General features: G+C 70.4%; 74 protein-coding genes, 1 tRNA gene, 3 rRNA genes and 1 pseudogene. 43 read left to right on the plus strand and 36 right to left on the minus strand.

The genetic code is table 11. The features are described 5' to 3' along the window. Nucleotides 1–301 precede the first annotated feature (301 nt). Both CIK81_RS13525 and CIK81_RS13530 read right to left on the minus strand, forming a co-directional pair. Nucleotides 302–1090 (minus strand): ferritin-like domain-containing protein, encoded by a 789-nt coding sequence (locus CIK81_RS13525; RefSeq protein WP_114307200.1) that lies wholly within the window; start codon nucleotides 1088–1090, stop codon nucleotides 302–304. A gap of 1 nt (nucleotide 1091) precedes the next feature. Further along, a complete protein-coding gene (locus tag CIK81_RS13530) occupies nucleotides 1092–1991 on the minus strand; it encodes a hypothetical protein (protein WP_241964171.1) in 900 nt (299 codons plus the stop codon). A 163-nt stretch (nucleotides 1992–2154) separates the two neighbouring features. Here CIK81_RS13530 and CIK81_RS13535 point away from each other — a divergent pair, with 163 nt between their 5' ends. From CIK81_RS13535 to CIK81_RS13550, 4 genes are all read left to right on the plus strand, one after another. Continuing rightward, complete coding sequence (locus tag CIK81_RS13535; RefSeq protein ID WP_114355806.1) at nucleotides 2155–2805, plus strand: hypothetical protein; 651 nt, start codon at nucleotides 2155–2157, stop codon at nucleotides 2803–2805. Further along, nucleotides 2741–3898, plus strand: a complete 1158-nt coding sequence (locus CIK81_RS13540; protein ID WP_147272362.1) for a hypothetical protein — start codon at nucleotides 2741–2743, stop codon at nucleotides 3896–3898. Before CIK81_RS13535 ends, CIK81_RS13540 begins: the two co-directional genes overlap by 65 nt. A 72-nt stretch (nucleotides 3899–3970) precedes the next feature. Next, a complete protein-coding gene (locus tag CIK81_RS13545; RefSeq protein WP_096163576.1) occupies nucleotides 3971–4300 on the plus strand; it encodes a GNAT family N-acetyltransferase in 330 nt (109 codons plus the stop codon). A 32-nt stretch (nucleotides 4301–4332) separates the two neighbouring features. Then, nucleotides 4333–4842: a DinB family protein gene (locus CIK81_RS13550; protein WP_096163575.1), complete on the plus strand. Its 510-nt coding sequence runs from the start codon at nucleotides 4333–4335 to the stop codon at nucleotides 4840–4842. 16 nt (nucleotides 4843–4858) lie between these two features. Here CIK81_RS13550 and CIK81_RS13555 read toward each other — a convergent pair whose 3' ends face one another. Genes CIK81_RS13555 through CIK81_RS13565 form a run of 3 tightly spaced genes read right to left on the minus strand, consistent with a single transcriptional unit; the run spans nucleotide 4859 to nucleotide 7706 of the window. Beyond that, the gene (locus CIK81_RS13555; RefSeq protein WP_114355808.1) at nucleotides 4859–6253 is read right to left on the minus strand and encodes a carbohydrate-binding domain-containing protein; all 1395 of its coding nucleotides are present in this window, start codon (nucleotides 6251–6253) and stop codon (nucleotides 4859–4861) included. A gap of 47 nt (nucleotides 6254–6300) precedes the next feature. Continuing rightward, on the minus strand, nucleotides 6301–7074 hold the full coding sequence (locus CIK81_RS13560; RefSeq protein ID WP_114311706.1) for a VTC domain-containing protein: 774 nt from the start codon (nucleotides 7072–7074) through the stop codon (nucleotides 6301–6303). After that, the gene (locus CIK81_RS13565) at nucleotides 7071–7706 is read right to left on the minus strand and encodes a DUF4956 domain-containing protein (protein WP_096163572.1); all 636 of its coding nucleotides are present in this window, start codon (nucleotides 7704–7706) and stop codon (nucleotides 7071–7073) included. The genes CIK81_RS13560 and CIK81_RS13565 overlap by 4 nt, the downstream gene beginning before the upstream one ends. A 339-nt stretch (nucleotides 7707–8045) precedes the next feature. Between CIK81_RS13565 and CIK81_RS13570 the strand changes: the two genes are divergently transcribed. Together CIK81_RS13570 and CIK81_RS13575 are read left to right on the plus strand one after the other, a co-directional pair. After that, entirely contained in the window at nucleotides 8046–8633 is a 588-nt protein-coding gene (locus CIK81_RS13570) for a DUF4956 domain-containing protein (RefSeq protein WP_114328131.1), read from the plus strand. 5 nt (nucleotides 8634–8638) lie between these two features. Continuing rightward, nucleotides 8639–9484: a polyphosphate polymerase domain-containing protein gene (locus tag CIK81_RS13575; RefSeq protein WP_114328169.1), complete on the plus strand. Its 846-nt coding sequence runs from the start codon at nucleotides 8639–8641 to the stop codon at nucleotides 9482–9484. Between the two features lie 9 nt (nucleotides 9485–9493). Here the strand turns inward: CIK81_RS13575 and CIK81_RS13580 are convergent, their stop codons facing one another. Beyond that, entirely contained in the window at nucleotides 9494–9934 is a 441-nt protein-coding gene (locus CIK81_RS13580) for a VOC family protein (protein WP_158542042.1), read from the minus strand. Between the two features lie 175 nt (nucleotides 9935–10109). On the opposite strand from CIK81_RS13580, the gene dnaB reads away from it, so the two are divergent. Further along, nucleotides 10110–11435, plus strand: coding sequence for a replicative DNA helicase (dnaB, locus tag CIK81_RS13585; protein WP_241964178.1), 1326 nt, complete (start codon nucleotides 10110–10112; stop codon nucleotides 11433–11435). 14 nt (nucleotides 11436–11449) lie between these two features. On the opposite strand, the gene CIK81_RS13590 is transcribed toward dnaB, so the two are convergent. After that, on the minus strand, nucleotides 11450–12916 hold the full coding sequence (locus CIK81_RS13590) for an HNH endonuclease signature motif containing protein (RefSeq protein WP_158542044.1): 1467 nt from the start codon (nucleotides 12914–12916) through the stop codon (nucleotides 11450–11452). A 286-nt stretch (nucleotides 12917–13202) separates the two neighbouring features. Here CIK81_RS13590 and CIK81_RS13595 point away from each other — a divergent pair, with 286 nt between their 5' ends. Both CIK81_RS13595 and CIK81_RS13600 read left to right on the plus strand, forming a co-directional pair. Further along, nucleotides 13203–15023, plus strand: coding sequence for a 2-isopropylmalate synthase (locus CIK81_RS13595; protein WP_241964172.1), 1821 nt, complete (start codon nucleotides 13203–13205; stop codon nucleotides 15021–15023). Next, nucleotides 15020–15853, plus strand: coding sequence for an ABC transporter ATP-binding protein (locus tag CIK81_RS13600; RefSeq protein WP_241964173.1), 834 nt, complete (start codon nucleotides 15020–15022; stop codon nucleotides 15851–15853). Before CIK81_RS13595 ends, CIK81_RS13600 begins: the two co-directional genes overlap by 4 nt. Nucleotides 15854–15859: 6 nt before the next feature. Here the strand turns inward: CIK81_RS13600 and CIK81_RS13605 are convergent, their stop codons facing one another. After that, a complete protein-coding gene (locus tag CIK81_RS13605; protein ID WP_114355809.1) occupies nucleotides 15860–18433 on the minus strand; it encodes an excinuclease ABC subunit UvrA in 2574 nt (857 codons plus the stop codon). A 126-nt stretch (nucleotides 18434–18559) separates the two neighbouring features. On the opposite strand from CIK81_RS13605, the gene CIK81_RS13610 reads away from it, so the two are divergent. Together CIK81_RS13610 and CIK81_RS13615 are read left to right on the plus strand one after the other, a co-directional pair. Continuing rightward, nucleotides 18560–18967: a DUF485 domain-containing protein gene (locus CIK81_RS13610; RefSeq protein ID WP_096163568.1), complete on the plus strand. Its 408-nt coding sequence runs from the start codon at nucleotides 18560–18562 to the stop codon at nucleotides 18965–18967. Further along, a complete protein-coding gene (locus CIK81_RS13615; protein WP_096163567.1) occupies nucleotides 18967–20553 on the plus strand; it encodes a cation acetate symporter in 1587 nt (528 codons plus the stop codon). The genes CIK81_RS13610 and CIK81_RS13615 overlap by 1 nt, the downstream gene beginning before the upstream one ends. Nucleotides 20554–20565: 12 nt before the next feature. Here CIK81_RS13615 and CIK81_RS13620 read toward each other — a convergent pair whose 3' ends face one another. After that, on the minus strand, nucleotides 20566–21486 hold the full coding sequence (locus CIK81_RS13620; protein WP_096196878.1) for a hypothetical protein: 921 nt from the start codon (nucleotides 21484–21486) through the stop codon (nucleotides 20566–20568). A 1-nt stretch (nucleotide 21487) separates the two neighbouring features. Next, on the minus strand, nucleotides 21488–22633 hold the full coding sequence (locus CIK81_RS13625) for an AI-2E family transporter (RefSeq protein WP_114355810.1): 1146 nt from the start codon (nucleotides 22631–22633) through the stop codon (nucleotides 21488–21490). Nucleotides 22634–22676: 43 nt separating this feature from the next. Here CIK81_RS13625 and CIK81_RS13630 point away from each other — a divergent pair, with 43 nt between their 5' ends. Continuing rightward, nucleotides 22677–23654, plus strand: a complete 978-nt coding sequence (locus CIK81_RS13630; protein ID WP_114305554.1) for a diacylglycerol kinase family protein — start codon at nucleotides 22677–22679, stop codon at nucleotides 23652–23654. Between the two features lie 39 nt (nucleotides 23655–23693). Here the strand turns inward: CIK81_RS13630 and CIK81_RS13635 are convergent, their stop codons facing one another. Beyond that, complete coding sequence (locus tag CIK81_RS13635) at nucleotides 23694–25625, minus strand: solute carrier family 23 protein (RefSeq protein ID WP_096163563.1); 1932 nt, start codon at nucleotides 25623–25625, stop codon at nucleotides 23694–23696. Between the two features lie 243 nt (nucleotides 25626–25868). Here CIK81_RS13635 and CIK81_RS13640 point away from each other — a divergent pair, with 243 nt between their 5' ends. The 3 genes from CIK81_RS13640 to CIK81_RS13650 all read left to right on the plus strand — a co-directional run bounded on the left by CIK81_RS13640 (nucleotide 25869) and on the right by CIK81_RS13650 (nucleotide 29521). Then, nucleotides 25869–27119, plus strand: a complete 1251-nt coding sequence (locus CIK81_RS13640) for an MFS transporter (protein ID WP_096163562.1) — start codon at nucleotides 25869–25871, stop codon at nucleotides 27117–27119. Between the two features lie 81 nt (nucleotides 27120–27200). Beyond that, a complete protein-coding gene (locus CIK81_RS13645; RefSeq protein ID WP_114355811.1) occupies nucleotides 27201–28028 on the plus strand; it encodes an alpha/beta hydrolase fold domain-containing protein in 828 nt (275 codons plus the stop codon). A 92-nt stretch (nucleotides 28029–28120) separates the two neighbouring features. After that, nucleotides 28121–29521 carry a rhodanese-like domain-containing protein gene (locus tag CIK81_RS13650; RefSeq protein WP_114305587.1) on the plus strand — a complete coding sequence of 467 codons (1401 nt, stop codon included), beginning with the start codon at nucleotides 28121–28123 and terminating at the stop codon, nucleotides 29519–29521. Nucleotides 29522–29542: 21 nt separating this feature from the next. Here the strand turns inward: CIK81_RS13650 and CIK81_RS13655 are convergent, their stop codons facing one another. Then, nucleotides 29543–30412: a hypothetical protein gene (locus CIK81_RS13655; RefSeq protein WP_114305552.1), complete on the minus strand. Its 870-nt coding sequence runs from the start codon at nucleotides 30410–30412 to the stop codon at nucleotides 29543–29545. Between the two features lie 108 nt (nucleotides 30413–30520). Here CIK81_RS13655 and CIK81_RS13660 point away from each other — a divergent pair, with 108 nt between their 5' ends. Then, nucleotides 30521–31915 carry a serine/threonine-protein kinase gene (locus tag CIK81_RS13660; protein WP_114355812.1) on the plus strand — a complete coding sequence of 465 codons (1395 nt, stop codon included), beginning with the start codon at nucleotides 30521–30523 and terminating at the stop codon, nucleotides 31913–31915. Nucleotides 31916–31928: 13 nt separating this feature from the next. Here the strand turns inward: CIK81_RS13660 and CIK81_RS13665 are convergent, their stop codons facing one another. The 4 genes from CIK81_RS13665 to CIK81_RS13680 all read right to left on the minus strand — a co-directional run bounded on the left by CIK81_RS13665 (nucleotide 31929) and on the right by CIK81_RS13680 (nucleotide 39085). After that, nucleotides 31929–33473 carry a serine hydrolase gene (locus CIK81_RS13665; protein ID WP_114355813.1) on the minus strand — a complete coding sequence of 515 codons (1545 nt, stop codon included), beginning with the start codon at nucleotides 33471–33473 and terminating at the stop codon, nucleotides 31929–31931. A 5-nt stretch (nucleotides 33474–33478) separates the two neighbouring features. Further along, nucleotides 33479–34216: an SWIM zinc finger family protein gene (locus CIK81_RS13670; RefSeq protein ID WP_114355814.1), complete on the minus strand. Its 738-nt coding sequence runs from the start codon at nucleotides 34214–34216 to the stop codon at nucleotides 33479–33481. Continuing rightward, nucleotides 34213–37338 carry a DEAD/DEAH box helicase gene (locus CIK81_RS13675; protein WP_114355815.1) on the minus strand — a complete coding sequence of 1042 codons (3126 nt, stop codon included), beginning with the start codon at nucleotides 37336–37338 and terminating at the stop codon, nucleotides 34213–34215. The genes CIK81_RS13670 and CIK81_RS13675 overlap by 4 nt, the downstream gene beginning before the upstream one ends. Before the next feature lie 82 nt (nucleotides 37339–37420). Then, nucleotides 37421–39085, minus strand: a complete 1665-nt coding sequence (locus tag CIK81_RS13680; protein ID WP_096163554.1) for a chromosome partitioning protein — start codon at nucleotides 39083–39085, stop codon at nucleotides 37421–37423. 144 nt (nucleotides 39086–39229) lie between these two features. Between CIK81_RS13680 and CIK81_RS13685 the strand changes: the two genes are divergently transcribed. Further along, nucleotides 39230–39967 carry a protein phosphatase 2C domain-containing protein gene (locus tag CIK81_RS13685; RefSeq protein WP_241964179.1) on the plus strand — a complete coding sequence of 246 codons (738 nt, stop codon included), beginning with the start codon at nucleotides 39230–39232 and terminating at the stop codon, nucleotides 39965–39967. A gap of 636 nt (nucleotides 39968–40603) precedes the next feature. Here the strand turns inward: CIK81_RS13685 and CIK81_RS13690 are convergent. The 8 genes and pseudogenes from CIK81_RS13690 to upp form a co-directional block, all read right to left on the minus strand. Beyond that, on the minus strand, nucleotides 40604–41362 hold the full coding sequence (locus CIK81_RS13690) for a winged helix-turn-helix domain-containing protein (protein ID WP_096165000.1): 759 nt from the start codon (nucleotides 41360–41362) through the stop codon (nucleotides 40604–40606). Between the two features lie 422 nt (nucleotides 41363–41784). After that, on the minus strand, nucleotides 41785–42555 hold the full coding sequence (gene ureG, locus CIK81_RS13695; RefSeq protein WP_096165003.1) for an urease accessory protein UreG: 771 nt from the start codon (nucleotides 42553–42555) through the stop codon (nucleotides 41785–41787). A gap of 172 nt (nucleotides 42556–42727) precedes the next feature. After that, nucleotides 42728–43513 (minus strand): annotated as a pseudogene (locus CIK81_RS18830) (urease accessory protein UreD); the annotation flags it as partial. After that, on the minus strand, nucleotides 43488–44231 hold the full coding sequence (locus CIK81_RS13705; protein WP_114307211.1) for an urease accessory protein UreF: 744 nt from the start codon (nucleotides 44229–44231) through the stop codon (nucleotides 43488–43490). The gene CIK81_RS13705 and the pseudogene CIK81_RS18830, both read right to left, overlap by 26 nt. A gap of 2 nt (nucleotides 44232–44233) precedes the next feature. Then, nucleotides 44234–45943 carry an urease subunit alpha gene (locus CIK81_RS13710; RefSeq protein WP_096165012.1) on the minus strand — a complete coding sequence of 570 codons (1710 nt, stop codon included), beginning with the start codon at nucleotides 45941–45943 and terminating at the stop codon, nucleotides 44234–44236. After that, nucleotides 45936–46265 carry an urease subunit beta gene (locus CIK81_RS18835; protein WP_096165072.1) on the minus strand — a complete coding sequence of 110 codons (330 nt, stop codon included), beginning with the start codon at nucleotides 46263–46265 and terminating at the stop codon, nucleotides 45936–45938. Before CIK81_RS18835 ends, CIK81_RS13710 begins: the two co-directional genes overlap by 8 nt. A 262-nt stretch (nucleotides 46266–46527) precedes the next feature. Beyond that, nucleotides 46528–46830 carry an urease subunit gamma gene (locus tag CIK81_RS13720; RefSeq protein WP_096196895.1) on the minus strand — a complete coding sequence of 101 codons (303 nt, stop codon included), beginning with the start codon at nucleotides 46828–46830 and terminating at the stop codon, nucleotides 46528–46530. Between the two features lie 135 nt (nucleotides 46831–46965). Next, the gene (upp, locus tag CIK81_RS13730) at nucleotides 46966–47604 is read right to left on the minus strand and encodes a uracil phosphoribosyltransferase (protein WP_096165016.1); all 639 of its coding nucleotides are present in this window, start codon (nucleotides 47602–47604) and stop codon (nucleotides 46966–46968) included. 132 nt (nucleotides 47605–47736) lie between these two features. Between upp and tadA the strand changes: the two genes are divergently transcribed. The 4 genes from tadA (at nucleotide 47737) to CIK81_RS13750 (ending at nucleotide 51080) form a co-directional block, all read left to right on the plus strand. Further along, nucleotides 47737–48198: a tRNA adenosine(34) deaminase TadA gene (gene tadA, locus CIK81_RS13735; RefSeq protein ID WP_096196896.1), complete on the plus strand. Its 462-nt coding sequence runs from the start codon at nucleotides 47737–47739 to the stop codon at nucleotides 48196–48198. 187 nt (nucleotides 48199–48385) lie between these two features. Then, entirely contained in the window at nucleotides 48386–49171 is a 786-nt protein-coding gene (locus tag CIK81_RS13740; RefSeq protein ID WP_096165021.1) for an ABC transporter ATP-binding protein, read from the plus strand. Continuing rightward, nucleotides 49168–50016 (plus strand): ABC transporter permease, encoded by an 849-nt coding sequence (locus CIK81_RS13745; RefSeq protein WP_096165024.1) that lies wholly within the window; start codon nucleotides 49168–49170, stop codon nucleotides 50014–50016. The genes CIK81_RS13740 and CIK81_RS13745 overlap by 4 nt, the downstream gene beginning before the upstream one ends. Nucleotides 50017–50054: 38 nt before the next feature. Then, nucleotides 50055–51080, plus strand: coding sequence for an ABC transporter substrate-binding protein (locus CIK81_RS13750; RefSeq protein WP_096165027.1), 1026 nt, complete (start codon nucleotides 50055–50057; stop codon nucleotides 51078–51080). Nucleotides 51081–51096: 16 nt separating this feature from the next. On the opposite strand, the gene CIK81_RS13755 is transcribed toward CIK81_RS13750, so the two are convergent. The 3 genes from CIK81_RS13755 to CIK81_RS13765 are packed head-to-tail and all read right to left on the minus strand — an operon-like array spanning nucleotide 51097 to nucleotide 53470. Beyond that, nucleotides 51097–51738 carry a response regulator transcription factor gene (locus tag CIK81_RS13755; protein WP_096165031.1) on the minus strand — a complete coding sequence of 214 codons (642 nt, stop codon included), beginning with the start codon at nucleotides 51736–51738 and terminating at the stop codon, nucleotides 51097–51099. Continuing rightward, complete coding sequence (locus CIK81_RS13760; protein ID WP_096165033.1) at nucleotides 51735–52904, minus strand: sensor histidine kinase; 1170 nt, start codon at nucleotides 52902–52904, stop codon at nucleotides 51735–51737. Before CIK81_RS13760 ends, CIK81_RS13755 begins: the two co-directional genes overlap by 4 nt. Nucleotides 52905–52960: 56 nt before the next feature. Beyond that, nucleotides 52961–53470: a hypothetical protein gene (locus CIK81_RS13765; protein ID WP_096165035.1), complete on the minus strand. Its 510-nt coding sequence runs from the start codon at nucleotides 53468–53470 to the stop codon at nucleotides 52961–52963. 262 nt (nucleotides 53471–53732) lie between these two features. On the opposite strand from CIK81_RS13765, the gene CIK81_RS13770 reads away from it, so the two are divergent. The 5 genes from CIK81_RS13770 (at nucleotide 53733) to CIK81_RS13790 (ending at nucleotide 58935) form a co-directional block, all read left to right on the plus strand. After that, nucleotides 53733–55406 carry an ABC-F family ATP-binding cassette domain-containing protein gene (locus CIK81_RS13770; protein WP_096165038.1) on the plus strand — a complete coding sequence of 558 codons (1674 nt, stop codon included), beginning with the start codon at nucleotides 53733–53735 and terminating at the stop codon, nucleotides 55404–55406. Nucleotides 55407–55537: 131 nt separating this feature from the next. After that, nucleotides 55538–56554: a methionine ABC transporter ATP-binding protein gene (locus CIK81_RS13775; RefSeq protein ID WP_158542047.1), complete on the plus strand. Its 1017-nt coding sequence runs from the start codon at nucleotides 55538–55540 to the stop codon at nucleotides 56552–56554. Then, a complete protein-coding gene (locus CIK81_RS13780; RefSeq protein ID WP_096165042.1) occupies nucleotides 56554–57246 on the plus strand; it encodes a methionine ABC transporter permease in 693 nt (230 codons plus the stop codon). The genes CIK81_RS13775 and CIK81_RS13780 overlap by 1 nt, the downstream gene beginning before the upstream one ends. A 32-nt stretch (nucleotides 57247–57278) precedes the next feature. Beyond that, nucleotides 57279–58133 (plus strand): MetQ/NlpA family ABC transporter substrate-binding protein, encoded by an 855-nt coding sequence (locus CIK81_RS13785; protein ID WP_096165044.1) that lies wholly within the window; start codon nucleotides 57279–57281, stop codon nucleotides 58131–58133. A 13-nt stretch (nucleotides 58134–58146) separates the two neighbouring features. Continuing rightward, complete coding sequence (locus tag CIK81_RS13790; protein ID WP_096165046.1) at nucleotides 58147–58935, plus strand: SDR family NAD(P)-dependent oxidoreductase; 789 nt, start codon at nucleotides 58147–58149, stop codon at nucleotides 58933–58935. Nucleotides 58936–58943: 8 nt separating this feature from the next. On the opposite strand, the gene CIK81_RS13795 is transcribed toward CIK81_RS13790, so the two are convergent. Both CIK81_RS13795 and CIK81_RS13800 read right to left on the minus strand, forming a co-directional pair. Next, nucleotides 58944–61058, minus strand: a complete 2115-nt coding sequence (locus CIK81_RS13795; RefSeq protein WP_096165051.1) for a S9 family peptidase — start codon at nucleotides 61056–61058, stop codon at nucleotides 58944–58946. Between the two features lie 87 nt (nucleotides 61059–61145). After that, nucleotides 61146–63308, minus strand: a complete 2163-nt coding sequence (locus CIK81_RS13800) for a prolyl oligopeptidase family serine peptidase (RefSeq protein ID WP_158542049.1) — start codon at nucleotides 63306–63308, stop codon at nucleotides 61146–61148. Nucleotides 63309–63930: 622 nt separating this feature from the next. On the opposite strand from CIK81_RS13800, the gene CIK81_RS13805 reads away from it, so the two are divergent. Next, nucleotides 63931–64887: a helix-turn-helix transcriptional regulator gene (locus CIK81_RS13805; protein ID WP_241964175.1), complete on the plus strand. Its 957-nt coding sequence runs from the start codon at nucleotides 63931–63933 to the stop codon at nucleotides 64885–64887. 43 nt (nucleotides 64888–64930) lie between these two features. Here CIK81_RS13805 and CIK81_RS13810 read toward each other — a convergent pair whose 3' ends face one another. Next, complete coding sequence (locus CIK81_RS13810; protein ID WP_096196904.1) at nucleotides 64931–65992, minus strand: ROK family transcriptional regulator; 1062 nt, start codon at nucleotides 65990–65992, stop codon at nucleotides 64931–64933. A gap of 188 nt (nucleotides 65993–66180) precedes the next feature. On the opposite strand from CIK81_RS13810, the gene CIK81_RS13815 reads away from it, so the two are divergent. The 13 genes from CIK81_RS13815 (at nucleotide 66181) to CIK81_RS13880 (ending at nucleotide 84120) form a co-directional block, all read left to right on the plus strand. After that, nucleotides 66181–67875: an ABC transporter substrate-binding protein gene (locus CIK81_RS13815; protein ID WP_096165056.1), complete on the plus strand. Its 1695-nt coding sequence runs from the start codon at nucleotides 66181–66183 to the stop codon at nucleotides 67873–67875. A gap of 75 nt (nucleotides 67876–67950) precedes the next feature. Next, nucleotides 67951–68937: an ABC transporter permease gene (locus CIK81_RS13820; protein ID WP_096165059.1), complete on the plus strand. Its 987-nt coding sequence runs from the start codon at nucleotides 67951–67953 to the stop codon at nucleotides 68935–68937. A gap of 9 nt (nucleotides 68938–68946) precedes the next feature. Beyond that, nucleotides 68947–69957 (plus strand): ABC transporter permease, encoded by a 1011-nt coding sequence (locus CIK81_RS13825; protein WP_096196905.1) that lies wholly within the window; start codon nucleotides 68947–68949, stop codon nucleotides 69955–69957. Next, nucleotides 69954–70832: an ABC transporter ATP-binding protein gene (locus tag CIK81_RS13830; RefSeq protein WP_096165064.1), complete on the plus strand. Its 879-nt coding sequence runs from the start codon at nucleotides 69954–69956 to the stop codon at nucleotides 70830–70832. Before CIK81_RS13825 ends, CIK81_RS13830 begins: the two co-directional genes overlap by 4 nt. Then, the gene (locus CIK81_RS13835; protein WP_096165066.1) at nucleotides 70829–71689 is read left to right on the plus strand and encodes an ABC transporter ATP-binding protein; all 861 of its coding nucleotides are present in this window, start codon (nucleotides 70829–70831) and stop codon (nucleotides 71687–71689) included. The genes CIK81_RS13830 and CIK81_RS13835 overlap by 4 nt, the downstream gene beginning before the upstream one ends. Continuing rightward, nucleotides 71686–74361 (plus strand): glycoside hydrolase family 2 protein, encoded by a 2676-nt coding sequence (locus CIK81_RS13845; RefSeq protein WP_158542050.1) that lies wholly within the window; start codon nucleotides 71686–71688, stop codon nucleotides 74359–74361. The genes CIK81_RS13835 and CIK81_RS13845 overlap by 4 nt, the downstream gene beginning before the upstream one ends. After that, the gene (locus tag CIK81_RS13850) at nucleotides 74361–75200 is read left to right on the plus strand and encodes a LacI family DNA-binding transcriptional regulator (RefSeq protein WP_096196907.1); all 840 of its coding nucleotides are present in this window, start codon (nucleotides 74361–74363) and stop codon (nucleotides 75198–75200) included. Before CIK81_RS13845 ends, CIK81_RS13850 begins: the two co-directional genes overlap by 1 nt. A 93-nt stretch (nucleotides 75201–75293) precedes the next feature. Further along, nucleotides 75294–76145 carry a universal stress protein gene (locus tag CIK81_RS13855; protein ID WP_114307226.1) on the plus strand — a complete coding sequence of 284 codons (852 nt, stop codon included), beginning with the start codon at nucleotides 75294–75296 and terminating at the stop codon, nucleotides 76143–76145. A gap of 64 nt (nucleotides 76146–76209) precedes the next feature. After that, nucleotides 76210–76295 (plus strand) — tRNA-Ser (locus CIK81_RS13860). A gap of 1045 nt (nucleotides 76296–77340) precedes the next feature. Continuing rightward, nucleotides 77341–78859, plus strand: a 16S ribosomal RNA gene (locus tag CIK81_RS13865). A gap of 379 nt (nucleotides 78860–79238) precedes the next feature. After that, nucleotides 79239–82301 (plus strand): 23S ribosomal RNA (locus CIK81_RS13870). 118 nt (nucleotides 82302–82419) lie between these two features. Continuing rightward, nucleotides 82420–82536 (plus strand): 5S ribosomal RNA (gene rrf, locus CIK81_RS13875). The 16S, 23S and 5S rRNA genes sit together here, the layout of an rRNA operon. Nucleotides 82537–83004: 468 nt before the next feature. Beyond that, the gene (locus CIK81_RS13880) at nucleotides 83005–84120 is read left to right on the plus strand and encodes an MFS transporter (protein ID WP_241964176.1); all 1116 of its coding nucleotides are present in this window, start codon (nucleotides 83005–83007) and stop codon (nucleotides 84118–84120) included. Nucleotides 84121–84192: 72 nt separating this feature from the next. Here CIK81_RS13880 and CIK81_RS13885 read toward each other — a convergent pair whose 3' ends face one another. Next, on the minus strand, nucleotides 84193–84465 hold the full coding sequence (locus CIK81_RS13885; RefSeq protein ID WP_096164325.1) for an HPr family phosphocarrier protein: 273 nt from the start codon (nucleotides 84463–84465) through the stop codon (nucleotides 84193–84195). Between the two features lie 343 nt (nucleotides 84466–84808). Here CIK81_RS13885 and CIK81_RS13890 point away from each other — a divergent pair, with 343 nt between their 5' ends. Then, nucleotides 84809–85486, plus strand: a complete 678-nt coding sequence (locus CIK81_RS13890; protein WP_241964177.1) for a TetR/AcrR family transcriptional regulator — start codon at nucleotides 84809–84811, stop codon at nucleotides 85484–85486. Between the two features lie 50 nt (nucleotides 85487–85536). On the opposite strand, the gene CIK81_RS13895 is transcribed toward CIK81_RS13890, so the two are convergent. Then, nucleotides 85537–86898 (minus strand): M20/M25/M40 family metallo-hydrolase, encoded by a 1362-nt coding sequence (locus tag CIK81_RS13895; protein ID WP_096164323.1) that lies wholly within the window; start codon nucleotides 86896–86898, stop codon nucleotides 85537–85539. Nucleotides 86899–87100: 202 nt separating this feature from the next. Then, a complete protein-coding gene (gene dps, locus CIK81_RS13900; RefSeq protein ID WP_096164322.1) occupies nucleotides 87101–87592 on the minus strand; it encodes a DNA starvation/stationary phase protection protein Dps in 492 nt (163 codons plus the stop codon). 264 nt (nucleotides 87593–87856) lie between these two features. Between dps and CIK81_RS13905 the strand changes: the two genes are divergently transcribed. Continuing rightward, nucleotides 87857–88729, plus strand: a complete 873-nt coding sequence (locus tag CIK81_RS13905) for a hypothetical protein (RefSeq protein WP_096164321.1) — start codon at nucleotides 87857–87859, stop codon at nucleotides 88727–88729. Between the two features lie 3 nt (nucleotides 88730–88732). On the opposite strand, the gene CIK81_RS13910 is transcribed toward CIK81_RS13905, so the two are convergent. From CIK81_RS13910 to hemE, 3 genes are read right to left on the minus strand one after another with little or no spacing between them, the layout of a single operon-like run. Further along, a complete protein-coding gene (locus CIK81_RS13910; protein ID WP_114355817.1) occupies nucleotides 88733–89161 on the minus strand; it encodes a PadR family transcriptional regulator in 429 nt (142 codons plus the stop codon). Continuing rightward, entirely contained in the window at nucleotides 89143–89361 is a 219-nt protein-coding gene (locus CIK81_RS13915) for an NAD(P)-binding protein (RefSeq protein ID WP_114355818.1), read from the minus strand. The genes CIK81_RS13910 and CIK81_RS13915 overlap by 19 nt, the downstream gene beginning before the upstream one ends. After that, nucleotides 89358–90398: a uroporphyrinogen decarboxylase gene (gene hemE, locus CIK81_RS13920; RefSeq protein WP_114355821.1), complete on the minus strand. Its 1041-nt coding sequence runs from the start codon at nucleotides 90396–90398 to the stop codon at nucleotides 89358–89360. Before hemE ends, CIK81_RS13915 begins: the two co-directional genes overlap by 4 nt. A 304-nt stretch (nucleotides 90399–90702) precedes the next feature. Here hemE and CIK81_RS13925 point away from each other — a divergent pair. After that, nucleotides 90703–92124, plus strand: a 1422-nt coding sequence (locus CIK81_RS13925) for a glutamyl-tRNA reductase (RefSeq protein WP_114355819.1), incomplete at its 3' end; no start/stop codon positions are given.

Consider the following 92124-nt stretch of genomic DNA (forward strand, 5'->3'; position numbering starts at 1 on the left):
ACCCACCCCTCGGACACCTCAACGATGAAAGCCCGAGGCTAGCCCCGCGTCCACCCCCGCACCGACCACCCCGGCCCCGCCGACCAGCTCCAGCGCGCGCGATGGCTCCGCGACCGACGACGGCTCGGGAGCCACGCCCCAGAAGCCCCGCAGCACGTGCGAGTGGGACGACGACGACGGCTGGGAATGCGACGACGACGATGATGATGACGACGATGACGATGACGATGACGATGACGATGACGATGATGACGACTGATCGGCGCCGCTGAGCGGGGTGCCCCGGGCCGGGCCGCTGGGCTCAGGCGGGGATGCCGAGGCGCGCGAAGGCGTTGCGGAAGATCGTCAGGCCGTCCAGGCCCGGCAGCTTCTGGACCCGCTTGTCGAGCTTGTCGAGCTCGTCGGACCGCCCGGCGAACAGGTGCCCCATCACGTGCTTGACCTCGGACTCGTCCATCATGCCGCTGCCCACCGGCTTCCAGACGCGGCCCATCACCAGGCGCACGATCTTCTGCGCCGCCTCGGAGGCGAGCAGCCGCTCGCGGCCCTGGGTGGTGTAGAAGGCGACGTGCCGGGTCTCCTGCTGGGCGATGCGCTTGAGCAGCGGGGAGAGCACGGGATGGTCGGTCATCGCGGAGAGCCGACGATAGGCCGCGACCGCGGAGAGCTCGTTGGCCGCGCCCCACACCATGTGCACGGCGACGAAGTCCTTGCCGGCCAGGTTGCTCATGACCGACTGCTTCAGCGGACCCAGGGCGTTGCTCCAGCCGAGCTTCACGCGCTTGGCCTTCAGCTCGTCGTAGTCCACGACGATGCCGTGCTGGGCGAGCACCTTCGAGAGCGCCTCGCCGTGCCAGAACTCCTCACGGTTCCACATGGTCATGAAGCCGCCAGCGGCCTCCTCGCGGTGCGAGGGGGTCACCAGCAGATCACGCAGGAAGCACGACGTGTGGTACTCCACGTCGCACATGTACCGCAGGGAGCGCAGGGTCTGCGCATCCAGAGGCTGGGTCTCGAAGAGGGAGAAGTCGAGGTCCTCGTACTTGACGGGGACCGACGTCTCGGCGAACTGGTCGAGGTCGAAGGCCATCTCACGCTCCTGGTCGAGATAGGGCGGACAGCAGCGGGTCCGGCAGGTCGGGTCCCGGCAGCAGCCGGGTGATCTCGTAGCGCGCCCGGTGCAGCGCGGCACGGTCGCGCACGTCGGCCCCGATTGTCGCCAGCGCGGCGCGGATGTCCGCATCGGCGCTCCCGCCGCCGTCGAGCGGGGAGGCCAGGGCGAGCACGAGGCGGGTGGTGGCGGCCTCGCCGCGGGACCGGGTGATCCGAGCGATCGCCTCGGCGGTGAAGAACTCGACCGCCGCGTCGTGGCGGGCGGCGACCTCGTCGAGCACCCGTCGCGCCTCGCCGTCGAGCCGCCGGGACAGCGCCACGAGCGCACCGCGGAGGGAGGCCTCCTGGATCGCCATGCGCCCCATGTGCGCGGCGGTGATGCCCTCGCCGGTCACGGCTCCCCACAGCGGGGACAGCAGCGGCTGGACACGGTCGACGTGGATGCGGCGCAGCGCGCGCAGCGGGTGCAGGCGGTGGTGCTGCTCGGGGCGGTCGACGGGGTGATCACCGGTCAGCAGGTCGCGCAGCGCCCGGGACTGCCAGAAGCGATCGACCAGCCAGGTCGCGAGGAAGGCGGTGATCCGGGCCTCGTGGCCGGTCGCGGTGGCGAGCATCGACCGGGATTCGGCCAGCGCCGAGGACTCCAGGCGCTGCAGCGCACCGAGGGCGAGGCGCACGTCCTGCGGGAGCGGGGTCTGCTGCGCGTGCAGGGCGCTGTCCACGGGCAGGCGCGACGTGCCGCGCCGGGTGTACGCGGCGACGTCGAAATCGGTGACCACCACGGGCGTGATCGAGTCGTCCAGATGGAGATGGCCGGGATGGGCCCCCGTCGATCGTGGCGTCGATTCCGTGCCCGGAGCAGCACTGCTCGTGCCCACAGCCGCACCTAGGACCACGCTTCACCTCTCCCGGCCGTACGCGGGCGAGGACAGTGCGTCATCGCCCTTCAGGGCCGTGAACAGTGTAATGAGTACGGCCGAGCGGCGCATGGGACGGGGCGCCCTCTGTGGCGCACAGCCCATGCTTGGTAGGTTTCGCTCCGTGGACATTTCCGGTGCGGCCTCCCTGTCGGGTCTGGAGGTTCGGCACGACCAGGGCGAGCTCCCCGGTCTGGAGGAGCTGAGGGTGGCGCTGCGGCCGCCGGCTCTGCCGCTGCCATACCCCCGGGAGGTGATCGAGGCGGCCCGCCGGGCTGGTGATCTGCTGCACGCCGAGAGATATCGCGATGCCCGTCGACTCGTCGACGCCTTCCGCGCGCGCCCTGCACCGTCGGCCGACCGGCTCGCCCTGCTGCATGCCGGTCTGCGCGGTGCGCTGCGCGTCGCGGACCCCGAGCAGGTCGAACGCGACGTGGGGGACATGGTCGCGCTGCTCACCGACGACGGATATCGCGAGCTGGCCTCCGCGCTGGTGACGGTGCTGCACGAGCGCAGGGCCCTGCCGGGCGGCGCCTCGGCGGTCCCGCGGGCGCGACGACGGGCCGGCCGACGGAACCTCCGGCCGAGCTGCTCGCGTGTGTGCGGGGCCTGGACGACCACGCGGGCGGGCAGGCCGGGACCCGCGGCGGGGACGTCGACCCACCGCCGCCTGGTGGCCGGCGCTGCGCACCGCCTGCCGCTCTGCCGCGGTGCGCGATCAGCTGCCCGTGGATCCGGAGAAGGCCCTGCGGGTGAGCCTCGCCCAGGCCCTTGAGCTGCAGGGGGACCGGGCCGGAGCCATCACCGAGGCGCTCGACGTGCTCGAGCGGATCGAGCAGGAGGAGATCGCGCTCGAGGACGCCGTGCAGGACCCCCGTCGCACCGCGACCGCCGCGCATGCGGTGCTCGCTCGCGCGCTCGGCGTCGACCACCCCGTGCAGGGCGCTCGGCACGCGCTCGATGCCCTCGCCGCCCTGCACGAGGTCGACGACCCGCCCCTGCGCGTCGGCCTGATCAGCCATCTGCTGCGAGCCCTCATGGCCGCCGGGGCGATCACGCAGGCCTCCTTCACCGCAGGCCGTCTCGCCTCCCTGCAGCGCACCCTCCAGCGGGATGCGCTGCGCACGGCGCCGCTGCTGGCGATCGCCGCCCAGCGCGTGCAGGCAGAACGCTACGAGGCCGCCTGGGTGCCCCTCGAACAGGCCCGACGGATCGCGTGTGACCAGCGCGATCACCGCTCCTCGCTCGAAGCCTCGCGGCTCGCGGCGAGCATCCACGAGCGCACCGGTGATCACGACAGGGCGCTGCACGAGCTGCGCCGGCTGGCCTCCGAGGCGCGCTGGCTGGCCGACGACCTGGCCACCGAGCGCGCTCACCGGGCGGAGCTGGTGCGCATGGAGCTCAACGCCCAGGCGCTCGTGATGCGCCGGGCGCTGGATCTCGGCCGCACCGAGCTCGTCGAGGAGGCCGGGGAGGGGATAGAGCACCGCGCCCGCCCCGAGGGCGGCCGCCCGCTGCTTCCCCCCGAACTGCTCTGGGACCACCGCGTCGACGCCCAGGTCGCTCGCTTCATCGCCGCCGGCGAGGCCCTGAACCGCGGCGAGGAGGGGGCGACCACCGCGCTCTACGAGCGTCGGCGCCGGGCGGCGATGCAGGTTATCGACGGGGTGCCGACGGGGCACGACCACCGCGCCCGGTATTGGGCCGCGTATGTGGATGACCGCCACGCGCAGATGCTCGCCGACCGCGGCAGGGTCCTGCCCGCGCTGCGCGCCGCCCGTCGGGCCCGTGCCGGCTGGGACCATCTGGCGCGCCCCGACGACGTCGCCCGGGTGGACCTGCTGATCGCCCACCTCGAACAGGACTGACCCCGGCCCGCCCTGTCGCAGGTCGTCGGCCGTCCCGTACGGTGGAATCATCGGCCGGAAGGAGCCCGCGCCATGTCGATCGACCCCGATGATCACCGACACGACGGAATCGACGAGCAGATCGCCGTGCGCGACAACCCGGCCGCCGGGCGCTACGAGGCCGTGCGGCGCGGAACGGTCGTGGGGACCTTGATCTACGAGCGCACCCGGCGACGCATCGAGCTGATCCATACCGTCACCGATCCCGCGCATCGCGGCGAGGGCGTGGCCTCCGTGCTCGTGCGCACCACGCTGGCCGAGGCGCGGGCGGCCGGCCAGCAGATCCTCGTGATCTGCCCGTTCATCGAGAGCTGGCTGCGACGACACCCCGAGCAGCGCGAGGGCGTCGTGGTCGAGGACTGACGTCCGGTCCCTCGACGGCGTAGCGTCGAGCCATGGATGCTCTCGACGTTCTCCGTGACCTCACCTCCCGCCCCCGCGATGCCGCCGAGCGGATGCGCCCGGACCTCAACCCCGTCTCCCTGAACGCCCGGCCCGGCGGCCATGACAACTCCGTGGCCTGGCTGCTGTGGCACAGCGGTCGGGAGATCGACGCCCAGCTGGCCGATCTCACCGGGCAGGAGCAGCTGTGGACCGCGCAGGACTTCGCGGGGCGCTTCGCCCTGGGATCCGCGGGCGACGGCGTCGGCTACGGCCACAGCGCCGAGGAGGCACGGCGGATCCTCGTCGACGACCCCGAGCTGCTGCTGGGCTACCTCGGCGCCGCCCTCGACGCCGTGGACACGTACCTCGACGGCATCACCGCCGCCCAGCTGGACGACGTGATCGACGAGGACTGGGATCCGCCGGTCACCCGCGGCGCCCGCCTGGTCAGCATCATCGACGACGCCATCCAGCACCTCGCGCAGGCGGCCTACGCGCTGGGGATGCCCCTCGGCGACTGACCGCCCGCTCCCCGGATCAGCTCTCCTCGGAATCCGGCTGCTGCCCGCCATCCGGGCGCTCGCCGGAGCCGGGACCGCCGCCCATGCCTGCGCCCATACCCCCGCCGAGGTCATCGGCCGAGGTGATCTCGGTGCCGTCGGCACTGAGGGTCGCTCCGTCGAGGGTGATCTCGCCGTTGGCGTCCACTGGGGAGTCGCCTCCGTTGTCGGCGCTGGAGATCGTGATGTCTCCGCCGGTCAGGGCGACGCTCCCGTTGGAGTCCAGGCCGTCGAAGTCGGCGTCGATCGTGAGCGTCCCGCCGCTCACCGAGAGCCACGAGCCGTCGTCGCTCTCCCCGCCGCCCATCTCGCCGCCAGCGCCCGGGTCGGAGCCGGTCTCGTCGGCGTCCTCCTCGGCGGTGGTCGCCGCGGTCGCGTTGACGCCGTCGTCCGAGGCGGTGATCGAGACGGTTCCGCCCTCGAGCATCACGTCCTGCGCCTCGATGCCCTCGACGGACTCTGTGATGTCCACCGTGCCGTCCACGATCTCGACGGCCTGCTCGGCGTCGATCCCGTCGTCACCGGCGCTGATCGAGAACTCGCCGGCGGTGATCAGCACCCAGCCGCGGTCGGTGTCCTCGTAGTTGTCGGACTTCACCGCGTCGCCGCCGCTGGTGAGATCGAACGTGCCGCCCGAGATCGTCACGTAGTCCTTGCCGCGGATCGCGTCGTCGGCCGCGGTCACCGTCAGATCGCCGCCCAGGATCGCGAGACCGTCCTTCGAGGAGATGCCGTCGTTGCTGGTGCCGGTGACGCTCAGGGCGCCGGAGCCCGCGATCGTGAGATCCGAGGCGGAGGCGATCGCGGCCACCGGGGTGGCGTCGTCGGCGACCTCGTATCCGGAGCCGTCGCTCACGGCGTTCTCGGTGCCGTCCTCGAGGAACACGGTGACCTCGTCAGCGCTGTTCACCGCGATGCCGGTGCCGGAGCTGTTCGTGATGGAAGCGTCGTCCAGGACCACGGTGACGGTCTCGTCGTCCCGAGCGGCGACCACGAGCTGACCGTCCGAGAGGTTGCCGGAGACGCGGTACACGCCACCTGCCGTGATGGTCACGGTCGAGTCCTCCACCGTGACGTCGGAGGAGCTCGAGCTGGATCCGGAGTCCGCGAGATCGATGGACTGCTTCTCGGCCGCGTCCCAGGTGAGGTCGTCCTCGTCGGCATGGGTGTCCAGGCTGGTGAGATCGAGCGAGGAGAGCATCTCGTGGGAGACCGCGGCGGCCTCCGCGACGGACGTCGAGCCGGTCTCCGCGGTGGCGGCGCCGCAGGCGGCCAGAGCGAGCGTCGCAGCGCCTGCGACGACTGCGGCGGGAAGCCGACGCAGGCCGCGGCGGCGGGAGGTCGAGGGATCGGTCGTGATCGTGGAACGCATGGTGTGTCCTTTCAGAGGTGTTCTGCGGGTGGCGGCGGGCTGTGGGCTCAGGTGCCGCGGGACACCGCGCGCATGGTGCGGTGCCACCGGTTGGCTGGCAGATCCGCGTCCAGCAGCGCCAGCCCGGTCGCGTATTTCGACAGCCGCTGCGGACGGTGACCGGCGCGCCACAGCACCCGGTCGACGCTGCCGGCCCGGGTGCCGGACTTGGTCTCGACGACCACCTGGTCCCTCAGCTGCCGGGCACGGCCGGCGGGGTCGCTCCAGACGAGCGCGTCATCGAGGGTCAGGCGGGAATCCTCCGCAGCGACCAGGAGGGTCGTGCGGTCGTAGGCGGTGGTGAGCCCCGGGAGGAGGGGAGCGGTCGGCGCGACGCAGTCGGCGTCGGCCAGGGAGGTGCGCACGAAGTCGAGCGGGGCGCCTCCCAGCGGCGGCGCCGCCTGTTCACCGGTGTCGGCCCCGTCGTCATCCAGCGCGATCCGCAGCTTGGAGGACTCCCCGCGGCCGGTGCGCGTCTTGACCTCGAGGAAGGAGACGTCGGTGTCGACGTAGTCGCGTCGGCGCACCTTCCAGCGGCGCCGACGACCGGTGGCCGCAGCGCGGTAGGCCGCGAGGTCGGAGGTGTCGTAATAGGTGGAGCGGTAGGCGAAGCGGCGTCGGCCCCCGATCTCGAGCACCCGCAGGTCGACGGCGAGGTCGCCGATCAGCTCGTCGATCTCGTCGCGGGGCACGAGATACTTGCGATCCACGCGGGTCATGAGGGCCGCACTCTCGGTGAGTCGCGCGAGGTCGATCCCGGGCAGGGTGTCGATGGCGCTCATCGGGTCGCCATCTCGGGTGAGCGGGCCGTGGTCGTGGTCCCGGTGACCGGGCTGGTCGTCGCCTCTGCGACGAGGGCGCGGCGGCGCCCGGCCCGCAGCCGGTAGCGGGCGTCGACCCAGGTGGTGTCGCTGACCGTGTCCAGCCGTTGGACGCTGAGAGCGGTCACGTCGGCCCCGAGCATCTCCTCGAGGTGCGCCCGCAGGGTCGGCTCGTCGGCGATGGCCCGGTCCAGCACGATCACCTGACGGCGATGCGCGCCGAGCAGCCGGGGATGGTCGACGACCGTCATGGTCGCCACGATCAGGGCCATGAAGCCGACGGCCGCCCACGAGGGCGCTGCCGAGAGCCCGGCCACGAGGCCGAGGGCGAGCACCGCGAAGTAGTAGGCGATCTCGTGCTGCGCGAGCTCATCGGAGCGCAGGCGGATGATCGACAGCACCCCGAACAGTCCCAGGCCGAGCCCTGCGGAGAGCGCGGAACCGGCGAGCAGGGCGGCCACGGCGAGGACGCCCACGTTGATGCCGAGGAACGCGACCACGAGGTCGCGGCGGCGGTGGCGGGGCCAGTAGACGCCGAAGGTCAGGATGAGGACGGCGACGAGATCGAGGCCGTACACGGCATAGGCGGACATGAGATGCTCCTCCGGATCGGGGTGATGTGAGAAGAAGCCTCGGGTGTCTTCCTTTGGGTCTCCTATGTCTGCCCTGTCGTGCACTTATGTGAGCAGTCGCGCCGCAGCGGACTCGTGGAGAGGTGCCCTACACGAACAGCGACTCCCGGTGCGTCGCCTTCTAGGCTGTGACGTCGTGGACGATGACGGCCGTGCTCCGGCGGGGCTCCCTGAGCCTGCTGCTGCTCGGTCTGCGCACCCCGTCACGGGCGGTCCAACGGCCGATCGGACCCCCGAGCTGCTCTTCCCTTCCTGCCCCGAACCTCTGGACCGCTCGTCGGTCCCGTGCGAGGAGAGATCGTGAACATCGAGATACCTCTGCTGATCGTCGCGGACCTGATCGCGGCCGTCGTGCTCACCTTCGGACTGTATTGGCGTCGGCACTACCGCCGTGATCTCGTCGTGGCCTTCATGGGGATCAACGTCGGGGTCCTCTCGGTCTCCGCAGTCCTCGCGGACTCCGAGGTGGGCGCCGGCGTGGGGCTCGGCCTCTTCGGCGTGCTGTCGATCATCCGCCTGCGCTCCGACGAGCTCGCCCAGCACGAGATCGCCTACTACTTCGCGATGCTCGCCCTCGGCCTGCTCGGGGGCCTCGACGCGGCGCCGCTGCCGCTGTCGCTGGTGTTCATGGTCCTCGTGGTGGTGACGATGGCCGTGATCGACCATCCGGGGCTGCTGGGCGGCAACCGCAGGCAGGAGATCATCCTGGACCGCGCGATCGCCGATCCGGCCGAGCTGCGTGCGCATCTGGCCGAGCTGCTGGACGCCGAGATCCGAGCGGTCAGCGTGAGCCGTCTGGACCTCGTCAACGACACCACCGTGGTGGATGTCCGTTTCCGTCGCCCCGAGAAGGGAGCTGCTCCCGTCGCGGAAGGAGCGGCGCAGTGACCGTCATGTCCCGCAGCGGTGAGGTGAGCGCCTCGGAGGCGCTCGGCGCGGCGTACTCCACGCTGCCGGGCATCGACCTGGCGACGATGGAGCAGCAGGCCGCGCTGATGACGCGGGTCGACCGCAAGTACCTGGTGCCCGCCTCCGTCGCCCTCGACCTCGTCGAGGCGATGGGGGAGGACCTCCACGTGCTCGAGATCGGCGGCGAACGGACCTTCGCCTACCGTTCCCTCTATTACGACACTCCTGACCTGGACGCCTACCGCACGGCCGCCACCAAGAGGCGTCGTCGCTTCAAAGTGCGGCGCCGCGAGTACGTCGACGCCGGCTCCGCCTTCCTGGAGGCGAAGACCCGCACCGGGCGCGGGGACACCGTGAAGGTCCGCGAGCAGGTCCCGATGCTCTACGGCGAGGACCTGCCCCTGCCCGGCGGCGAGGCGCTGGCCGGTGCGTCCCTCGAGTACGTACATGCGCGACTCGCCGATGCCGGCGTCGAGCCCCCGACCCAGCCTCTCCGACCCGTCATGGAGACTGCATACCGGCGCACGACCCTGCTGCTGGGTTCTGAAGGCTCCCGGGCGACGCTGGACCAGGCGCTGACCTGGCGGGGGACCGCACTGCAGAGATATCGGATGGACGATCTCCTGGTCCTGGAGACGAAGTCGTCGGCGAGCCCGGGCCCGATCGACCGCTTCCTCTGGCGCGCGCACCATCGACCCCAGCGGATCTCGAAGTTCGCCACCGGGATGGCGCTGCTGGATCCGTCGCTCCCGGCCAATCGCTGGCATCGCACGCTCCAGCGGATCAGGCCGCACGTGACTCCGCCGGTCCCGGCGACGGCGCCCGTCTAGACCTCGGGCTCACCCGGGGCGCACGGCGCTCAGGCAGAACGGGTGGCCGACGGGATCGAGCATCACCCGCCAGGCCGAAGGGTCGGGCTGCACGCCGGCTTCGCGAGCACCGATCCTCCGCGCGGCGGCGACCGCATCCTCGAGATCCGCAGCGGCCAGGTCCAGGTGCATCTGCGCATGCTGCGGGCCGTCCGGCCACTGCGGAGCGACATACTCGTCGGCCCGCATCAGGGTGACCATCGGCCCGGCGCCCGCGAGGCACACCACGCTGCGGTCATCGGCCGCGAAGGCCTCCTCGAGGCCGAGGAGCGCGCTGTAGAAGGGGACGAGGTCATCGGGTCTCGGACAATCGATCGAGATCGACGCGAGCGGGGCGATCGCGGAGGGGGCGCCGCTCCCGTCGTTCTGGGTGTTCTGGGTGTTCTGGGTGTTCTGGGTGTGCTGGGGCATGCGGCGACCGTAGCGACAGGTGCCGACATTCCTCCCCACGCAGCCCTCCCTCCCCAGGCAGCCCTCGTCCCCAGCGGGCGCAGATCACGTCCCGATGGTCAGCCAGGGTTCCTACACTGGCCCGGTGACATCTACCGAGGCCTTCGAAGCTGGACCTGACCGCAACCTGGAGCGCATGCCGCCCCAGGACCTTCCTGCCGAGCGCGGCGTGCTGGGCGGCATGATGCTGTCCAAGGACGCCATCGCCGACGTCGTGGAGACGGTGCAGGGCAACGACTTCTATCGCCCTGCGCACGAGATGATCTTCGAGGCGATCATCGATCTGTACGGGCGCGGCGAGCCCGCCGACCTCGTCACCGTCTCCGACGAGCTCTCCAAGCGCGGTGAGCTCGCACGGGTGGGCGGCGGCGCCTATCTCGCCGACCTGATCGACATGGTGCCCACCGCCGCGAACGCCGGCTTCTACGCCGAGATCGTGGTCGAGCGGGCGCAGCTGCGTCGTCTGGTCGAGGCCGGCACCCGCATCGTCCAGCTCGGTTATGCGGCCGACGGCGGCGAGGTCGACGAGGCCATCAACGAGGCCCAGGCGCAGGTGTACGCGGTGACCGAGCGCGGTGCGTCGGAGGACTTCCTGCCGCTGGGCGAGGTCATCGACGAGACCCTCAACACGATCGAGGCGACGCAGAACCGCGGCGGCCAGGTCACCGGCGTCCCGACCGGCTTCGCGGAGTTCGACGACCTCACCCAGGGTCTGCACGGCGGCCAGCTGATCATCTTCGCCGGCCGCCCCGCCATGGGCAAGACGACCCTCGGCATGGACGTGCTGCGTTCCGCCTCGATCCACAACGGCGAAGCCAGCGTCATCTTCTCCCTGGAGATGGACAAGACCGAGATCACGATGCGTCTGCTCAGCGCCGAGGCGCAGGTGCCGATGAACCGCATGCGCGACGGCTCGATGGATGACCGCGACTGGCAGGCCATGGCTCGCGCCATGAGCCGTATCGCGGACGCCCCGCTGTTCATGGACGACTCGGCGAACATGTCGCTCATGGAGATCCGCGCGAAGTGCCGTCGGCTGAAGCAGAAGCACGATCTCAAGCTCGTCGTCATCGACTACCTGCAGCTGATGAGCTCGGGCAAGAAGGTCGAATCCCGTCAGCAGGAGGTCTCGGAGTTCTCCCGTGCCCTGAAGCTGCTGGCCAAGGAGATCGAGGTGCCGGTCATCGCGATCTCGCAGCTGAACCGTGGCAGCGAGCAGCGCACCGACAAGACCCCGATGATGAGCGACCTGCGCGAGTCCGGCTCGATCGAGCAGGATGCCGACCTGATCCTCCTGATCCACCGCGAGGACTACTACGAGAAGGAGTCCGCTCGCGCCGGCGAGGCGGATCTCATCGTCGCCAAGCACCGTAACGGCGCCACCAAGACGGTCCCCGTCGCCTTCGAGGGCCACTACTCGCGGTTCAAGGACATGGCGGGCACCGGCGGCTTCAGCAGCTGACTCGTCGCGCCTGCTCAGGCGGCCAGCTCCATGACGTGGTGGCAGAGAGCGTCCACGCAGTCCGCGAGGCGGAATCCGGCGCCTCCGGTGGTGGCAGCGATCCGCTCCGGATCGCGCGTCACGTCGATCGCGGGCCCGGTGATGCTGCGCACCGTGACCTCCTCGAGCATGGCGGGCCAGCGTGCCTGCACGGACTGTCCGTCGGCATCGAGCACGAGGAAGCGCCGGTGGTGCGGCGCCGTGCGGAAGGGGTCCAGGACGAGCCGCAGGCCGCCCTCATGGACCAGCACATGGTGACGGCGGCACAGCAGCGCGAGCCCGTCGATGTCCGTCGGCCCTCCCTCCGACCAGGGGACGATGTGGTGCGCATCGAGATGCCGGGACTGATGGCAGCCGGGGAAGGTGCAGGTGGTGTCGCGCAGCCGCAGCGCCCGACGTTGAGCCCGTGTCGCAAGCCGCTGTGACCTGCCCAGATGCAGTATCTCGCCGCCGGCGTCGGTGATCGCGATCGCCACCTTGCCCGTGCACGCCAGGCGTTCCGCGGTGCGAGGCTCGAGCGGCCCCATACCCAGCACTCCGCATTGCCCCGCCGATTCTGCGGAGCGAGAAAGCGTTCCCGCGGGAACGTCGATGCTGACGGGCCCGTCGTCCGCGGGCTGCGCATCCGTTCCCGCGGGAACGTTCTGGGTGAGAGCTTCGGCGCTGACCTGCACGATCACCAGGTGACGATCTTCGCCCGAGCGATCATCGGGTTCCGTGTCGAGGAAGGTGCGCGCGACGCTGTGCAGGGCGTCGGCCCTGCGCTGCTCGAGGGACGGCGTCGAGGTGACCTCGGCGGCGCGCTCGATGGCGTCGTCCGCCCAGGGAGGCTCGGTGCCGTCGCGGTCCAGGGCGAGCTCGAGGGCGGTGACCACCTCGGCGCCCATCTCGGCAGGGAGCACCGCACGGACCTCGACCATGCCGTCCTCGCGCACCTGCCAGCGCGCCTGGCGCACGGCGTCCTGACCGAGCCGGCTGCCGTCGACTGCGCGGAACGAGGAGATGGTGCGCGCCAGCTGTGAGGCGGTCATCGAGCGTGCGAGGTCGACGAGGACGTCCTCGTCGACGCGATCGGCCACGCGGGTGATCTCTCGGACCTTCGAGTACGACAGACGCCCGGCGCGGAACGCGGCCACGGTCGACGGCATCTCCGGCAGCGCCCGGGCCACCCGGACGTGCTCGCGGGCCGTGCCCGGAGACATCGAGCAGGCCCAGGACAGCCAGTGCGCGGTGGACTTCAGGCCGCCGAACCAGCCGAGCCCTCCGCGGGCATCGAAGTCGCCGACCATGAGCAGCAGCTCGCACGTGGCCTCGGCGATCACCGCTGCCTGCTGCTGGATGCGCTGGCCGAGAGCCTCGGCCTCGGCGCGGTCGAGCGGGGCAGGGGGCTCGCTCTCGGGAACTCTCGGGGGCAGGGGCGGGGGCATCACACTGAGGGTCATCGCGGTCTCCAACCGACATCGGCTCTGATCGTCGGTCCCAGTCCATCAGAGGGGTGTGACAGACGAAGCGCCGCGTCCCTTCGCCTCCTCATCATGCGTGCCGATCCGGTCGGTGAGGTCGGTGAACACCTCTCTACTTGTCTGAGGAGTTGTGATAGAACTTTACCTGTGATGCAGCAGAATCTCCTCCTTCGTCGCCACGGCGGGGCCCTGTAGGACCGGCTCCCCTCCGCGGTGTCGAGACGTGCGCCGGCCCGCCCCTCCTACTGAGCAAGGACCGAGCATCATGACTCTCACCGAGCATCCGATCACCATTCCGGCTCCGGCCTGGAACCGCCAGCAGCCCTCCCCGATGCCCTCCCACCGCTACTCCGGCGCCCACGAGCGCGTCGAGGTTCCGGCGACCGAGCACCGATGGGCCGACCGTCGGATCGGCGTTGCGCCGCTCTGGGTCCCCGTGGACCTGCGTGACGGGAATCAGGCTCTCGCCGAACCGATGGATCCCCAGCGCAAGCGTCGGTTCTTCGAGCTCATGGTGGCGATGGGGTACAAGGAGATCGAGGTGGGCTATCCCTCCGCGTCGCAGACCGATCTCGACTTCGTGCGCCTGATCGCCGAGAGCGACATCGCCCCTGACGACGTGACGATCGTGGTGTTCACCCCGGCTCGGCGGGATCTCATCGAGCGCACCGTCGCCTCGATCCGCGGGATCACCAATCCCGTCGTCATCCACCTCTACACCGCAACCGCGCCGATCTGGCGGGAGACCGTGCTGCGCAAGGACCGCGACGAGCTGCGCAACCTCATCCTCGCCGGCGGGCGCGACGTCCTGGAGCTCGCCGGACACCTGTCGAACGTGCGCTTCCAGTTCTCGCCCGAGGTCTTCAATCTCACCGAGCCCGACTATGTGCTGGAGGTCTGCGATGCGATGACCGAGCTCTGGGATGCGAGTCCCGAGCGTCCCGTGATCCTCAACCTCCCTGCCACCGTCGAGATCGCCACGCCCAATGTGTACGCCGACCAGATCGAGCACATGGACCGACATCTCGCACGTCGTGACAGCGTGATCCTGTCGGTCCACCCGCACAACGACCGCGGCACGGGGATCGCGTGCGCGGAGCTCGCTGTGCTCGCCGGGGCCCAGCGCGTCGAGGGATGCCTGTTCGGCAACGGCGAGCGCACTGGGAACGTCGACCTCGCGACCCTCGCGCTGAACCTTCACGCCCAGGGAGTGGACCCGATGATCGACTTCTCCGACATCGACGAGGTTCGCCGTACTGTCGAGCACTGCAACCGGCTCGAGGTGCATCCCCGCCATCCCTATGTGGGCGACCTGGTCCACACGGCCTTCAGCGGCACGCACCAGGATGCGATCCGCAAGGGGCTCGCGGAGCACCGCGCTCGCGCCGCCTCCGAGGGCCGGTCTCCGCGCGACGTGGCTTGGCGTGTGCCGTACCTGCCGATCGATCCGGCCGATATCGGCCGGAGCTATGACGCGGTGATCCGCGTGAACTCGCAGTCGGGCAAGGGCGGGATCGCCTATCTCCTCGAGGAGGAGTACGGCTTCGAGCTGCCGCGCCGGCTGGAGATCGACCTCAGCCGCCACGTGCAGGAGCACGCGGATCGATCCGGCGGCGAGGTGAGCGCGGAGAGCCTCTGGGATGTGCTGCACCGGGCGTACCTGGCCGACGGCGAGGTCGGCGACCGGTTCGCCCTGGTCGCCTGCGACACGGCCGACGGGGATGAGGGGTCGCGCACCCGGATCGTCCTGGCGCTCGACGGGGTGGAGTACCGCACCGAGCACGCGGGTGTGGGCCCGGTGGAAGCGCTCGGTGCTGCGCTGCACGAGCTCGGAGCCGACGTCGATGTGCTCTCGCTGCACCAGACCAGCGTCGGGGCCGGGAACGACGTGGAGGCTCTGACGTTCGTGGAGTACCGTCGCCGGGGCGAGTCTGCCTGGGCCGGCGGTCGTGATCGCTCGGTGCTCCGCGCGAGCGTGGTCGCTGTGCTCGCCGCGGCGAACCGCCTCGCCGCGGTTCCGGACCCTCCGGGCGGGGACGGCCACGAGCAGATGCGCAGGACGACTCAGGAGGAGGCAGATCGGTGACGGTGACCAGCGCTGACCACATCAGCAGCACGGGCGGGGCAGAGGTCCTGTGCCTGGACGCGCTCGACTTCGTGCGCGGGGGCACCCCGATCCTCAGCGGGATCGACCTGACCGTCCGCGCGGGGGAGCACTGGGCGCTGATCGGGGCCAACGGTGCCGGCAAGAGCACGGTGCTGAGCCTGTGCGGCGCTGTCGAGCATCCCACCCGCGGAACCGTGCACGTGCTCGGGCATCAGCTCGGTCGCGTGGACGTCCGGGAGCTGCGCGCACTGATCGGACACGTCAATCCGCGCCACCCGCTGGCCTCGCCGCTCACCGCACGGGACGTGGTGCTCACCGGGGCGACCGGGACCGTGGAGAAGGTGCCCCGCTGGGAGCCCGACGCCGATGTGCTGGCCCGCGCCGATTATCTGATCGAGGCGCTGGGCCTGGCGCACATCGCCTCCTCCAGCTGGCTGACCATGTCGCAGGGCGAGCGGGGCCGCGCCCTCATCGCGCGCGCCCTGCTGCCGGATCCCGCGCTCCTGCTGCTCGACGAGCCGTCCACGGGGCTCGACGTCGCGGCGCGGGAGCAGTTCCTGCAGACCCTCGACGACCTCCACCGCACCCAGCCCACGCTCGCCACGGTGCTGGTCACGCATCATCTCGAAGAGCTGCCCGAGAGCACCACCCATGCGGCGCTGCTGCGTGACGGGCACCTGCAGACCGCCGGGCCCGCGACCGAGGTGCTCACCACCGAGCAGATCACCGAGTGCTTCGCGTATCCGATCGTCATCGAGCGCCGCGAGGGCCGGTGGCTGGCCCGCGCCGGGGCGAGGGTCGCCGCGTAGGCGCGCTCACCGTGCCACGGGGGCCTGCGCCGCGCGACGCAGTGCGGTGCCGGTCATACCGGCGGGCTCGTCGGCGATCGTGGCCGGCGCGCCCTGGGCGACGATCCGCCCGCCCTTGTCTCCCGCGCCCGGGCCCATGTCGATCACGTGGTCGCTCTGGGCGATCACCCGCTGATCGTGCTCGACGACGACCACCGTCTGCCCGGCGTCCACGAGCCGGTTCAGCTCGCTCACCAGCAGGTCCACGTCGGCGGGGTGGAGGCCGGAGGTCGGCTCGTCCAGCAGGTACAGGCTGTGGCCGCGCACCGAGCGCTGCAGCTCGGTGGCCAGCTTGATCCGCTGCGCCTCGCCGCCGGAGAGCTCGGTCGCCGGCTGCCCGAGCGTGAGATAGCCGAGCCCGATCGCCGCGAGGGCGTCCAGCGCCCGGGAGATGCGGGGATCGCCCGTGAACACCTCTCGAGCCCGGGCGACGGACAGTTCGAGCACGTCCGCGATGGTGAGGCCCTCCCAGCGCACCTCGAGGGTCTCGGGACCGTAGCGGGTGCCGTGGCAGCGCGGGCAGGTCGCGTACGAGCCGGGCAGGAACACCAGCTCGACCTCGATCTGGCCGGTGCCGTGGCACTCGGGGCAGCGCCCCTCCGTGACGTTGTAGGAGAAGCGGCCCACGCCCCAGCCGCGCCGACGGGCCTCGGGGGTGTCCGCGAAGAGCCGCCGCACGCGGTCGAAGAACCCGGTGTAGGTCGCCAGGCACGAGCGCGGTGTGCGTCCGATGGGCTTCTGCGTGATGTGCACCAGGCGGTCGATGCCCTCGGCGCCGCGCACCGCACCGTGGTGCACGGCGTCGTCGTCCAGGAGGGACCCGCTCGCCTCGCCGGGGTCCGGGGCGCGATCCGTCTCGGCCGACGGATCGGGCTCGTCCGCCACGGTGGTGCGCACCCGCTCGCCGAGGATCGTGCCCAGGCACTGCGTGACCAGCGTGCTCTTGCCCGCCCCGGAGACGCCCGTGACCGCGGTGAAGGAGCCCAGCGGCAGGCGCAGATCGACGTCGCGCAGGGTGCGGGCGGTCAGGGCGTCGATCTCGAGCAGACCCGAGGGCTCGCGCACCTGCGCGGCGTCCTGCAGGACGAGGGGGCCGGCGCCGAGGTAGCGGGCGGTCACCGAGTCCTCCGTGTCGACGAGCCCGTCGACCACTCCGGAGTAGAGGATCTCGCCGCCGTCGGTGCCGGCGCCGGGGCCGACGTCGACGATCCAGTCCGCGTCGGCCACCAGCGTCATGTCGTGCTCGACCAGCAGCACCGAATTGCCCTCGGCGAGGAACGATTCCAGCAGATGCTGCAGCACGCCCTTCTCGCTGGGGTGGAGTCCGGCCGACGGCTCGTCGAGCACGTAGGCCACGCCGAACAGGCCCGAGCGCAGCTGCGCGGCCAGGCGCAGGCGCTGCAGCTCGCCGGTGGACAGCGTGCCGGCCGGGCGGTCCAGGGCGAGGTGCCCGAGGCCGAGGCCCACGATCGTGCCCAGCACGGGCAGCACCGTCGGCAGCAGGAGGCGTTCGGCCTCCTCCTCGGGGGTGCCCTCGCGGTCGGGGAGGGCCTCGGAACGATGGGTCAGCCGGGCCAGCACGTCGTCCAGGGGCATCTGGGCGAGCCGCCAGATCGGCACCCCGACATAGGTGACGCGCAGGGCATCCGGCCCCAGGCGGTGGCCCTCGCACAGCGGGCAGGTGGAGACCGAGAAGTGGGTGAGCGCGCGGCGTCGGGAGGATTCCGCCGCCGAGCTCGACACCGAGTCCCGCAGGTAGCGCTCGACACTGCGCCACCGGCCCCGATAGGGGCCCTGGGTCTGCCCGGGCTCGCGCTCGGGATGCACGGTGACCACGGGCTGCTCGTCCGTGTGGAGGACCCAGTCGCGGGTCTCGGGAGGCAGGTCGCGCCAGGGCCGGTGGAGGTCGACGCCGAGGGTGCCGAGGATGTCCCGGAAGTTCTTGCCCAGCCAGGCGCCCGGCCAGGCCGCGATCGCGCCCTCGGCGATCGAGAGCGAGGGGTCCGGGACCATCGAGGACTCCGTCGGCTCCCGCAGCACGCCGGCTCCGTGGCAGCGGGGGCACGCGCCGTCGGGCGTGTTTGGGGAGAAGAAGTCCGAGGTCAGACGGCCGCTGTGGAGTGCGGATCCGTGCTCGAGGACATCGGCGGGATGGTCTCCGGCCCGTGAGTACAGCAGGCGGATCGCGTTGGAGAGGTTCGTGGTGGTGCCCACGGTGGAGCGCGCGCCGCCCGCGCTGGTGCGCTGTTCGAGGGCCACCGTCGGCGGCATGCCGGTCACGGATTCGACCTGAGGATCCACCGCGCTGCCGATCAGCCGTCGGGCGAAGGGCGCGACGGACTCGAGGTACCGCCGCTGGGACTCGCCGTGGATCGTGCCGAAGGCGAGCGACGACTTCCCCGAGCCGGAGACGCCGGTGAACGCGACGAGCCTCCCGCGCGGGAGGTCCACGCCGACGTCCCGCAGGTTGTGCAGGTGGGCGCCGCGCACGTGCACGAAGCCGTCGTCCGCGCCGAGCGGGGAGAGATCGGGGAGAGCCATCCGGCCAACGTAGCAATGCGGTCCTCCCCGAGCGTGCCTATGGCATGGATCACTGCTGCTAGGGTCACCTGGAGCCCGGGAGCCCCCTTGCCCGGGCAGCAGAGCAGAACGAAGGAGTTGTGCCCCGTGTCCACCCCTCCCCAGGGATCCTCAGGCCCCCGGCCGGACCCTCTCGACGGCCAGGACGCCGTCGACCCTCGATCATCCGCCGGAACGTCCGAACCGACTCCCGAGCAGTTCCTCGCCGTCCAGCAGTCCGAGGAGTTCAGGGGGCTGCGCCGCAGCTTCCGCGGCTTCGCGATCCCGATGACCATCACCTTCCTGGTCTGGTACCTCACCTACGTGCTGCTGTCCACGTATGCCGAGGGCTTCATGTCGATCCACGTGTTCGGCAACCTGAACCTCGGGATCCTCATGGGATTCAGCCAGTTCCTCATGACGTTCCTGATCACCTGGCTGTACATCCGCCACGCGAACAAGTCCCTCGATCCCGTCTCCTCCCGGATCCGTGACGAGCTGGAAGGGGCCCTCTGATGGAGTTCGGCAATCCGATCCTGAACATCGCGATCTTCCTCGCCTTCGTGGTCGTCACCCTGGTGGTCGTCATCAGGGTCTCCCGCACCACCACCAAGGCCAGCGACTTCTACCACGGCGGTCGCAGCTTCTCCGGCCGCCAGAACGGCATCGCCATCGCCGGCGACTACCTCTCGGCCGCCTCGTTCCTCGGCATCGTCGGCTCCGTGGCCCTGTACGGCTACGACGGCCTGCTGTACTCCGTCGGCTTCCTGGTGGCCTGGCTGGTGGCGCTGCTGCTCGTCGCGGAGCCGCTGCGCAACACCGGCAAGTACACGATGGCCGACGTCCTCTCCTTCCGCATGAGGCAGCGCCCCGTGCGCACCGCCGCGGCAACCTCCACCCTCGCCGTCACCTTCTTCTACCTGCTCGCCCAGATGGCCGGCGCCGGGGCGCTGGTGTCCCTGCTGATCGGCATCGAGGGCCGCGTGGGCCAGTCGCTGGTGATCGCCGTGGTGGGCTTCGTGATGATCGCGTACGTGATGATCGGCGGGATGAAGGGCACCACCTGGGTGCAGATCATCAAGGCGGTCCTGCTGATCACGGCCGTCGGCGTCACCACCGTGTGGATCCTCGCCCTGAACGGCTTCAACCTCTCGGCCGTGCTCGGCCAGGCGGTGAACTCCCATCCGGACGGGACCGCCATCCTCGAGCCGATGCTCCAGTACGGCACCTCGGGCTCCTCGAAGCTGGGCTTCGTCTCGCTCGCGATCGCGCTCGTCTTCGGCGCCGCCGGGCTGCCGCACGTGCTGATGCGCTTCTACACCGTGCCCACGGCCAAGGAGGCCCGACGCTCGGTGGTCTGGGCGATCGCCCTGATCGGGTTCTTCTACCTGTGCACCCTGGTGCTCGGCTTCGGCGCCGCGTACATGGTGGGGGTGGATGTGATCGCCGGGCTCCCGGGCGGATCCAACTCCGCGGCTCCCGCGCTCGCGTACGCCGTCGGCGGCACCGTGCTGATGGCGATCATCTCGGCGGTCGCCTTCGCGACGATCCTCGCGGTGGTGGCGGGCCTGACGATCACGGCCTCGGCGTCCTTCGCGCACGACATCTACAACGGCGTGATCAAGCACGGCCAGGCCGACCAGAAGAAGGAGGTCGCCGTCGCCCGGCGCACCGCGGTGGTGATCGGTGCGGTCTCCATCGTCGGCGGCATCCTCGCCGCCGAGCAGAACGTGGCGTTCCTGGTCTCGCTCGCCTTCGCGATCGCGGCGAGCGCGAACCTGCCCTCGATCCTGTACTCGCTGTACTGGAAGCGGTTCAACACCCGCGGCTCGGTGTGGAGCATCTACGGCGGACTGTTCAGCGCCCTGTTCCTCATCACGTTCTCCCCGGTGGTCTCCGGCTCGGAGACCGCGATGATCCCGGGCGTGGACTTCGCGTGGTTCCCGCTGACGAACCCCGCGCTGGTCTCGGTGCCGCTGGGCTTCTTCCTCGGCTGGCTGGGCTCGGTGACCTCCTCCGAGCACAACGAGCTCAAGCAGGCCGAGATGGAGGTGCGCTCGATGACCGGTGCCGGGTCGGAGAAGGCCACGGTCGAGCACTGAGAGTCGTCGAGGTCAGGCCAGGGCGAGCCCCGAGTCGTGCCGGGTGGCGCGGTCGTGCAGGTCGATGATCTGCTGCTCGACCTCCGTGGGGGCGGGTCCGGTGGCCGTGAGCAGGCGGCACACCGCGACCTCCCGCGAGGCGGCGCGGTAGCGCTCCACCCAGTCGGTGTGGACGCTGTCCTGCGCGGTGCGGCTGCCGAGCTGTTCGAAGCGGTCCACCTCGATCCGCCAGGGCTTGGGGGTCAGGCGTGCCCGGTAGCTGTCGTGCACGCGGCTCAGCAGCATGTAGAGGCGGTCGCTGTGCAGCTCGGCCATCAGCTCCTGGGCGCGGTCGCCGGTGGGCTCCGCACCGGCGCCGGTGAGCAGCACACGGAATCCGTTGCGGGTGCGATAGCTGCGCATCCCGAGCTCGGGATGCGCCTGCGCGAACCCCTCGATGCGCTGGACGATGCGGGCGTGCGCGTCGCCCCGTTCCCCCGGGCCGGGCAGGCCGAGGGCATCAGGATCCGGTTCGGCGGCCGCGTCGGCACCGCCGCCGCCGAACAGGCGCGAGAGCAGTCCGCGCTTCCCGCGGGCGGGCGGGCGTGAGGAGGCGGGCAGATCGATGTCGCTGATCAGCACCGCATCGGTGTTCAGCACCGCGGCGCCGTAGCGGTTGCGGGTGATCGCGGCGATCAGGGCGCCGCTCGGGGCGTGGATCTCCTCGAGCAGCTCCTCGGGCAGGCGGCGCGCGGGGTAGTACTCGATGTCCGAGCCGACCGCGGCCCCGGGGCCTCCGGAGGCGATCAGGCGCTCGAGGCGCTCCTGGGCGTCGCGGCGGGCGTCCTCGGGCGAGACGTCCGAGGAGCCGTGGATCGTCAGGTCGAACTCGCGGCCCTCGGAGGTGGTGCGGACCTCTCGGACCGTGGCCCAGTGGCGGGGGATCGGCTGCATGCTACGACTGTAGACGGTCGGGTTCCTCGCCCGGCCTGTCCTCGTCCTCGTCCTCGTCCTCGTCGACCGCGGCCGCGCCGTGCCGCATCCGCTGGTACTTCCACCGTTCGGCGATGGTCGCCTTCGACGACGCCCGGTTCGTGGGGGTGCGGGGGTCCTTCCCCAGGACCGGGTCGTCGCCCACCTGGTAGGTGTCGGTCCAGACCTGGATCACCGCCCATGCCACGGCGGTGAGGGGGACGGCGAGGACGGCGCCGAAGAAGCCGCTGACGATCGTGCCGACGGCCAGCGCAAGCAGCACGACGAGGGCGTGCAGGCTCAGCGCACGCCCCATGACGATGGGCTGGAGCAGGTTGCTCTCGAGCTGATTGACGAGGACGACGATGGCGATCACGACCAGGGCGATGAGGGGGCCGCTGGTCACGAGGGCCACCAGGGCGGCGACGGCTCCTGCGACGGTGGCTCCGACGATCGGGACGAAGGCGCCGACGAACACGATGACGGCCAGGGGCACCGCGAGCGGCACCCCGAGGAAGGCCAGCGGCACCCCGATGAAGAGGGCGTCGACCGCGGCGATGGTCGCGGTGCCGCGGACGTATCCGCCCAGCAGCTGGACGGTCCGGTCGCCGGATTCGGCGAGTTTGGCGCGGGTCGGGCCGTGGAACCAGCGCAGCGTGAAGTTCCACAGCATCGGGCCGTCCTTCAGGAAGAAGAACAGCACGACGATCATCAGCACCGCGCCGGTGACGAATCCGGTGGCCGCACCGAGCCCGCTCAGCGCGCCGCCGAGGAACGTCCCGCTGGTGATGAAGGAGGTGACCTGCTGCAGCGCGGAGTCGATGGAGGCCGTGTCGACGGGCACGGGGCCGGTGCGCAGGACGCGCTGGAGCTCCTGCCAGCCGCCGACCGCCGAGCTGGACAGCTCGTCCCAGTCGCTGCGCACGGCGAAGACGACCCCGGTCACGACCCCGCCCAGGACGACCAGCGTGCCCAGGAAGGTGGCGATGGTGGCCAGCAACGGGGACCAGCGCTTGCGGACCAGCCAGCCGACCAGCGGGCGGACCGCGGAGGCGAGGATGAGCGCCACGAGCGCGGCGACCACGACCAGGGCGACCCGGGCCAGGAGCCACAGCAGGCCGACGACCACGGCGGCGACGACGTCGACATGGTCAGGAGGCTACGCTCCGAACATGTCCTCCGCCGGGCCTTCCGCCGACCACGCAGCGATCGTCTACAACCCGGTCACGGTGCCCCTGGACCGGGTGCGCGGTGTCGTCGAGGAGGAGGAGCGCCGCCACGGCTGGGGCGCCTCGCAGTGGTTCGCGACGGCTCGGGAGGACTCGGGTCGCGGCGCGGCGGCCCGCGCGCTCGCCGGTGCCCCGTCGGTCGTGATCGTGGCCGGGGGCGACGGGACCGCCCGCATCGTCGCCGAGGCGGCGCTGGGCAGCGGGACCCCCTTCGCCCTGCTGCCTTTCGGGACCGGCAATCTGCTGGCGCGGAACCTGGGCCTCCCGCTGGGGGAGCCCACCGCGTCGGTCGCCGCCGCGTTCTCCGGGGCGACGCGTCCGGTCGACGTCGGGGTCGCCGAGCTCGAGGACGAGGCGGGGGAGTGGACCACGCGGATGTTCCTGGTCATGGCCGGTATAGGCCTCGATGCGGAGATGGCTCGCACCACGAGCACGCTGGCGAAGCGGATCATCGGCTGGCTCGCCTATGTGCCGCCGATCGCGCGCTCGCTCCTCGCGCACCGGCCGCTGGACCTGCGATATCGGATCGATGGCGGGCGCATCCGGACGGCTCGCGCCCACACGGTCATCATCGGCAACTGCGGCACGCTGACCGGCGGCATGCTGCTGCTGCCGGAGGCCGCCCTCGATGACGGCCTCCTCGACGTGGTCATGCTGCGCCCTGCGCGCCGCCTGGGATGGGCCCGGATCGGGGCCCGTCTGACGGCGCAGGGAGTGGCGCACCGGTCGCGGTTCGGCCGGAGCATGCTGCGGCTCGCCCCCGGGCTGCACGCTCTGGTCTACGCCCGGGGACGGACGTTCGAGGTCCGCTTCGGGACGCCCTACGGGGTGCAGCTCGACGGCGACAGCGTGGGCCTCGCCCGCAGCGCCCGGATCGGTCTCCGCCCCGGTGCGCTGCGCGTGTGCGTCGCCGGCGGCTGAACCGCGCTCCGAGGTGTGACGGCCCCGGCAGCCCTGCTCCTATTGCAGCGACTCGAACTTGCGGACCCAGGCCGTGCCGATGGGATTGGCGTCGGCCACCATGATCCCGAAGCGGTCCCCGGCGATCTCGGCGACCTCGGTCAGCGCCACGCGACGCTCGTGCTCGAGGGAGTGGTCCAGGCGGCGCACGCCGTCGGCGATGATCTTCGCGAACGAGTCGGTGCGGCCGAGGTAGGAGACGAAGGGCATCGAGAACTTCTCGGCGTACCGGGCCGAGAGGTCGCGCACCGCCTCGACGTCCTCCTCGGTGAGGTTCTCCAGCGCGAAGGAGCCGACGTCCTGGCTGATCACGCCGGCCTGCTCCTCGGAGGCCGTCATGAGCGTGGCCATGTCCGGATAGCTCTCCACGAGGGCGTCCTGCTGGGAGCGGTCCGCGGTGAGCACGGCGTCCTCGATCGCGGCGCGCAGGGCGGGGGCGTCGGCGAAGGGGCGCGACTCCCAGGCGCGCTCGAGAGGCCAGGTGGCGCCGTTGAAGAGGGAGCCGAAGGTGGACACGAAGGTCTCGCGCTCCATCTCGCCCACCTCGGAGATCCCGATGCGCTCGCCGGCGGCCGTGGTGGTGACCATCGCACCGCGCTGGCGGCCGATGTGGAAGAACAGGATGTTCAGCACGATCGCGGAGATCGCGCCGACGGTCACGCCCGAGGAGACGAACACCTGCGCCCACGAGGGGAACACGCCGGCGATGTCCGGCTTGAAGCTGACCAGCATGGCCAGGCCGAGGGAGGTGCCCACGATGACCGAGTTGCGGTTGTCGGTGAGGTCCACCTTGGACAGGGTCTGGATGCCCACGAGCGCCACCGACGCGAACAGCGCGAGCGAGGCGCCGCCGAGCACGGGGGAGGGGATCGCCTCGACCACCGCGCCGGCCTTGGGCAGCACGCCGAGCACGATCATGATCACGCCGGCCCCGGCGACCACCCAGCGGGACTTCACACGGGTCAGGCGCACCAGGCCGATGTTCTGCGCGAAGCAGGTGTACGGGAAGGAGTTCAGCACGCCGCCCAGCAGCGTGGAGAGGCCGTCGGCCCGGACCGCCTCGGCGATGTTCCGGGGCCGGATCCGCCGGCCGACGATCTCGCCCGCGGCGAAGACGTCGCCGGTGGTCTCGACCATCGTGATCAGCATGACGATGATCATCGAGATGATCGCGGTCAGCGAGAAGGTGGGGACGCCGAAGTAGAAGGGCGTGGTGACGCCGAAGGCGGAGGCCTCGGTGACTCCGCCGAACGAGGTGTCGCCCAGGATCAGGGCCACGGCGGTGCCGATCACCAGCCCCAGCAGCACGGCGATGGTGCCCAGGAAGCCGCGGAAGAACCGCTGCACGAGCACGATGATCCCCAGCGTGCCCAGGGCGTAGGCGATGTCGCGGCCCGCGGGGACGCCCTCGGCGTAGTTGGTGATGTCCCCGGCGGAGACGCCCAGCAGCGTGATGCCCATCGTGGTCAGCACCGTGCCGATCACCACCGGCGGGAAGAAGCGCAGGATCTTCGCGAAGTACGGGGCGACCAGGAAGGTGAACAGGCCTGCGACGATGATCGAGCCGTAGATCATCGGCAGCCCCTCGGCGCCGCCCTCGCCGCCCGTCGCGGCCAGACCGATCGCGATGATCGGGCTCACCGCCGTGGTGGTCACGCCCTGGATGATCGGCAGGCGCACGCCCACCTTCCAGAAGCCCACCGACTGGATCAGCGTCGCGATGCCGCAGGTGAACAGGTCCGCGTTGATCAGGTGGATGGTCTGCTCCGCCGTCAGGCCCAGGCCCGAGGCGATCAGCAGCGGCACGATCACCGCGCCGGCGTAGAACGCCAGGACGTGCTGGATCGACAGCACGCCGAGCCGGGCAGGCGGTGGGACCTGGTCCACAGGATGCTTCGGGGAGGTCTCGAGCGCGGGGGAGGCGGTGGTCATGGGCCGTCCTAGGGAAACCATCGGGTGGGGAGCGGGGCCGCTGGGCAGCGGGCACCAGCGTAGGGCCACGGCTGCGGCCCACGCCCGACGGGGTCGCATCATGGCTGGTCAGTCGGGCCGGACGAGAGGCACTCCACGCCCGGCCGTCCACAGTGTGGGACGCTGCGGGCCCGTGAGGCGCCGGCGCATGACATGCGAGGCAACCAATGGCCAGCAGGGGGCGCGGCAGGGTACAAGGGACGGGTGAGCAGCACCCCCACCCCACCGCCCACCGTCCGTCCCGAGCCCGGCGCCCGGCCTGCGCGCGCGACCGCCGTCGGCGGCGTCCTGGCCGTCCTCGCCGTCGGGCTGATCGCGCTGAACCTCCGTCCCGGGGCGACCTCGCTCGGCCCGGTCATGGAGGACGTGGTGGGCGCCTACGGCCAGGGCGCGATCGCGTCCGGTCTGCTCACGGCGCTGCCCTGCATCGCCTTCGGCATCTTCGGCTTCCTCGCCGTCCCGATCTCCCGACGGCTGGGGCTGACCGGCACCGTCGTCGCCTCGTTCGTGCTGGTCGCGATCGGTCTGCTGCTGCGCCCCACGGCCGACAGCTTCGGCATGTTCCTGGTGCTGTCACTGCTGGTGCTGGTGGGGCCCGCGCTCGGCAACGTGGTGGTGCCCGCCTGGATCAAGCAGCACGGCAGCGCGCACACGGTGGGCCTGATGACCCTGTACAGCGTGATGCTCGCCGTCGGCGGCTCGGCGGGCGCCGCGCTCGCGGTCCCGCTCGCCGGAGGGGCGGCCGACGGGTGGCGCGGCTCCCTGCAGCTGTGGGCGCTCGCGGCCGCGGTGCCGGCGGTGATCTGGGCGTTCGTGCTCACCCGCACCGGCCACGACTTCCCGCCCGCCCCCGCGGAGGGCGATCTGCCCGGATCCCTGCTGCGCTCGCCGACGGCGATCGCGCTGACCGTCATGTTCGGCGTGCAGTCCGCGAACGCCTACACCCAGTTCGGGATGCTCCCGCAGGTCCTCACCTCCTCCGGGATCAGCCCCACACGAGCGGGATTCCTGATCGCCGTGATCTCCGGCTGGGGCTTCGTGGGCGGCCTGGTCATGCCCACCGTCATCGCCCGCTTCCGGCACCTGCCGTGGCTGGTCGCCGGCTTCGGGGTGCTCACCACGATCGGCTATCTCGGCCTGTGGCTCGCCCCGGCCGCGAGCCCGATGCTGTGGGCCTGCGTGCTCGGGATCGGCGGCTTCGCCTTCCCCACCGCGATCGCCCTGCTGCCGGCCCGCACCCGCAGCGCCCGGGTGACGGCTCGCCTGGGCGGGCTCGCGCAGCCGCTGGGCTATGTCTTCGCCGCGCTCGGCCCCATCGCGGCCGGCACCATGCTGGACCTCACCGGATCGTTCCCCGCCGTGCTGGTGTTCCTCGCGATCACCGGGATCGTGCTCGCGATCGCCGGATACCGGGCGGCCCTGCCGCGGTACGTCGACGACGAGATCACCGCCTGAGCCCGCTGCCGCACAGCGCTGCCGCGCACGAGGTGTCGGCACCGCGAGGACCTGCCCGGAGAATCATGGGAAGATGCCCCCATGAGCATCGTCCGCACGCTGCGCATCCTCGCCTCCCAGCGCCCGTCCCTGCCTCCCCGCGCTCTCGCGGCACCGCGCAGGGTCGCGCGTCGTCGGCACGGGAACGTGCCTGTGACCTGGATCGACGCTGACCTCTCCTCGACCGCCACGATCGTGCACCTCCATGGTGGGTCCTATGTCGCCGGTGAGAAGACGGCGCACTGGGAATGGCTCGAAGAGGTGGGGCGGCGCTCCGGGGCCGCCACCGCGATGGTCCACTACCGGCTGGCGCCGACATACCCGTACCCCGCTGCGATCGAGGACGTCCTGCACGCGATCGATGCGATGGGCGAGCAGGCCCTGCTGCGCCCCGGGCGCTGGGTGCTCTCCGGGGACGGCGCCGGCGCGGGGCTCGCGCTCGCCGTCGCCCAGACCCTCGCCGCCGCCGGCGGGGACGCCCCCGCCCTGCTGCTGCTCGAGTCGCCCTGGGCGGACCTCACGGAGTATGCGGCCACCACCGGCGGGCTCTCCCATGCCGCTGCGCGCCTGTACGCCGGCGCGGTCCCTGCGGAGAACCCCCGCATCAGCCCGCTCCGCGGCGACCTCGGCTCCCTGCCGCCGGTTCACCTGGTCACCGGCACCGAGGACGAGGTCGTGCAGGATGCGCGCCGACTGCGCGAGGGCATCGCCGCCGGCGGCGGCACGGTCGAGTACGTGGAGATCCCCGGCGCAGGTCACAGCGTAGCCCTCACAGGCGCGACGGCCGACGCGCAGTCCGCGCGACGCACCCAGATCGCCGCCGTGCGACAGGCCGTCGGCCTCGACCCGGCGCCCGCGCCGTCCGCCTGAGGCGACCCGGCATTCATCTCGCCGTGTGAGGATGACGCTGTAGCACCGGGGCCCGGGTGCGGGTCGCGGAGGAGTCGATCGGAAGGCGAGAGATGATCCTCGAGAGGCTGTACGACACCGACCTGGCGCAGGCCAGCTATCTTCTCGCCTCCGCGGCCGCGCGACGCGCGATCGTGGTGGATCCCCGCCGTGACGTGCAGGTCTACCTCGACCTCGCGGCGGCCCACGGTGTCCAGATCACCGACGTCACCGAGACCCACCTCCACGCCGACTATCTCTCGGGCTCGCGCGAGCTGGCCGAGGCCGCCGGCGCCGCGCTCCACGTCTCCGGGCACGGCGGGGCGGACTGGAGCTACGGCTACGACGCGCAGCTGCTGCGCGACGGGGACGAGATCGAGCTCGGGGAGGTGCGCGTGCGCGTCCTGGCCACCCCCGGCCACACCCCGGAGCACCTCAGCTTCCTGATCACCGACGGCGGCATGACCGACCAGCCCGGCTACCTGCTCTCCGGGGACTTCGTCTTCGCCGGGGACCTGGGCCGGCCGGATCTGCTGGACGAGGTCGCCGGCGGCGAGGACACCCGGGAGGACTCCGCCCGGGCGATGTTCGCCTCGCTGCGCGACCGCTTCGTGACGCTGCCGGATCACGTGCTGGTCCTCCCCGGCCACGGGGCGGGCTCCGCCTGCGGGAAGTCGCTCGGCGCGGTGCCCGCCACGACCGTCGGCTACGAGAAGCGCGTGGCCTGGTGGGCGCCCTTCGTCGAGAGCGGCGACGAGGCGGGGTTCGTCGACCGTCTGCTGCACGGCCAGCCCGAGGCCCACGCCTACTTCGCCCGGATGAAGCGCCAGAACCGCGACGGGCCCGCGCTGCGCGGCCCGGCCGAGCCGCTCGCCGAGCTCTCCCCGGCCGACGTCGCCGCGCAGCTCGCGGACGGCAGCGCAGTGCTGCTGGACACCCGCGAGCTCGCCGACGTGCGCCGCCGCTCGGTGAGCGGCGCGCTCACCGTGCCCGCCTCCTCCAAGCGCTCCACGTTCGCGGCCTGGAGCTACGATCCCGAGCGCGAGGACACGCCGCTGATCCTCCTGGCCCGCGACGCCGAGCAGGCCGAGGAGCTGCGCGACAACCTGCTCCGGGTCGGCATCGACGAGGTGGCCGGCTATGTGACCACCACCGAGGGCCTGCGCTCCTTCACGCCCGAGACCGTCGCCCCCGCCGACCTCGCGGGCTACGAGCATGACCTGCTGCTCGACGTCCGCGGCCGTGAGGAGCACGCCCTCGGTGCGGTGCCCGGATCCGCGCAGCTCCACGCGGGCCGAGCGTTGTGGGAGCTCGAGCAGCTCGAGGCTCTCCATGAGGGCGGCCGCATCGTCGTGTACTGCCAGTCCGGGCTGCGCGCCGGCATCATCTCCGCGGCCCTGCGCCGTGCCGGCTGCGAAGTCGCCGAGCTCGAGGGCAGCTACGCGGGCTGGTCGCAGTGGGCGGCGGCCCGCTGAGGCCGGATCCGAGGGGAGGGATCAGGCGCAGAGCACGTTGGTCGCGTCGTCCCCGGACAGCAGCGGGGACCCGGGATCCAGCAGGTCCTCCTGCGTGAGGCGCGGGGAGGCGATGACCGAGTCCGCGGTCTCCTGCTGCGCCGCGTGATGCTCCGCGGTGTCCGCGAGCGCGGGCACGACGAGCCCGTCGGCCTCCCGGACCCCGCAGGTGTCGAGCCCGTGCACGGTCACCCGCAGGGTGGCCGAGGTCGCCGCTCCGAGATCCTCCCCGGTGTCGAGGTGCGCGACGATGCCGGTGCGATAGGCGACCACGCCCACCTCATGACTGTCCACGTCGACCACGGACCAGGCGATCGTCCCGCCCAGCAGCAGCACGGGAGCGCCCTCGAGCTCCGCCCGGTACCAGTCCATCCCCAGCGCGGGCCGGCCGATGGTCGCGAAGCCGGGAGCCAGGGCGAAGCCGTGCACGTGGCGCTCGCCGTCGTCCCAGGCCTCGGCCAGCTGCTCGCGCCAGTACGAGGGCGCGGCGGCGCTCACGAGCTCGAGGGCGGCGGCGGGGTCGAGACCGGCCAGCGCCTCGGGGGAGAGATAGGCGGTCTCCAGGAAGTCGATCAGGGCTGTCCGGGTCGGGTCGAGGACGGCGTCGTCATCGCCCAGCGGTTCCCACGAGTCCAGCTCGGCGGCGTCGCCGCGGATCGGCAGCGCGAGCACGTCGGCGGCGGTGCGCCCGTCCCAGCGCACCTCGTCCAGATGGGCGAGCGGATCCCGCGGGACGTCGTCGGCGGTGGCGACCGCGGCCGGCCCCCGGGCGCAGCCCGCCCCGAGGAGCACGGCACCGCAGGACAGCAGGCCGCCGAGGTCACGGCGCCGCAGAGGTGCAGCCAGAACCACGAGAACCCCCTCCGGTCGTGGCGCCGCGGCGCCCGGGCTCGTTCCCGGGTCCACAGAGACCGAGGTCAGCATAACGGTGCCCCACCCGCCGGTTATGCTGAGGCCGCTATGGCTGATGTGATTGTCGGGCGCTTCGCCCTCATCGACCTGATCGCCAAGGGCGGTTCCGGGTCCGTGTGGCGAGCCTGGGACTCGAAGGCCGGGGAGCTGTGCGCGGCGAAGGTGCTGAGGCAGCGCGACTCGGCCGATCTGATGCGGTTCGTGCGCGAGAAGGGCGTCAGCTTCGACCATCCCCACCTGCTCACCCCCTACGGCTGGGGCGCTGAGGACGAGCACGTGGTGATCGCGATGCCGCTGGCCGCCGGGGGCACTCTCGACTCCGTGGTGCGCACGCGCGGCAGGCTCGCCGAGCCCGCCGTGGTGGTCCTGCTCGATCAGCTGCTGGACGGGCTGTCCCATGTGCACGCCGAGGGGTGGATCCACCGCGACGTGAAGCCGGCGAACATCATGTTCGAGCCGCGCGGCCGTGCCGCGCCCGTCTCGCGACTGGCGGACTTCGGCATCGCCGTGCACGAGAGCGATGTGCGCTTCACCCACGTGGGCATGGTCAACGGCACCCCCGGCTACATGGCGCCCGAGCTGTTCGCGATGGCCGAACCCCATCCCTCGCACGACCTCTACGCCGCGGGAGTGGTCGCGCTGGTCGCGCTGAACGGCAGGATCAGGCTGCACGACGGTGCCTTCCGGCCCGACGAGCTCGCCCAGCACCTGCGCGGCGTGACCCCCAAGCTCTCCGCGGTGATCCGCACCCTGCTCGCCGCTCAGCCGGAGGAGCGCTACCAGGACGCCGACACCGTGCGCCGTGACCTGCCGCGTGTCCCGCCGGGCTACCCGCTCACCCACGCCGACGGCGCCCCGCTCGACCTGGTCGACACCCTCGACCCGCTGCCGCCGGATGCCCCGGGCGCCGTGCGCCCGGAGCGGCCCGTCCCCGAGCTCGCGCCGTCCTCGATGGAGGCGATCCGGGCGGGCCAGGTGCAGCAGGGCTTCTCCTCGGGCTCGCCCTCCCCGCAGACGGGACCGCCCGGCCACGGCCCGCAGCAGGGCGCGCCGGGTCAGTACGGCGGAGGTCCTGGGCTCACGCCGCCGAGCCGGAGCTCCCCGCAGACCACCACCTCGGCCCAGGCTCCCGCCGGTCCGGTGGCCGCCCGGCCGGCGGGGACCCACCGCAGCACCCTGATCGCGGCGGGCATCGGCATCGCCGCGGCCGTGCTGCTCGGCGCGATCGTCGCGGTCACCCTGCTGTGGGTCTTCCCCCGCCCCGGCTCAGCGCTGCCCGGCGCCGAAGGGACCTCGCACAGCAGCATCGATCCGTCGTTCGCCGAGGTCGAGGCGGGGCAGGAATGCGCGCCGACGGATGAAGGGGTCATCGCCCTCACGCCCGACGGCGCCTACGTCTCCTGCACGGCGGCCGACGACGGCGCCGTGCACCGCTTCGCCTGACCGGGGCGTGAGGTCAGCGGGGGACGACCGCCGTGGTGTCCAGGGATTGGATGAGCGCCTCGCGCCGCGGATCCATCAGCAGATCGATGCGCAACGACGGCGTGCTCGCCTCGCCCTTCCCGGATCCCGGCAGCACCCAGCGCAGCTGCGCCCGGCTCAGCACGGTCGCGTCCTCGACCCGCAGAGCCGCCACGGACTCCTTCGTCAGGCCGGTCGCCACGAGGGCGGTCTCCAGGCGGCGCCGACGCTCCGTCCGTGACGTATCGAGGTCCATGTTGTCAGCGAACCAGGCGTCGGCCACGGCATCGTCCGCAGTGCGCAGCCAGGTCAGAGCACCGTCGGCGGCCTCGAGGGTGCGCGGCGCAGCGGTCGTCGGCGCGGGGGTGAACAGGGCCGGTGACTCACGCTGCAGGATCCGCAGGGCCTGCATCGACAGCGGCACGGCCGGCGCGTACTTGGAGTTCGCGAGCGCCACGATGCCGACGCCGGAGGCCCGGCTCCACACCATGAAGGAGCCGTAGCCGGGATAGCCGCCGGAGTGGGAGATGACGTCCCCGAGGTCGGGGAACTGCTCGACGACCAGCCCGAAGCCGTAGCCGCGGATCCGGTCGAAGCCGGGGGAGTGGCCGTCCTCGCCGGCGGGGAGCGCGCGCAGCGGATGGTGACGCTTCAGCTGCTGCATCTCGCGGCGGGAGGCGGTGGACAGCAGCTCCTGGTCCCGGTCCGCGGCGTCGGGAGCGTCGGCCGCGGCGAGGAAGCGCATCCAGGTGGCGACGTCGTCGACCGTGGAGAACAGCCCGGCCATCGCGCCGTAGACGCCGGGGGCGTCCAGCGGCACCGGCTCGAAGCGGGTGGCGTCGGCGCGGTCGCCCAGGCGGTGCCCGGTGGCCAGATGCGCGGTGTCGATCTCCTCGGCGGACCATCCGGTGGCCTCGAGCCCGAGCGGGTCGAGGAAGCGGCGGCGGATCTCGCCGGCATAGTCCGAGCCGGTCACCTCGTCGATGACCCGGCCCAGCAGGGCGAATCCGGTGTTGGAGTATTCGAAGCCGGTGTCGGGGCGGTGCACGTGGCCGAGGCCGCCGGCCAGGGTGTCCGCGAACTGCTCGGGGGTCATCGCCTCCTGGCGGTCGCCCCACGGGTTGTCGGTGACGAGGCCGGCACCCATCGTGAGCAGGTGGCGCAGGGTGATCCGGGGGTCGTCGGAGGCGAGCTCGAAGGCGTCGGCCGCCTCGGGCACATACTGTGCGACCGGGTCGTCCAGGCGCACGGCGCCCTCGTCGCGCAGGGCGAGGATCGTCGCGGCGGTGAAGGACTTGGTCATCGAGGCGATGCGGGAGACGGTCGCGCGGTCCAGGGGCGAGGAGCCGGGCGCCGGGGAGCCGTCCAACAGCTCGTGGTGGCCGGCGGCGCCATGGGCCAGCACGGCCTGCGCATCGCCGTGGCCTCCGACGATCGCCCAGGTCACCCCGGACGTCCGGTGCTGTGCGACGGCATCGTCGAACAGTGCGGTGATCTCGGTGAGGGCGGACTGGGGAAGAGCGGTGGTGCGGGTGGGCATGGCTCTCACTGTAGGTCGTCGGGCGGGTGGTCGTCAGAGGGGAGGTCCTCGGACCCGGCGCGGTCCTGCGACCCGTAGAACGCCGCGATGATCTGCGCGGGCCCGGGACCGATCGCGGCGGCGAGCAGCTCCGGGTCGGTGCGGGCGGGGTCGTAGGCGGGGAGCGGGGGTGCCGGCTCCTCCTCGCGGTCCGTTCCGCCGGATCCCGCGGTCTCGCGCGGGGCGACGAGGTCCTCGAGGGTGAGCCCGCGCAGGGTCAGCAGGTGCACGGGATGCTCGTCGACCGCTTCGACCAGCACGTACGTGAGCGCGGCGACGTGACGGCAGGGTCCGGGCCAGTCCAGGCAGGAGCAGTCGTGGCTGAGCTCGGAGGCGTCGCGCGGCAGCAGGGAGAGCTCGGAGCCGGAGAGGGTGCGCTCGAACTCCTCGGGGTAGATGCCGCCGGCGACGCGGGCGGGCAGCTCGGGCCGTGACCGGGCGATCCGCACGAACTCCTCGCGGTCGTCCGGCGAGTACGGGGGGAGGTCGAGCCGGGCCTGGTGGAGCTCGCCGTCGGCATCGAGCACGTCGCCGCGCGCGGTCCCGGCCTCCACATCGAGCCATTGCACGCGTCCGGCGCGGGCGTCGGCCTTCCCGCTGCCGGCACGGCCCACGCCCAGCAGGCGCTCGGCGGCGTCGCGCAGGGCGGCCGCATGCCAGCTCTTCCCGATCGCTCCGCGGCGGGAGACGAGCCTGATGCTCATGAGTCCTCCTCGTCCAGGCGGAGCAGACGCAGCAGCCGGTCGTCGTCCAGGGAGGAGAGCCAGTCCTCGCCGGGGCTGATCGTCATGTCGGCGAGGGACTGCTTGTCGGCGAGCACCGTGTCGATCTTCTCCTCGACCGTGCCGGCGCTGACCAGCTTGTGCACGGTGACGTCCTTGCGCTGACCGATCCGGAAGGCGCGGTCGGTGGCCTGGTTCTCCACCGCCGGGTTCCACCAGCGGTCCAGATGGACGACGTGGTTGGCCGCGGTCAGGGTGAGCCCGGTGCCGCCCGCCCGCAGGCTCAGCAGCATCAGGCCCGGCCGGTCCCGCTGCCCCTGGAACTCGGCGACCATCTGATCGCGGTCGTGCTTGGAGACGCCGCCGTGGAGGAAGGGCACGCTGATCCCGTACTCCGCGAACCTCTCCTCCCAGTAGGGGACGAGCAGCCGGCCGAAGGTCGTGAACTGGGTGAACAGGATGGCCTTCTCGCCCTCGGCGAAGGCCGCCCCGAGCACGTCGTCGATCAGCTCGAGCTTGCCCGAGCGGTGCTGGCCCTCCCGCAGCATCGGCGTGCCGTCGCCGAGGTAGTGGGCGGGATGGTTGCACACCTGCTTCAGACGGGTGATCGTCGAGACCACGAGAGTGCGACGGGCCTTCTCGTCGGCCCCGTCGATCTTCACCATCAGATCGTCCACCAGCGCCTGGTAGAGCCCGGCCTGCTCCGGGGTCAGGTTCACGACCTGGGTGAGCTCGTTCTTCTCCGGCAGGTCCTTGATGATCGAGCGGTCCGTCTTCACCCGGCGCAGGATGAACGGCGAGGTCACGAGCTTCAGCCGGCTGAGCGCTCCGCTGTCGCCGTCCTCCTCGATCGGGGTCGCGACCCGGTCGCGGAACGAGGCGGCGCTGCCCAGCAGGCCGGGGTTGGCGACCTCCATGAGGGAGTGCAGGTCCGCGAGCTTGTTCTCCACCGGGGTGCCGGTCAGGGCCAGGCGATGCGGCGCGGTGAGGGTGCGGGCGGCGCGGGTGACCTGCGTGCCGGGGGTCTTCACGTGCTGCGCCTCGTCCAGGACGATGCGATGCCACGGGACCGCCGAGAGCACCGCGAGGTCCCGGGCGAGCAGGGAGTACGTGGTGATGACCAGGTCGAGATCGGCGGCCCCGGCCACGAAGGACTCATCGCGCAGCCGGTTCCCGCCGTGATGCACGTGCACCGAGAGCTCCGGGGCGAAGGTCGCCGCCTCCCGCTGCCAGGCGCCGACCACGGACATCGGGCACACCAGCAGGGTGGGGCCCAGGGAGCCCGGTGCCGGGGCGGAGGCGACATCGGGGACCTCATGGGCTTCGGCGTCGGGTCGCTCGCGGCCGAAGGGGTGGGTGCCCTCGCGCTCGCGGCACAGCAGGGCGAGCACCTGCATCGTCTTGCCCAGTCCCATGTCGTCGGCGAGGATCCCGCCCAGGCCCATCCGGTCCAGCGCCCACAGCCAGTTCACGCCGTCGAGCTGGTACGGGCGCAGGGTCGCCCGCAGGCTGCGGGGCGGGGGATGGGGGAATGCTCCCTCGGCTCCCGGCAGGAGCCGTGCCAGCCCGTGGCGACCGCCGGAGACCAGGGCGGACATCCCGAAGTCCACGTCGGCCGCGTCGGGCGAGAGGATCATCGAGAACATCTCCAGCCAGGGCGCCCGGCCCTCGACCTCCGCCGGCCGCGGCGGCAGGTCCGGCAGTGCGGGGGCCGACGAGCCGGCGGGAGCGTGCCGGGGCGGGAGGCCGCTCGGGGTCGGCGCGATCCCGTCGGGCCCGGTGGCCAGGCGCGCTCCGCGGGTGCGGGAGGCGAAGGCGTCCAGGAAGCGTTCGGCGGCGCGCAGCGTGGTCGGGTCCAGCCGCACCCACTGCCCGCGCAGCAGCACCAGCTCGCTCTGGGCCTCGCGGATCTCCTCCATCTCCTCCTCGGTGAGCTCGGTGTCGCCCACGGCGACCCGCCAGCGGAAGGAGGCCATCGCGCCGAGCCCCACCCCGGAGGCCTTCTTCTCGCGCTCCTGGCCGTTCTCCTCCTCGGCCTCCTGGGGGCGCAGCGTGGTGCGCTGGGTGGTCCAGTCGCGCGGGAGCAGCACCGTCACCCCGGCCTCCTCGAGGGCAGGGGTGTCCCGGGAGAGGAACTCGCCGGCCTCGGCCGTGGTCAGCAGCCAGTCCACCCCGGTGCCGTCGACCGCGGCGTCGCGCACCGTGGGGGCCAGCCGCATCACGGCGGCCGACGCCTCGGCCGCGCCCGCGGTGGTGAGGTCGCCGACGGCGCGCAGGTCCGCCACGGGGTGCACGGCCCCGCTGGGCTCGCGCAGGCAGGTCTGCAGCGGCCAGGCCGTGCCCACGGGCGGCTGGAAGAGGCGCACCACGAGTTCGCTGTCGGTCGAGGCGAGCTGCACGCCGGGCCGGCCGGAGTCCACGAAGGCGTCGAAAGCGGCGGTGAGACGACGCTGGGCGGGCAGGTCGGCGCGCAGCTCCCCGTCGTCCGCCAGTGCCCACAGCACTCCTGCGGCGTCCTCCGCCGGGGCCGGAGCCTGCCGCAGGTGCTCGGCGAAGGCCGGGCGGGCGTGACCGTCGACCAGGGCGTGCAGCAGCTCCGGGGCGTCACGCTCCGGGGCCCGCCATTCGAGCACGGGGCGGCCGAACCGTTCGCGGGCCCGCACCCGCATCGCCCGGCCGTCCACCACCTCGCGGGCGCGCAGATCCAGCACGATGGCGGCGAGCAGATCGGGCATGGCGACCAGCTCGCCGGTGAGGCGGGCGGCGGCGCCGTCGGTGAGCAGGGCGGAGAGCTGGGCGGTGAGATCCTCGCCGAAGCGGATGCGGAGCAGCTCCGCGGCGGCGCCCACGAACGCGGTCAGAGAGGTGCCGGCGAGCGGCAGGGCGGGCACCCGGCGGTCGCCGTCGCGACCGGGGATCCTCACCCGATGACGCAGGTGGTCCGGGGCGTCCGCCAGGGCCTCCGCGATCGCGGGCGGGGCGTCGGCGCGCAGGCCGGAGAGGTCCTCGAGCGCTCTCGCCCGGCCCGGCGCGGTCTGCTCGCGCACCCAGAGGGCGGGGCCCAGGTCGTCGTCGACGACGAGGCTCAGACGACGCAGGGGCATGGGATCCAGCCTAGGCCTCGCGGCTGACAGCCGCTGGGCGGGACCCGGCGCTGTGGACGACGCGCCGGGCCGGGCCCCGGGCTCAGAGTCCGTCGATGATGAGAGCCGTGGCGTCGAGCCAGGCTTCCTTGGTCTTCGGCGAGATCCGGCCCCAGTCCAGGTGCGAGCCGTCCACGAACTGCTGCTCGTAGGGCACCTCGGTGACGGCGCGCGTGTGTGCGCCGAAGTGGGCGATCAGGCGACTGCGCAGGGTGGGGTCGAACTTGCCCTTCGAGGAGTGCGACAGGATCGTCACCGCGTGATCGACCTGCTCGGCCAGGCCCGTCGCCCGCAGCTCGTCGATCATCCAGGCGGCCGCGTTGAAGGTGTCCTCGCGCACGGTCGAGACGATGACGAGCTGATCGGCGTTGCGCACGGCCGCCAGCCAGTTCGAGGCACGCACGTTGTTCCCGGTGTCGATGACCTTGATCCGGTAGAAGCGCGAGAGGGCGTCGTTGAGCTCGGCGAAGGCGTTCTCGTCGATCGAGGCGGCCGAGCCCGGGTCCTCGTCGGAGGCGAGGATGTCGAAGCGCATCTCGCCCTGGGGGCGCACGTACGGATCCAGGTCCGCGTTGCTCGCATCGGGGGCGCGCAGCGCGTCGATGTCGGTGAGCAGGTCCACGGCGGTGCGGTGGTGATCGGTGGGCACCCCGCGCCAGCCCAGCGTGCCGCGCGTCTCGTTGTTGTCCCAGGCCAGCACGTTGCCGCCGCGGGTCACGCCGAGCGTCGCCGCGATCATCAGCGAGGCGGTGGTCTTGTGCGCGCCGCCCTTGAGGTTCACGACCGCGATGTTGCGCGGCCCCTCGAGGGGCCGACGGATCCGCTCGAGGCGCTCGGTCTCGAGGCGCTCGCGCCGGTTCGGGCGCGGGGAGATCGCGCCTCCGGTCACCTTGGTGATGAAGCCGGGGAAGCCGAGGGTGGCCTTGACCTTCTCGGGCTTCGAGGTGGAGGACTGCAGATCCTGCAGGGTGGGGCGGGAATCCGCGGTGGGGACCGTGCGCGGGGGCAGCGGTCGCTTCTCGGTGTTGCTCATGGGGTCCTGGCGTGAGGAGGGCGCGGTGGGCGCCGAGTGTGCGGGGGAAGCGGAGTCCGCGGAGGGGGCCTCCGCAGCGGAGGGGGCGGAGGGCGCGGACCCGGCGGAGGGGGCCGACGCGGCGGAAGGAGCAGTGGGGGCCGACGGTGCCGACGCTGCGGACGTCGCCGAGGCGGGGGAGAGCGATGAACCGGCCGATGCCGCGGAAGGAGCCGAGGACACGGAGGAGCCGGACGTCGAGGAGGAGGGCAGCGCGGCGCGGCGACGACGAGCACGATGGGAGTGCATCGCGGGGAGCTCGCCGGTGGCCGGGCTGGGCGCGGACTGCCCGAGAAGGGCGGCATCGAGCGAGCTGAGATCCACGGTGTCGTCCGTGGGCAGCTCGTCGAGGGACGGCGCGATCAGCGGCGCATCGATCGCGGGGCCGAACAGGGGGCGGTCGTCGGACGCCCGACCGACGATCCGGCCGGTGGGCTCGACGCGCAGGTGGTGGCGCACGTCGGGCTCGACGATCACCACGTCCACGGACTCCTCGCCGGTACGGGCGGCGGTGATGAAGACCTGCTTCACCCGGTTGCGGATCTCCGACAGATCGACCCCTGTGACCTCGACGGTCTCGTCGGAGAGGTGCACGGTGGCGGTGGTGTCGGAGGTGATCCGCGCCTGCGCGATCATCAGTGAGTCCCTTCCGGATCCTGGGCTCCGCACGTCCGAGGACGGCCGCACGGCATGGTGGTTCGGCCCCACTCTACGGTCGCTTCCCCGGATGTGTCCCTCGACGGGCACGAGACCTCTGCCTACAGTGGCGACGTGCACATCATGATGCTGTCCGACCCGGCGATCCCCGGGGCCGACGAGGACGCGGCCGGGGCGCTCGGCGACGTCGCCGTGCTGCTGGACGGAGCCGGGCTGCCTCAGCGCTTCCGGGCGGGGTGCCGGCACAGCGTCGCCTGGTTCTCCCACACGCTCGCCGCCCATCTGCTCACCGCCGCCCAGGATCCTGACGTGCCCCTCAGCCGGGCTCTGGCCGCCGCGATCCGCAGCGTGCGCGCCCTGCACGAAGGGGAGTGCGATCTGGCGGCGGGCTCCCCGTCGGCGACCGTGGTCGCGGTGCGACGCGTCGGTGAGATGCTCGAGCACCTGGTGCTGTGCGACTCCTCCCTGCTGCTGCGCCGTCGCGACGGGAGCGTGGAGCGCCTCACCGACCTGCGGATCGACGAGGTCGTCGCCGCGGAGCGCACCTCCGAGGCGATCGAGGCCCGGCGCAACACAGAGGGCGGATTCTGGGTGGCCCGGCATGAAGAGGAGGCGGCCGCCCAGGCGCTGACCGGGCAGGTGCCGATCGCGGAGCTCGCTGCGGCCCACCTCGTCTCGGACGGGATCACGCGGGCGATCGAGCTGCTGGGCCAGCACGACAGCGTCTCGCTGGCCGGGGCGCTCGCCGAGGAGCCGCGCGCTGTGATCGCGCGGCTCCGAGCGGGGGAGCGGGCGCTTCCGGCGGCACGGAGGCCGCGGAAGCCGCACGACGATGCGACGCTGCTCACACTTATGCCGTGAGTGCGGGAGGGCCGCGGGCGCCGGCCTGGGAGTCAGCTGACCGATCCGGTGGCGATGATCCGGGCGGGAGCCCTCTGCGGAGCGCGGGAGAACCGCCGTGCCGCCACCAGTTTTTGCGCTTCCATGACGCTGCCATCGGCTCCGGCACACCGTGGGCAGGTGTCCAGTTTCCTGCATGTCACCTGCGAAAACAGCGAGTCCTGGCGCGTTTACATGTGGCGCAGGAGGGCCTAGAGTGGGCGCGTACGGCTCACCGCCCCGGCGGCGCGGACCGCACTCGATGCAGAGGGCCTCGTTCCTCTGTCGGGAGTGGTAATGTTCCGGCCTGAACGGTGAGTACGTTGAAAATTTAAGAGATGTGCCGCTTTCCACGACCCCCCTCATGGGAGGCGGCCGGACGGGCAATACGCCAGGTTCCCCCACTTCGGCAGCCCGTCCAGCCTGTTCGCCCGCACCCACCCCTGACGGACGACAGGCCTGACGAGCGGTCCGTGAGCCCCCGATGTTGTCGGTTGTGCGCTCCGGGCCGCTCGTCCCTTTTCCGGGACCTGATGTCGGAGCTTGTTTCCGGGCGCGGAGCACTCGTCGCGCCCGCCGTTGCGCGTCCCGCAGGCCGGCGGGACGCGCGAGCAGTGATCAGCCGAGGATCGCGACGTCGCTGCCCGGGTCCAGACGGTAGCCGGAACCGCGGACGGTCGAGATCAGGCGACGGTAACGGCCCAGCTTCGTGCGCACACGGCGCACGTGCACGTCGACCGTGCGCTCCCCGGTGTCCTCGGGCGACTCCGCCCAGACCGTCTCCATGAGCTCCTCGCGAGAGATCGTGCGCCGCGAGGAGCGGGCCAGCTGCGCGAGCAGCTCGAACTCCTTGTAGGTGAAGTCCACGTCCTGTCCGTCGATCCGCACGCGACGGCCGAACAGGTCGATCACCAGGCTGTCCTCGACCGCGATCGACGGGCTGGACGGGCTCACCGCCGTGGCCTGCAGGGCGCGGCGACGGGCGGTCTCGGCGTCGCGACGGGCCGGCGAGTTCGGCGAGACGATCCCGGCGCGGCGGGGACGCAGCGGGCTGACTGCAGCGGCCGACCGGCTGCGCGGCGGCAGCGTGCGGGCGTTGCGAGCGGCGGGGCCGGTCGCGGAGAAGGTGTTGGGGCTGTTCACCGCGACGGTGGTGCGGCCGCCGCGGGTCGTGACGAGACGCTGGGCGTGGGTGCGCAGGTCGTCGGCGATCAGTGCGGACTCGACGTCGCCGGTGCCGGCCGGGAGCGTCACGGACAGCGTGATGGTCACGCCCTCCTCCGAACCCTGCGGCCGGGCGGTGGAGCCGTCACGGTGGCCGGTGCGGGCGGAGGTGGCGTATCGGGCGGTGGTGGGGCGATCCAGGGTGATGGTCATGATGAGGGTTCTCCGAGGTGCGGCGCGTTCTGCGCGGCGGCTGGTGGACCCGGGATCCCTGGGATCTACGCCGTGAGGCGGATCGGATCAGGGGGTGTGCTCCCGGTGGCACCTGGAGCCCGCGCCTTCCGGCCGGCTCCTGTCAGCCGACCCCGAAGGCGTCCAGAGCACTCAGAGGCTCGGCTGACGATGCATCATCGGCATCATCATCATGAACATCATTCGGCGCATGGCGTCGCGGGCCACCCGGCGGGTGGCCTCACAATGCACAGCGATCGATGTCATGTCCCAGAGCATGCCTCGTGTCGCCGGGCGGGGCAAGGGGGTGTTCACATGGCGATACGCCGGCCGCAGAGCTGTGCCTGCCACCGGCGTATCGGAGGGTGCGTCGAGTCGTGCGCGCGGTGCTGCGCGCGAGCGGATCAGTGCTGGTGCGCGGGCTCGCCGTCATCGTGGCTGTGCACGTAGCCGCCCTCGCCGCTCTCGTCGGCGTGGAAATGCGGCGCCATCGGGCCCGGGTCCTGCGGGGTGTGCCCGCCCTCGCGGAAGGTGGAGTGCATGTCGCGCACCCACTGGCCGAGCACCTCGACGGTCTCCGGCTGCTTGCGGGAGACGCCGAGCACGGCGCGTCCCTCACGGGCGTCGGTGGCGTCGGCGAGCATCTGCTCGACGTCGACGTCCACATAGGGGGCGAGGTCGATCTTGTTGACGACCAGCAGGTCGGCGCGGCCGATGCCGGGGCCGCCCTTGCGGGCCACGTCGCCGCCGCCGGCGACGTCCAGCACGAACAGCTGGGCGTCGACGAGGGACGGGGAGAAGGTCGCGGTGAGGTTGTCCCCGCCGGATTCGACCAGCACGATGTCCAGCGGATCGAAATCGCGCTCGAGGTCCTCGACCGCGAGCAGGTTCATGGTGACGTCGTCGCGGATGGCGGTGTGCGGGCAGGCGCCGGTCTCGACCGCGCGGATCCGCTCCTCGGGCAGCACGCCCTCCGCGCGCAGGAAGCGGGCGTCCTCATCGGTGTAGATGTCGTTGGTGATCACGCCGATGCGGAACTCGTCGGCCAGGGCGCGGCAGAGGCTCGCGATGGTCGAGCTCTTCCCGGTGCCGACGGGTCCGGCGACGCCGAGGCGCAGGGCGCGGCGGGGCTGGGCGCTGGTGGTGGTGCTGGTGGTGGCGTCGGTGGTGGTCATGCGGGTCCTCCTGGGATCGACGGTGGAGATGATGGATCGGGTGGCGAGGGCTCAGCGCGGGATGGCGGACCACCCCGGGGGGGTCCGGTGCCGCCCACGGCTCTCCGAGCAGGCCCATCGCGGTGTCGAGGCGGGTGCGCAGGGCGGGGAGGTCCTCCCCGACGGCGGTGATCTGCACGCAGGACGGGTCCTGGCGCATCACGGCGCTGCCGGTGTCCGGCGCGGCGGCCGCGGGCCCGGGGGCGCCGTCCGGGTCCGCCACGATCACGTTGCCCAGTGCGCGATGCGCACCGAACACGCTGGTGGCGCTCGCGCCGATGGCGGCAGGTCCGAGGTCGAGCTGCTGCACCACCGAGGCCGCGCCGCCGCGGCGCACGGAGAGGTGGGCGGACAGCGAGCCGGGCTCCTCACGGTGGCGGCCCAGCACCAGCTCCTCGCGGTAGAACAGGCGCGCCCCCTCGGCGAGGTCCGCGTCGATCACGTGGTGGTGGCGGCAGCCGGCGGCGGCGATCACCGGTTCGGGGATCCATACGCAGGTGGCGCCCTCGTCGACGCGCAGCCGGGTGATCCAACGGGACCTCTCGCCGTGCGGCCCGGGAAGCACGAGCGTGGCGCCCACGTCGCGGATCACGAGGGTGGACCCCTCGCGGACATGGATGTCCAGCAGATAGGTGTCGCCGCCGACGGGGCCCGCCGCGCTGGTCGACATCCGGATCCGGGCGGCGTCGCCGCCGCGGACGTACGGCTCCACGCCGCTGGCGATCGTCGGCCGAGGAGACAGCGGGGTGTCGGCCCGCAGGCGCGCGATGCGGGTGCGGCCTGCTCGCAGCTCGGTGGCGATGACGGCATGGCACAGGAAGGAGCCGCGATGGGTGCGGCGGCGGGGCCCGGAGGCGTCGGTGCGGGCGAAGTCGGGCAGGCCCGACAGCACCTCAGGAGGCGAAGAGACGCTGGTCATGGTTCGTATGCAGCTCAGCAGCGATGTCGGAGAGAGGAGCGGCGAGCGCCGGCAGGTCGCGGGCGTCGGCGGTGGCGAACGCGGCGGCGCGCTCGGCCAGCTCGTCGAGCTCGGGGGCGAGATCGGCGAGGCAGCGGTGGGTGGCGAAGGGATCGATGCTCAGCAGCTTGACGGCGGCGACGGCCGGCGTGGCCGCCGCCTCGTAGAGCACGAGCCCGGCGGCGTCGCGGGCGGTGAGCCCGAGGGCCGCAGCGACCGTGCCGTAGGCGATCGGCTGCTGCAGCACGGGGCCGGCGGCGTCCAGCACGGGCTGGGTCGACGGGGCGATCGAGCGCATCGCCCGCAGCAGCATCCTGCCGAGGTCCCTCGCGATCCGTCGCAGGGCGGGCGAGGGGGTGCGGGCCACGAGCTCGCGGTCGAGCCCTGCCAGGGCCGCCCCCAGCGGAGCGAGGCCCTCGGTCCCCCCGGCGTCCCCGGCCTCCATCGCCGACGCCGTGCGGTGCTGCGCCGCGGCCGCGAACGAGGCACTCACCAGGCCCGTGGTGTGGATCCGGCCGCGCAGGTAGTCGCCGAGGGTGGTCGCATCGCGCACCCATCCCCGGGCGATCGCCTGCTCGAGCCCTGCGGAGTGGGCGTAGCCGCCGGCGGGGAGGCGGCCATCGCTCAGGAGCAGCAGGGCTGCACTGCGGTCGGGCCCGGGGGTGGGGGTGGTGAGCATCGTCAGAACAGGAAGTACCGCTGGGCCATCGGCACGAACTCCGCGGGCTCGTGCTCGATCAGCTCGCCGTCGATCCGCACCGCATAGGTGTCGGGATCGACCTCGATCTTCGGACGGGCGGTGTTCAGCGGCAGATCGTCCTTGGTGACGCCGCGGGTCGAGGTGATCGGCACGATCTCGTGCTCGACCCCCATCCGCTCGACCACGTCGTTCTCCATCGCCATCTCGGAGACGAAGGCGTAGCTGGTGGCGCCCGCGGCCTTGGTGTGCGCGCTGAAGCCGAGCCGGCCCTGCACGGGCTGGGGGGTCGGGATCGACGCGTTGGGGTCGCCGATCGCGGCGACCGCCGCCATCCCGCCCTTGAACACGGCCTGGGAGCGGACGCCGAACAGCGCGGGCTGCCAGAGCACGAAGTCGGCGAGCTTGCCGACCTCGATGGAGCCGACGTGCTGGTCGATGCCGTGCGCGACCGCGGGGGCGATCGTGTACTTCGAGACGTAGCGGCGGGCACGGTGGTTGTCCGCCAGGGTGTCGCCCTCGAGCAGGCCGCGCACCCTCTTCATCTGGTGCGCCGTCTGCCAGGTGCGCATGATCGTCTCGCCGATGCGGCCCATCGCGAGCGAGTCCGAGCTCATGATCGACAGCGCGCCCATGTCCTGCAGGACGTCCTCCGCGGCGATCGTCCCGGCCCGCACGCGCGACTGCGCGAAGGCGAGGTCGTTGGGGATCTGTGGGTTCAGGTGGTGGGCGACCATCACCATGTCCAGGTGCTCGTCCACGGTGTTGACCGTGTACGGGCGCGTGGGGTTGGTCGAGGCGGGCAGCACGTTCAGCTCGCTGGCGACCTTGATGATGTCCGGTGCGTGACCGCCGCCCGCGCCCTCGGTGTGGAAGGCGTGGAAGGTGCGGCCCTTGACCGCGGCGAGCATGTCCTCGACGAAGCCAGCCTCGTTGAGGGTGTCGGAGTGGATCGCGACCTGCACGCCGGTGGCATCGGCGATCTTCAGGGTCCGATCGATCACGGCCGGGGTCGCGCCCCAGTCCTCGTGGATCTTGAACCCGCCCATGCCGGCGCGCACCTGCTCCAGCAGGGCCTCATCGTTCATGGCGTTGCCGCGGCCCAGGAACATGAAGTTCACCGGCCACGGGTCCAGGCCCTGGAACATCTTCTCCAGCCACCAGGCGCCGGGGGTGGCGAGCGCGGCCTTCGATCCCTCGGCCGGTCCGGTGCCGCCGCCGATGACGGTGGTGATGCCCGCGTTCAGGCCCACCTGCAGCTGGTCGGGGGTGACGTAGTGGACGTGAGTGTCGATCCCGCCGGCCGTCATGATCATGCCGTTGCCGGCCATGACCTCGGTGGACGGGCCGATCACGAGGTTCTCGTCGACCCCGTCCATCACATCGGGGTTGCCGGCGCGGCCGATCCCGCAGAACTTCCCGTCGCGGATGCCGACGTCGGCCTTGACGATGCCCCAGTGGTCGAGGATCACCACACCGGTGATGACCAGGTCCGGAGTGCCCTCGGAGCGCGAGCGCGCCGACTGCAGCATCGATTCGCGGATCGACTTGCCGCCGCCGAAGACGGCCTCATCCCCGCCGACGTAGTAGTCCTTCTCGACCTGGATCACCAGGTCGGTGTCCGCCAGGCGGATGCGGTCCCCGACCGTGGGGCCGTAGCTGGCGACGTACTCGGAACGGCTGACCTCAGTCATCGAGCGGACCTCCGGATTCCCCGCGGAAGCCCAGCGCGATGCGTCGGCCGCGGATATCGATCAGTTGGACGTCCTCGTCGGCCCCGGGTTCGAACCGCACGGCGCCTCCGGAGACGATGTTCAGTCGCTTGCCCCAGGCGGCCCTGCGGTCGAAGTCGAGGGCAGGGTTCGTCTCGGCGAAGTGGAAATGGGAGCCGACCTGGATCGGACGGTCGGCGGAGTTCACGACTCGCAGTGTGATCGGCTCGGCGCCCTCGTTGATGAGGACGGGGCCATCGGCCAGGAGGATCTCGCCGGGGACGACCGGAGCACGGTGGTCCACGGCGTCGTCGCTGGTGCGGCGGGGGGCCTGCCGGCTGCTGGTGCCGGAGCGGCGCGGCTCGCTGGGTGCGCCGACGCCGGAATGGCCGCGGCTCTCGTCCTGCTCGTACTCACGGCCGGGGTCGTCCGTCGTGTGCGCGGCGGGCTCTGCGGACTCCGGGGCATCCTCCGGGGACAGCTCCGGGTTGTCGAACGGGTTCTCCTCCATCGACGGAGCGTCGGCCGGATCCTGCGGGGGGTTCTCGTTGCTCATCACGCCTCCTTCACTGCAGGGGATCGGTGACGGTGACGAGCTTGGTCCCGTCGGGGAACGTGGCCTCGACCTGCACCTGGGCAAGCATCTCCGGCACGCCCTCCATGACGTCCTCGCGGCCGAGCACGTAGCGCCCGCCCTCCATGAGGTCGGCGACCGACTGGCCGTCCCGCGCGCCTTCGAGCAGGTAGGAGGTGAGCAGCGCCGTCGCCTCGGGGAGGTTCAGCTTCAGCCCCCGTTCCTTGCGCTCCAGGGCGAGCTTCCCGGCGACGTGGACCATGAGCCGTTCTTGCTCGTGGACACTCAGGAACATGGGACCTCCAGCTGCTTGGTGAGACCAATCAGCCCATCATGACCCCTGGTCGTGCGAGGGTCAATGCGAGAAGGCCGCCTGCGTGCGGACTGTGTGCAGTCTGCCCGAGGCGGCCTTTTCGCGGAGGGTCGAGGGTCAGTCGACGACCCCGAAGAGACGGTCGCCGGCATCGCCCAGCCCGGGCACGATGTAGCCGTTCTCGTCGAGCTTCTCGTCGATCGCGGCGGTGACGACCGTGAGGTCGATCGCCGGATCGAGCTGCTCCTGCATCGCCTTCAGCCCCTCGGGGGCGCACAGCAGGGTCACGCAGGTGATGTCCTTGGCGCCGCGCTCGTGCATGTACTCGCAGGCGGCGATCAGGGTGTGACCGGTGGCCAGCATGGGGTCCAGCACGAAGCACTGGCGGCCGGAGAGGTCCTCGGGCAGACGGTTCGCGTACGTCGTGACCTCGAGGGTCTCGTCGTTGCGCACCATGCCCAGGAAGCCCACCTCGGCGGTGGGCAGCAGGCGGGTGAGGCCGTCGAGCATACCGAGGCCGGCGCGCAGGATCGGCACCACCATCGGCTTGGGGTTCGACAGGCGGGTGCCGGTCATCGTGGTCACCGGGGTCTCGATCTGGACCGGGGCGACGGAGACGTTGCGGGTGGCCTCGTAGGCCAGCAGGGTCACCAGCTCATCGGCGAGCTGGCGGAACACCGAGGAATGGGTGGCGCGATTGCGCAGCACCGACAGCTTGTGGGCAACGAGGGGGTGGTCGATCTCCAATACGCGCATAGGGGCGAATCTACCGGAGGGCGCGCCTCCGGCAGCACGGTTCGCCCCAGTCGGCGACGGGCCGAGGTGAATCACACGCCGCGCGGAGGACCGGCGCGGTGGACGGGGTACGGGGCACGCGACAATGACCCCATGACCGATGACGAGCTGATGGGCCTGGCGATCGACGAGGCACGGGCGGCCGCGGACCGCGAGCCGGCCGACGTCCCGATCGGAGCGCTGGTCGTGGGGTCCGACGGCGAGGTGCTCGCGACCGCCGGGAACCGTCGGGAGGCCGACGAGGACCCCACCGCGCACGCCGAGATCCTCGCCCTGCGTCGGGCTGCGGCGGCCACCGGGCGCTGGAACCTCACCGGCTGCACGCTCGTCGTCACCCTGGAGCCGTGCACGATGTGCGCCGGTGCGATCGTGCTGGCCCGCACCGAGAGGGTCGTCGTCGGAGCGATGGATCCCAAGGCCGGCGCGGCGGGATCCCTCTACGACCTGGTGCGCGAGCCGCGGCTGAACCATCGCGTGGAGCTCACCACCGGGGTGCGGGAGCAGGAATGCGGCGACCTGCTGCGAGACTTCTTCCGCTCCCGCCGGAAGCGGTGAGCCACGGCGCCGCCGCCCGCCCTCGCGAGACCGGTGTCTCATCGCGTCCGTCCGTTGAGATGACGGGTGGAGGGAGGCGCTCGCCTGCCTACAGTGGGGCGGTCATCCCCACTCGTCCCGAGACCCGCACCGACCTGCTGCAGACGCCGACACCGACGCCGACCCCGCAGCACGGTGGAGGAGCCGTATGCATCCCGTCGATCACGCGACCGTCGTCGCCGAGGACGTCTCGAAGGTCTTCTTCTCCGGCGGCGAGCCCGTATGGGCCCTCGAGGACTTCTCCCTGACCGTCGAACCAGGGTCCTTCACCTGCATCGTCGGCCCCTCGGGGTGCGGGAAGTCCACGTTCCTGCGGATCCTCGGCGGCCTCGAGGAGCGCACCGTGGGCGAGGTGACGATGAGGGGCGCCGACCACCCCGTGCCCGCCGCCTTCGTGTTCCAGGAGCACGGAGTCTTCCCGTGGATGACGGTGCAGGACAACGTCTCCTTCGGGCTGCGCATGACCGGGACGGGCGCCCGCGAGCGCCGTGAGATCGCCCAGGACTGGCTGCGGCGCGTGCGTCTGGAGGCCTTCGCCGACTCCTACCCCCATCAGCTCTCCGGCGGCATGCGCCAGCGCGTCGCGATCGCCCGCGCCTTCGCGACGGGATCCCCGGTGCTGCTCATGGACGAGCCGCTGGGGGCGCTGGACGCGCAGACCCGGATGCTCATGCAGGAAGAGCTCATCGCCCTGTGGGAGGCCGAGCGCAAGACCGTCCTCATGGTCACCCACGACATCGACGAGGCGATCATCCTCAGCGACCGGGTGATCGTCATGTCCGGCCGCCCCGGCACGGTGCGCGAGGACCTCGCCGTGCCCTTCGAGCGCCCCCGCTCCTTCGACATCGAGCGCAGCCCGGAGTTCGGCGAGCTGCGCTCCCGGATCTGGAATCTGCTGCGCGAGGACGTGCGCGCCGCCGAGGAGACCTCATGAGCACCATCGACAGCGCCCCGTCCGTCGAGGACGAGCGCGCCCGGCGCACCCTCGTCGCCGCCCGCGCGCAGCGTGAGCGCGACCGCCGCCTGCGCTACCGGGACCTCACCCTCTCGATCGCCGCGCCGATCGTGCTCGTGCTGCTGTGGGAGGTGAGCGCCCGGATGCTGATCATCGATCCGCGCTTCTTCCCGGCGCCCACCCGGATCCTCGCCGCCGGCATCGACATGGTGCGCAGCGGCGAGCTGTGGGCGCACACCGCCCCCACCCTCGTGCGGCTGCTGCTCGGCGGCGGGCTGGGCGCGATCGCCGGCATCGTGATGGGCCTGCTCATGGGCTCCTCCCGCGCCCTGAACGCCACGCTCGGCCCGCTGTTCAGCGCCCTGTACCCGCTGCCGAAGATCGCGATCTTCCCGATCCTGCTGATGATCTTCGGCCCCACCGAGCTGCCCAAGATCATCGCCGTGTTCATCACGACCTTCTTCGTCATGCAGATCGCGTCCGTCTCGGGCGTCTGGGCGATCGATCGCAAGCTCCTCGAGGCCGGCACCGCCTACGGGGCCACCGGCTTCGACCGCTTCCGCTTCGTGGTGCTGCCCGGGGCGATGCCCTTCGTGTTCTCCGGGCTGAAGACCGCCACCGGCACCGCCGTCGTGGTGGTCACCGCCGTCGAGTTCACCGGCGCCTCCGAGACCGGCCTGGGCTACCTGATCTGGAACTCCTGGCAGCTGTTCATCCCGGAGAAGCTCTACGTGGGGCTGCTGGTGATCGGCATCATCGGCGCCGTCCTCACCGCACTGCTCAGCCGGTCCGAGAAGCTGCTGCTGCCCTGGCGCCGCGGCTGACCCACGCCGCCCCGACCCCTCTACCGAAGGATCACCCCATGCGACGACGCACACTCCTCTCCCTCGCCTCCGCGACCGCCGTCGGCGGAGCGCTCGCCGCGTGCGGGCCCGCCGTGACCGGCGAGGACTCCGGCTCCGGCGACGGCTCGGGCTCCGGCACGGTCCGCGTGGGCCATGTGGCCTCCTCCCTCTTCGCTCCGCTGTACGTGGCCGACGCGAAGGGCTTCTTCGAGGCCGAGGGGCTCACCCTCGAGCTGACGCCGCTGAAGTCCGGCCAGGACGGCATCCCGATGCTCGCCAACGACCAGCTCGACGTGATGATCGCGGGCTTCAGCGCCGGCATGTTCAACGCCCTGGACCAGGGCCTCGCCTTCAAGATCGTCGGCTCCATGGGCATCTCCCCGGGCGACCCCGAGAACTCCCCGACGGCGCTCGAGGTCAGCCAGGAGCTGCTCGACGACGGCTCGATCTCCTCGGTCGCGGACCTCGAGGGACGCAAGATCGGCGTGGCGGGCGGGCCCGGCGCGACCGGGGGCTACCTGCTCGCCGCGATGCTCGAGGAGGAGGGCCTGACGCTGAACGATGTCGAGGTCTCCAATCTCTCCACCCCGGACCAGGAGCCCGCCCTCACCAACGGCTCCGTGGACGCGGCGACCCCGTCGGCCCCCTTCTCCACCGCGATGGAGGAGGCCGGTGTCGCCTCCCCGCTCGCCGTGCCGAAGAAGGGCACCACCGGCACCGGCGTGCTGTACTCCGAGACGTTCGTCGGCGCTGAGCACGCCCAGGCGTTCTTCACGGCTCTCGCCCAGGGTGCGCAGGAGCTCTCCGCGGACGGCGAGCAGAGCGACGAGGTCTACCAGATCCTGGCCGACACCCTCGGCCAGGCGGTCGACGTGCTCAAGGCCTCGCCGATGTACACCTACCTGCCCGACCTCTCCCCGCAGCCCGACCAGCTCGAGACGATGCAGACGGTGTGGATCGACGCCGAGCAGATCACCTACACCGATCCGATCGATGTCTCCACCGTGGTCGACGCGAGCTTCGCCGAGGGCGCCTCCGCCTGACTCCCCCCGGTCCTGCTCAGATCCAGCCCTGGCGCCTGGCGAGGGCGACCGCCTCGTGCCGGTTCGCGGCCTGCAGCTTCGCCTGGGCGCTGGAGAGGTAGTTGCGCACCGTGCCCTCGGCGAGGTGCGCGCGGCGGGCGATCTGCTCGATCGCGGCACCGTCCGCCGCGTACTCGAGCACGTCGGACTCCCGCGGCGTGAGCGGGGAGTCCCCGGAGGAGATCGTCTCCGCCGCGAGCTCCGGATCGATCGCCCGCCGCCCGGACGCCACGGAGCGCACCGCACGGGCCAGCTGATCCGCCGACGTCGTCTTGGGCAGGAAGCCCAGCACGCCCTGGGCCAGCGCCCGCTTGAGGTACCCGGGGCGGGAATGCGAGGTGACGAGGAGGCAGCGGGTGGCCGGGGAGACCTCCGCGATCCGGGCGGCGAGCTCGAGCCCGTCCCCGTCGGGCAGCTGGAGGTCGAGCACCGCGACGTCGGGCTGCGCGGACCGCGCGAGGCGCACGCCGTCGGTGACCGTCGCCGCCTCCCCGCGCACGTCGAGGTCGTCCTCGAGGGAGAGCATCGTGGCCAGCGCCGAACGGATCAGGTTCTCGTCGTCGACGAGGATCACGCGCAGCGGGGCCGAGGCGGCAGCGTCGGCGGGATCAGGAGTCATCGGTCGCCTCCCAGGGCATCGAAGCGGACATCGAGGGTGAAGGTGCCGCTCTCGCGGTGGATGCTCAGGGCGGAGCCTGCGCCGAGCCGCTCCCGCATCCCGATCAGCCCGCTGCCCTCGAGGACCTCGTCGGGCCCGGGGGAGCCGTCGTTGACCAGGGTGACACCGCCCGGTGAGAGGGTGATCGTCACGGCCGACGGATCGGCATGGCGCAGGATGTTGGTGCCGCCCTCGCGCAGCACCCAGGCCGCGGTGCCGGCGTGCCGTACCGGGACGTCGTCGGCCTCACCGTGGATCGTGACCTCCGCGTGGGCGGAGCGCAGCAGGGAGGCGGTGCCGCGCAGCTCGGTGGCCAGATCCGCCTCCCGATAGCCGCGCACCAGGGCCCGGATCTCGGAGAGGGAGGTGCGGGCGATCTGGGCGACCTCGCGCCCGTGGTCCACGGCCCGCGGATCCTCGCGCTCGGCGAGCTGCGCCACCAGCTCGGCCTTCACGGCGATCACCGAGAGGTCCCGGCCGGTCACGTCGTGCAGGTCGCGGGCGAAGCGCAGCCGCTCCTCGGCCACCGCGAGCTGGGCCTGGGCCTCGCGGGCGTCGTCGAGCTCCTGCACCATCGCGGCCAGCCACAGGGACAGCCGGATCGAGAGCACCGCGGCGAGCACGATCGCTCCGCAGGAGATCGCCAGCGGGACGGAGTGCTGCAGCAGGGCGGTCGCCACGGCGAAGACGGCAACGCCCGCGATGCCGATCTCCCACCGCCAGCGGAAGGCGGCCGTGGTGGTGAGTGTCGACAGGGAGATGACCAGGGGGAGAGCATCCGCGTCGCCGATCAGGGTCAGCCCGCCGATGAGGACCGCGGGCACGAGGGCGGCCAGCAGGATCGGGTCCACGGGGAGACGGCCCACCCGGCGGATCCCCCAGCGGTCCCGGCCGGGGGAGGCCTCCGCCGCGGCCCACGCCTCCAGGGAGCGCCAGCCCGACCATGCGCCGAGGGCGATCTGCACGATGAGGAGGACGGTGGCGGCCGGTTGGACGGCCAGCAGCGCAGGGATCTTCGTGCCGTGGAACAGGGCGATGCCCAGCGGGAGCAGCACCAGCACGAGGACGACGGACCATGCCGTGTACGCGTAGAAGACGCGCCACTGGCGGCCGAGGGTGGTGTCCACGTCAGTCCTCTCATGATCGCCCAACGGATGGACGGCCTGGTGGGGAGCCTATCGGCTCAGATGATCGCCGCGAGGAACAGGCTGCCGAAGATGCCGAAGGCGATCCCCCAGGCGATGATCGAGATGCCCATCCACAGGTACACCTTGCCGCGGGCGGCACCGAGGGCCACCAGCGCAGGGCCGGACAGCTGGGAGGCGACGACGAACGGGCCCAGCAGGCACACGCCCGGCACCCCGTACTTCTCGAGCGCCGTGGCGACCTTCTGCCGGAACCGCGAGGGCTGGGCGTCGCCCTCCGTCGCCCCCGTGCGCCGGCTGCGGCCAGCGGTGACCGCGTCACGGGCGCGACCGGACAGGGCGATGGCGGCGAAGGTCGCGAGCAGGTTCCCGGCCACGGCCGCGGGGATCGCGATCGCCGGGTGGATGCCGAGAGAGGAGCCGAGGAAGCTGCCGAGATAGGACTCGATGAACGGGATCGCGCCGGCCGGGACGAGGGCGAGCACCTGCTGCCATGGTTCGAGGCCGGAGACGAGGGTGTGGAGCTGGGCGAGGAGGTCCTGGAACATGAGGGGTCCTTCCGAGGTGTGGTGGCCGCGCTTCTGTCGTGGCGTGCCTGTCGTGGCCTGCGTGGCGTCCGAGGCTTGGTTGATGCCTCTACTGTCCGTCGGCGGGGCTGCTGCCAGTAGAGCTCCCTCTCACCGGCATCGATGGGTCCGTCACCGGCCACCCATGAGAAATGTCAGGGGTGCGCGGCGACGGGGGCGCCGAGCGGGCCGCGGCGTCGAGTATTCAGCTGACTCCACAGCTCTTCTGGGTCACCCTGAGGACATGGCACACCTCGACATCGCCGGCATCGACTACACGCTGGCCGACGGCAGACCCCTGCTGAGCGACGTCTCCTTCCGAGTAGGCGAGGGCGCGCGGGTGGCGCTCATCGGGGCCAACGGTGCCGGCAAGACCACTCTGCTGCGCCTCATCACCGGCGACCTGACCCCGGATTCGGGGGCCATCACGCAGGACGGGACGCTCGGGATCATGCGACAGTTCCTCGCCGGCGGCACGGTGCGGGAGCTGCTCCTGTCGGTCTCGCCTCCGACGCTTCGCCGCGCGGCCGCCGCCGTCGATCGCTCCGAACAGGCGATGGTGCACAGCGATTCGACGGCCGCGCAGATGGACTACGCGGCCGCGCTCGCCGGCTGGGGCGAGGCCGGAGGCTACGAGGCCGAGGTGCTGTGGGACGTCTGCACGATGGCCGCGCTCGGAGAGACGTTCGAGGGCTGCCGGGACCGTCCCGTGCCGTCGCTCTCCGGCGGAGAGCAGAAGCGCCTCGCGCTGGAGGCCCTGCTGCGCGGGCCCGACGAGATGCTGCTGCTGGACGAGCCGGACAACTTCCTCGACGTGCCCGGCAAACGCTGGCTCGAGGAGCGTCTGTTCGAGTCCGACAAGAACGTGCTGTTCGTCAGTCACGACCGCGAGCTGCTGGCCCGCACCGCGACCGCCGTCGTCACCCTCGAGCTGGGGGCTGCAGGGAACACCGCCTGGACGCACCCGGGCGGGTTCGCGAGCTACCAGCAGGCCCGCGAGAAGCGGTTCGAACGGCTGGACGAGCTGCGCCGGCGGTGGGACGAGGAACATGCGAAGCTGCGTGCCCTGGTGCAGATGTACAAGCAGAAGGCCGCTTACAACTCGGACATGACGTCGCGCTATCGGGCCGCGCAGACCCGCCTGGCCCGCTTCGAGGACGCCGGGCCGCCCGAGCAGCAGCCGCGGGAGCAGAAGCTCGCCATGCGCCTGCGGGGCGGACGCACCGGCAAGCGCGCGGTGGTGTGCCAGGACCTCGAACTGGTCGACCTCATGCTCCCCTTCAACCTCGAGGTGCGCTTCGGCGATCGCGTGGCCGTGCTCGGCTCCAACGGCTCTGGCAAGTCGCACTTCCTGCGCCTGCTCGCCGCCGGCGGCAGCGATCCCGAGCCCGAGCATCTCCCGGTCTCCGACGTGCCGATCGAACCGGTGGAGCACACGGGTACGGCCCGGCTCGGAGCGCGCGTACGCCCGGGATGGTTCGCCCAGACCCACGGTCGGGCCGACCTCGCGGGACGGACCCTGCTGGACATCCTGCACCGCGGGGACGAGCACCGTGCCGGCAGGCCGCGTGAGGAGGCCGCCCGGGTGCTGGCCCGCTACGAGCTCGCCCGCGCCGCCGAGCAGACCTTCGACTCGCTCTCCGGCGGGCAGCAGGCGAGGTTCCAGATCCTCCTGCTCGAGCTGGGCGGGGCGAGTCTGCTGCTGCTCGACGAGCCCACCGACAACCTCGACCTCGAATCGGCCGACGCCCTCCAGCAGGCTCTGGCCACCTTCGAGGGGACGGTCATCGCCGTCACCCACGACCGCTGGTTCGTGCGTGATGTCGACCGGTTCCTGGTGTTCGGCGCCGACGCCGAGGTGTACGAGTCCGACGTGCCCGTCTGGGACGAGACGCGGGTCCAGCGCGTCCGCGGCTGAGGAGAGAGTCCTGAGGGGAGAACCCCGCAGGAGTGATCCCGTCCACACACCCCGCACCTGGCCTGTGACGTTTGTTTCTCCGGATGAACAAGTTCTCCGGGCAGGGCGGGGCGGGGTGCTTGACTTCGGGGGTGATCACTCTCGATGGCCTCACGAAGGTCTTTCCCGCACCCGGCGGGGGAGACCCCGTCGTCGCGCTCGGCGGGATCGACCTCCACCTCGAACCGGGGCGCGTGCACGGCATCGTCGGCCGCTCCGGCGCCGGCAAGTCGACGCTCATCCGCTGCCTGACGGGGCTCGAGAAGCCCACGACCGGGCGGGTCGAGGTGGACGGCACCGACGTGGCCGCGCTCGAGGGCAAGGAGCTGCGCGCCGCGCGCCGCAACATCGGCATGGTGTTCCAGCACGCGAACCTGCTGGACTCCCGCACCGCCGCCCAGAACATCGCCCATCCGCTCGAGATCGCCGGGGTGCCCCGCGCCGAGCGCGAGCGCCGCGTCGCCGAGCTGGTCGAGCTCGTGGGGCTGAGCGGGCGCGAGCACAACCATCCCGCCCAGCTCTCCGGCGGCCAGATCCAGCGTGTGGGCATCGCCCGCGGCCTGGCCGCGGAGCCCAAGGTGCTGCTGTGCGACGAGCCCACCAGCGCGCTCGACGGCTCCACCACCCAGCAGATCCTCGATCTCATCGCCGATCTGCGGGAACGTCTCGGGATCACGGTCGTGATCATCACCCACGAGATGGGTGTGGTGCGCGAGGTCTGCGACACCGTGACCCTGCTGGAGAACGGCCGTGTGGCCCAGACCGGGACCCTGCTCGAGGTGGCGGGGGATCCGCAGGGTCCGCTGTCCGGCGAGCTGATCCCGCTGCCGCCGGCCCCCACCGGCATCGATGCGGTGCTCGTGAACTGCGACTACGGGCAGACGGGCTGCTTCCGCACCAACGAGGACCTGGTGCAGCTGGCCGCCGAGCACGGCGCTCACGCGAGCATCGTCGCCGGGATCATCGAGACCATCAGCGGCCGCCAGGTGGGCCGGGTCCAGCTCGCCCTGCAGAACCATTCCGGTGAGCCCATCAGCCGGGAGGGCCTCGCCGCCTTCCTGCACGAGCTCGACGCCGAGGGCGTCGTCGCCAAGGAGGTGACCACGTGATGGAGTGGCTCCAGAACCCGGTCTTCTCGACCTGGGATCCCAACACCAGTCTGTGGTCGAACGCCCTGATCACGCTCTACATGACCGCCGGCACGATGCTGTTCGCGACCCTGGTGGGCCTGCCCTTGGGTGTGCTGCTGTTCGAGACGGAGAAGGCCCACGGGTCGCTGGCCCGCTGGGTCAACCGCGTCGTCGGCTTCATCGTCAACGTCGGCCGCTCGTTCCCGTTCATCATCCTGATCATCGCGCTGATCCCCGTGACCCGCTTCGTCGTGGGCCGCGTGACCGGGCCGAACGCCGCGATGTTCGCGCTCACGGTCTCCGCGATCCCGTTCCTCGCCCGCCTCATCGAGATCAACCTGCGCGAGATCTCCGCCGGCAAGATCGAGGCCACCCAGATGATGGGCGCCTCGCGCTGGCAGGTGATCCGGCAGGTGCTCCTGCCCGAGGCGCTGCCCGGCATCATCGGCTCGCTGACCACCACCACCATCACCGTCATCGGCTACACGGCCATGGCCGGGGTGGTGGGCGGCAAGGGCCTCGGCGACCTCGCGACCCGCATGGGCTACCAGAGCTACGACAACGTCGTGATGGTCGCGACCGTCGTACTGCTGGTGGTCATGGTCATCGTCATCCAGGCCTTCGGCACCTTCCTCGGCAAGGCCGTCGACCACCGCGCCCGCCAGTCCTGACCCGTTCCCGTCTGCACCCCTAGGAGATCCCCATGTCCGTCAGCTCTGCGTTCCCCCGCCGCACCCTGTTCGCCCTGTCCGGCACCGGCCTCGGCGCCCTCGCCCTGGCCGCCTGCGGCGCCGGCGGCCCCGAGGGACCCGAGGAGGAGGACGGCGTCACCACCATCGAGGTGGGCGCCTCGCCCTCCCCGCACGGTGACATCCTCCAGTTCGTGCAGGACAACCTCGCGGCCGACGCCGGGCTCTCCCTGAACATCACGCCGTACACCGACTACCAGCTCCCGAACACGGCGCTGAACGACGGCGACCTCGACGCGAACTTCTACCAGACCCCGAACTTCCTGGAGTCCCAGGTGGAGGAGAAGGGCTACGAGTTCCACGGCTTCGACGGCGTGCACATCGAGCCCATGGGTCTGTACTCCGAGACCATCACGAGCCTGGACGAGCTGGAGGACGGCGACGAGATCGCGATCTCGAACGATCCCGCCAACCGCGGGCGCGGCCTGAGCCTGCTCGCCGACAACGACGTGATCACCCTCGCCGAGGGCGTGGACCCGGTCGACGTGACCACCGGCGACATCGAGGACAACCCCAAGAACCTCACGTTCACCGAGATCGAGGCCGCGCAGATCCCGCGCACGCTCTCCGACTTCGCCGCGGGCGTCGTCAACGGCAACTACGCGCTCGAGGCCGGGCTCAAGCCCTCCGAGGAGGCCATCGTGCTCGAGCAGGGCGAGGACAGCCCGTACTCGAACATGCTGGTGTGCCGCGAGGCGGACAAGGACAACGCCGGCATCGTGAAGCTCGACGAGCTGCTGCACAGCGACGAGGTCAAGGCGTTCATCGAGGAGACGTACACCGACGGCTCGGTCATCCCCGCCTTCTGAGTAGCCTGGGGCGATGACCCTCCCTGAGCCCCCGGAGTCCTCCAGCCGCCCGCTGTCCGGCCGTCGTGCCCTGATCACAGGCGCGAGCCGTGGGATCGGGGCGGACATCGCCCGGGCCTTCGCGGCCGCCGGCGCGGATCTCGTGCTCACCGCACGGGACGCCTCCGCCCTGGAGGAGCCCGCCGGGCGCCTGGCGAGCGAGCACGGGGTCCGCATCGCGGTGCTCGCGGCGGACCTCGCCGCTCCCGAGGTGCCGGACCGTCTCTGGGGCGACGCCGCAACGCTGCTCGGCGGGCTCGACGTGCTCGTCAACAACGCCGGCATCTCCCATCCGGAGACGGTCGACCAGCTGGACAGCGCGCACTTCGACGAGACCCTGCGGGTGAACCTGCGTGCTCCCGCCCTGCTCGCCGCACGGGCGGGAGCGGCGATGGCCGCAGCGGGCGGCGGCGCGATCATCACGATCGCCTCCGCCGCCGCACTGCGCCCCCTGGCCGAGCACTACGCCTACAGCACCGCCAAGGCCGGCCTGGTGATGGCCACCCGCACCCTCGCTCTCGAGCTGGGGCCGCAGGGTGTGCGCGCCAACTCGATCTGCCCCACCGTCGTGCTCACCGACATGGGGCAGAGGGTGTGGGGCGACCAGCCGGACAAGGCCGCCCCGATGCTCGCCCGCATCCCGCAGTCCCGCTTCGCGCAGCCCCATGAGGTCTCCGACGTCGCCGTCTGGCTCGCGTCCGATGCCGCCTCGATGGTCAGCGGCACGGAGATCCCGGTCGACGGCGGCTACCTGATCAGCTGATCAGTCGATCAGCTGATCAGCTCTGTCGCCCCGAGCTGGTCGAGCAGCCAGGCCAGCTCGTCGGCCCGCTGCTCCCACTTGCGGTACCGGCCGGAGCGGCCGCCGTGGCCGGCGACCATCTCGCAGCGGAACAGGATGGGCCGCTCGGTCTGGTCGCTGGTGACGGTCTCGCGCAGTCGCGCCACCCATTTGGCGGGCTCGACGAAGAACACGCGGGTGTCGTTGAGCGAGGTCGAGGCGAAGATCGCCGGGTAGTCCACCGCGCGCACGTTCTCGTACGGGGTGTACTCCTTCATGTACTCGTAGACCTCGGGATCGTGCAGCGGGTCGCCCCACTCCTCCCACTCGCCGACGGTCAGCGGCAGCGAGGGATCCAGGATCGTGGTCAGCGCATCGACGAAGGGCACCCCGGCGATGACCGCCCGGAAGCGCTCGGGGGCGAGATTCGTGATCCCGCCCATGAGCAGGCCGCCCGCGCTGCGGCCCTCGGCCGAGAGACGCCCCGCAGCGACCAGGCCCGAGTCGGTCAGGTGCGCCGCGGCGGCCACGAAGTCGCTGAAGGAGTTCTTCTTCTCCAGCATCTTCCCGTGGTCGTACCAGTCGCGCCCCATCTCGCCGCCGCCGCGCACATGCGCGATCGCGATGACCACGCCGCGGTCCAGCAGGGACAGCCGGGTGGGCACGAACGACGGGTCGATCGACATCTCGTAGGAGCCGTAGCCGTACAGGTAGCCGGGCGCCGTGCCGTCGGTCGCGACCTCGCGGCGGGCGACCACGCTGAGCGGGATCGCGGTGCCGTCCTCGGCGGTGGCCCATTCGCGTCGCTCGACGTACAGCGACGGGTCGTAGTGCGGCACCGGCGTGACGCGCAGGACGGTGGTCTCCCCGCCGGCGACGTCCCGCTCGGCGACCGTGGTCGGGGTGAGCATGCTGGTGAGCTGGTACCTCACGGTGCTCTGCTCCCAGTTCGGGTTGGTGTCGAGCTCGACGGTGTCCAGCTCTCCGCCGTGGGTGAGGTCGACGGCCTGCTCGATCAGCAGGGATCCGTCCGCCGCACGGGGGATGATCCGCACGCTCGCGAGTCCAGCGCTGCGCAGCTCGAGGGCGACGAAGGAGGCGAAGGCCTCGACCGCGAGCAGACGCTCGCCCTCGCCCGCGACCAGCAGGTCGCGCCAGATGGACGGCTCCTCGAAGCTCGCCTCGGCGAGGGCGAAGCCGGTCGCGCCGTCGTTGTGGACCACCAGCAGGCGGTCCCCGGCGTGCTCGACCCCGTAGTCGACGCCCTCGCGGCGGCCGCCGGCGGGCACGGGGGCCGACGTCGGCTCCGCGAGGTCCAGCAGCCAGGCCTCGGTGGTGGAGGTGGAACCGGCCTGGATCACCAGGGTGGAGCCGTCGCGGGAACGGTCGAAGCCGATCATGAAGCGCTCGTCGGGCTCCTCGATCACGAGCTCGTCGGTCTCGGCGGGTGCCCCGATGCGGTGGCGCCAGATCTGGTGCTGCCGCCAGGCGTCGTCCACCCGGGCGTAGAACAGCCACTGCTGATCGGTGGAGAAGGCGAGGCCGTAGCCGGTGTCGGTGACCGTCTCGTCGAGGACCTCCCCGGAGGCGATGTCCTTCACCACGAGGGTGAAGCGCTCGTCCCCGGCGGTGTCCACGGCGTAGGCGAGCAGGGTGTGGTCGGGGGAGGGCGCGAGCCCGCCCAGGGAGTAGAACTCGGCGCCGGCGGCCTCGGCCTGGGCGTCCAGCAGCATCTGCTCGCCCTCGAGCAGCACGCCCGGCTCGACCTGCGGCAGCGCGCCGGCATCGGCCACGCGGGTGAAGGCGGGGTAGTCGTCGCCCGCGGTGGTGCGGGTGATGTACCACCAGCCGTCGCGGCGCACCGGCACGCTGAGGTCGGTCTCCTGGGTGTGGCCGACGAACTCCGTCACCAGAGTGCTGCGCAGCTCCGTGAGATGCGCGGTGCGGGCGTCGGCGTAGGCGTTCTCCGCCTCGAGGTGGGAGATCACCTCGGGATCGGTCTTGTCGCGCATCCACTCGTACGGGTCCACGACGGTGTCGCCGTGGACGGTGCGCTCGGTGGGGCGGTGCGGAGGCTGGGGTGCGGCGGTGCCGGAAGTCGTCATGGGTGGAGCGTATCGGCCGGGCATCCGTCGATCCCGAGCGGAGTGCGGGAGACGGCGGCGTCGTCGGCGCCGCCTCCCGCGGTCCTCTCAGCCGTCGGCCACGGAGGCGCCGAGCTGGTCGAGCAGCCAGGCCATCGCCTCGACCTGCACCCCGACGCCGCCGTCCTGCAGGTCCGCGAGACAGCGCAGCAGCACGGGGCGGGCCTCGGGGTCCGAGGTGACCGTCGCCCGCAGCTGGGAGATCCAGACGGCCGCCTCCCCGAACGGGACGTCGGTGCCGTCGCGAGCGGTCCAGGCGTACACCGCGGGATACTCCTCGGCCCGGATGTTCTCCGCCGGGCTGTAGTCCCGCAGGCACCGGTAGGCGGCCTCGTCGCCGGCGGGATCCCCCCATTCCATCCACTCCTCGAGGGTGAGCATCACCTCGGGGTCCAGGAGGCTCTCGAGCGGGTCCGCCTGCGGGGCCCCGGCCACGACGGCGCGGAACAGGCCCGGGGCGAGGTTCGTGCTCGCCGCCACCAGGAGGCCCCCGGCGCCGATCCCCGCGGCGCCGAGCCGCTCGGGGGAGACCAGGCCCGTGGAGACGAGATGGTTCCCGGCGGCCACGAAGTCGTCGAACGAGGTGGCCTTCGCGAGGTGGCGGCCCGCGCGATGCCAGGTGCTCCCCATCTCGCCGCCGCCGCGCACATGGGCGATCGCGACCACGAGGCCGCGGTCCGCGAGGGCGAGCGCGGCAGGGTCCACCGACGGATCCAGCGAGACGCCGAAGGCGCCTTCGCCGTAGAGGAGTCCCGGCGCCGTGCCATCGGCCAGGACGTCCCGACGCGACAGGAGGGAGATCGGGATCCGCGTCCCGTCCGGTGAGGTCGCCCAGACGCGCTGCTCGCGGTACCGCTCCGGAGCGTGCCCCGGCATCTCGTCCTGATGCAGCACTGTCGTCTCCCCGGTGACGACGTCGATCCGTGCGACCGTGAACGGGGTGATCAGGCTCTCCAGGCGATAGCGGAGGGAGGTCTGGGTCCAGGAGGGATTGACGTCGAGGCGGACAGCGTCGAGCGGGCCGCCGTGGCCGAGCCGGCGCACGGCGCGGACATCGAGGCTGCCGTCCGTCCGTCGAGGGATGACCCGCACCCCGGGAAGACCGTCGGCGCGCACCTGGAGCGCGATGAAGCCCGCGAAGGCCTCGGCCGACTCGGCGACGACGGATCCCGTGCTGTCGCCCTGCCTCGCCTCGAGGACCGTGGTGACGTCGGAGGCGTCGCCCGTCCAGTCCAACGGTGCTTCGCCGAGCAGCATCCGCGCCGTGGGGTCCTGCGGGAGCACCAGCAGGCGGTCCCCGGCGTGCTCGACCTGGCATCGCGACCGGCCGCGGCCGGTCGTCACGCGCCGCGGGGGCGCCGTGGGATCGTCCAGCGAGAGCATCCACGTGGTCGCGGTGCGTGGTGCCGTCGAACGGACCACGAGCGTCGAGGCGTCCCGTGAACGACTGATCTCGACGGAGGCCCACTGATCGGGCTCCTCGAGCAGCAGGACGTCCTCGGCACCGGCCTCGCCGATGCGATGCGCCCGCAGCTGATGGCTGCGGCCGATGTCGTCCAGACGGGTGTAGAGCAGCCACCGGGAATCCGTGGAGAGGAACGACTCCGGGCCGGCCCCGTGCACGGCGCGATCCAGGATCTCCCCACCGGGGAGGTCGAACACCGTGAGGTCACAGCCGTTCGGGGTCGCGTCGGCACGGACGAGCCGGTCCTGCCGCAGGGAGAGGGTGACGCCGACGACGCCTCGATGATTCGTGAGGACCGACTGCTCCCGCGGGGACGACGCCTCGGTGCCGACAGCAGGAGCAGTGCCGATACCGCCGTCGACGTCGAGCTCGTGCATTCGGGACAGCTCGATGGTCCCCTCGGCGGGACGTTCGATGTACCACCAGCCGTCGTGGAGGACGGGGACCGCCGCGGCTGTCCCGGAGCGCCGCGGGAGCACCTCGCGGGTGAGGACGGCGCGGAGGCGCTCGAGGCCCGCTGTGCGGCGAGCGGTGTAGGCGTTCTCCGCTTCCGCGTGGGAGATGGTGCGGGGGTCGAACGGGTCGCGCAGCCAGCGGTAACCGGTCACGACGTTCTCGCCGTGAACAGTGCGCTCCCGCGGTCGTCGTGGGGCGTGAGGGGCGTCGGGTCGGCTCGTGGAGCCGGTGGACCTCGGCTGCCCGGACGGCGAGACGTTCCCGGGTGCGGCGAGAGTTTTCAGAGTCATGGTTCGGCTTTCGTGTCGTGATGCTCCGGAGGCCGCGCCGACCGTCGGGCACGGGGTGGGGAGCATTGAGCGAGGGAGGGGCGGTGCGCGATCGGGGCGGTGCGAGCGAGTGGTGCCGTCTGCGCAGGTCGACGTCGGCGTTGACGGCGATGCGCGGACAGCGGTGCGGAGGGGGCGGGGAGGGGGACCGCGTCAACCCTCCGGCGGATCCTTGTCCAGCGGGAAGCGTCCTCTGAGCGACGTGCTGCGGGGGAAAGGCGATTCGCGGCACCGACGATCACGGTCGGTGAGGGGCAGGGCGCGCCGCTGTTCCGGAGGAGCGCTCATCGCAGGGTGAGGGGTCGACATGCTGCTCGCTGCTCCTTGCCCGGGTCTCGTCATCGGGTAGTGCCGGCCGGGCGGGGCGTCGGGCAATATGTCCGATTGCCTCCCCCGGTATTGTGATGGACGTTACCCTTGGTGTTTTACAGGTATGGGAAAAGTCGTGAACGGCGAGGTCCGGCACTCCGGGGTGCGGCGCATGGAGGGGACCTGAAGGGACTTGAGGGGATGTGAGCACGCACCGGTACCGGCTTCGCTGCCTCGTCCCTCGTGCCCGCGGTGGGTGTGAGGTGAGCGGGACGTGATCCCGGAGGGGGACGAAGGGGAGTTCGCGCGGACGCTCCGCGCGGAGATCGAGCGCAGCGGACTCTCGCTAACGCAAATCTCCCAGCGTCTGCGCGCACGCGGACGCCCGGTGAGCGTCGCCACGCTCAGCAATTGGCAGTCCGCCCGGAGCATCCCCGGCAGCGAGTCCTCCCTCGGGGTGGTCGCTGCCCTCGAGGACCTGCTGGGCTTCGCCCCCGACTCCTTCGCCGACCTCATCGGATCGCCTCGTCTGACCGGACGTGCCGTGCGGGGCACCAGGTTCGTGGGCCGCCGCGGCAGCAAGGAGGTCTTCCGCGACGCGCTCACCGCGCTGGGGTTCGGGTCCTCGGAGAGATACGCCCACGAGCGGGTCTTCCACCAGCTCGCGATCATCGACTCCTCGCAGGACATCCAGCAGTTCACCTCGCGGATCACCGTGCGCGCGCTGGAGTCCGGAGTGTGCAGGCTCCCCGCGGTGCACGTGCTCGACGAGTCCGAGCCCAATGTGGCGCCGAACTACGTCGCACTCGAGGGCTGCACGGTGGGCCGCCAGGTGGCCTGGCCCGAGCGTCGCACCTACGGTGTGGAGTTCCTGATCGACGGCATCCTGAACGCCGGGCAGGTCGCGAGCTTCGCTTACCGCGTGGAGATGCATGCCAAGGCCCGCGACGTGGCGGGCACCTTCTACTCCCTGGCTCGTCGCGCGCACGACGTGCTGCTGGAGGCCGAGTTCCGCGGTGCCGAGAAGCCGCTGTACTACGAGCGGTATCGGCGCACCGAGGTCGCCGAATCCGTCGTCCCGGTGCGTCTGGACCAGCGTGATCGCGTCCAGCTGGTCGAGTCGCGGTTCGGACCGGGGTCCTTCGGGCTGCGCTGGGTCTGGGGCGACCCGGACGACGACGATGACCAGGGCGACCTGGACGGCTGGGACGAGATCGACTCCGCGTCCTGAGGGTCCTGAGGGGAGTGGGCCGACAGTGCGCGCGCTTCGACGCTCAGGCCTGCCCGGCCTCCAGGAACGTCTGCAGCGCGAGCACGGCGGCCCCGACAGCGCACGGATGGGGCTGGACCTGCGAGACCACCACGTGCGCGCCGGGGTCGTCGCCGAAGCACTGCCGGGCGGCGTCGAGGTAGATCGCCGGGGCGGCCTGCACGGGACTGCCCGCCAGCACCAGGGTGTCCAGCCCGACGGCGCTGCTGAGGTGCGCGGCGACGCGGACCAGGGGGAGTGCGGCCACCATGACGGCCTCGGCAGCGGCCTCGTCCCCCTGCGTGGCGGTCAGGGCGGTGCGGGTGAGGTCGGCGATCCCGGTCGGGGCGACGGCGAGGTGCAGGCATCCGCGTCGACCGCAAGAGCACTCCGGGCCGCGGGGATCCAGGGTCATGTGGTTCAGGGGCCGGCCGCTGTCGGGCCGGAAGGGGGCGCCGTCCAGCAGCAGCGCGAGGGCGATGCTCGAGCCCAGATGCAGGGTCCCGGAGAGCCCGGATCCGGCCTGCTCCCCGCTCCAGAAGCTGCCCAGCGCCGCGCAGGCCGCCTCGGTCCCGCGCACGGCGCGCACGTCGAGCGCCAGGGTGAGCTGCTGCAGCGCGTCGGCCACCTCGGCGGGAAGGTCGCTCGGCACGGCGAACCCGATCCCGGTCACGGCCCCGAGCTCATCGCCCGGAGCGATGATCGCCAGGCCTTCGCGCAGCACCTCGGCGACCTCGGAGGGGTCCGCGGGATCGGCGAGCGGGAGCACTGCTCGGGAGCGCAGCGCGCCGGTGGTGTCGACGGCGACCAGGGAGAGGCGGTCCTCGTCGAGCGTGCAGCCCAACGCTCGCCGGGCGGAGTCGTCGACTCGCAGGAGGGTGGCCCGCTTGCCGCCGGTGGAGCGGGCGTAGCCGCTCTCCCGGAGCAGCCCGGCCGACAGCAGCCGCTTCACGGAATTGGTGACGGTGGCGGCGGTGACGCCCAGCTCGCGAGCGACCTCGACGCGCGTGGTCTCGGTGCGGCGGCGCACGAATTCGAGCACCGCGGAGTCCATCGCGGAGGGTCGTCCGGCGCCCGCTCTGCTCATGCCATCCCCCTCGCCTGTCCTGGATCGTGACCTATCTGGGACCTCCCCGAGGGGGTGCGGCCTCTTGACGGAGAGTCGCGCTCTTTGCACACTGAGGCTACTTCATTAAGTCAATGAAGTAAGAAGGGGCGGGCCGCTCGGTCCTTGTCCCCGACGCACGCGACGTCGCGTGGACTAGGAGAGCAAAGATGCACCTGAAGCGCCGTGACCTGTACAAGCTTGCCGCCGTCGGCACCGTTCCGGTCGCCCTGGCCGCCTGTGGCCAGAGCTCGAACCTCGAGGCCAAGGGCGGCGGCGATGGTGAGTCCCGCCCCATTCTCACCACCAACGCCACCGAGGCCACGCTCACGCGGAACCTCAACCCGCACTCGCCGTCGGTGATCCCGATGGTCCAGGGCCTCATCTACGAGACGCTCTTCTACTTCAACCCGCTCGAGGCGATCGACCAGGACCCCGCACCCCAGCTCGGCGAGAGCTACGAGTGGAACGAGGACGGCACCGTCCTCACGGTCGCCGTGCGCCAGGGCGTGACCTGGGCAGACGGTGAACCCTTCACAGCGGCCGACGTCGCCTTCACCTTCAACAAGATCCGTGACACCGAGGCGCTGAACGCCGGCGGCACCGCGCCGTCGGCCGAGGCCACCGACGAGTCGACCGTCGAGATCACGTACGAGAACGCGTCGTTCCTCGAGGGCCCGAACGCTCTGGCCCGCACCTGGATCATCCCCGAGCACCTCTTCGCGGACGTCGACGACCTCGCCACCTACGCGAACGAGGATCCGGTGGGCACCGGCCCGTTCCAGCTCGACGACTTCACCCCGGAGTCCTACCTGCTGCTGGCCAACGAGAGCTACTGGGAGGAGGGGCGGCCGGGGATCGGCGGAGTCCGCGCGATCACCACCTCCGGCAACCAGTCGGCGACGGACCAGTGGCTCGCCGGGGACATCGACTACATGTCCGCCGCGATCCCGAACCTCGCCGAGCACGTGGAGAAGAACCCCGACCTGGCGTTCACCAACACCGGCATCTCGCAGGCGGCCCTGTTCGCCTCCTCGAACCCCGACCTGGGCTGCGAGGGGCCGCAGACCGACGTCGCCGTGCGCAAGGCCCTCTACTACGGGATGGATCGCGAACAGCTCTCCAAGCTGGCCTTCTTCGACCTGGGCACCGACATCTCGCCCTCCTTCGCCCTGCCCGAGCGCGACGCGGACTTCATCGATCCGTCGATCGACGTCGCCCCATGGAACGCGCAGCCCGACAAGGCCAAGCAAGTGCTCGAGGACGCCGGCTACGAGCTGGGCGACGACGGCGTCTACGCCAAGGGTGACGAGCGCGTCTCCATGACGGTCTCCTGCCCCACGGGCTGGTCCGACTTCGTCACCGCGCTGGACACGCTCGCCCAGCAGTACAAGGAGGTCGGCATCGAGCTGATCCCGCAGCAGGTCAGCGTCAACGAGTGGAACGACGCGAAGGCCAAGGGCACGTACCAGCTGGTCATCGACTCCGTCGGTCAGGGACCTGCGCCGGACCCGTACTACCCGTACCTCAACCAGTTCTCCACCCGGAACACGGTGCCCGTCGGCGAGAACGGCAACCCGTACGAGAACATCACCCGCTTCTCGGACCCCGATGTCGACGCGGCGCTCGAGGCCGCCGCGGCGACCGACGATCCCGAGGTGAAGAAGGAGCACTACTTCGTGATCCAGCAGCGCCTGGTCGAGGTCATGCCCGCCATCCCGCTGCTCATCGGCTCGAGCCTCACGGAGTACAACACCTCCCGCGCCACCGGATGGCCCACCGAGGACGACCTGTACGCGTACCCGATGTCCTGGTCCGCGCCGGACAACGCCATGGTCCTCAAGGCCGTCACGCCCGTCGAGTGATCCCGGGGTGCCGCGCCGCTGCGTCGGCGGCGCGGCACCTCCCTGCTCCAGACGGCGACGAAAGGACGGACGACGGTGCATCTCCTGCGCAAGCTCGGGTTCTACCTGGTGGCCCTCTGGGCCGCGGTGACCCTCAACTTCTTCATCCCGCGGCTGCTCCCCGGCAGCCCGGTCGATGCGGTGCTCGCGAAGCTGGCCCTGCGCGGCCCGGTGGATCCGGGCACCCGCCGCGCCATCGAGATCATGCTCGGGGCCGACGACGACACCCCGATGATCCAGCAGTACTTCGCGTACCTCGGCGGCCTGTTCACGGGAGACCTCGGCATCTCGGTGACCTACTTCCCGACGCCGGTCACCCAGATCATCGCGCAGTCGCTGCCCTGGACCCTGGTGCTGGTGGGCCTCGCGACCACGATCACCTTCGTGATCGGCATGGTGCTGGGCACGTTCGCCGGCTGGAAGCGCGGGACCTGGTTGGACTCGCTCATCCCCGCCACCACGATCCTGCAGGCGGTGCCCTACTTCTGGCTCGCGCTGCTGTTCATCTACGTGCTCGCCGTGAACCTCGACCTGTTCCCGATCTCGGGCGGCTACAACCCGTCGATGGTGCGGCCCGCCTTCGACTATCCGTTCCTCTCCAACGCCGTCTACTACGGCTTCCTGCCCGCGCTGACGATCGTGCTGTCCTCCCTGGGCGGCTGGCTGCTGGGGATGCGCAACATGATGGTGTCCACGCTCAGCGAGGACTACATCCTCACCGCGGAGGCCAAGGGCCTCAGCCCCCGCCGGATCATGGTCATGTACGCCGCGCGCAATGCGATGCTGCCCAGCGTCTCGGGCTTCGCGATCTCGCTCGGCTTCGTGGTCTCGGGCTCGATCATCGTCGAATCCGTCTTCTCGTACCCCGGCATCGGATTCACCATGCTGCAGGCGGTCAACAACAACGACTTCGCGCTCATGCAGGGGCTCTTCCTGATCATCACGGTCTCCGTGCTCGCCGCGAACCTCGTGGTGGACCTGCTGTACGGCGTCATCGACCCCCGCACCCGGGCGCGGGGCTGAGGAGCTCACATGGCCCAGTCACAGACACATACACAGACTCCCTCCCGCCTGCGCGCCACGCTCGAGCGCGCACTGACCCCGTCGCTCGTGATCGGCGCCGGCCTGGTGCTCGCCATCGTGCTGTTCGGGCTGATCGCCCCGTTCTTCGTGGCGGACCCGAACGCGGTCGACAACGCCGGTATGCACGGGCCGTCGGCCCAGAACCTGCTGGGCACCACCCAGACCGGTCAGGACGTGCTCGCCCAGCTCGCCTGGGCCACCCGCGGCTCCCTCCTGGTCGGCGTGATCGTCGCGTTCCTGGCCCTGTTCCTCTCGGCCTTCTTCGGGATCCTCGGCGGATACCTGGGCGGTTGGCTCGACGAGGTGTTCTCGCTGTTCACCAACGTGGTGCTGATCCTGCCGGGACTGCCGCTGATGATCGTGATCGGCTCGTACGTGCAGCAGCGCGGCCTGCTGCTGATCGCGATCATCCTCGCGATCACGTCCTGGGCGGCCTCGGCGCGCGTGCTGCGCTCGCAGACGCTCTCGATCCGCAACCGCGACTACGTGCAGGCCGCGAAGATCGCCGGCGAGAAGCCGCATCGGATCATCGCCGTGGAGATCCTGCCCAACCTGCTGCCGGTCATGTCCAGCGGCTTCGTGTTCGCCCTGATCACCGCGATCCTCGGCGAAGCGGGTCTGAGCTTCATCGGTCTCGGTGTGAACGGCACCCAGACCTGGGGCTCCATGCTGTTCTACGCGCAGAACGGCCAGGCCCTCACCCTCGGCGCCTGGTGGTGGTTCGTGCCGCCGGGCCTGATGATCGCCGTCCTCGGCGGCGGGCTGTCGCTGATCAACTTCTCCATCGACGGCATCATCAATCCCCGCCTGCGGAACGCGCCGAAGCAGCTCAAGCGGGTCAAGCAGGCCGATAAGCAGGCCGAGCAGGAGCAGGCGGAGCGGGCCGAGGGCGACACCGGGCCGGACGAGCGCGATGAGACCTCCGGGCACGATCCGGACCAGGAAGAGGTGGCGGTATGAGCATCCACGAGCAGTCCCCGATCCGCGACGAGCCGGTGCTGACCGTCCAGGACCTGAACGTGGTCTACGAGGTCGAGCACCCGGTCCACGCGGTGAGGGATGCGTCCTTCGCGCTGCGGCGCGGGGAGATCCTGGGCCTGGCCGGTGAGTCGGGTTGCGGGAAGACGACTCTGGCCTACGGGCTGAACCAGCTGCACCGCCCGCCGGCGCGCATCACCTCCGGATCGGTCGTCTTCCATGACCGCGACGGCGGCGACATCGACGTGCTCGGTCTGGAGGGGGACGCACTGCGCGCCTTCCGCTGGTCGCAGGTCGCGATGGTCTTCCAGGGAGCGATGAACTCCCTGAACCCGGTGCTGAACATCCGCACCCAGCTCGGCGACGTGTTCACCACGCACCGTCCCGGGATGTCCGGGGCGGAGAGGCTGCGCCGTTCCAAGGAGCTGCTCGAGCTGGTGGGCGTCGAGCCCTCGCGGATCGGCGCCTATCCCCACGAGCTCTCCGGCGGCATGCGTCAGCGCGTCATGATCGCGATGGCGCTGGCACTGGATCCGCAGCTGATGATCATGGACGAGCCGACGACGGCGCTGGACGTGGTGGTCCAGCGGGAGATCCTGATGGAGATCCTGCGGCTGCGCCAGGAGCTCGGGTTCGCGGTCGTGTTCATCACGCACGACCTGCCCATGCTGCTGGAGGTCGCGGACCGCATCGCGGTGATGCGCAGCGGCGAGATCATCGAGCTGGACACCGCGGAGAACCTCTACTTCGAGCCGCGCGATCCCTATACCCGCAAGCTGCTGGGCTCCTTCCCGTCGTTGACCGGATCGACCGGTGACTTCGTGCGGGCCGGATTCGACGTCGAGGAGGCGCGATGAGCACCCTCGTCGTCAAGGAACTCACCAAGACCTATCTGCTGCGCGACGGGCTCCGGTTCAGCCGGCTCGAGGCGGTCAAGGCCGTGGACTTCGAGCTGTCCCCAGGGCGCACGGTCGCGCTCGTGGGACAGTCCGGTTCGGGGAAGTCGACGATCGCGAAGCTGATCGCTCAGCTCGAGACGCCCACGTCGGGATCGATCACCCTGAACGGGAAGCCCGTGGGCCGACGAGGCAGGTCCTTGGCCGCCTATCGCGACGAGGTCCAGATGGTGTTCCAGGACCCGTTCGCCTCGCTCAACCCCTTCCACAGCATCGGCCACCACCTGGAGCGTCCGCTGCGGCTGCACGGCAAGGCGACCAAGGCCGATGCGCGCGAGAAGGCGCTCGCCCTGCTGGAGAGGGTGAACCTCACCCCGGCCGAGGCGTTCATCGACCGGAAACCGCACGAGCTCTCGGGCGGCCAGCGTCAGCGGGTGGCGATCGCCCGCGCGCTGGCGCCGGAGCCGAGCGTGCTCGTGGCCGACGAACCCGTGTCCATGCTCGACGTGTCGATCCGTCTGGGGGTGCTGAACCTGCTGGCGAGACTGCAGCGCGAGGAGAACCTGGCGCTGCTCTACATCACCCATGACCTGGCCACCGCACGCCACTTCTCCGACGAGATCCTCGTGATGTACCGCGGCGACGTGGTGGAGCGCGGGCCGTCCGACGACGTGATCCTGTCGCCGCAGGCGGAGTTCACCAAGCAGCTGCTGGTGGCCGCCCCCGAACCCGCCGCGAACCCGCGCTTCCTCGCGGAGGCGCAACGGCGCGGAGTGCCCATGCCCGACCATCTCGCCGCTCTGGAGGAGCCCCAGTGACCAGCTCGACCAGTTCGACCAGCTCTCCCGATCCGGCCCGGCCCCTCAGGACGACACGCTCGGCCGGCTCACCGGCATCGATCATCCGGCGTGACCTGCACGAGAGCTGGTCGGTGAGCGTGACCGACGGGCCCGCGCCCTTCGTGATCCAGGACGTTCCGGCCACGGTGCCCGGCACCTTCCTCACCGACCTGCTGGCGGCCGAGTTGATCCCCGACCCGTATCTGGACCGCCATGAGCACGAGCTGGCCTGGTCCGGAGAGGTCGACCTCTCCTACACGAGCACCTTCGACTGGTCCCCGAGCGGCGCGGACCGCGTGGACCTGGTGGCCGCCGAGCTCGATACCGCAGCGACCGTGCTGCTGAACGGGCAGCATGTGGCGACCGTGCAGAACCAGCACCGCTCCTGGCGGTTCGACGTCACCGCGCTGCTGCGGGAGGGGGAGAACGTGCTCGAGATCCGGTTCGCCTCTCCGTTGCGCACGGCCCGGGAGAACACCGAGGTGCTCGGCGATCTGCCGGTGGTGGGCAACGACCTGCCCTACAACGCGATCCGCAAGATGGCCTGCAACTTCGGCTGGGATTGGGGACCGGTCCTGGTCACCAGCGGGATCTCCGGGCCGATCGGCCTCGAGGAATGGTCCGCAGCGCGGCTCGCGGAGGCCCGGCCGCAGATCACCGTCGAGGGGTCCACCGGCCGGGTGTCGGTGCAGACTCTGCTGGAGACTGCCGAGCGGTCGGCCGCACCTGCCGACGGTTCGTCGGCCGGCCTCGCAGCAGGCCCGTCGGCCGACCCCATGGAGGCCACCGAGGACACCGAGCCCACTGAGCACACCGAGCGCACAGGACACACCGACGACACCGGCGACACCGAGTACACCGTGCGTCTGCTGGTGAACGCGCCGGACGGCAGCATCGTCGCGGACGCCTCGGCACGGGCGACGGACTCGTCGGCGCAGCTCGAGGCCGCGGTGGCCGACGCGCAGCTGTGGTGGCCGCGCGGCTACGGCGAGCAGCCCCTGTACGACGTGCGGGTGGAGCTGCGGGATGCGGAGGGTGCGCTGCTGGATTCCCAGGAGCACCGGGTCGGGTTCCGCACCGCGGGAGCGGTCGAGGAGCCGGACGAGATCGGCACCTCCTTCACGGTCGTCGTGAATGGCGCCCCGATCCTCGCCAAGGGCGCCAACTGGATCCCCGATGACTGCTTCCCCTCCCGCCTGACCGGGGAGGACTATCGCGCCGCCGTGGCCGATGCCGTCGATGCCGGGATGAACATCCTGCGCATCTGGGGCGGCGGACTGTACGCCTCCGAGGAGCTCTATGCGCTGTGCGACGAGCTCGGGATCATGGTGTGGCAGGACTTCGCGATGGCCTGCGCCGCCTACTCGGAGCTCGAGCCCCTGCGGTCCGAGGTGATCGCCGAAGCCCGGGAGCACATCGTGCGCCTGGCCTGGCATCCCGCACTCGTGCACTGGAACGGCAGCAACGAGAACGTCGAGGGCTACTACCATTGGGGGTGGAAGGACATGTTGCCCGAGGGGCAGGGCTGGGGCAACGCCTACTACACGGAGATCTTCCCGGCACTGCTGGCGGAGCTCGACCCGTCGCGCAGCTTCACCCCCTCCAGCCCGTACTCGCGGCCGATGGTCGATCAGCCTCGCCATCCCGATCACGGGACCGTGCACAACTGGGTGGCCTGGGCCTCGGAGGACGACAACGACTACACGCGCTACCGCGACACCATCCCGCGTTTCTCCGCAGAGTTCGGCTATCAGGGCCCGGCGAACTGGGCCACCATCGCCCGTGCCCTCACTGAGCGCCCCCTGGAGGCCGATTCCGAGGCGATGCTGTCCCATCAGAAGGCGGTGGGAGGGCAGGACAAGCTGCGTCGCGGCATGGCTCCGCACCTGCCCGAGGTGGACGGCTTCGAGGCCTTCCACTTCGCGACGCAGCTGAACCAGGCGCGCGCCCTGATCTGCGGGATCGGGCACTACCTGTCGTACTGGCCCCGTTGCGGCGGGACGATCGTGTGGCAGCTGAACGACTGCTGGCCCGTGACCTCGTGGGCCGCGGTCGATGGCGACCGGCGGCGCAAGCTGCTCTGGTATGCGCTGCGCGACCTGTACGCGCCGCTGCTGATCACCGTGCAGCCGCGAGCGTCCGGTCCGGTGGTCAGCGTGGTCAACGACCGCCCCGACCCGCTCGTCGGCGACGTGCGGCTGCGGCGACAGACGCTGGCCGGGCAGGTGCTCGCCGAAGCACTGCTCGAGCTGGACGCTCCGGCGCGCAGTGCGGTGACGCTCCCCGTCCCGCCCGAGCTGCTGGCCCCGCAGGACGCTCGCGACCAGGTGCTCGTGGTGGAGGCCGCGGGGTCCCGCTGCGTGCACTTCTTCGCGGAGGACCGTGACTCCGCGCTGGTGGCCGGCGCCTATGAGGCATCGGCGCGAGCCGTCGAGGGCGGCGTGGAGATCAGCGTGCGTGCGACCGGGACCGTGCGCGACCTGTGCGTCCTCGCCGACAAGGTGGATCCCGACGCCGTGGCCGAGACCCAGCTGCACACGCTGCTGCCGGGGGAGGAGGTCTCGATCCGGGTGCGGACGACGAGCAGTGAGCCGCCGGAGGCCTATCTCGCGAGCACCGTGCTGATGAGTGCGAACGACCTGGTGACCTGATGGCTGCCGGCACCATCGGCATGCCCGTTCCGCGCTCGATGTGGTCGGCGAGCTCCGAGCAGTTCCACACCCTCGTGCTGCGCGGGGTCGAGGAGACCGCGGTCGCCGAGGGGTACTCGGTGCTCAGCGCGGTGGTCGACACCTTGGAGGCGGAGATCGCGCTGATCCGTCGCTGGGCACATCAGCGCCTCGTGGACGTCGTCATCCTCAAGGACCTCCGCCGCGACGACCCTCGCCCGCGGCTGCTGCGCGAGCTGCGGATGCCCTTCGTCCTCGTCGGGGACGTGCGTCAGACGGGGGCCGAGGCGGCGGTGCTCACCGACAACAGCCGCTCCATGCACGTGCTGCTGGAGGAGCTGCTCGCCCTGGGCCATCACCGGATCGCGCACGTGGGCGGGCCGGGAGAGCTGCTCCATTCGCAGTGGCGCCTCGGGGCATATGTCGACTTCATGGCCGACCATGCGCTGGCACCGTCGTACCTCGAGGGGGACTACGGGACGGCCAGCGGGGAGCGGTGCGTGCGTGCCCTGCTCGCCCTCGAGGAGGTGCCCACCGTGATCGTCTTCGACAACGACGCGATGGCCATCGGCGGCGCCGACGCGCTGCACCGGCTCGGGGTCGACGTGCCGGGGGACATCTCGGTGGTGTCCTGGGACGACTCGCTGTCGTGCCAGACCTACGACCCGCCCCTCGCCGTGCTCGGTCATCGGGCGCCCCAGCTGGGGACCGAACTGGGGACCGCCGCGATCGCCCTGCTCGCAGGGGACCCGGAGGCGATGCGCCGGGTCGCGGAGATCCCGAGGATCGTGCCCCGCGGCTCCCTGGCCGCGACAGGCTGAGCTCGGCGGGGCGCACCGCAGGATCCCTCGTCAGGAGGGGGCGCACGGCGTATCCTCGGGGTAGCAGCCGTCTCGGACGAGGAGGTGTGGACCGTGGACCTCACGCGGAGCATCGTGGTCGGGTATGACGACACCTCGGCCTCTGCCGCGGCCGTCCGCTGGGCCGCCGCGCTCGCCCGCAGCACGGGAGTGGGGCTGCGCATCGTCCACGCCTGGTCCTGGCCCCTCCTCGGGAGCGGACTCGCGGGCGTGCCCGTGATGGACTCCGCCGGGCCCCGCAACCAGGCGATGCAGCTGCTCGACGCCGCCGCCGAGGCCATCGCGGCCCGCGAGCCCGACGTGCAGGTCCACACGGATCTGCTTCCGGGCACCGCGCGCGACGTCCTCGATCAGATCTCGCAGACGACGGAGATGCTGGTCGTCGGCACACGCGGGCTCGGCCCCGTGCTGAGCACGCTGCTCGGCTCCGTCAGCCGGGGGATCCTCCATGACGCAGGCTGCCCTGTCGCGGTGATCCGCTCCGAGCAGCACACGGCGGGCCCTGTTCTGGTCGCCGCCGACGGGTCGCCCTCCGCTGCCGAGGCGGTCGAGGTCGCTGCGGACCTGGCCAGCAGCTGGGCCGTGCCCCTGCGGATCGTGCACGTGCGCCCCGATGGGCCTGGACGGTCCGGCGGCGGCATCGGGGCGATCGACGCACGGACCCGGTCGCTGCTGGACGGCGCGTCCGCGCAGGCGCTGGCCGCTCATGACGGCCTGACGGTGGAGACCCGGGTGCTCGAGGGACGCTCCGCGGCGGACGGTCTGCTGACGGCCGCCGCCGGAGCTCGCATCCTCGTCATGGGGCATCGGGGGCACAGCCACGGGCCGCTCGGATCCACCGTGCATGCCACCGTTCTCCACGCCACGGGCAACGTCGTGGTCGTGCGCCGGCACCTCGCCGAGTGACCTGACTCGCGTCTGCACCGCCATGGTTTGAACGGTGGGCCCCAGGACCGCTAGTCTGTGCGGCGGTAGCGTGTCCGAGCGGCCGAAGGTGCATCACTCGAAATGATGTGTGGTTCATAGCCACCGCGGGTTCAAATCCCGCCGCTACCGCTCCTGGCCCGGGGAAGCCCCAGGCACCACGAAGGCCCCGTCGGAATCCGACGGGGCCTTCGTCATGCCACGAGCGACCGGCAGAGCAGGGCAGGGCAGTTCGGGGGACTATGGGCGACAGCCCGGTGACCGGCTGATGAGCCGCGGTCCGCACGGGGCACGGGTATCGCCTCCAGAGGGGGCCGCCTTCAGAGGGGTGCTGGCAGCTCGTGGCCAGGGAGCAGCGGGCTACCAGCGCACAGACGCGCCCGACGCCATCGAGGGCCGCTCCCGTTCCTGATTGCGCGTTCCCGCGGGCGCTCGCGCCGATGCCTCGATCAACGCTGGACGATCGTCGCTCGACGCCTCTGGGATCGACAGTTCCTCGACGCCTCTCCGAATCGCGTCCTCACCTTCGAGTCGCTGACCTCGCCTGGGGACAGGTGCGGGCTCGGGACTCTCCCGGTCATGACGCGTGAGTCCCGGAGGTACCCCGTCGGGCCGACAGGGGAGCCCCGGCACGGGATCCCCGCCGACGCTCCCGACGCCCCACCGAGTGTCGACACCGCCGACCAGGAGCTCGCCGAGCGTCCTGGCCACGGGCGGCGCAACGCGGCCAGAAGGTCCGCCTGACTAGCAGATACGCGCCCGATCCACCCCATCGAGGAAGTGTTGCCACGGTCACCCTCCGGAGAGGCCGTTCTGGCTTGACGGCCCCTCCGGATCTGCGTAATGTTCTTCCTTGTGCCCAGCAAGACGGGAAAACGGAAAGGCCGGAAGGCCAGCCCGCGGAACCGGAACTGCAAAGCACATGCGGGACTCTTCAAAATCGAATACGACGCGGGTCACACCGAGTCGAGTTGACAAGAAGAAGTCGATCCCCTTAAGCTTTAGGGGTTGCCTCGGAGTAAAGAGCCTGGTGGCTTGGAGTTCTGAGTGCGCGTGTTGTTTGATATCTCAATAGCGTGTCTGTTTGTTGATGCCATTATTTTGATGGCAAATTTTAACGGATGATACAGCAGTTATATGCTGGTTGTTTGTTGTTTGTCAGGATTTTTTCTATGTTTTCATGGAGAGTTTGATCCTGGCTCAGGACGAACGCTGGCGGCGTGCTTAACACATGCAAGTCGAACGATGACGACCGAGCTTGCTCGGTCTGATTAGTGGCGAACGGGTGAGTAACACGTGAGTAACCTGCCCCCCACTTCGGGATAACTTCGAGAAATCGTGGCTAATACCGGATATGAACTTCCGCCGCATGGTGGTTGTTGGAAAGTTTTTCGGTGGGGGATGGACTCGCGGCCTATCAGTTTGTTGGTGAGGTAATGGCTCACCAAGACGATGACGGGTAGCCGGCCTGAGAGGGCGACCGGCCACACTGGGACTGAGACACGGCCCAGACTCCTACGGGAGGCAGCAGTGGGGAATATTGCACAATGGGCGAAAGCCTGATGCAGCGACGCCGCGTGAGGGATGACGGCCTTCGGGTTGTAAACCTCTTTCAGTAGGGAAGAAGCGAGAGTGACGGTACCTGCAGAAGAAGCGCCGGCTAACTACGTGCCAGCAGCCGCGGTAATACGTAGGGCGCAAGCGTTGTCCGGAATTATTGGGCGTAAAGAGCTTGTAGGTGGCTTGTCGCGTCTGCCGTGAAAACCCGAGGCTCAACCTCGGGCGTGCGGTGGGTACGGGCAGGCTAGAGTGTGGTAGGGGAGACTGGAACTCCTGGTGTAGCGGTGAAATGCGCAGATATCAGGAAGAACACCGATGGCGAAGGCAGGTCTCTGGGCCATTACTGACACTGAGAAGCGAAAGCATGGGTAGCGAACAGGATTAGATACCCTGGTAGTCCATGCCGTAAACGTTGGGCACTAGGTGTGGGGGACATTCCACGTTTTCCGCGCCGTAGCTAACGCATTAAGTGCCCCGCCTGGGGAGTACGGCCGCAAGGCTAAAACTCAAAGGAATTGACGGGGGCCCGCACAAGCGGCGGAGCATGCTGATTAATTCGATGCAACGCGAAGAACCTTACCAAGGCTTGACATGGACCGGACGGCTGCAGAAATGTGGCTTTCTTCGGACTGGTTCACAGGTGGTGCATGGTTGTCGTCAGCTCGTGTCGTGAGATGTTGGGTTAAGTCCCGCAACGAGCGCAACCCTCGTTCCATGTTGCCAGCGCGTAATGGCGGGGACTCATGGGAGACTGCCGGGGTCAACTCGGAGGAAGGTGGGGACGACGTCAAATCATCATGCCCCTTATGTCTTGGGCTTCAAGCATGCTACAATGGTCGGTACAATGGGTTGCGAAACTGTGAGGTGGAGCGAATCCCAAAAAGCCGGCCTCAGTTCGGATTGGGGTCTGCAACTCGACCCCATGAAGTCGGAGTCGCTAGTAATCGCAGATCAGCAACGCTGCGGTGAATACGTTCCCGGGCCTTGTACACACCGCCCGTCAAGTCACGAAAGTCGGTAACACCCGAAGCCAGTGGCCCATCCTCGTGAGGGAGCTGTCGAAGGTGGGATCGGTGATTGGGACTAAGTCGTAACAAGGTAGCCGTACCGGAAGGTGCGGCTGGATCACCTCCTTTCTAAGGAGCATCACCAATTATGGTGGCCATTTTCCTGCCCGAGTGTGGTGGGGGTGGTTGCTCAAGGGTGGAACATCAACGGATAGGCGCTTCACCAGTCGGTGTGGCTTCTCTAGTACGACCTCTTCGGGGGTGTGGAACGAGGGGTTGCCGGGTGGTTCGAGGTGGAGACACGCTATTGGGTTATGAGGCTGCACGCAGTTCTCGGTTTGCTTGGTCACTGTGGTGGCTGGGGGAGTCGGGGATGTGTGGCTGGTCCTCCCTGATGCTGGTGCCGTGTATGCGGGCTGGTGTTGGTGTGGGGTTGTTTCTTGAGAACTACATAGTGGACGCGAGCATCATTGTAAGCAATTTTGAAGATTTTGTGTCTTTGTGTGTTGCCTAAGTTTTAAAGGGCGCACGGTGAATGCCTTGGCAAGAAGAGCCGACGAAGGACGTGGGAGTCTGCGAAAAGCCTCGGGGAGTTGACAACCGAACTGTGATCCGAGGATGTCCGAATGGGGAAACCCACCGCGAGTCATGTCGCGGTACCCGCCACTGAATGTATAGGTGGTGTGGAGGGAACGAGGGGAAGTGAAACATCTCAGTACCCTCAGGAAGAGAAAACAAATAGTGATTCCGTGAGTAGTGGCGAGCGAAATCGGAGGAGGCTAAACCTGGTCTGTGTGATACCCGGCAGGGGTTGCAGGTCAGGGGTTGTGGGACGTGTCTGGGTCGTCTGCCGGCGGTCCGACGTGTACGTGTTCTGGTAGTCGAAGTCGTGTTGAGTGCGACGGCGTAGAGGGTGTGACCCCCGTAGACGAAACTGGTTCATGGCGTGACGCTGTTCCCGAGTAGTACCGGACCCGTGAAATCCGGTGCGAATCTGCCAGGACCACCTGGTAAGCCTGAATACTACTTCTTGACCGATAGCGGACAAGTACCGTGAGGGAAAGGTGAAAAGCACCCCGGGAGGGGAGTGAAATAGTACCTGAAACCGTGCGCTTACAATCCGTCGGAGCCTTGAGGGGTGACGGCGTGCCTTTTGAAGAATGAGCCTGCGAGTTAGTGGTCGGTGGCGAGGTTAACCCGTGTGGGGTAGCCGTAGCGAAAGCGAGTCTGAACGGGGCGTTCAGTCGCCGGCTCTAGACCCGAAGCGAAGTGATCTATCCATGGGCAGTGTGAAGCGCGGGTAAGACCGCGTGGAGGCGCGAACCCACTTCAGTTGAAAATGGAGGGGATGACCTGTGGATAGGGGTGAAAGGCCAATCAAACTTCGTGATAGCTGGTTCTCCCCGAAATGCATTTAGGTGCAGCGTTACGTGTTTCGTGCCGGAGGTAGAGCACTGGATAGGCGATGGGCCCCACCGGGTTACTGACCTTAGCCAAACTCCGAATGCCGGTACGTGAGAGCGTAGCAGTGAGACTGTGGGGGATAAGCTTCATAGTCGAGAGGGAAACAGCCCAGAACATCAGCTAAGGCCCCTAAGCGTGTGCTAAGTGGAAAAGGATGTGGAGTTGCTGAGACAACCAGGAGGTTGGCTTAGAAGCAGCCACCCTTGAAAGAGTGCGTAATAGCTCACTGGTCAAGTGATTCTGCGCCGACAATTTAGCGGGGCTCAAGCACACCGCCGAAGCTGTGTCATTCAGACTTTGTGTCTGGATGGGTAGGGGAGCGTCGTGCAGCCAGCGAAGCCGCGGGGGAACCCAGTGGTGGAGGCTGCACGAGTGAGAATGCAGGCATGAGTAGCGAAAGACGGGTGAGAAACCCGTCCGCCGATTGATCAAGGGTTCCAGGGCCAGGTTTATCCGCCCTGGGTTAGTCGGGACCTAAGGCGAGGCCGACAGGCGTAGTCGATGGACATCGGGTTGATATTCCCGAACCGATCGTAGGAGGACCCATACCGAGGCAGCTGATGCTAACCACCCGAGCTTTCCCCATACCCTTCGGGGTGTGGAGGTTGGTGAGGCTGGGAACCAAGGTTGTAGTAGGTCAGCGCGAGGAATGACGCAGAGAGGTAGCTTCCGCGGACTTAATGGAATAGTCCGTCTAAGCGTGCAGCCCGAGCACCGGTAATGCGGTGCCGTATTGGGTGAGACGTGATGGGGATCCCGTATGGGCGTAGGTGAGTGATCCTGTACTGCCAAGAAAAGTTCCAGCGTGACGAATACGGTCGCCCGTACCCTAAACCGACTCAGGTGATCAGGTAGAGAATACCAAGGCGTTCGAGAGAATCGTGGTTAAGGAACTCGGCAAAATGCCCCCGTAACTTCGGGAGAAGGGGGGCCCGAGGAGTGAGAGCTCCGAGGGCCGCAGAGACCAGGGAGAAGCGACTGTTTACTAAAAACACAGGTCCGTGCGAAGTCGTAAGACGCTGTATACGGACTGACGCCTGCCCGGTGCTGGAAGGTTAAGAGGACCGGTTAGATCTTCGGATCGAAGCTGAGAATTTAAGCCCCAGTAAACGGCGGTGGTAACTATAACCATCCTAAGGTAGCGAAATTCCTTGTCGGGTAAGTTCCGACCTGCACGAATGGCGTAACGACTTCTCCACTGTCTCAACCGCGAACTCGGCGAAATTGCATTACGAGTAAAGATGCTCGTTACGCGCAGCAGGACGGAAAGACCCCGGGACCTTTACTATAGTTTGATATTGGTGTTCGGAACGGCTTGTGTAGGATAGGTGGGAGACTGGGAAGCATTCACGCCAGTGAGTGTGGAGTCATTGTTGAAATACCACTCTGGTCGTTTTGGATTCCTAACCTCGGTCCGTGATCCGGATCAGGGACAGTGTCTGATGGGTAGTTTAACTGGGGCGGTTGCCTCCTAAAGAGTAACGGAGGCGCTCAAAGGTTCCCTCAGCCTGGTTGGCAATCAGGTGTTGAGTGTAAGTGCACAAGGGAGCTTGACTGCGAGACAGACATGTCGGGCAGGTGCGAAAGCAGGAACTAGTGATCCGGCACTCCATTGTGGAATGGGTGTCGCTCAACGGATAAAAGGTACCCCGGGGATAACAGGCTGATCTTGCCCAAGAGCTCATATCGACGGCATGGTTTGGCACCTCGATGTCGGCTCGTCGCATCCTGGGGCTGGAGTTGGTCCCAAGGGTTAGGCTGTTCGCCTATTAAAGCGGTACGCGAGCTGGGTTTAGAACGTCGTGAGACAGTTCGGTCCCTATCCGCTGCGCGCGTTGGATATTTGAGAAGTCCTGTCCCTAGTACGAGAGGACCGGGATGGACTGACCTCTGGTGTGCCAGTTGTTCTGCCAAGAGCATGGCTGGTTGGCTACGTTGGGAAGGGATAACCGCTGAAAGCATCTAAGCGGGAAGCCTGCTTCAAGATGAGATATCCATACACCTTCGGGTGTGAGAGGCCCCCAGTAGATGACTGGGTTGATAGGCCAGATGTGGAAGCACGGCAACGTGTGGAGCTGACTGGTACTAATGGCCGATGACTTAACAACACATTTTTTGTTTGCTGCTGTTCGCGTCCACTGTGTGGTTCTGGAGAAACAACTCCTGAACACTGATCGTCCCGTAGGGGGTGGTGGGTGTTGAGGTCTGGTTGAGTCTCGTCGTGTTACGGCGGTCATAGCGTCGAGGAAACGCCCGGTTCCATTCCGAACCCGGAAGCTAAGCTCGATTGCGCCGATGGTACTGCACTCGGAAGGGTGTGGGAGAGTAGGTCGCCGCCGGACATCTTTGTGGGAGTGGGAGTGAGCTGGAGACCTTCACGGGTTTCGCTCCTCCCACTCCCTTTTTTCATGCCCGAGAACTTCATGCTCGAAAACTGTGTCGTGAGGTCAGCGGCATGATCCCCGGCGAGTGACGGCCGGGCCGGAGCCGTTGGCCGGGCGAGGCAGTGGGGAGCGCGCAGGCAGCGGCCCCGCAATCCTGCGGGTCCCGGGGACCGGATGTGACGCATCCAGGGGTGGGCACATCTGCCGCTGTGCGTGTTCCTGCCTCATGCTGGAGACATGTCGAGCTGCCCTCCTGAGACCACCTCCGATCGCCTTGAGGACGACGGAAAGACGTCTGAATCCGGAGCATCGTCGGTCGGAACGTCAATGCCCGCGACCGTCTCGGCGTCGGCCGCGGCGAGGGAGGCGAACGGGGCGAGAGGCGGCCGGACCGGGACAACGCCCGCGCGCGACCGGCATCCCGTGGTGACCGCGCTGGCGCTCTCTGCGGGCACCGCCGCTCTGGTCAGCGCCGAGTTCATCCCGGCGGGTGTGCTTCCCGGTATGGCCGCGGATCTCGGGGTGACGGAAGGCAGGGCCGGCCTGACGCTCGCTGCGACTGCTCTGGCCGGTGCTTTCACGGCCCCGACCATCGCCTCGCTCGTCCCACGGGCCGATCGGCGCACCGTTCTGCTGTCCTTGCTGCTGCTCGCCATCGTCTCCAATGTGATCGTGGCGGTCTCCCCGAGCTTCGCCGTGGTGCTGGCGGCGCGGGTACTGCTGGGCATAGCCATCGCGGGCTTCTGGTCCTTCGCCCTCGCGGTCGGCGTGCAGGTGACGGGCCGAGCCGCGCTCGTGTCCACGACGGTGGCTCTTGGCACGAGCATGGCCACCGTCATCGGGGTGCCGATCTCCTCGATCCTCGGAGACATCATCGGGTGGCGGGCGGTGTTCCTCGTGATCACCGCACTCACCCTGCTCGCTGCCGGCGTGCTGTGGCGCCTGCTCCCGTCCGTTCCGGCGCAGCCCGGCGCAGGGTTCGCGATGATGCGGGCCGTGCTCGGCAACCGGCGCCTGGTGGCAGGGATCGTCGTGATCTTCCTGGCTGCCTTCGCCAACTTCGCGGCCTACCCGTACATCCGGGTGGCGATCGAGGCGGTCGACGCGAGCGTGGTCGCCGTGCTCCTGCTGGGCTGGGGCCTTGGCGGCCTGTTCGGCAACCTGGTGGGCGGCTACCTCTCGCGCTGGCTGCGGTGGGCTGCCGCCGCCGGCCCCGGACTGCTCGCGGTCGCGCTGGCCACCATGGCAGGTACCCAGGACGTCGGCGTGCTGGCGGCGGCTGTCGTGCTGTGGGGGATCGGCTTCAACATAGTGCCGGTGATCACTCAGCTGTGGGTCGCCGCGGCCGAGCCCCGTCGCGTGGAGTCAGCGGTCGCCCTCCAGGTGACGGCGTTCCAGGTGGCCATCATGTCGGGGTCCGTCGTCGGCGGAGTCCTCGTGGACCAGCAGGGGCCCGCGGCGGCGATGATGCTCGGGGCCGTGCTCGCGGCCGTCGCAGCGGTCGGGTTCTCGGCCATCGCGGTGCGACCGCGCCAGCACTGAGAGGTCCCGGGCGGCCCGGACTCACGGACACCGCGCGGAGCGATGGCGGAGTCACAGGGGCGACGGGCAGCCTCAGAGGTTCTCGTCGAGATTCTTCTCGAGCAGCGCGGTCAGGGTGTCGAGCGCGTCGTCGGCCCCTTCGCCCTCGGCGCGGAGCGTCACCTCGTCACCATAGTCGACGTTCAAGGTGAGGAGCATGAGGATGCTGGAGGCCTGAACCGGTGCCATCCCGGCCTTCTCGATGGTCACCGGGGTCTGCAGCTCGCTCGCTGCCTGCGAGAAGATCGCCGCCGGGCGGGCGTGCAGTCCGCTCGTGCTGGCGATCTTCACAGTTCGTTCGGGCATGTCGGGGAGCCTTTCTGGATGTGTCCCCACCAGGGTATCGCCGTGTCGAGCCTGTCTGTGACGGAGCTTCCATCGTGGCGTGGTCCTCGCGTGTGCGGGCTGCCGGACATGCCGGCCCCAGCGGACGCTCGTCAGCGCCCCACGGGCGGGTGGGAACTCCTCGAACTCCCTGTTCACCGCCGCGCCGCAGCGATGCCGCACGCTGTCTGCCCCCGGCACCTCCGGCAGTGGGAGCAGACGCCCGACGGGGGACGTCTGGGCTGGTCGTTGCCAACACGTGATGTGCCCGAGCGCGTCCGCGAGGGATCATCGGCGCAGCCCCCTGCCCCGGTACGATACGGGGATGCCCAGCACTCATGGCCGTGCCCCGGATCCTCGACCCGCACGTACCCGCGCCGCGATCTTCGCAGCCGCCCGGGACCTCAGCGCCACCGACGGCGAGATCACCGTCAACGCCCTCGCGCGTCGCGCCGGTGTCAGCCGCGCCGCGTTCTACAGCCACTTCTCCGGCCTCGACGATCTGGTGGCCGCGATGTTCGGCTCGATGCTCGAGCTCCAGTACACGCGCGCCGAGCAGCTCATCGCTGACGGCGGCGACATGCACCGGATCGTGCAATCAGCCGCCGCGACGATGGTGGCGTACGTCGACCGCCACCACGCCTTCCTGCGTGGTGCGCTGGAGTGGAAGTTCTCCCATTCCACGTACCTGATCCTGGTGAAGACCCTCTCCGACCTCCACGTGATCGCTCTCGAGCGCCTGGGGGACGAGGTCCCGCCGTCCCTCCCCATCGCCGAGGCCGCCCGGTTCTACGCCGGCGGCACGCTGGATGTGCTCATCCAGTGGCTCGTGGAGACCGGGGACGATGCCCGCGCCGGCGTGGAGCTGGACAGCTCACGCGTCACCGCCGCTCTGCTTCGTCTGCTCCCCAGCTGGTACACCGGCCTGCAGCCGGAGGACCCGGTCCCGACCGATCTCGTCGTCGGGGACCTGTTCGCGGATTCCCTGCACGAAGACTCCTGAGCCCTGGGGCGTCCGACGCCCCTGGGCCCCCGACATGAACCGTCGGGCGCTCAGCAGTCCCGGGCGAGGCGCAGCAGCACGCGTGCGCCGAAGCGCACCGCGTCCACGGGGACCCGTTCGTCCACGCCGTGGAACAGCGGTGCGAAGTCCAGATCCTTGGGCAGCTGGAGCGGGGCGAAGCCGTACCCGATGATGCCCAGCTCGCGGGAGAGGGGCTTGTTGTCGGTGCCTCCGCTGAGGCAGTAGGGGAGCACCCGAGAGCCGGGATCCTCTGCCTGGATCGACCGGGTCATCACGTCCACGAGCGGGCCCGTGCGCGGGGAGTCCACCGAGTTGCCGATGTCGTCCACGACGACCTCGACGTGCTCACCCGTCAGCTCCTCGAGCAGCGAGAGCAGCTCCTCCTGGTGGCCGGGCAGGAACCGGGCGTCGAAGGTCGCTTCGGCGGTCTGCGGGATGACGTTCCCTTTGTAGCCGGCATCGAGCATCGTGAGGTTCGCCGAGTCGCTGAGGGTGCCGGAGACGAACTGGCGCGCTCCGCCCAGCAGAGGCAGGAACGAGGCGATGTCCTCCTCGTCCCAGCCGATGCCGGTGATCTCGGTAACCCCGTCGAACAGGGCACGCACGCTGGCGACGAACTCGATGGGGAAGACATGGGCGTCGATCGCGGTGATCGCACGGGCCAGGCGCACGATGGCGTTCTCGTCGTTGGGCACGGACCCGTGGCCGGCCCGGCCCGTCGCCCGCAGGCGACCCCAGATCAGGCCCTTCTCGGCGGTCTGGAGGACATAGGCGCGCACGTCCTCGCCCGTCTCCTTTTCCGGCAGGGTGATCGAGTAGCCGCCCACCTCGCTGATCGCCTCGCTCATCCCTGCGAAGATCTCCGGGTGGTGCTCGACGATCCACTCCGATCCCCAGATCCCGCGGTTCTCCTCGTCGGCGAAGAAGGCGAACAGCAGATCACGCGGAGGGACCTGGCCAGCGCGGGACAGGTGCCTCGCGAGCGCCAGGAGCATGCCGACCATGTCCTTCATGTCCACGGCGCCGCGACCGTAGATCATGCCGTCGCGGATCTCCGCCCCGAAGGGATCTGCTGACCAGTCCTCGGCGCGCGCAGGGACCACGTCGAGGTGGCCGTGCAGGATCAGGCCCCCGCGCTCGCGGTCCTCTCCCGGCAGGCGCACGAACACACTGGGCCGCCCCGGGGCGGATTCATGGACCTCCGGCGAGAGCCCCACCTCGCGCAACTTTCCCACCACGTAATCGGCCGCTTCGGTCTCGCCCTTGCCCCAGGTGGCCGGATCGTTGCCCCCGAAGTTGGTGGTGTCGATCCGGATCAGCTCGCGGGTGAACAGCACCGCTTCGTCCTGCAGCAGGCTGAGTTCATCGGCGCTCGGGTCGGCGATCGGCATGCGGGGTCCTCCTCGGGGTCGGGGTCCTCACCGTACTCGGCGCCGGTGCGCCCGGTCATCGGGGCCGACACCCTGAGACATGAGGACGAACGAGCACGGCGCGGGCGCTCCCCTCAGGGTGCGCCCGCGCCGTGCGGTGCGTCGATCAGGCCTGTGCGTCGTGCGCCTGGTCTCCTGCCGCTCGTTCCTCGCGGTGCGTCGATCAGGCCTGTGAGCCCTCGAGGTGGGCGCGGATGAACCACTGGAACTTCTCCAGTCCGCGGGTCTGCTCGACCAGGATGTCCTCGGTCATCGGATCGAGCTCGCCGGCCAGGGTGATGGCCTTGCGGTTCGAGGAGATGATGCCCGTGTAGACCTCGTCCAGGGCCTTCAGGTGCTCCTGCGTGTCCGCCTTGCCGGTGGTGTAGTCGGACCAGCTGCGCTCGGCGACGAGGCGGCCCGGGGTGCCGACGGGGGAGGCGCCGAGCTGGGCGATGCGCTCGGCGAGGTCGTCGGCGAATCCGCGCACCTCCGCGACCTCGGGGTCGAGCATCTCGTGGACGGCGATGAAGCGCGGCCCCGTGACGTTCCAGTGTGCGTGCTTGAGCGTCAGGTGCAGATCGTTCATGGCGTGGAGCCGGTCCTGCAGGGACTCCACGAGACGGAGGGAGTCGTCCGTGCCGAGTCCGGGAATGGTGTAAGCGAGGTCAGCCATGTCATCTCCTTGGTGTCGTGAGGTGCTCGTGTCGAGCATTGTTGTCCAGTTCAACGCGCAGCGGAAGGTGCATGTTCCTGCGCGCCCGGGCTGTCTGGTCACGCAGGTGAGCCTCACCTGCACTCTTGAGCGGAAGAGCGGGAGCGCGCCGGTCGACGTCGCGAGCCGAACGCGCTGTCGACCTCGCTGCGGCGCCTCGCGGTGGCCGTCCGTAGGATGGTCACCTGAACAGCCCATCCAGCAGGACTCGCAGGAGGTGCGCCCATGAAGCCGATCGCCACGATCCGAGGACGTCTGGCCTCGGTCCCCGCCACTGTGCGCCGCCGCGCCGAGAACTCGTCCGCGCGCTCGCGGGTGCTGGCCGACGCCCGGGCCATCTCCCCGGAGCTGCCCCGCGATGCCGACTCCGGACATCTGATCCGCGCCGCCCGCCGCATCGTGCGCCGCGCCGCGCAGGACGAATTCGCCCGGGAGGGTGTCTCCCAGGTGCGCCTGCCCGATGGTTGGGGGAGGGTCGAGCTGCGTCGCGCCGATGTGCCGGGAGACGCCAGCTTCCATGCCTTTGTCGAGGACATGCTGCTCGCTCTGGACATCGCCCCGAGCGTGCTCGAGCGGGACGACGCCGTGGCGCTGCTCTCGTCGCCGGCCTCGGCGGACGCTTACGGACTCTCGCCGGAAGTGGCGGCGGACCTGGCGTCCTACCTGTTGGGCAAGGCGCTCGAGCTCGACCCCGATCTCGGGGAGGGCGAGGAGTTCTTCGCGGAGCAGTCGACGCAGATCCGGCAGGATGTGCGGGCGACGCTCGTGCGGCAGGTGCGGGTGCCGCTCGAGTTGAAGGTGGCTCTGGATCGCCATGAGCGGATCGAGAGCGGACAGGCTCCGCCGACCGGTTTCGGCGGACCCGACATCTCCGGTTTCGCCTCGCAGAAGGGCGGTCCCGGCGACGAGGACGCCACCGACGAGGAGCGTCGCGGTTTCGTGGACAGGGCGCAGGCCGCCTTCGACTTCGCGCAGTCCGAGGCCGGCAGGACCGCCTTCAGCGTGCTGCGCAGCGGCGCGGAGAAGGCCTACGAGGCGTACGGGCATCGAGAGGGCGACGGGAAGACCCCGCGCACGGGGCCTCCCACGAAGCCCTGAGGGTCACGACGGATCGTCGGCCGACGGATCCGCGCTCTGCGCGGCCGATGGGCCGGCGAGGATCGTGTAGAGACCTCGGCGGGTCTCTTCGAGCAGGACGGCGGCCTGGCGCACCTGCTCGTCCGAGCCGGTGCGGGCCATCTCCCGCACGGCGCCGAGCAGACCGTGCGCGAGCTCTCGCAGATCGATGACCTCGTCGTCCGCTGACTGCGCGGCCGCGGGGAACGGATCCGCCCACGTGGACGAGTTCTCCTCGACGTGGGCATGGCCCGCCTCGGTGAGGCTCGCGAGCTTGCGCCCGCCGGACTTTTCGGTGATGACCAGGCCTTCGTCCTCGAGCTGCGAGATCGTGGGATAGATGGCTCCGGGGCTCGGACGCCAGCGGCTGCCGGTGCGCTCGGTGATCGTCTGCATCAGCTGGTAGCCGTGCATCGGCTCCTCGGCGAGCAGCAGCAGCACAGCGGTGCGGACGTCGCCGCGGGGTGCGCGGTGAGGTCCTCGACCTCGGCGATCGGGCCGCCGACGGCCCGGCCCGCCTCCAGGAGGATCACCTGGTGCCCGGCGCGCTGATGGCGACGGGCTGCGAGCAGGCCGGCGAGGCCCGCGCCGACGACGAGGGTGCGGTCGGTCATGCCCGTGCGGTGCCCTGCTCGTGCAGGAAGCTCACCAGATCGGTGAGCACCTGCGGGTCCGCGTCCGGCGGGACTCCGTGGCCGAGGTTGACCACGTGACCGCTGGCCGCCGACCCGGCGGCGAGCACCGCGCCGGCCTCGGCGAAGCGGACCTCCTCGGAGGTGAACAGCACCGCCGGATCGATGTTGCCCTGCACCGGGGTGCCGGCCGGGAGCAGGTCCAATGCCTGGTCCAGGCGCAGACGGTGGTCCACGCCCATGGCGGTGGCGCCGGCCCCGAGCATCGGGGCCAGCAGGTGCGCGGCACCCACCCCGAAGTGGATCCGTGGCACCGGGAGGTCCGCGACATGGGCGAGGGCGGCGGCCGAATGGGGCTGGACGGAGGAGACGTACATGTCCTCCGAGAGCGCACCGACCCATGAGTCGAACAGCTGCACGGCGGAGGCGCCGGCGAGCACCTGGGCACGCAGGAAACGGCCCGAGAGCTCGGCGACCCAGGCCGCCAGGCGCGCCCACACCTCGGGCTGGGAGCGCATGAGCGCACGGGTGCGCAGGTGATCGCGGCTGGGACCGCCCTCGACCATGTAGCTGGCCACGGTGAAGGGGGCCCCGGCGAAGCCGATCAGCGGGGTGGTGCCGAGCTCGGCGACCGTGAGGCCCACGGCCTCGCGGATCGGGGCGAGCGCTGCGTCGTAGACGTCGTCGAGCGGCGGCAGGGCGTCGACGTCGGCCTCGGTGCGGATCGGGTGGTCGAAGACCGGGCCCACGCCGGGCTTGATCTCCACGCCGAGGCCCGCGATGCGTGCGGGGACCACGATGTCGGAGAAGAAGATGCCGGCGTCCACCTGATGGCGGCGCACGGGCTGCACGGTGATCTCGGCGGCCATGTCGGGGCGCACGCACGAGTCGAGCATCGTGGTGCCCTCGCGCAGGGTGCGGTACTCCGGCAGGGAGCGTCCGGCCTGTCGCATGAACCACACGGTGGGAGTGTCTGCTCGCTCACCTCTGAGCTCCCTCAGGAGTGAGGAGTCGCCCACACCGCCCTCGGCGGAGAGGCTGCGAGCGGGGTGCCCGAGGGGCAGGGAAGTGCCCTCCGCGGCCGGATGCAGCGCATTGTCGGAAGTCTGGAACGGTGCCGCGGTGGGGGCGTCAGGAGTGCTGCCAACGTCCGGGCCTGCGGTGATCCCGGTTTCTGACACGCGTCGTGAACGATCTGACGCGATGTCGGCAAAATGTGGCTCTGACGTGCTGTTCTGTGTCATGACACTTCTATTGTGCACGTCCTCCCCGAGAGTCCAAACGTCCCGACGGTGCGGGCCGGGGCATGCCTAGACTGGCGACATGCTTGCTGCCCTCCGCGCCTCCCATGAACGCGTCGACCTCGACGTGCTGGACGCCCTCACCCGGGACGCGGACACCCTCCCGGCAGTCATCGAGGAGCTCCAGGCCGAGCGCACCGGCACCACCGGTGCCGCGCCGGTCGTGGCCGGCCAGGTCGTGGTGAGCACCTGCAACCGGCTCGAGGTCTACCTCGACACCGACAGCTTCCATGAGGGTGTCGACCTGGTGGTCAACGCGATCTCCCGCACCAGCGGGATCGAGCGCGACGTGGTCTCGCTGTGCTTCGACGCCGCGATGGACACCCCCGTGCCCCAGCATCTGTACGAGGTCACCTCGGGCCTGCGCTCGATCGTGCTCGGCGAGGCCGAGATCGCCGGCCAGGTGCGCCAGGCCTTCGAGGCCGCGCGCCGCGAGGGCCGCACCACCTCCATGCTCCACGACCTCTTCCAGCACGGCTTCCGCTGCGCGAAGCGGGTCGCCACGCAGGCTCCCGTCGGCGCCGCCGGCCGCTCCGGGGCGTCCGTCGCCGTGGACCGGGCCGGGATCGAGCTGGGCGGCTTCGAGGGCCGCACCGCGCTGATCGTCGGCACCGGCGCCTACGCGCGCCTCGGCCTCGCCGAGCTCACCCGGCGCGGCGTGACGGACCTGCGGGTGTTCTCCCCGTCGGGTCGGGCCGCGGGCTTCGCCGACCGCCACGGCGCCCAGCGCGTCGAGGCCGGCGAGCTCGACACCGCGCTTGCCGAGGCGGATCTCGTGCTGGCCTGCTCCGGGCGCGGCACCTCCCTGTTCCCCGAGCAGTTCCTCGGCGCGGGCCGCACCGTGGTGCTCGACCTCGCCCTGCACTCCGATCTCCACCCCCTGGTGCGCCACCTCAAGGGCATCACCGTGCTGGGCCTGGCGGACCTCCACGTGGGGGTCGAGGCGGCCGACGACCCGGCACTGGTCACCGCGCGCGGCATCGTCGCGGAGAACGTCGAGGCGTTCCGCACCCAGCAGGAGGTGCGCCGGATCGACCCGGCGATGGCCGCGCTGCGCCGCGAGGTGGCCGACGCGGCCGACGACGAGGTGGACCGTCTGCGCCGCGACGTCTCCGGCGAGACCGCCGAGGTGCTCGAGCGCAGCGTGCGCAGGATCCTCGCGAAGGTCATGCACCAGCCCGCCGAGCGCGCCCGCCACCTCGCCGAGACCGGCTTCGCCGACGCCTATGTCGAGGCCTTCCACACCATCTTCGGGATCGACATCTCCACCGGTCACGCCGCCGGCCCCCAGGAGGACGACGCCGAGGCCGCGGCCGCCGGCTGGATGCGGGTGGACCGCACCGTGCCCTCGCAGCCGGGCACCGCGATGGCGGCGGGCGTGGACGCCATGACGGCCAATGCGCTGCGGAGCGTCCAGCAGGGCCCGGCCCAGGTCTCCGCGGCG

It is taken from the genome of Brachybacterium sp. JB7 (assembly GCF_003335205.1).
Lineage (GTDB): Bacteria > Actinomycetota > Actinomycetes > Actinomycetales > Dermabacteraceae > Brachybacterium > Brachybacterium alimentarium.

Bases quoted from the DNA above. Each gene is read 5' to 3' on its own strand.
- CIK81_RS13525 (WP_114307200.1), bottom strand. From the start codon at position 1,090: ATGGCCTTCGACCTCGACCAGTTCGCCGAGACGTCGGTCCCCGTCAAG.
- CIK81_RS13545 (WP_096163576.1), top strand. From the start codon at position 3,971: ATGTCGATCGACCCCGATGATCACCGACACGACGGAATCGACGAGCAG.
- CIK81_RS13550 (WP_096163575.1), top strand. From the start codon at position 4,333: ATGGATGCTCTCGACGTTCTCCGTGACCTCACCTCCCGCCCCCGCGAT.
- CIK81_RS13555 (WP_114355808.1), bottom strand. From the start codon at position 6,253: ATGCGTTCCACGATCACGACCGATCCCTCGACCTCCCGCCGCCGCGGC.
- CIK81_RS13560 (WP_114311706.1), bottom strand. From the start codon at position 7,074: ATGAGCGCCATCGACACCCTGCCCGGGATCGACCTCGCGCGACTCACC.
- CIK81_RS13565 (WP_096163572.1), bottom strand. From the start codon at position 7,706: ATGTCCGCCTATGCCGTGTACGGCCTCGATCTCGTCGCCGTCCTCATC.
- CIK81_RS13575 (WP_114328169.1), top strand. From the start codon at position 8,639: ATGTCCCGCAGCGGTGAGGTGAGCGCCTCGGAGGCGCTCGGCGCGGCG.
- CIK81_RS13580 (WP_158542042.1), bottom strand. From the start codon at position 9,934: ATGCCCCAGCACACCCAGAACACCCAGAACACCCAGAACACCCAGAAC.
- dnaB (WP_241964178.1), top strand. From the start codon at position 10,110: ATGCCGCCCCAGGACCTTCCTGCCGAGCGCGGCGTGCTGGGCGGCATG.
- CIK81_RS13590 (WP_158542044.1), bottom strand. From the start codon at position 12,916: ATGACCCTCAGTGTGATGCCCCCGCCCCTGCCCCCGAGAGTTCCCGAG.
- CIK81_RS13595 (WP_241964172.1), top strand. From the start codon at position 13,203: ATGACTCTCACCGAGCATCCGATCACCATTCCGGCTCCGGCCTGGAAC.
- CIK81_RS13605 (WP_114355809.1), bottom strand. From the start codon at position 18,433: ATGGCTCTCCCCGATCTCTCCCCGCTCGGCGCGGACGACGGCTTCGTG.
- CIK81_RS13615 (WP_096163567.1), top strand. From the start codon at position 18,967: ATGGAGTTCGGCAATCCGATCCTGAACATCGCGATCTTCCTCGCCTTC.
- CIK81_RS13620 (WP_096196878.1), bottom strand. From the start codon at position 21,486: ATGCAGCCGATCCCCCGCCACTGGGCCACGGTCCGAGAGGTCCGCACC.
- CIK81_RS13630 (WP_114305554.1), top strand. From the start codon at position 22,677: ATGTCCTCCGCCGGGCCTTCCGCCGACCACGCAGCGATCGTCTACAAC.
- CIK81_RS13635 (WP_096163563.1), bottom strand. From the start codon at position 25,625: ATGACCACCGCCTCCCCCGCGCTCGAGACCTCCCCGAAGCATCCTGTG.
- CIK81_RS13645 (WP_114355811.1), top strand. From the start codon at position 27,201: ATGAGCATCGTCCGCACGCTGCGCATCCTCGCCTCCCAGCGCCCGTCC.
- CIK81_RS13650 (WP_114305587.1), top strand. From the start codon at position 28,121: ATGATCCTCGAGAGGCTGTACGACACCGACCTGGCGCAGGCCAGCTAT.
- CIK81_RS13660 (WP_114355812.1), top strand. From the start codon at position 30,521: ATGGCTGATGTGATTGTCGGGCGCTTCGCCCTCATCGACCTGATCGCC.
- CIK81_RS13665 (WP_114355813.1), bottom strand. From the start codon at position 33,473: ATGCCCACCCGCACCACCGCTCTTCCCCAGTCCGCCCTCACCGAGATC.
- CIK81_RS13670 (WP_114355814.1), bottom strand. From the start codon at position 34,216: ATGAGCATCAGGCTCGTCTCCCGCCGCGGAGCGATCGGGAAGAGCTGG.
- CIK81_RS13675 (WP_114355815.1), bottom strand. From the start codon at position 37,338: ATGCCCCTGCGTCGTCTGAGCCTCGTCGTCGACGACGACCTGGGCCCC.
- CIK81_RS13680 (WP_096163554.1), bottom strand. From the start codon at position 39,085: ATGATCGCGCAGGCGCGGATCACCTCCGACACCACCGCCACCGTGCAC.
- CIK81_RS13685 (WP_241964179.1), top strand. From the start codon at position 39,230: ATGATGCTGTCCGACCCGGCGATCCCCGGGGCCGACGAGGACGCGGCC.
- CIK81_RS13690 (WP_096165000.1), bottom strand. From the start codon at position 41,362: ATGACCATCACCCTGGATCGCCCCACCACCGCCCGATACGCCACCTCC.
- ureG (WP_096165003.1), bottom strand. From the start codon at position 42,555: ATGACCACCACCGACGCCACCACCAGCACCACCACCAGCGCCCAGCCC.
- CIK81_RS13705 (WP_114307211.1), bottom strand. From the start codon at position 44,231: ATGCTCACCACCCCCACCCCCGGGCCCGACCGCAGTGCAGCCCTGCTG.
- CIK81_RS13710 (WP_096165012.1), bottom strand. From the start codon at position 45,943: ATGACTGAGGTCAGCCGTTCCGAGTACGTCGCCAGCTACGGCCCCACG.
- CIK81_RS13720 (WP_096196895.1), bottom strand. From the start codon at position 46,830: ATGTTCCTGAGTGTCCACGAGCAAGAACGGCTCATGGTCCACGTCGCC.
- upp (WP_096165016.1), bottom strand. From the start codon at position 47,604: ATGCGCGTATTGGAGATCGACCACCCCCTCGTTGCCCACAAGCTGTCG.
- tadA (WP_096196896.1), top strand. From the start codon at position 47,737: ATGACCGATGACGAGCTGATGGGCCTGGCGATCGACGAGGCACGGGCG.
- CIK81_RS13740 (WP_096165021.1), top strand. From the start codon at position 48,386: ATGCATCCCGTCGATCACGCGACCGTCGTCGCCGAGGACGTCTCGAAG.
- CIK81_RS13745 (WP_096165024.1), top strand. From the start codon at position 49,168: ATGAGCACCATCGACAGCGCCCCGTCCGTCGAGGACGAGCGCGCCCGG.
- CIK81_RS13750 (WP_096165027.1), top strand. From the start codon at position 50,055: ATGCGACGACGCACACTCCTCTCCCTCGCCTCCGCGACCGCCGTCGGC.
- CIK81_RS13755 (WP_096165031.1), bottom strand. From the start codon at position 51,738: ATGACTCCTGATCCCGCCGACGCTGCCGCCTCGGCCCCGCTGCGCGTG.
- CIK81_RS13765 (WP_096165035.1), bottom strand. From the start codon at position 53,470: ATGTTCCAGGACCTCCTCGCCCAGCTCCACACCCTCGTCTCCGGCCTC.
- CIK81_RS13770 (WP_096165038.1), top strand. From the start codon at position 53,733: ATGGCACACCTCGACATCGCCGGCATCGACTACACGCTGGCCGACGGC.
- CIK81_RS13780 (WP_096165042.1), top strand. From the start codon at position 56,554: ATGGAGTGGCTCCAGAACCCGGTCTTCTCGACCTGGGATCCCAACACC.
- CIK81_RS13785 (WP_096165044.1), top strand. From the start codon at position 57,279: ATGTCCGTCAGCTCTGCGTTCCCCCGCCGCACCCTGTTCGCCCTGTCC.
- CIK81_RS13790 (WP_096165046.1), top strand. From the start codon at position 58,147: ATGACCCTCCCTGAGCCCCCGGAGTCCTCCAGCCGCCCGCTGTCCGGC.
- CIK81_RS13795 (WP_096165051.1), bottom strand. From the start codon at position 61,058: ATGACGACTTCCGGCACCGCCGCACCCCAGCCTCCGCACCGCCCCACC.
- CIK81_RS13800 (WP_158542049.1), bottom strand. From the start codon at position 63,308: ATGACTCTGAAAACTCTCGCCGCACCCGGGAACGTCTCGCCGTCCGGG.
- CIK81_RS13810 (WP_096196904.1), bottom strand. From the start codon at position 65,992: ATGAGCAGAGCGGGCGCCGGACGACCCTCCGCGATGGACTCCGCGGTG.
- CIK81_RS13815 (WP_096165056.1), top strand. From the start codon at position 66,181: ATGCACCTGAAGCGCCGTGACCTGTACAAGCTTGCCGCCGTCGGCACC.
- CIK81_RS13825 (WP_096196905.1), top strand. From the start codon at position 68,947: ATGGCCCAGTCACAGACACATACACAGACTCCCTCCCGCCTGCGCGCC.
- CIK81_RS13830 (WP_096165064.1), top strand. From the start codon at position 69,954: ATGAGCATCCACGAGCAGTCCCCGATCCGCGACGAGCCGGTGCTGACC.
- CIK81_RS13835 (WP_096165066.1), top strand. From the start codon at position 70,829: ATGAGCACCCTCGTCGTCAAGGAACTCACCAAGACCTATCTGCTGCGC.
- CIK81_RS13850 (WP_096196907.1), top strand. From the start codon at position 74,361: ATGGCTGCCGGCACCATCGGCATGCCCGTTCCGCGCTCGATGTGGTCG.
- CIK81_RS13885 (WP_096164325.1), bottom strand. From the start codon at position 84,465: ATGCCCGAACGAACTGTGAAGATCGCCAGCACGAGCGGACTGCACGCC.
- CIK81_RS13890 (WP_241964177.1), top strand. From the start codon at position 84,809: ATGCCCAGCACTCATGGCCGTGCCCCGGATCCTCGACCCGCACGTACC.
- CIK81_RS13895 (WP_096164323.1), bottom strand. From the start codon at position 86,898: ATGCCGATCGCCGACCCGAGCGCCGATGAACTCAGCCTGCTGCAGGAC.
- dps (WP_096164322.1), bottom strand. From the start codon at position 87,592: ATGGCTGACCTCGCTTACACCATTCCCGGACTCGGCACGGACGACTCC.
- CIK81_RS13905 (WP_096164321.1), top strand. From the start codon at position 87,857: ATGAAGCCGATCGCCACGATCCGAGGACGTCTGGCCTCGGTCCCCGCC.
- CIK81_RS13910 (WP_114355817.1), bottom strand. From the start codon at position 89,161: ATGCACGGCTACCAGCTGATGCAGACGATCACCGAGCGCACCGGCAGC.
- CIK81_RS13915 (WP_114355818.1), bottom strand. From the start codon at position 89,361: ATGACCGACCGCACCCTCGTCGTCGGCGCGGGCCTCGCCGGCCTGCTC.